The sequence below is a fragment of the Bacillus sp. BC05(2025) genome (assembly GCF_056725905.1).
In genome coordinates this window covers 115,343-230,685 of the sequence record NZ_JBWYRA010000001.1, presented here as the reverse complement: position 1 = coordinate 230,685, position 115,343 = coordinate 115,343, and the positions used below count along the sequence as shown (strand labels likewise).

General features: G+C 32.0%; 114 protein-coding genes, 8 pseudogenes, 3 riboswitches and 1 other annotated feature (2 of these 126 running past the window's edge). Of the genes and pseudogenes, 41 read left to right on the top strand and 81 right to left on the bottom strand.

Annotated features, from left to right (window positions below; all coding sequences use genetic code 11):
- Together secY and ACZ76X_RS01190 are read right to left on the bottom strand one after the other, a co-directional pair.
- Nucleotides 1–243 carry the 5' end (the start) of a preprotein translocase subunit SecY gene (gene secY / locus ACZ76X_RS01195; protein WP_098668162.1) on the bottom strand. The gene continues 1,062 nt to the left of window position 1, outside the view, so the window shows 243 of its 1,305 coding nt (coding positions 1–243); the start codon lies at nt 241–243; its stop codon lies beyond the left edge, outside the window.
- A gap of 353 nt (nt 244–596) precedes the next feature.
- Entirely contained in the window at nt 597–1,064 is a 468-nt protein-coding gene (locus ACZ76X_RS01190) for a VOC family protein (RefSeq protein WP_000589644.1), read from the bottom strand.
- Between the two features lie 219 nt (nt 1,065–1,283).
- Here ACZ76X_RS01190 and ACZ76X_RS01185 point away from each other — a divergent pair, with 219 nt between their 5' ends.
- The 12 genes from ACZ76X_RS01185 (at nt 1,284) to ACZ76X_RS01130 (ending at nt 15,014) form a co-directional block, all read left to right on the top strand.
- Complete coding sequence (locus tag ACZ76X_RS01185; RefSeq protein ID WP_479849218.1) at nt 1,284–1,763, top strand: AraC family transcriptional regulator; 480 nt, start codon at nt 1,284–1,286, stop codon at nt 1,761–1,763.
- 251 nt (nt 1,764–2,014) lie between these two features.
- Nucleotides 2,015–2,545, top strand: a complete 531-nt coding sequence (locus ACZ76X_RS01180) for an RNA polymerase sigma factor SigX (RefSeq protein ID WP_479849217.1) — start codon at nt 2,015–2,017, stop codon at nt 2,543–2,545.
- The gene (locus ACZ76X_RS01175) at nt 2,546–3,523 is read left to right on the top strand and encodes a DUF4179 domain-containing protein (protein WP_479849216.1); all 978 of its coding nucleotides are present in this window, start codon (nt 2,546–2,548) and stop codon (nt 3,521–3,523) included.
- A gap of 460 nt (nt 3,524–3,983) precedes the next feature.
- A complete protein-coding gene (locus ACZ76X_RS01170) occupies nt 3,984–5,687 on the top strand; it encodes a M4 family metallopeptidase (protein ID WP_479849215.1) in 1,704 nt (567 codons plus the stop codon).
- Nucleotides 5,688–6,173: 486 nt separating this feature from the next.
- Nucleotides 6,174–8,738 (top strand): type I pullulanase, encoded by a 2,565-nt coding sequence (gene pulA, locus ACZ76X_RS01165; protein ID WP_479849214.1) that lies wholly within the window; start codon nt 6,174–6,176, stop codon nt 8,736–8,738.
- A gap of 458 nt (nt 8,739–9,196) precedes the next feature.
- The gene (locus tag ACZ76X_RS01160; protein WP_479849213.1) at nt 9,197–9,796 is read left to right on the top strand and encodes an undecaprenyl-diphosphatase; all 600 of its coding nucleotides are present in this window, start codon (nt 9,197–9,199) and stop codon (nt 9,794–9,796) included.
- 396 nt (nt 9,797–10,192) lie between these two features.
- Nucleotides 10,193–10,885, top strand: a complete 693-nt coding sequence (locus ACZ76X_RS01155; RefSeq protein WP_479849852.1) for an HAD family hydrolase — start codon at nt 10,193–10,195, stop codon at nt 10,883–10,885.
- Nucleotides 10,886–11,084: 199 nt separating this feature from the next.
- Nucleotides 11,085–11,453 carry a DUF4180 domain-containing protein gene (locus tag ACZ76X_RS01150; RefSeq protein WP_479849212.1) on the top strand — a complete coding sequence of 123 codons (369 nt, stop codon included), beginning with the start codon at nt 11,085–11,087 and terminating at the stop codon, nt 11,451–11,453.
- 108 nt (nt 11,454–11,561) lie between these two features.
- Complete coding sequence (locus tag ACZ76X_RS01145) at nt 11,562–12,065, top strand: MepB family protein (RefSeq protein WP_479849211.1); 504 nt, start codon at nt 11,562–11,564, stop codon at nt 12,063–12,065.
- A 138-nt stretch (nt 12,066–12,203) separates the two neighbouring features.
- A complete protein-coding gene (locus tag ACZ76X_RS01140) occupies nt 12,204–12,971 on the top strand; it encodes an arylamine N-acetyltransferase family protein (protein WP_479849210.1) in 768 nt (255 codons plus the stop codon).
- Between the two features lie 147 nt (nt 12,972–13,118).
- On the top strand, nt 13,119–13,772 hold the full coding sequence (locus ACZ76X_RS01135; RefSeq protein WP_479849209.1) for a YdeI/OmpD-associated family protein: 654 nt from the start codon (nt 13,119–13,121) through the stop codon (nt 13,770–13,772).
- 126 nt (nt 13,773–13,898) lie between these two features.
- Nucleotides 13,899–15,014, top strand: coding sequence for an NAD(P)/FAD-dependent oxidoreductase (locus ACZ76X_RS01130; RefSeq protein ID WP_479849208.1), 1,116 nt, complete (start codon nt 13,899–13,901; stop codon nt 15,012–15,014).
- 67 nt (nt 15,015–15,081) lie between these two features.
- Here the strand turns inward: ACZ76X_RS01130 and ACZ76X_RS01125 are convergent, their stop codons facing one another.
- From ACZ76X_RS01125 to ACZ76X_RS01115, 3 genes are all read right to left on the bottom strand, one after another.
- Nucleotides 15,082–15,261 (bottom strand): hypothetical protein, encoded by a 180-nt coding sequence (locus ACZ76X_RS01125; protein ID WP_479849207.1) that lies wholly within the window; start codon nt 15,259–15,261, stop codon nt 15,082–15,084.
- Nucleotides 15,262–15,337: 76 nt separating this feature from the next.
- Entirely contained in the window at nt 15,338–15,787 is a 450-nt protein-coding gene (locus tag ACZ76X_RS01120; protein WP_479849206.1) for an NUDIX hydrolase, read from the bottom strand.
- Between the two features lie 132 nt (nt 15,788–15,919).
- Nucleotides 15,920–16,177 carry a hypothetical protein gene (locus ACZ76X_RS01115; RefSeq protein ID WP_479849205.1) on the bottom strand — a complete coding sequence of 86 codons (258 nt, stop codon included), beginning with the start codon at nt 16,175–16,177 and terminating at the stop codon, nt 15,920–15,922.
- 202 nt (nt 16,178–16,379) lie between these two features.
- Between ACZ76X_RS01115 and ACZ76X_RS01110 the strand changes: the two genes are divergently transcribed.
- The 4 genes from ACZ76X_RS01110 to ACZ76X_RS01095 all read left to right on the top strand — a co-directional run bounded on the left by ACZ76X_RS01110 (nt 16,380) and on the right by ACZ76X_RS01095 (nt 19,518).
- The gene (locus tag ACZ76X_RS01110; protein ID WP_479849204.1) at nt 16,380–17,810 is read left to right on the top strand and encodes a PQQ-dependent sugar dehydrogenase; all 1,431 of its coding nucleotides are present in this window, start codon (nt 16,380–16,382) and stop codon (nt 17,808–17,810) included.
- 74 nt (nt 17,811–17,884) lie between these two features.
- The gene (locus ACZ76X_RS01105; protein ID WP_479849203.1) at nt 17,885–18,457 is read left to right on the top strand and encodes a YybS family protein; all 573 of its coding nucleotides are present in this window, start codon (nt 17,885–17,887) and stop codon (nt 18,455–18,457) included.
- A gap of 39 nt (nt 18,458–18,496) precedes the next feature.
- Complete coding sequence (locus ACZ76X_RS01100) at nt 18,497–19,060, top strand: GNAT family N-acetyltransferase (protein ID WP_479849202.1); 564 nt, start codon at nt 18,497–18,499, stop codon at nt 19,058–19,060.
- A gap of 77 nt (nt 19,061–19,137) precedes the next feature.
- Nucleotides 19,138–19,518 (top strand): nucleotide excision repair endonuclease, encoded by a 381-nt coding sequence (locus tag ACZ76X_RS01095; protein WP_001048949.1) that lies wholly within the window; start codon nt 19,138–19,140, stop codon nt 19,516–19,518.
- A gap of 51 nt (nt 19,519–19,569) precedes the next feature.
- Here ACZ76X_RS01095 and ACZ76X_RS01090 read toward each other — a convergent pair whose 3' ends face one another.
- Nucleotides 19,570–19,776 (bottom strand): hypothetical protein, encoded by a 207-nt coding sequence (locus ACZ76X_RS01090; protein WP_479849201.1) that lies wholly within the window; start codon nt 19,774–19,776, stop codon nt 19,570–19,572.
- Between the two features lie 132 nt (nt 19,777–19,908).
- On the opposite strand from ACZ76X_RS01090, the gene ACZ76X_RS01085 reads away from it, so the two are divergent.
- From ACZ76X_RS01085 to ACZ76X_RS01065, 5 genes and pseudogenes are all read left to right on the top strand, one after another.
- Nucleotides 19,909–20,688: an undecaprenyl-diphosphate phosphatase gene (locus ACZ76X_RS01085; protein WP_479849200.1), complete on the top strand. Its 780-nt coding sequence runs from the start codon at nt 19,909–19,911 to the stop codon at nt 20,686–20,688.
- Between the two features lie 82 nt (nt 20,689–20,770).
- The gene (locus ACZ76X_RS01080; protein ID WP_479849199.1) at nt 20,771–22,093 is read left to right on the top strand and encodes an FAD-dependent oxidoreductase; all 1,323 of its coding nucleotides are present in this window, start codon (nt 20,771–20,773) and stop codon (nt 22,091–22,093) included.
- Nucleotides 22,094–22,156: 63 nt separating this feature from the next.
- Nucleotides 22,157–22,684, top strand: coding sequence for a GNAT family N-acetyltransferase (locus ACZ76X_RS01075; RefSeq protein ID WP_479849198.1), 528 nt, complete (start codon nt 22,157–22,159; stop codon nt 22,682–22,684).
- Between the two features lie 16 nt (nt 22,685–22,700).
- A complete protein-coding gene (locus ACZ76X_RS01070; RefSeq protein WP_017561595.1) occupies nt 22,701–23,222 on the top strand; it encodes a YfiT family bacillithiol transferase in 522 nt (173 codons plus the stop codon).
- A gap of 1 nt (nt 23,223) precedes the next feature.
- Nucleotides 23,224–23,697: pseudogene (locus tag ACZ76X_RS01065) on the top strand (GNAT family N-acetyltransferase); the annotation flags it as partial.
- Between the two features lie 121 nt (nt 23,698–23,818).
- Here ACZ76X_RS01065 and ACZ76X_RS01060 read toward each other — a convergent pair.
- The gene (locus tag ACZ76X_RS01060) at nt 23,819–24,196 is read right to left on the bottom strand and encodes a PH domain-containing protein (protein WP_479849197.1); all 378 of its coding nucleotides are present in this window, start codon (nt 24,194–24,196) and stop codon (nt 23,819–23,821) included.
- Between the two features lie 179 nt (nt 24,197–24,375).
- On the opposite strand from ACZ76X_RS01060, the gene ACZ76X_RS01055 reads away from it, so the two are divergent.
- From ACZ76X_RS01055 to ACZ76X_RS01030, 6 genes are all read left to right on the top strand, one after another.
- On the top strand, nt 24,376–25,227 hold the full coding sequence (locus tag ACZ76X_RS01055; RefSeq protein ID WP_479849196.1) for a patatin-like phospholipase family protein: 852 nt from the start codon (nt 24,376–24,378) through the stop codon (nt 25,225–25,227).
- Nucleotides 25,228–25,239: 12 nt separating this feature from the next.
- Complete coding sequence (locus tag ACZ76X_RS01050; RefSeq protein WP_479849195.1) at nt 25,240–25,611, top strand: YxiJ-like family protein; 372 nt, start codon at nt 25,240–25,242, stop codon at nt 25,609–25,611.
- 225 nt (nt 25,612–25,836) lie between these two features.
- The gene (locus ACZ76X_RS01045; RefSeq protein ID WP_479849194.1) at nt 25,837–26,202 is read left to right on the top strand and encodes a hypothetical protein; all 366 of its coding nucleotides are present in this window, start codon (nt 25,837–25,839) and stop codon (nt 26,200–26,202) included.
- Nucleotides 26,203–26,281: 79 nt separating this feature from the next.
- The gene (locus ACZ76X_RS01040) at nt 26,282–27,475 is read left to right on the top strand and encodes an alpha/beta hydrolase-fold protein (protein ID WP_479849193.1); all 1,194 of its coding nucleotides are present in this window, start codon (nt 26,282–26,284) and stop codon (nt 27,473–27,475) included.
- Nucleotides 27,476–27,496: 21 nt separating this feature from the next.
- The gene (locus ACZ76X_RS01035) at nt 27,497–27,904 is read left to right on the top strand and encodes a DnaJ family domain-containing protein (RefSeq protein ID WP_479849192.1); all 408 of its coding nucleotides are present in this window, start codon (nt 27,497–27,499) and stop codon (nt 27,902–27,904) included.
- Nucleotides 27,905–27,982: 78 nt separating this feature from the next.
- Entirely contained in the window at nt 27,983–28,798 is an 816-nt protein-coding gene (locus ACZ76X_RS01030; RefSeq protein ID WP_479849191.1) for a YwqG family protein, read from the top strand.
- A 730-nt stretch (nt 28,799–29,528) separates the two neighbouring features.
- Here the strand turns inward: ACZ76X_RS01030 and ACZ76X_RS01025 are convergent.
- The 3 genes and pseudogenes from ACZ76X_RS01025 to ACZ76X_RS01015 all read right to left on the bottom strand — a co-directional run.
- Nucleotides 29,529–29,924: pseudogene (locus ACZ76X_RS01025) on the bottom strand (RidA family protein).
- Between the two features lie 38 nt (nt 29,925–29,962).
- A complete protein-coding gene (locus tag ACZ76X_RS01020) occupies nt 29,963–30,550 on the bottom strand; it encodes a histidine phosphatase family protein (protein ID WP_479849190.1) in 588 nt (195 codons plus the stop codon).
- 13 nt (nt 30,551–30,563) lie between these two features.
- Nucleotides 30,564–30,767, bottom strand: a pseudogene (locus ACZ76X_RS01015) (RidA family protein); the annotation flags it as partial.
- 224 nt (nt 30,768–30,991) lie between these two features.
- On the opposite strand from ACZ76X_RS01015, the pseudogene ACZ76X_RS01010 reads away from it, so the two are divergent.
- A pseudogene (locus ACZ76X_RS01010) lies at nt 30,992–31,953 on the top strand (MBL fold metallo-hydrolase).
- Nucleotides 31,954–32,008: 55 nt separating this feature from the next.
- On the opposite strand, the gene ACZ76X_RS01005 reads toward ACZ76X_RS01010, so the two are convergent.
- The 16 genes and pseudogenes from ACZ76X_RS01005 to ACZ76X_RS00930 form a co-directional block, all read right to left on the bottom strand.
- Nucleotides 32,009–32,842, bottom strand: a complete 834-nt coding sequence (locus ACZ76X_RS01005) for an alpha/beta fold hydrolase (protein WP_479849189.1) — start codon at nt 32,840–32,842, stop codon at nt 32,009–32,011.
- 61 nt (nt 32,843–32,903) lie between these two features.
- A complete protein-coding gene (locus ACZ76X_RS01000) occupies nt 32,904–33,842 on the bottom strand; it encodes a pectate lyase family protein (protein ID WP_479849188.1) in 939 nt (312 codons plus the stop codon).
- 82 nt (nt 33,843–33,924) lie between these two features.
- Complete coding sequence (locus ACZ76X_RS00995; protein ID WP_479849187.1) at nt 33,925–34,437, bottom strand: NUDIX hydrolase; 513 nt, start codon at nt 34,435–34,437, stop codon at nt 33,925–33,927.
- Between the two features lie 15 nt (nt 34,438–34,452).
- Nucleotides 34,453–35,586 (bottom strand): DNA polymerase III subunit beta, encoded by a 1,134-nt coding sequence (gene dnaN / locus ACZ76X_RS00990; RefSeq protein ID WP_479849186.1) that lies wholly within the window; start codon nt 35,584–35,586, stop codon nt 34,453–34,455.
- A gap of 30 nt (nt 35,587–35,616) precedes the next feature.
- On the bottom strand, nt 35,617–36,060 hold the full coding sequence (locus ACZ76X_RS00985; protein ID WP_479849185.1) for an NUDIX hydrolase: 444 nt from the start codon (nt 36,058–36,060) through the stop codon (nt 35,617–35,619).
- Between the two features lie 215 nt (nt 36,061–36,275).
- Nucleotides 36,276–36,701 carry a GNAT family N-acetyltransferase gene (locus ACZ76X_RS00980; RefSeq protein ID WP_438880219.1) on the bottom strand — a complete coding sequence of 142 codons (426 nt, stop codon included), beginning with the start codon at nt 36,699–36,701 and terminating at the stop codon, nt 36,276–36,278.
- A gap of 151 nt (nt 36,702–36,852) precedes the next feature.
- Nucleotides 36,853–37,479, bottom strand: a complete 627-nt coding sequence (locus tag ACZ76X_RS00975) for a cadmium resistance transporter (RefSeq protein WP_479849184.1) — start codon at nt 37,477–37,479, stop codon at nt 36,853–36,855.
- 235 nt (nt 37,480–37,714) lie between these two features.
- Nucleotides 37,715–38,923: an L-lactate MFS transporter gene (locus ACZ76X_RS00970; protein ID WP_479849183.1), complete on the bottom strand. Its 1,209-nt coding sequence runs from the start codon at nt 38,921–38,923 to the stop codon at nt 37,715–37,717.
- A gap of 285 nt (nt 38,924–39,208) precedes the next feature.
- The gene (locus ACZ76X_RS00965; protein ID WP_000653369.1) at nt 39,209–39,352 is read right to left on the bottom strand and encodes a hypothetical protein; all 144 of its coding nucleotides are present in this window, start codon (nt 39,350–39,352) and stop codon (nt 39,209–39,211) included.
- 31 nt (nt 39,353–39,383) lie between these two features.
- Nucleotides 39,384–39,768, bottom strand: a pseudogene (locus tag ACZ76X_RS00960) (hypothetical protein).
- Between the two features lie 102 nt (nt 39,769–39,870).
- The gene (locus tag ACZ76X_RS00955; RefSeq protein ID WP_317459718.1) at nt 39,871–40,131 is read right to left on the bottom strand and encodes a heterocycloanthracin/sonorensin family bacteriocin; all 261 of its coding nucleotides are present in this window, start codon (nt 40,129–40,131) and stop codon (nt 39,871–39,873) included.
- Between the two features lie 199 nt (nt 40,132–40,330).
- Nucleotides 40,331–40,777, bottom strand: a complete 447-nt coding sequence (locus ACZ76X_RS00950; RefSeq protein ID WP_048525719.1) for an NUDIX domain-containing protein — start codon at nt 40,775–40,777, stop codon at nt 40,331–40,333.
- Nucleotides 40,778–40,802: 25 nt separating this feature from the next.
- A complete protein-coding gene (gene cutA, locus ACZ76X_RS00945) occupies nt 40,803–41,141 on the bottom strand; it encodes a divalent cation tolerance protein CutA (RefSeq protein WP_479849182.1) in 339 nt (112 codons plus the stop codon).
- 30 nt (nt 41,142–41,171) lie between these two features.
- Nucleotides 41,172–41,630 carry a GNAT family N-acetyltransferase gene (locus ACZ76X_RS00940; RefSeq protein WP_479849181.1) on the bottom strand — a complete coding sequence of 153 codons (459 nt, stop codon included), beginning with the start codon at nt 41,628–41,630 and terminating at the stop codon, nt 41,172–41,174.
- 158 nt (nt 41,631–41,788) lie between these two features.
- Nucleotides 41,789–43,150, bottom strand: a complete 1,362-nt coding sequence (locus tag ACZ76X_RS00935) for a family 8 glycosyl hydrolase (RefSeq protein ID WP_479849180.1) — start codon at nt 43,148–43,150, stop codon at nt 41,789–41,791.
- 138 nt (nt 43,151–43,288) lie between these two features.
- Nucleotides 43,289–44,203 (bottom strand): DMT family transporter, encoded by a 915-nt coding sequence (locus tag ACZ76X_RS00930; protein ID WP_479849179.1) that lies wholly within the window; start codon nt 44,201–44,203, stop codon nt 43,289–43,291.
- A 146-nt stretch (nt 44,204–44,349) separates the two neighbouring features.
- On the opposite strand from ACZ76X_RS00930, the gene norG reads away from it, so the two are divergent.
- Nucleotides 44,350–45,783, top strand: coding sequence for an efflux pump transcription regulator NorG (norG, locus tag ACZ76X_RS00925; protein WP_479849178.1), 1,434 nt, complete (start codon nt 44,350–44,352; stop codon nt 45,781–45,783).
- A 45-nt stretch (nt 45,784–45,828) separates the two neighbouring features.
- Here the strand turns inward: norG and ACZ76X_RS00920 are convergent, their stop codons facing one another.
- Nucleotides 45,829–46,359 (bottom strand): DUF4269 domain-containing protein, encoded by a 531-nt coding sequence (locus tag ACZ76X_RS00920; RefSeq protein WP_342719598.1) that lies wholly within the window; start codon nt 46,357–46,359, stop codon nt 45,829–45,831.
- Between the two features lie 174 nt (nt 46,360–46,533).
- Here ACZ76X_RS00920 and ACZ76X_RS00915 point away from each other — a divergent pair, with 174 nt between their 5' ends.
- Nucleotides 46,534–46,995, top strand: coding sequence for a DUF2306 domain-containing protein (locus ACZ76X_RS00915; protein ID WP_479849177.1), 462 nt, complete (start codon nt 46,534–46,536; stop codon nt 46,993–46,995).
- A 156-nt stretch (nt 46,996–47,151) separates the two neighbouring features.
- Here ACZ76X_RS00915 and ACZ76X_RS00910 read toward each other — a convergent pair whose 3' ends face one another.
- The 3 genes from ACZ76X_RS00910 to ACZ76X_RS00900 form a co-directional block, all read right to left on the bottom strand.
- Nucleotides 47,152–47,499 (bottom strand): VOC family protein, encoded by a 348-nt coding sequence (locus ACZ76X_RS00910; protein ID WP_479849176.1) that lies wholly within the window; start codon nt 47,497–47,499, stop codon nt 47,152–47,154.
- A 96-nt stretch (nt 47,500–47,595) separates the two neighbouring features.
- The gene (locus tag ACZ76X_RS00905) at nt 47,596–48,459 is read right to left on the bottom strand and encodes a glycerophosphodiester phosphodiesterase (RefSeq protein ID WP_479849175.1); all 864 of its coding nucleotides are present in this window, start codon (nt 48,457–48,459) and stop codon (nt 47,596–47,598) included.
- 45 nt (nt 48,460–48,504) lie between these two features.
- Nucleotides 48,505–49,305, bottom strand: coding sequence for a GNAT family N-acetyltransferase (locus tag ACZ76X_RS00900; RefSeq protein WP_479849174.1), 801 nt, complete (start codon nt 49,303–49,305; stop codon nt 48,505–48,507).
- Nucleotides 49,306–49,812: 507 nt separating this feature from the next.
- Between ACZ76X_RS00900 and ACZ76X_RS00895 the strand changes: the two genes are divergently transcribed.
- Complete coding sequence (locus ACZ76X_RS00895) at nt 49,813–50,511, top strand: hypothetical protein (protein ID WP_098298401.1); 699 nt, start codon at nt 49,813–49,815, stop codon at nt 50,509–50,511.
- A gap of 197 nt (nt 50,512–50,708) precedes the next feature.
- Here ACZ76X_RS00895 and ACZ76X_RS00890 read toward each other — a convergent pair whose 3' ends face one another.
- Entirely contained in the window at nt 50,709–51,218 is a 510-nt protein-coding gene (locus ACZ76X_RS00890) for a DUF7018 domain-containing (lipo)protein (RefSeq protein ID WP_479849173.1), read from the bottom strand.
- 379 nt (nt 51,219–51,597) lie between these two features.
- Nucleotides 51,598–52,902 (bottom strand): MFS transporter, encoded by a 1,305-nt coding sequence (locus ACZ76X_RS00885; RefSeq protein WP_479849172.1) that lies wholly within the window; start codon nt 52,900–52,902, stop codon nt 51,598–51,600.
- Nucleotides 52,903–53,162: 260 nt separating this feature from the next.
- A riboswitch (purine riboswitch) is annotated at nt 53,163–53,262 on the top strand.
- Nucleotides 53,263–53,321: 59 nt separating this feature from the next.
- Between ACZ76X_RS00885 and ACZ76X_RS00880 the strand changes: the two genes are divergently transcribed.
- Nucleotides 53,322–54,506: an MFS transporter gene (locus ACZ76X_RS00880; protein WP_479849171.1), complete on the top strand. Its 1,185-nt coding sequence runs from the start codon at nt 53,322–53,324 to the stop codon at nt 54,504–54,506.
- An 87-nt stretch (nt 54,507–54,593) separates the two neighbouring features.
- Here the strand turns inward: ACZ76X_RS00880 and ACZ76X_RS00875 are convergent, their stop codons facing one another.
- Complete coding sequence (locus ACZ76X_RS00875) at nt 54,594–55,811, bottom strand: methyltransferase domain-containing protein (RefSeq protein ID WP_479849170.1); 1,218 nt, start codon at nt 55,809–55,811, stop codon at nt 54,594–54,596.
- A 260-nt stretch (nt 55,812–56,071) separates the two neighbouring features.
- Here ACZ76X_RS00875 and ACZ76X_RS00870 point away from each other — a divergent pair, with 260 nt between their 5' ends.
- A complete protein-coding gene (locus tag ACZ76X_RS00870; RefSeq protein WP_479849169.1) occupies nt 56,072–56,644 on the top strand; it encodes a DJ-1/PfpI family protein in 573 nt (190 codons plus the stop codon).
- Between the two features lie 134 nt (nt 56,645–56,778).
- Here ACZ76X_RS00870 and ACZ76X_RS00865 read toward each other — a convergent pair whose 3' ends face one another.
- The 12 genes from ACZ76X_RS00865 to ACZ76X_RS00810 all read right to left on the bottom strand — a co-directional run bounded on the left by ACZ76X_RS00865 (nt 56,779) and on the right by ACZ76X_RS00810 (nt 69,685).
- Entirely contained in the window at nt 56,779–57,585 is an 807-nt protein-coding gene (locus tag ACZ76X_RS00865; protein WP_479849168.1) for a DegV family protein, read from the bottom strand.
- A gap of 198 nt (nt 57,586–57,783) precedes the next feature.
- Nucleotides 57,784–58,290, bottom strand: a complete 507-nt coding sequence (locus ACZ76X_RS00860) for a DUF3189 family protein (RefSeq protein ID WP_029438514.1) — start codon at nt 58,288–58,290, stop codon at nt 57,784–57,786.
- 79 nt (nt 58,291–58,369) lie between these two features.
- Nucleotides 58,370–58,837 (bottom strand): DUF1453 domain-containing protein, encoded by a 468-nt coding sequence (locus ACZ76X_RS00855; RefSeq protein WP_479849167.1) that lies wholly within the window; start codon nt 58,835–58,837, stop codon nt 58,370–58,372.
- A 217-nt stretch (nt 58,838–59,054) separates the two neighbouring features.
- Nucleotides 59,055–60,080: a serine hydrolase domain-containing protein gene (locus ACZ76X_RS00850; RefSeq protein WP_479849166.1), complete on the bottom strand. Its 1,026-nt coding sequence runs from the start codon at nt 60,078–60,080 to the stop codon at nt 59,055–59,057.
- Nucleotides 60,081–60,185: 105 nt separating this feature from the next.
- The gene (locus ACZ76X_RS00845) at nt 60,186–61,424 is read right to left on the bottom strand and encodes an MFS transporter (RefSeq protein WP_479849165.1); all 1,239 of its coding nucleotides are present in this window, start codon (nt 61,422–61,424) and stop codon (nt 60,186–60,188) included.
- A 65-nt stretch (nt 61,425–61,489) separates the two neighbouring features.
- Nucleotides 61,490–61,748: a binding site (T-box leader), on the bottom strand.
- 177 nt (nt 61,749–61,925) lie between these two features.
- On the bottom strand, nt 61,926–64,064 hold the full coding sequence (locus tag ACZ76X_RS00840; RefSeq protein ID WP_479849164.1) for a penicillin-binding protein: 2,139 nt from the start codon (nt 64,062–64,064) through the stop codon (nt 61,926–61,928).
- Between the two features lie 372 nt (nt 64,065–64,436).
- Nucleotides 64,437–65,036: an undecaprenyl-diphosphatase gene (locus tag ACZ76X_RS00835; protein WP_479849163.1), complete on the bottom strand. Its 600-nt coding sequence runs from the start codon at nt 65,034–65,036 to the stop codon at nt 64,437–64,439.
- 249 nt (nt 65,037–65,285) lie between these two features.
- On the bottom strand, nt 65,286–66,272 hold the full coding sequence (locus ACZ76X_RS00830) for a zinc-binding dehydrogenase (RefSeq protein WP_479849162.1): 987 nt from the start codon (nt 66,270–66,272) through the stop codon (nt 65,286–65,288).
- Between the two features lie 107 nt (nt 66,273–66,379).
- A complete protein-coding gene (locus tag ACZ76X_RS00825) occupies nt 66,380–67,795 on the bottom strand; it encodes a HAMP domain-containing sensor histidine kinase (RefSeq protein WP_479849161.1) in 1,416 nt (471 codons plus the stop codon).
- Nucleotides 67,792–68,466, bottom strand: coding sequence for a response regulator transcription factor (locus ACZ76X_RS00820; RefSeq protein ID WP_479849160.1), 675 nt, complete (start codon nt 68,464–68,466; stop codon nt 67,792–67,794). Before ACZ76X_RS00820 ends, ACZ76X_RS00825 begins: the two co-directional genes overlap by 4 nt.
- A gap of 12 nt (nt 68,467–68,478) precedes the next feature.
- Nucleotides 68,479–69,009: a hypothetical protein gene (locus ACZ76X_RS00815; protein ID WP_479849159.1), complete on the bottom strand. Its 531-nt coding sequence runs from the start codon at nt 69,007–69,009 to the stop codon at nt 68,479–68,481.
- Between the two features lie 163 nt (nt 69,010–69,172).
- Nucleotides 69,173–69,685: a GrpB family protein gene (locus tag ACZ76X_RS00810; RefSeq protein ID WP_479849158.1), complete on the bottom strand. Its 513-nt coding sequence runs from the start codon at nt 69,683–69,685 to the stop codon at nt 69,173–69,175.
- A 127-nt stretch (nt 69,686–69,812) separates the two neighbouring features.
- Between ACZ76X_RS00810 and ACZ76X_RS00805 the strand changes: the two genes are divergently transcribed.
- Together ACZ76X_RS00805 and ACZ76X_RS00800 are read left to right on the top strand one after the other, a co-directional pair.
- Nucleotides 69,813–70,694 (top strand): protein kinase family protein, encoded by an 882-nt coding sequence (locus ACZ76X_RS00805; protein ID WP_479849157.1) that lies wholly within the window; start codon nt 69,813–69,815, stop codon nt 70,692–70,694.
- An 86-nt stretch (nt 70,695–70,780) separates the two neighbouring features.
- A complete protein-coding gene (locus ACZ76X_RS00800; RefSeq protein WP_479849156.1) occupies nt 70,781–72,049 on the top strand; it encodes a LytS/YhcK type 5TM receptor domain-containing protein in 1,269 nt (422 codons plus the stop codon).
- Between the two features lie 92 nt (nt 72,050–72,141).
- On the opposite strand, the gene ACZ76X_RS00795 is transcribed toward ACZ76X_RS00800, so the two are convergent.
- The 4 genes from ACZ76X_RS00795 to ACZ76X_RS00780 form a co-directional block, all read right to left on the bottom strand.
- Nucleotides 72,142–72,249, bottom strand: coding sequence for a YjcZ family sporulation protein (locus ACZ76X_RS00795; protein ID WP_000120182.1), 108 nt, complete (start codon nt 72,247–72,249; stop codon nt 72,142–72,144).
- A gap of 135 nt (nt 72,250–72,384) precedes the next feature.
- Nucleotides 72,385–73,185 carry an energy-coupling factor transporter transmembrane component T family protein gene (locus ACZ76X_RS00790; RefSeq protein ID WP_479849155.1) on the bottom strand — a complete coding sequence of 267 codons (801 nt, stop codon included), beginning with the start codon at nt 73,183–73,185 and terminating at the stop codon, nt 72,385–72,387.
- Nucleotides 73,178–74,878 carry an energy-coupling factor transporter ATPase gene (locus ACZ76X_RS00785; RefSeq protein WP_479849154.1) on the bottom strand — a complete coding sequence of 567 codons (1,701 nt, stop codon included), beginning with the start codon at nt 74,876–74,878 and terminating at the stop codon, nt 73,178–73,180. Before ACZ76X_RS00785 ends, ACZ76X_RS00790 begins: the two co-directional genes overlap by 8 nt.
- Before the next feature lie 10 nt (nt 74,879–74,888).
- Nucleotides 74,889–75,437, bottom strand: a complete 549-nt coding sequence (locus ACZ76X_RS00780; protein WP_479849153.1) for an ECF-type riboflavin transporter substrate-binding protein — start codon at nt 75,435–75,437, stop codon at nt 74,889–74,891.
- A 140-nt stretch (nt 75,438–75,577) separates the two neighbouring features.
- Nucleotides 75,578–75,695: riboswitch (SAM riboswitch) on the bottom strand.
- A 152-nt stretch (nt 75,696–75,847) separates the two neighbouring features.
- On the opposite strand from ACZ76X_RS00780, the gene ACZ76X_RS00775 reads away from it, so the two are divergent.
- Nucleotides 75,848–76,528: an aspartate/glutamate racemase family protein gene (locus ACZ76X_RS00775; RefSeq protein ID WP_479849152.1), complete on the top strand. Its 681-nt coding sequence runs from the start codon at nt 75,848–75,850 to the stop codon at nt 76,526–76,528.
- A gap of 49 nt (nt 76,529–76,577) precedes the next feature.
- On the opposite strand, the gene ACZ76X_RS00770 is transcribed toward ACZ76X_RS00775, so the two are convergent.
- From ACZ76X_RS00770 to ACZ76X_RS00745, 6 genes are all read right to left on the bottom strand, one after another.
- Complete coding sequence (locus tag ACZ76X_RS00770) at nt 76,578–77,756, bottom strand: macrolide family glycosyltransferase (RefSeq protein ID WP_479849151.1); 1,179 nt, start codon at nt 77,754–77,756, stop codon at nt 76,578–76,580.
- A gap of 336 nt (nt 77,757–78,092) precedes the next feature.
- Nucleotides 78,093–80,219, bottom strand: a complete 2,127-nt coding sequence (locus ACZ76X_RS00765) for a peptidoglycan D,D-transpeptidase FtsI family protein (protein WP_479849150.1) — start codon at nt 80,217–80,219, stop codon at nt 78,093–78,095.
- 221 nt (nt 80,220–80,440) lie between these two features.
- The gene (locus ACZ76X_RS00760) at nt 80,441–82,228 is read right to left on the bottom strand and encodes an ATP-binding protein (RefSeq protein ID WP_479849149.1); all 1,788 of its coding nucleotides are present in this window, start codon (nt 82,226–82,228) and stop codon (nt 80,441–80,443) included.
- A gap of 499 nt (nt 82,229–82,727) precedes the next feature.
- Nucleotides 82,728–83,579, bottom strand: coding sequence for a Cof-type HAD-IIB family hydrolase (locus tag ACZ76X_RS00755; RefSeq protein WP_479849148.1), 852 nt, complete (start codon nt 83,577–83,579; stop codon nt 82,728–82,730).
- A gap of 177 nt (nt 83,580–83,756) precedes the next feature.
- Nucleotides 83,757–84,335 (bottom strand): cysteine dioxygenase family protein, encoded by a 579-nt coding sequence (locus ACZ76X_RS00750; RefSeq protein WP_426361267.1) that lies wholly within the window; start codon nt 84,333–84,335, stop codon nt 83,757–83,759.
- A 114-nt stretch (nt 84,336–84,449) separates the two neighbouring features.
- Nucleotides 84,450–85,664: a cytochrome P450 gene (locus ACZ76X_RS00745; protein WP_479849147.1), complete on the bottom strand. Its 1,215-nt coding sequence runs from the start codon at nt 85,662–85,664 to the stop codon at nt 84,450–84,452.
- Nucleotides 85,665–85,805: 141 nt separating this feature from the next.
- Here ACZ76X_RS00745 and ACZ76X_RS00740 point away from each other — a divergent pair, with 141 nt between their 5' ends.
- A complete protein-coding gene (locus tag ACZ76X_RS00740) occupies nt 85,806–86,303 on the top strand; it encodes a PadR family transcriptional regulator (RefSeq protein ID WP_479849146.1) in 498 nt (165 codons plus the stop codon).
- A gap of 102 nt (nt 86,304–86,405) precedes the next feature.
- On the opposite strand, the gene ACZ76X_RS00735 is transcribed toward ACZ76X_RS00740, so the two are convergent.
- The 6 genes from ACZ76X_RS00735 to ACZ76X_RS00710 all read right to left on the bottom strand — a co-directional run bounded on the left by ACZ76X_RS00735 (nt 86,406) and on the right by ACZ76X_RS00710 (nt 91,755).
- Nucleotides 86,406–86,561 carry a DUF1540 domain-containing protein gene (locus ACZ76X_RS00735; RefSeq protein ID WP_000046091.1) on the bottom strand — a complete coding sequence of 52 codons (156 nt, stop codon included), beginning with the start codon at nt 86,559–86,561 and terminating at the stop codon, nt 86,406–86,408.
- A 70-nt stretch (nt 86,562–86,631) separates the two neighbouring features.
- Nucleotides 86,632–87,264: a Vat family streptogramin A O-acetyltransferase gene (locus tag ACZ76X_RS00730; protein ID WP_426361263.1), complete on the bottom strand. Its 633-nt coding sequence runs from the start codon at nt 87,262–87,264 to the stop codon at nt 86,632–86,634.
- Nucleotides 87,254–88,537: an MFS transporter gene (locus ACZ76X_RS00725; protein WP_479849145.1), complete on the bottom strand. Its 1,284-nt coding sequence runs from the start codon at nt 88,535–88,537 to the stop codon at nt 87,254–87,256. The genes ACZ76X_RS00730 and ACZ76X_RS00725 overlap by 11 nt, the downstream gene beginning before the upstream one ends.
- Nucleotides 88,538–88,804: 267 nt before the next feature.
- The gene (cypA, locus tag ACZ76X_RS00720; protein WP_479849144.1) at nt 88,805–90,040 is read right to left on the bottom strand and encodes a cytochrome P450; all 1,236 of its coding nucleotides are present in this window, start codon (nt 90,038–90,040) and stop codon (nt 88,805–88,807) included.
- A gap of 159 nt (nt 90,041–90,199) precedes the next feature.
- Nucleotides 90,200–90,604, bottom strand: a complete 405-nt coding sequence (locus tag ACZ76X_RS00715; RefSeq protein ID WP_479849143.1) for a hypothetical protein — start codon at nt 90,602–90,604, stop codon at nt 90,200–90,202.
- Nucleotides 90,605–90,750: 146 nt separating this feature from the next.
- The gene (locus ACZ76X_RS00710; protein ID WP_479849142.1) at nt 90,751–91,755 is read right to left on the bottom strand and encodes a DUF1835 domain-containing protein; all 1,005 of its coding nucleotides are present in this window, start codon (nt 91,753–91,755) and stop codon (nt 90,751–90,753) included.
- Between the two features lie 227 nt (nt 91,756–91,982).
- On the opposite strand from ACZ76X_RS00710, the gene ACZ76X_RS00705 reads away from it, so the two are divergent.
- The gene (locus ACZ76X_RS00705) at nt 91,983–92,195 is read left to right on the top strand and encodes a hypothetical protein (protein WP_166703903.1); all 213 of its coding nucleotides are present in this window, start codon (nt 91,983–91,985) and stop codon (nt 92,193–92,195) included.
- A gap of 220 nt (nt 92,196–92,415) precedes the next feature.
- On the opposite strand, the gene ACZ76X_RS00700 is transcribed toward ACZ76X_RS00705, so the two are convergent.
- The 4 genes from ACZ76X_RS00700 to ACZ76X_RS00685 form a co-directional block, all read right to left on the bottom strand.
- A complete protein-coding gene (locus ACZ76X_RS00700) occupies nt 92,416–92,619 on the bottom strand; it encodes a hypothetical protein (RefSeq protein ID WP_479849141.1) in 204 nt (67 codons plus the stop codon).
- A gap of 138 nt (nt 92,620–92,757) precedes the next feature.
- Nucleotides 92,758–93,174 carry a DUF3995 domain-containing protein gene (locus ACZ76X_RS00695; protein WP_479849140.1) on the bottom strand — a complete coding sequence of 139 codons (417 nt, stop codon included), beginning with the start codon at nt 93,172–93,174 and terminating at the stop codon, nt 92,758–92,760.
- 142 nt (nt 93,175–93,316) lie between these two features.
- On the bottom strand, nt 93,317–94,087 hold the full coding sequence (locus tag ACZ76X_RS00690; protein ID WP_479849139.1) for a DUF3959 family protein: 771 nt from the start codon (nt 94,085–94,087) through the stop codon (nt 93,317–93,319).
- 208 nt (nt 94,088–94,295) lie between these two features.
- Nucleotides 94,296–96,683: an RNaseH domain-containing protein gene (locus ACZ76X_RS00685; protein WP_479849138.1), complete on the bottom strand. Its 2,388-nt coding sequence runs from the start codon at nt 96,681–96,683 to the stop codon at nt 94,296–94,298.
- Between the two features lie 517 nt (nt 96,684–97,200).
- Here ACZ76X_RS00685 and ACZ76X_RS00680 point away from each other — a divergent pair.
- Complete coding sequence (locus ACZ76X_RS00680; RefSeq protein ID WP_479849137.1) at nt 97,201–97,701, top strand: YxiF family protein; 501 nt, start codon at nt 97,201–97,203, stop codon at nt 97,699–97,701.
- A 53-nt stretch (nt 97,702–97,754) separates the two neighbouring features.
- Here ACZ76X_RS00680 and ACZ76X_RS00675 read toward each other — a convergent pair.
- From ACZ76X_RS00675 to ACZ76X_RS00640, 8 genes and pseudogenes are all read right to left on the bottom strand, one after another.
- Nucleotides 97,755–98,179 (bottom strand): annotated as a pseudogene (locus tag ACZ76X_RS00675) (GH25 family lysozyme); the annotation flags it as partial.
- A gap of 1 nt (nt 98,180) precedes the next feature.
- A complete protein-coding gene (locus ACZ76X_RS00670) occupies nt 98,181–98,642 on the bottom strand; it encodes a nucleoside 2-deoxyribosyltransferase (protein ID WP_479849136.1) in 462 nt (153 codons plus the stop codon).
- Nucleotides 98,643–99,055: 413 nt separating this feature from the next.
- A complete protein-coding gene (locus tag ACZ76X_RS00665) occupies nt 99,056–99,355 on the bottom strand; it encodes a heterocycloanthracin/sonorensin family bacteriocin (protein ID WP_479849135.1) in 300 nt (99 codons plus the stop codon).
- Between the two features lie 396 nt (nt 99,356–99,751).
- Complete coding sequence (gene tenA, locus ACZ76X_RS00660; protein ID WP_479849134.1) at nt 99,752–100,441, bottom strand: thiaminase II; 690 nt, start codon at nt 100,439–100,441, stop codon at nt 99,752–99,754.
- Between the two features lie 123 nt (nt 100,442–100,564).
- Nucleotides 100,565–100,670: riboswitch (TPP riboswitch) on the bottom strand.
- Nucleotides 100,671–100,744: 74 nt separating this feature from the next.
- Nucleotides 100,745–101,659 (bottom strand): D-alanine--D-alanine ligase, encoded by a 915-nt coding sequence (ddlB, locus tag ACZ76X_RS00655; protein ID WP_479849851.1) that lies wholly within the window; start codon nt 101,657–101,659, stop codon nt 100,745–100,747.
- 122 nt (nt 101,660–101,781) lie between these two features.
- Nucleotides 101,782–103,215, bottom strand: a complete 1,434-nt coding sequence (pdxR, locus tag ACZ76X_RS00650; protein WP_479849133.1) for a MocR-like pyridoxine biosynthesis transcription factor PdxR — start codon at nt 103,213–103,215, stop codon at nt 101,782–101,784.
- Nucleotides 103,216–103,431: 216 nt separating this feature from the next.
- Nucleotides 103,432–104,472, bottom strand: coding sequence for a homoserine dehydrogenase (locus ACZ76X_RS00645; RefSeq protein ID WP_479849132.1), 1,041 nt, complete (start codon nt 104,470–104,472; stop codon nt 103,432–103,434).
- An 86-nt stretch (nt 104,473–104,558) separates the two neighbouring features.
- Nucleotides 104,559–104,734 (bottom strand): annotated as a pseudogene (locus ACZ76X_RS00640) (lipase); the annotation flags it as partial.
- A gap of 186 nt (nt 104,735–104,920) precedes the next feature.
- Between ACZ76X_RS00640 and ACZ76X_RS00635 the strand changes: the two are divergent.
- Entirely contained in the window at nt 104,921–105,262 is a 342-nt protein-coding gene (locus ACZ76X_RS00635) for a DUF3914 domain-containing protein (RefSeq protein WP_479849131.1), read from the top strand.
- Nucleotides 105,263–105,336: 74 nt separating this feature from the next.
- Here the strand turns inward: ACZ76X_RS00635 and ACZ76X_RS00630 are convergent, their stop codons facing one another.
- From ACZ76X_RS00630 to abc-f, 6 genes and pseudogenes are all read right to left on the bottom strand, one after another.
- Nucleotides 105,337–106,008: a lipoprotein BA_5634 family protein gene (locus ACZ76X_RS00630; protein ID WP_479849130.1), complete on the bottom strand. Its 672-nt coding sequence runs from the start codon at nt 106,006–106,008 to the stop codon at nt 105,337–105,339.
- Between the two features lie 68 nt (nt 106,009–106,076).
- A complete protein-coding gene (locus ACZ76X_RS00625) occupies nt 106,077–108,011 on the bottom strand; it encodes an ABC transporter permease (protein WP_479849129.1) in 1,935 nt (644 codons plus the stop codon).
- Nucleotides 107,986–108,756 (bottom strand): ABC transporter ATP-binding protein, encoded by a 771-nt coding sequence (locus ACZ76X_RS00620; protein WP_479849128.1) that lies wholly within the window; start codon nt 108,754–108,756, stop codon nt 107,986–107,988. Before ACZ76X_RS00620 ends, ACZ76X_RS00625 begins: the two co-directional genes overlap by 26 nt.
- A gap of 417 nt (nt 108,757–109,173) precedes the next feature.
- Nucleotides 109,174–109,716, bottom strand: a complete 543-nt coding sequence (locus ACZ76X_RS00615; protein WP_479849127.1) for a DUF3267 domain-containing protein — start codon at nt 109,714–109,716, stop codon at nt 109,174–109,176.
- A gap of 411 nt (nt 109,717–110,127) precedes the next feature.
- Nucleotides 110,128–110,719 (bottom strand): annotated as a pseudogene (locus tag ACZ76X_RS00610) (GNAT family N-acetyltransferase).
- 19 nt (nt 110,720–110,738) lie between these two features.
- Nucleotides 110,739–112,367 carry a ribosomal protection-like ABC-F family protein gene (gene abc-f, locus ACZ76X_RS00605; protein ID WP_479849126.1) on the bottom strand — a complete coding sequence of 543 codons (1,629 nt, stop codon included), beginning with the start codon at nt 112,365–112,367 and terminating at the stop codon, nt 110,739–110,741.
- Nucleotides 112,368–112,922: 555 nt separating this feature from the next.
- Between abc-f and ACZ76X_RS00600 the strand changes: the two genes are divergently transcribed.
- Nucleotides 112,923–113,549, top strand: a complete 627-nt coding sequence (locus ACZ76X_RS00600; RefSeq protein WP_479849125.1) for a DUF6518 family protein — start codon at nt 112,923–112,925, stop codon at nt 113,547–113,549.
- Between the two features lie 468 nt (nt 113,550–114,017).
- Here the strand turns inward: ACZ76X_RS00600 and ACZ76X_RS00595 are convergent, their stop codons facing one another.
- Together ACZ76X_RS00595 and ACZ76X_RS00590 are read right to left on the bottom strand one after the other, a co-directional pair.
- Entirely contained in the window at nt 114,018–115,001 is a 984-nt protein-coding gene (locus ACZ76X_RS00595; protein ID WP_479849124.1) for a sensor histidine kinase, read from the bottom strand.
- A protein-coding gene (locus tag ACZ76X_RS00590; protein WP_098669263.1) for a response regulator transcription factor crosses the window boundary here: on the bottom strand, nt 114,998–115,343 show its 3' end. Its footprint extends 362 nt past the window's final position; the window shows 346 of its 708 coding nt (coding positions 363–708); the start codon falls outside the window, past its right edge — the gene reads right to left on this strand; its stop codon occupies nt 114,998–115,000. The genes ACZ76X_RS00595 and ACZ76X_RS00590 overlap by 4 nt, the downstream gene beginning before the upstream one ends.

The window sequence follows — 115,343 nt, the reverse complement described above, 5'->3', positions numbered from 1 at the left end:
GGAAGCTGTAATATAAGGTGTAATACCTACAGCAAAGATTGAGAAGTGTTGCAATGCTCCTCCGCCAAATACGTTTAGCATACCTAAAACGTTAGCTTGATCTTGTACTTTTAATACCTCTGCGTTGGTATGAGGAACTGGAATAAACGTGCCAATTCGAAAAACGATTAACATCGCTAATGTAAAAAGGATTTTCCTTCTTATCTCAGCTACTCTCATGAAATTTGAAATCGTACGAAACATTATGTCGCCTCCTATATTTTTATCAGTTTAAAACTGATTATTATATCCCGATGAAGTAACCACAAACCTCCTTCCGCATTAAATTCATTTGACAAATGGAATTTTATACATTTTGTAGTTTTCACGGATATAAAAATATAAGGTATTTTTAGCGACCTATAAGCTTTTCGTAATCATTCAATACACATAATATATCGAATAAATTAACAAATGTACATACATACGCATGAAAAATGAATGAATAGGAGCATTTTTTACATTTATTTAATGATAAATTGATAGGACATTATTATTAGGGATTGTTATACATGTTATAAAAATAAAGGTGAGACATTATGATTTATAGCTAATATTCATTCGAATGTGTCAGCTAATAGTTTCTCCCAATCTTTAAAGGATAATTTATCAGTTATATGTTTTAGTGCATTAGGTACAATAATATGACAAATAAGTTCTAAGCTATTACCATCTGGATCAATAAAATAAACAGATGCATTACCTTGATGTGGACGGACAAAAGGTGCAATAGATTCATTACTCCCAAACGGAACAGCTTTAATTTGAAGTGAGTGTAACCAATTTAATGATTCTTTTAAATCCTCATATGAAACTCTAAATGCAATATGACGTAAAGAAGGATGATATTTCGTTTCACATTCAGAACCTTCCCATAACCCCAGCCAACTCATTCCTTCTTCAATCCAAAAGAATGCTGTTGATTCATCGCTCCAAGCTAATTTCAACCCTAGTTTTTCATAAAATTCAATTGAGTTTCTTAAATTGCTAACCGGTAAGTGTGCTTCGTATATTCCTTTAATCAATTTAAAGACTCCTTTATTCTTACAATTTCTTATCATTACTATAGCTGTTAAAAAAGAATATAGAATCGAGTAAAAGTATGAAAGTACATACAACTTTAGTAGTAAATAATTTTATTTCAATTAAGATTTATGCAATTAAGGAATTTGTTTATTTAAAAGGGATTTATCAAATTGAAAGATAAATAAATTGAATAGATACTTAATAAGGGGATGATATAAATGAAAGTAGTTGTAAAAGAATTACGACCATTAGAAGTGGCATTTATAAGAAGAACTGGTAGTTACTTTGAACCACAAGATCATTGGGGGAAGTTATTGAACTGGTCTATTGAAAATAAGCTTTATCCATCTGAGCAATCATTTATCGGAATTTCATTAGATAACCCTGAACTTGTTGCAAGTCATATGTGCCGACATGATGCTTGCGTTACCATACCTAAAAACTTTGAAAAAGAACAACATGAGGATGTGCAATTTAAAAGTGTAGATGGAGGTCTATACGCTCTATACCAATTCTATGATGAACCTCATAAATTAAGTGAAGTGTATCGATATATGTACACAGTGTGGTTACCAAATAGTGAATATAGTGCAGATTATGATAGGGATAATTTAGAGTTTTGTATGAACAATATTGCAGAAGACCTAGAAGGAAAATTAAAGGTTGATTTATTTGTGCCAATAAAAAAGAACAAATAATAAGTAGTATAAATTATAAGCGGTATTAAAATAATTGTTTTTTAATAGTATAAAACCCACTCTTAAAAATAGTTGAGAGTGGGTTTTATGTTGTTATTGAGAAAAAGTTTACTTTAATTAATATGAATATTTGTTTATATGATGAATGTACGTAATAGTACATAATAAAAAATATTATTTTTTTGTCACAAAAATGAGCATTCTGGTTTCTCTATAATGCAGGCATCAAAAGAGAGAGAGGTTTTATTCACATGCAAACAATAAAAAGTGAAGAGAGGAATTTTTCACATATAACATTTGAAGCGTTGTTTAAACAAAACTATGCGTATGTTGTTAAACAAATAATATGGATCATTAAAGAACAGACGGTTGCTGAGGAATTAGCGCAAGAGGTGTTTTTGCAACTGTATCATTCAGATTGGAAAGCAATAGAAAATTTACGTGCTTGGCTTATAAAGTCTTCTACTTATGTCGCCTATAACTACATTCGTTCTGAAAAGAGACATCAGGCAAGAATCGATAAAGAAACCCAGTATCAAGAAGTTCAAATTGATTCGTCATTAGATGATGAATGGATTAGAAAAGAAGAAATTACAAAAGTACAAATGGTGTTGCGAAAAATGAAAGAACAAGATCGAACAATATTATTAATGAAATTTTCAGGGTTTCGGTATAAAGAAATCGCGCAAGTACTTCAGATTGACGATGCGTCTATTGGAACAATGTTGGCAAGAGCTAAACTAAAATTCCGGAAAATTTTTGAACAAATGGAGGGGAAATAAATGACTTGTTATGAAATAGGATCCATTCAATCATATATTGATGGTGAACTTTCCCGTGAGGAAAGAAAACAATTTATAAAGCATTTAGACAAATGTAAGGAGTGTCAAAATTTATTAATTGAGTTAACAGAATTAAATCATTGGGAACATTCAACACTAGCCGAGGAGAAGCTTCATGAGATTCCAGAAATAAATATTGATGTCGAAAAAGCATGGCAAACATTTAATAGTTATAACCAGACTAATAATGTATTTAGTACAAATCAAACGATAGAAAGAAAGCAGGGAGTATTTTCAAATATGAATAAAAAATCAAAGCATTTCATGTATACAGCGGTTGCAGCGATAGGTATTTTTACTATAGCTATGATTCCGCAAGTTCAAGTTGCAGCAACTAATATTGCTTCTTACTTTGCTAATGAGGTGTTAAATGATACGGTTGTGAATGAAGGAAGTAAAGATGAAAATGGTGTACAACAAGAAGGTATGTTGAAAGGGCAGTTTATACCTATTGATGAAAAGATAACAGATCAAGGGATAACTGTACATTTTAAAGAATTATATGTGGCAGATGCACGTATATCTGTTCATTATAGAGTTGAAAAAGCCGATGGAACTCTAATGCCATTTGAATTTGATACACATGGATTAGATATAAAAAGCGATGGAAAAGTAAACGGACAACAAGAAGAAAATCCTGAATATAATACAGGAAATGGTATGTTTTCACAATTATCATTTATTCAAGGTGAAGACAATTTACCATTCGAATTATTGTCAGAAGGAAAAAAGTTAGAGCATGTGGGCATTCGCGATAAAGACAGACCAGAAGGTGTCATTACATTTGTTGAAGGTCCTGAAGGAAAAGGTTCCTTTAAACAACCTTTAACATTAGATGTAAACATAAATAAAATAGGAAAAATAGGCGGATCTTGGAAAGGGCAATTTCAAATTAATCCTGGGAAAGTTAATAAGTAAAACAAATTTATATGAAAAAAAGAATAACACAATACATGTCGAGTGCTATCTTTCTCTATGGGTTTGCTTTTATCATGTTTGTTTCTTACATTATCTTAACTATCTCTTTCATTTACTAATCAAATAGTAACGAAGAATTTCAATGTATTAGATAACGGATTTTTAATGGTTAATGTGCAGAGAAAATACCAAGTAAACAATTAAATGAGACGAGCATATACTAATAAATGACACAATGCATTTATGATTTATAATCGTATGTAAAGAGCGCCTTAGGGAGCTCTTTTTTTTATTGAAATTCATGCACTTATATAAGTTGTTCTTTATTTATATCATCACCCTTATATTATGTAATTTTGCATAATGTTACATAAATTGTGTATTTTCCCTTTTTTTCGACAAGAACAGCAAGTATACTTTGTACAAGCTTTCTATTTCAAAAATTATACGAGGTGAAAAAATGAAAAACAAAAAGACGTTAACTAAAGTAGCATTAACAACAGGTTTAGCTTTAACAGCAGTTGCACCATACGGAGTAGGTCATGCAGAGGAAACAGATCAACTACAAGTTCAAATTCAGGAAGAATCGTTCCGTTCGGGTGAACTTACACAACCGTCACAAAAAGCACCAGAGAATGTAGTAAAAGATGCTCTGAAGGAGAAAACAGAACAAGCTCTTTCTCCAAAGCAAGTCAATGGAGAAACGGGAGTAGATTATAAAGTTCTTCAAAAACGTGGTTCATATGATGGGACTACACTTGTACGTATTCAGCAAACATACGAAGGAAAAGAAGTATATGGCCATCAATTAACTGCACACGTAGATAATAACGGTGTTATTAAAAGTGTTTCAGGCGATAGTGCGCAAAATTTAAAACAAGAAGAATTGAAAAAACCTATTAATCTATCAAAAGATGAAGCAACACAATATATTTATACGAAGTACGGGAACGATATCAATTTTATTTCTGAGCCAGAAGTTAAAGAAATTATTTTTGTTGATGAAAATAATGGACAAGCTAGCAATGCATACCAGGTTACATTTGAAGCTGCAACACCAAACTATGTTTCCGGAACTTATTTAATAAATGCACAAAATGGTGATATGTTAAAAAATATGGTACAAGAATCTAACTTAAAAGCAAGTGAAAAACTAGTTGGAGCATTAAAGAAAAGTAAAAAAAGCAATCTTACATCATTAACTGGAACAGGAAAAGATGATTTAGGTATATCACGTACATTTGGTATCTCTAAACAAAGTAATGGAAAATATGCTCTTGCTGATTATACAAGAGGGCAAGGAATCGAAACATATGATGTGAATTATAGAGATATTACGAAAGAAGAAAGCTATTATCCTGGTACATTAGCAACTAGTACTTCGACAACATTTAACGATCCAAAAGCAGTAAGTGCTCATTACTTAGCAACAAAAGTATTTGATTTTTATAAAGATAAATATAAGCGTAATAGCTTTGATAATAAGGGACAAAAGGTAGTTTCAGTTGTACATGCTTGGGATTCCGGAGATACGAATGATCCGAAAAATTGGCAGAATGCTTTAAGTGCGAATAATGGAAGTATGCTTGTATATGGAGATCCTATCGTCAAGGCATATGACGTAGCTGGCCATGAATTTACACATGCTGTTACTTCTAGCGAATCTAATCTTGAATATTACGGTGAATCTGGTGCGATTAATGAGGCACTATCTGATATTATGGGAACATCTATTGAGAAATACGTAAATAATGGAAGTTTTAACTGGACGATGGGAGAACAAACTGGATCTGTTTTCCGTGATATGGAAAATCCGGCTTCTGTTCCATCTTCACTTGGTGTACCTTATCCAGATGATTACAGTGAATTTAATGATTTTAATGGATGGGATCAAGGTGGGGTTCATTTTAATTCAAGCATTATTAATAAAGTTGCGTATCTTATTGCAAAAGGTGGAACTCATAACGGAGTAACTGTTAAAGGGATTGGTGAAGATAAAATGTTTGATATCTTCTATTATGCAAATACAGATGAGTTAAATATGACTTCTAATTTTAAAGAATTAAGATCAGCATGTATTCGAGTGGCAACGAATAAATATGGAGCAAATACAGCTGAAGTTCAAGCAGTTCAAAAGGCATTTGATGCAGCAAAAATTAAGTAAGTTAGAAATATAGTTATCATTCATTTATTCTTACATTATGAAAAACAGCTACTGTCGTTTTATAGATAGTAGCTGTTTTTTTATGCAGCAATGTATGAATGAAAATAGACTTACTAAGCAATAATTAGGTTGTCTATCTTTATGAAGTTACGACACATATATAAGGTTTAAAGTACATAAAAACAGAAGATTAATAATATATTGACCTTTTAATAGAAAGTGCTATAGAATGAAAGCGATAACAAACGATTGCTTTATAATGATTTCCCTGATCTTTTAGTATTTACAAATATATGAAGACATAAACAAACCTATTTTTTTAAACATTAATGCAAACGTTTTCGTATTAAAAGATCATTGAAATGCATATGTGAAATCAGCCAATATGGGGGTGAAATAAAAGAGATTTTTAGATTCATTTAAGTAGCTGTAATGTAGTACGAGCAGAATATAACGTTCATACCATTTAAAGAAAGGGTGTATGTGGTGCAAATGATAAAAAGATTAATTAACAAATCAGTTTTATTACTTACTATAATCGTTATGTTATCATCTGTTTTCTCTTTTCAAAGTGTAAAGGCAGGTTCAAATTCGAAAACAACTGAAGTTATCATTCATTACAAAGAACAGTCTGGAAATACAAAAGACTGGAACCTTTGGATATGGGGAGAAAATGCGAATGGTACATCATATGAATTTACTGGTGAAGATGAATTTGGAAAGTACGCTAAAATGAATATAGATGGTGACTATAATCGTGTAGGATTTATCATTCGTACAAATGATTGGGAAAAAGATGGTGGCGATCGTTGGATTGAAAATATAAAGGACGGTCGTGCTGAAGTATGGATTCTTTCTGGTGATGATAAAGTATACAACTCTAAGCCTTCTGCGGAACTATCAATTCAAAAAGCATCTATTGATAGTTTCAATGAAATTACTGTAACAACTAATGTCCCGTTTCATATTAAGGAACGGAATATTGAAATTGAAGGCATTAAAATTAAGGATATTAGTCCTTATGATAGAAACAGTGGGAATGTTACGAATAAGGTTAAAATAATTACGGAGCAGAAAATTGATTTAAAGCAGACATACAAAGTTAAAATCGAAAACGTAGCTGATGCGAATACTGAAATCGGTAAAGTCATTCGTAGTGAGGAATTTGATCATTCATTTTACTATGGTGGTAACGATTTAGGTAATATATATACGCCACAACATACGAAGTTCCGTGTATGGGCTCCTACTGCGAGTGAAGCGAAGTTAGTTACATATAAAAAATGGAACGATAAAATAGGTACTGAAATAAACATGCAACAAGGTGAAAAAGGAACTTGGAAAGCAGAACTTAGAGGGAACCAAAAAGGCCTCCTTTATACGTATAAGGTGAAAATTGGGGATAAGTGGACAGAAGCAGTTGATCCGTATGCACGTGCTGCTTCTGTAAATGGAGATAAAGGGGCAGTTGTTGATTTAGAAGAAACAAATCCGGAAAAATGGAAAGCAAACAAAAAGCCAAAATTTAAAAATCCGGAAGATGCTATTATTTATGAATTACATGTACGTGATCTTTCTATTCAGCCCGAAAGTGGTATTATACAAAAAGGAAAGTATTTAGGGGTAACAGAAAAAGGAACAAGAGGGCCTGAAGGTGTGAAAACAGGACTTGATCATATGAAAGATCTTGGTATTACGCATGTTCAGTTGTTACCGATATTCGATTATGCATCAGTAAATGAAGAGAATTTAAACGAACCACAATATAACTGGGGATACGATCCAAAAAATTTCAACGTTCCAGAGGGATCCTATTCTACAAATCCATATGAGCCAACTGTTCGAATAACTGAATTAAAGCAAATGATTCAAACACTGCATGATAATAATCTTCGTGTTGTAATGGATGTAGTATATAACCATATGTATAATGCTGCTGAATCTAATTTTCATAAGTTAGTTCCAGGTTATTATTACCGTTACAATGAAGATGGAACATTTGCAAATGGAACCGGAGTAGGAAATGATACAGCTTCAGAACGAAAAATGATGCGAAAATTTATGGTGGATTCGGTCACATATTGGGCAAAAGAATATAACTTAGACGGATTCCGTTTTGATTTAATGGGTATTCATGATTATGAAACGATGAACGAAATACGTAAAGCTATTAATCAGATTGATCCATCTATTATATTGCATGGAGAAGGCTGGGATTTAAATACACCTCTTGCAGCTGAGTTGAAAGCAAATCAAAAAAATGCTGAGAAAATGAAAGGAATTGCTCATTTTAACGATAATATACGTGATGGATTGAAAGGTAGTGTGTTTGAGGAGAAAGAAAATGGCTTTGTAAATGGAAAGGAAAACATGGAAGACCGTATTAAAAAAGGCATTACGGCAGGCATTAACTACGATACAAATTCGTCTACTTATCAAGATCCGGAGCAGGTGCTAACTTATGTGGAAGCACATGATAATCATACATTATGGGACAAACTTGAGTTGACGAATCCAGATGACAGTGAAGAAGTGCGAAAACAAATGCACAAATTGTCTTCTTCGATTTTATTAACATCACAAGGTATTCCATTCTTACATGCAGGACAAGAGTTTATGCGCACGAAATATGGTGATCATAATAGTTACAAATCTCCTGATTCAATTAACCAAATGGACTGGTTACGCCGTGCAGCATTTAATAATGAAGTAGATTATATGAAGGGCTTAATAGAATTACGCAAAAAGTACTCAGCTTTTCGAATGACATCTGCAGAACAAATTAAAAAACAGGTCTCTTTTATTGATACCCCAAAAAATGTTGTGGCTTATTCGATAAAGGGAATTAGTAATAAAAACGAATCTTTTATGGTGGCTCATAATGCAAATAAAGAAGCCGTTGACATAACGCTTCCATCGAAAGGTCCTTGGAAAGTACTAGTAGACGGTAAGCAGGCAGGTAGTAAAACACTTTACGTTGTTCATGATAATAAAATTAAAGTCCCTGCATTAAGTTCATTTGTTTTAAAAACAGAAAAACCAATTAAATAATTACGAAAAGCGGAGTGAAGGTTATTTTCACTTCGCTTTTAAAATTAAAACGATATAATTTCACATACTGTAATTTTATTACAATTCAATGAAAAACATAAACAAAAAGGAGAAGACTCAACAAGGTTTTTCTCCTTTTTATTGTGTAATTGGGGTGATTATTGTTGCAAAACCATATACAGAAATATCGGTATAAATCTAGAGTTTTGAAAATAGCGAAAGATAAGGAAATGAATCTATTCACTAAATGACGAGAAAATGACAAAACTGTAAGAGTGCACGAACGTTTGTAAGAAAGTTCGATGTTTTCCTTTTTCATTTTTTATTAAAGTGAAAAAGAAGAAAGCGGTGTCATAAGAGATTGATATTTTTAGATGGGTACAATAACTAAACTTATTCATGCAGTGAAGGTATATGGCAATCCGTAAAATAACATACTAAAAAGGAGGGGTTTGAAAATGATTTATTCTCAATTTAATATTGATAGTTTTCGAGCAATTAATGATTTAGGTAAACAATATTCATTCCTAAACTCAACCATGATATTTTTGGCAGAGTATATGGTATATATTTTAGCTTTAATTATTTTAGCTCATTGGTTTACTGGACCCAGAAAAAGTAGGATGATGATTATTCAAGCGATAGTTGCTTTTGTAATTGCTGAGGTGATTGGAAAAATAGCGGGTAAATTTCATTTAAATTATCAACCGTTTGCAGTATTACCTGATGTAAACAAACTTGTAGAGCATACTGTAGATAATTCATTTCCTAGTGACCATACGATTCTCTTTTTTTCAATTTGTTTTTCGTTTTGGCTTGTTCGTAAAAAAACTGGATGGTTATGGCTTATACTTGCATTTTGTGTAGCAATCTCTCGTATTTGGGTAGGGGTTCATTATCCATTTGATGTTGCAATAGGGGCTTTAATAGGATGTGTTTCAGCGGTGTTTTCTTATTGGTTAGTACCGAAATTTTCTTTTATCAAACAATTACTTACTCAATATGAAAGAGTAGAGGAACGTGTTTTACCGTCAAAAAACAAATCAAAAGGATTTTGAGTATAGCCTATTCTCATCCTCATTACTATTTTCAGCAAGTTGAATGGATTCAGACATTCAATGCACCTATCCATATCCATAAAGACGAAAAGGAATGGATATGAATAGGTAATAAAATAATTTATTACCTAGACGTATGATCTAAATACTTTCCCGTAAACATTTTATAAGTATTGTTATTGCAGAATTAAACCTACAATCATAAGCCAAAAATATTGTATTTTTTAAGATGTTTATAAGCTTATATAACAAGTCGAAATAGTGTGCTTTCACATTAAATAACAAACAGAAAAGGACTTTCGATTTATCTCTTAGAATATTGTTCTTTACAAGTCCTTTGATATTAATTCCTTTTTTGATCTCTACGGAAATATAGAAAGGGTGTGAAATTATATGATTGGTTATAAAGCGATGTTGTTTGATTTAGATGATACGTTACTTGATAGGGATAAGGCAGTAGATAACTTATTTTTATTAGTTTTAGAAAAGTGTTATGAGGATGTTAGTGATACAGTCAAAAACACTATGTTACAGAAATTCAAAGAATACGATAAAAGGGAATACGGTATTAGCGATAAAACGATAGTTTTAGAATCATTATTTGATGAATTCGCGCCGAAATATAGATTGCCACACAATTACATCCAAGATTTTTGGAATAATAGTTTCCCTAGATGTTTTTCAATAGACCAAAATACTATTCATTTCTTAAATCAAATAAAGAAACAATTTAAAGTTGGAATTATAACAAATGGCTCAACTCAGAGGCAAAAAGCTAAAATATTTAACACGAATTTAAATAGGTATTTTGAAACAATCATTATTTCTGAAGAAGTAGGATTTAGTAAACCTGATAAACGTATATTCGAACTAGCATTAAATAAGCTAAATTTACAGCCGGAAAATACTTTATTTGTTGGGGATGACTTAGAAAAGGATATTGCTGGTCCTCAAAATGCAAATATAAAAGGTGTGTGGTTTAACCCTCAGAAAATCAAGAATACTACCCAAATACAACCATATGCCGAGATTAACACTTTGGATAGTTTGTTAAGTTATGTTACTCCACAACATTTTTATAACAAGTAAAAGCAATTTCATATATATTCAAAAATATAAAAAAGAGAAACTATCATTAATTTCATTGACTGTATTAATAATAAAAAATATATATTTACAATAAAAAATAAAGGCGATTTTAATAGCTGCGGCTAATTTAATCTATGATTAATACGAAGTTTTGTAAAACAATTTTACTCATACTGTGTAAATTATAAAGAGGTGGACTATGGAGATAAAGAAAGTAGTAATCGATGGAATCAATATTGCGGTCATTAGAAACGATAAGGTATTAATATCGGATGTTCAGTCTGCATTAGATACTATGGCAACAGTTCAATATGAGGTAGATGCGAAACATATTATTATCCCAAAATCTTTAATAAGCGAAGACTTCTTTGATCTAAAGACATGTCTTGCGGGCGATATTCTTCAAAAGTTTATAAACTACAAGGTAAAGTTTGCTATTGTTGGAGATTTCTCTATGTATTCTAGTAAAAGCTTAAAGGATTTTATTTATGAATGTAATAAAGGTAGAGATATTTTTTACTTATCAACTGAACAACAAGCAATTGAAAAACTAAGTACATTAAAGTAATAATTATATCCTGCTAAATTCCCTCATTTCACTTAGTTCATGATTATATATGATATAGAAGAACTGATGTTTGTGATAAACTAAGAAATGAATAAAGGGGGAGTTTTCTTGAACAAATTTAATGATGTAATTCGAAATTTAAACAATACAATGTACAAACCTAACAAATTAATACTCACGAATCTACAAGAAGAAAAGCAAAACGCTGAATATGCGGGATGTTTATTTCATTTAAATCATAAAAGTATTCGTTTTAGAATATCAAAAATTACCCCTAATAAAATTGGGCAATTCGTTTCTTTTTGGGAGAAAGATTACAATATGCATAATCAAGCATTTTCTTATGACGCTGCTCCTGATCTTTTAGTTATCACTTGTATAGATGAAAATAAATTAGGGCAATTTATTTTCCCTAAAGAAATTCTTCTTAAAGAAAAAATATTAAAAACACAAAGTCAAAAAGGGAAGATGGCTATGAGAGTGTATCCTATTTGGGATACCCCTGTTAGCAACCAAGCGAAAAAGAGCCAAATGTGGCAACTTCAATATTTTGTTGATTTAAGCGATTATAATAATTTACCTATAGACAAACTATTACATTTGTATTCGTAGTTTTTTATCTTAAGTAACCTTGTGAGTTAGACTTTTTGTACCGGTACAGTTAAACAAAATGGACATTGTTTCAGTACCCCATCAAATTTACAATCAGCATATACTATTTTAACTTATACATGCTAAGGGGTGCTGACTATGACAAGTCTAAAAGAAAAGATGTTTACAAGGTTGAAACTTGCAAACTGTACTGAAGTGAAGTTTGAAGAATTAAATTCAATTCTCTTTGCATTTGCACACACTATACCATTTGAGAATTTAGATGTTATAGCACGTAATGCAAATACAATTACTACGGAAAATTTACAGAATAAAATTTTAACTACATCCCGCGGCGGACTTTGTTATGAATTAAATACTCTTTTTTACTACTTTTTAAAAGATTGTGGTTATGATGTACAACTTGCCCTTGGAACCGTATATAAAAATGATATAAACGCTTGGGCACTTGAGGATGGGCATATAACGATTATTTTAAATTATGCTAACGAACGATACTTAATTGATGTAGGTATTGCTTCATTAGTACCTTTAATCCCCGTACCTTTTACTGGAGAGTCTGTTTCCTCTAAAAATGGTTCGTATCGAGTAAGAAAACGAGACACAAGTAAAGGAAATTATGTTTTAGAAAGAAAAGATACGAATGGAGATTGGAAAGTTTGTCATGCTTTTTATAATCGTACCATTGATGAGTCAGTAGTGAATGATGTTCAAAAAAGAGTAGTAGAAGATGAGAAATCTATTTTCAATAAAGGACCAATTGCAGTCAAATTGACGGAATCTGGCCATGTCTCTTTAACCAATACTAGTTTCACTGAAATAGTTCATGGCGAAAAAACGAAACGTGTAATTACAGAAGATCAATATAGGGAGTTTTTATATACTTTATTTGCTATTGAGTTATGATGAAACGAATAGCTAGCCGATTCTTATGCAGAATCGGCTATTTTACTAATTTTGATTTAAAACAACTATTAAAGTTTGATTTTCTTAATAGATATAATACACTAGAACAGTATGAACAATGAATTTTGAATGTAAAGGAAGATTTTTATGTCAATTATTGATAAATTGAAACTTAATAAGTATACAAATATGGTCGTAATTAATGAACCTAGTGATTATGACACTTTTACAGGGAAAGAAACTGTATTTTCAAAAGAACACGATGCCATTTTTATTTTTGTAGAAACACTTGATGAAATGGTAAAACAAACGAATTTTATTATTAGTAATGAAGAATTACTAATTGAAAAAGGCTACATATTCTTCGCGTATCCGAAAAAAGGTAATTCTCGTTATAGTACGTTTATTCACCGTGATGAGATGTTTCCTGCATTAAGCGTTGGCGAAGATGGGTATGTAGGACAGAGTGATATTAAATTTGCACGAATGGTAAGTATGGATGATATCTTTACTGTTGTAGGCTTAAAGCGCGAAAAGAAAAAAGAGAAGAAAACGCCTGCTATGAGTCAATGTGTTGCTGATTATGCAGATCGTATTAAAGATGTGGAAGCATTATTGGTTAATCATCCGAATGAACTTACGTTTTATCAAAGTTTAACACCTGGATATCAAAAAGATTGGGCACGTAATTTATTTTCTGTAAAACAAGAAAAAACACGTGAAAAACGTCTTGAGAAAATGATTGAAATTCTTTCACAAGGATATAAAACAATTGAATTATTCCGTAAGAAGAAAAAATAATGGTTAGGAACGTCACAATGATGCAACAATTAATTACGCTTAGCACATTGAAAAAAGAATTCCTTTCAGTATACTAAAGTATGTTCTTATATTCAAATAATTAGCAAAAGAGAAAAGGTGTTTGAAATGAAATCGTATATTGTAGTTGGAGCCGGTATTCTGGGAGCGTCTACTGCTTATCATCTTGCTAAAGCAGGTGTGAATGTTACTATCGTGGATCGTCAACAACTAGGTCAAGCAACTGATGCAGCGGCTGGTATTGTATGTCCATGGCTTTCACAGCGTCGTAATAAAGCGTGGTATAAAATTGCTAAAGGCGGTGCACGTTACTATTCTTCTTTGATTCAGCAATTAGAAGAAGACGGTGAAACGGATACAGGATACAAGCGTGTAGGTGCAATTAGTTTACATACTGATGAGAAAAAGTTAGATAAAATGGAAGAACGAGCTTATAAACGACGTGAAGATGCACCAGAGATTGGAGAAATTACACGTTTATCAGCTGAAGAAACGAAAAAATTATTCCCAGCATTATCAGAAGAATATAGTTCTGTTCATATTAGTGGCGCTGCACGAGTAAACGGAAGATCATTGCGTAACGCATTAATAAGTGCTGCGAAAAAACATGGTGCAACTTTTATAAAAGGAGATGCAGTATTAGTCCGTGAAGGTAATCATATTACTGGAGTTAAAGTAAATGACAAAACAATGGTAGCGGAAAAGGTTATTGTAACTGCAGGCGCATGGGCAAATGAAATATTGAATCCATTAGGTATCAATTTCTTAGTTACGTTCCAAAAAGGACAAATTGTTCACCTGCAAACGGAAAATACAGCAACAGAAAATATGCCAGTCGTTATGCCACCAAATGATCAATATATTTTAACGTTTGACAATGGTCATGTCGTAATTGGTGCTACCCATGAAAACGAAACTGGCTTCGATCATCGTGTAACAGCAGGTGGTTTACATGAAGTATTTCATAAAGCATTAGAAGTTGCACCTGGTTTAGAAGATGGTACTATGCTTGAAACAAGAGTTGGATTTAGACCGTTTACTCCAGGATTCTTACCTGTTATCGGACCACTTCCTAACTTCGACGGTATTCTTGTTGCAAACGGATTAGGAGCTTCAGGTTTAACAGCTGGTCCATATTTAGGTTCAGAACTTGCTAAATTAGCACTCGGACAACCAATTGAGTTAGATTTAAACGATTATGACGTTGCTGGTGCAATTGAATAACAAAAAAAGATTAGGATTCGCTCCTAATCTTTTTTATTTATAGGTAATTTTGTTAGTTAAATCATAATTAGTTCCAAAACGGGATGTTTTGAATGAATGAAATCGTTAAAATAAGAGTTGATAGAGAACCAGCAGATAATAAAGTTACTATTTTTCGCCCATTTTGTTCTTTTGAAGGTTTTATCAGTTCTGTAATTAACACAATCCAAATTATTATAGATACTATCGATATAATATTTAAGAACATATATAACACCTACCTTTTTAAAATACAAATACCAAGGGGAAAATAATAGTTTGAAGTTGTTTAATTCTTGTTTTATTTAATACTTTAATTGCTTTAATAATCTTTTGTTTAATTCCCACAATGCTGTTTTGTTACTATCCCACTTTAAAAGCGTTACTGCTTCCTCAAAGCATAACCATTTATAATTGGAGTGTTCTTTGGATAATGAAATGTTTTTTGTAGAAACTTTAACTCCAAAAGAAAATTCTTTTATTACATAAACATCTTCTCCCCAAAGAAACCCGCCGACTACATCCTCTACAGGTAGTGAAGTTACAGATTCTAATTGTATATAGGGATATTCTTTTAAAATACCAGCCTCTTCAAATGATTCCCGTTTTGCTGATTCAATAGGAGTCTCACCATCTTCTCCACCACCAGCAATTCCTTGCCAAAAACCATAATCACTTCGGTTAAAAATAGCGTATTGAATAGCATCTTCAGTGATTATATAAGGAAATATTAATACTTGATAGGGTGCTCTCATTGCATAACTTCCTCCCGAAAATAAACTTTTAATAAATATGAATATTAATCATAACGGGGGAAAACTGCTTTTTACTAATCGAAATTTACTTAGTGTGGTTTTTCTCCGAAATGCTGCCGATATCCACAATAGTTAATTACTATATGAAGTGGGAGGGTTTTTGAATAAAAACACCACGGATAAAATAAAGATTACAGCCTTCAAACTGCCCCAATACGGATATACAGCATGATCTGTTAAACTAGCATATTGAAATATATTCTCTAAACCGAAAATTCCTATCATGACTGCTGAGAGGAATGAAGCTGATCCGTATGTTCCATTGCGATAGAGGGTAAATAAATATATTGCACATGTAAGTGGTACGATGATTTGTAGTAGGATTGCCATGGATTGTCCCCCTAATTTATATTTTATAGTTATATCATATCAAAAAATGTAATAAAAAGGTAAGTAAGTTAATTGATGCTAAGGAGAAAACAGGCGTGTACAAACAGAGATATTGCGACTTCATAGCTATAGTTTTGATACTAATTAAACTACTCTAATCATATTCTTCTATATAAAAGATATAAAAAAAGGGGGGAGTTAATTGACAAACGTTAAGATTCGTTTACGGCCCATCGTTCATAACTTAAATTTACCGACTGTAATAAAAACAGCTATACTTCCAGATGAAACGACCGAAAGGCTATTTATCGCAACGCAATTAGGAGAAGTTTTTTACATAGGAGACGGAGATATAAAGACATTTTTAAATATTCGTCACCGAATTATTAAATTAGGCACATTTGAAGAAGGTGTTGCTAGTAGCGGTTATGATGAACGCGGCTTACTAGGACTAGCGTTTCATCCGCAATTTAATCATAATGGCTTATTTTATCTTCATTATTCAGTAGCCGGGACTCAAGGACCAGGAGCGCTTTCAAAACAATTTAAACCGAATCCTTGTGACGAGAAAACTTTAAACTTAAAGTGGACAAATAGAGATACTCAATATGATCATATCGATACAATTGAAGAATGGATTTTACAATCAAACGGTAAACCTCAAAAAAGAAGAACTTTACTTAATATAAGAAGACCATTTTTTAATCATAACGGCGTAAACAGCTTAAACTTTTCACCTGAGACTGGAAAACTTGTTTTTACAAATGGAGATGGTGGTTCAGGCTATGATCCATTTAATTTAAGTCAGGATGATTTAGAAATAGCGGGTAAAATAATTGAAATCGATGTAAGTAGAGATACATTCATAACCAATCCTCCAGTAGTTACACGCTTTAATGAATTTCCTTTATCTATACAAGAAACGCTTACAGTCGTTGCAAAAGGCGTTCGTAATATAACAGGTATTTCATTTCAAAGGTTTTATAATCAACATATCAAATATGCCGGTAACGTCGGACAAGATATTGTCGAGTCTATTTTTTCTTTTGTTCAATATAAACCAATACCAGTTACCGAAATCGTTCAAACCCATTTAATGAGAGAGACTCCTGATCAATATGGATTTATTAACTTTGGGTGGAGAGGATGGGAAGGAGAATTACCAACTTCTTTTATAAGGCACTGTTCTGAGAATCCAACTTTAGATGAGAGAATAATGGCTTATTATAATGAAACTATAGAAACATCAGTGCAGCGTATACAGCCTCTAATTAGTTATTATCATAAAGATTCCAGACCAGATAAATTTGAAGGAACTTCACTTACTGGCGTGCAACCGTATATGGGAACTGCAATTCCTAGTTTGACTGGTAGTATTGTGTTTACTGATCTTGCTAAAAAAGAAAAATCGCAGTCTCTAGTAAAAGGTGCGTTAGCATATTCTAGAGCTGGTACGCATGGTAAACATACTGACTTTCATGTTATTGAAACCCATTATGATTTCGGTGAGCAGGCAGCTTATTTTATGAGTTTAGGAACAAATTTAGATCAAACTAGATTATATTTAGGGGTTTACGGTTCTATGAAAGTAACGGATTTGAACAAAGGTACTATTTTTGAAATCGTTCCTTAATATGATAGACACTCTCGGAATTATTCATTATATAATCGTCCACTGTATAATTAGATATCTTTAGGGGGATTTTGATGAATCACTTTAGAAACTATTGGTATCAACCGATGATCGCTCATGGTACGAATTTTGTTCATAAAAGAAAGATGACGCCAGCAAAGAGATTAGTCACTACAGCGTTACTCGGTTCACTTGCTGCTATTTTTCAATCTGCAGGCAACTTAATTCCTGGTATTGGGTTATTTATTAGTCCATTTGCGACGCTGCCGATTTTTCTAGCTATTTGTTATTCTATTCGCGGGGGAATATTCTCTTATATTTTAACTATTTTCCTCTTATTTATTATTGAGCCAAGTGAACTGATTGTCTTTCCCTTTACTACTGGTTTATTGGGTATAGCGTTAGGAGTATCCTTTATACAATTCAAGAGGAGGATTTGGGTGGTTGCCTTTTCAGCGGTCTGTCTACTTATAGGTATTATGATCGTTCTTGATATTTTTCACTTTCCTGTATTAGGTCCTACCGTTCATACAACTTTGGATATAAAAATTATATTATCGATATTTATAATGAGCTTTCTATATTGTTGGGTCTATGCAGGCCTTTGTAGAATAATGTTGAATAGAGTATATAAAGTATGGTCTTAACAATTCCTTTTATATTATAAAAGAATGGAGATTTAGGTCGTGTATAACATTGAAATTAGAAGACCCAATTCGGATGATATAGATAAAATGAATTTGTTTTTTCGTCTTGTTATTACTGATACCTTTAATAATGAGGGGTTATCACAATTATTAGATGACATAGAAAATGAAATACATACGAAAAAACAGTATTTGAAAAATGATTTGGAGAGCAATGGGGAAAGTCGTTACTTTTTAGTAGCAATTGATACAAGTAACGATAAAATCATCGGAACAATTGAAATCGGTCCAGCAAGTACATTGATTCATAGCTGTACAGGTGGTGTATTTAAAGATTTATATGAAATAGGAACTGTATTCGTACTACCTGAATATCAACAAAAGGGTATAGGTAATTTATTACTACATGCAATGTATATTACGTTACTTAGCAGAGGGATAACAGAATACTGTTTAGATAGTGGATACAAAAAAGCGCAAAGTATATGGACGAAGAAGTTTGGAGAGCCTAGTTATGTACTGAAGGATTATTGGGGAGAATCAAGTGATCATATGATTTGGAAGAAGAGTTTACATGATACACCTATAATATTTGAATTATAAAATGAAAAATGTCTCTGAACGTAGCTTTTCTTACATATGTATGCTATTATTTATCTTTATAATAAAAGAGGACGTGAATGAACTTGATTAAAATTAGTATCCCTGAAGTTGATGTTACAATTACTGAACGTAAACAAGTTATTAGAGGAGACGAGCCAAGAATTACGCCAATCAATGGCTTTATCGATTTTCACTTGTTCCCACGAGATAAAGGCGGCATTTTTATGTTTTACAACATTAATGACGAACTTCTTTTCGTAGGTAAAGCTCGTAAAATTAGACAACGTATTAAGAAGCATTTCGAAGATAACGTTTCGCCAATTAAAAATCACCGTGATGAAGTATACCGCATTGATGCATGTATCGTAGAAGATCCAACAGAAAGAGAAATTTACGAAACATATATCATTAATGAATACAAAGCAAAGTATAACGTTGACAAAGTATTCTATAAATAAGTAATAAAAAACAATCCTAGCACACAGACTGGGATTGTTTTTTATTTAAATTTAGTCCTCATATTTTTCTCCTTTTTTTAAATGATTCGCAACAATAAAGCAGCATACACCTATACATATGAGCACAATTCCAATCGTTTTATGTTTTCCCTCAAAGAAAGGAATATCAGAAATAACATTTGTCATACATAGTCCTAAAAATACAAGGATAGGGCCCACCCAAAGTAATACATTACCGAATTTTGTGTGCTTCCACATAATAACCCTCCTTAATTCTCTTTACATATATATCCATAAATTAAAAGTAAATTCATAGAGAAATATAGTTTTTTTCATATCGAAAAATTAACCTTCATATATTGGTACAAGCAAACGAGAAAGGGGACCATCATGAATTGGTTAGAAGCTTTTATTTTAGGAATCATACAAGGTTTAACAGAGTTTTTACCGATAAGTAGTACAGGGCATCTTTATTTAGGCAGGCATTTGTTTCAATTAGATGAAGCGGGATTATTTTTAGATACGATGCTGCATATTGGGACTTTACTTGCAGTGTTTATTTATTACAAGAAAGAATTTGTATATTTAATTAAAAATCCATTTTCAAAATTAATGTTGCTACTTATTGTCGGAACGATACCCGCAGTTGTAATTGGATTGTTGTTTAAAGATTTTTTTGAGGATATTTCAAAAACAGGTATTACGATTGGCTGGGAGTTTTTAGTGACAGGATTCTTTCTCTACATGGCGGATAAACAAAAGAATGGTCGTAAAAAAATAGACGACATTACATATAAAGATGCGTTTATTATCGGTTCATTTCAAGCGGCTGCTATTTTTCCGGCAATTTCTCGTTCTGGAATGACAATCGTCGCTGCATTATGGAGGAAGTTGGACCGCGAAACTGCTGCTTACTTTTCTTTCTTATTATCAACACCAGCCATTGTCGGAGCTATCATTTTGCAATTTGCAGATGTTTTTCAAGGGAAAGCAGAATCTATTTCTAGTACATCTTTAATTGTCGGAACGTTATCAGCAGCATTTTTCGGTTACATAGCTGTTTCATGGATGATTCAATACTTAAAACGTCACTCTTTAAAAGTATTTGCGTATTACGTATGGGGATTAGGCATTTTAATTATAACGTTACAATATACTCATGTGTTTTAATTATAATAGTAAAGAAATTAATTAGTTTAAGATCCTGTTTCATTCATAAAAGACAGGGTCTCTTTTTATTAAGGAGGAAAATATGTTTAATAAAGCTATCGTTATTGGCGGAAGTATCGCAGGAAAGCTCGCAGCAAAAGCATTATCAACTGCTTTTAAAGAAGTAATCATTATAGAAGCCGGTGAAAGATGGGATGGAAAGTTCTCGAGAAAAAGAGTCCCACAAAGTAATCATCCTCATGTGTTATTAAAAGGTGGAGAAAAAGCCATTGAGGAATTGTTTCCTAATATTACGAATGAATTAATAGAAGCAGGTAGTGTCGTACATAACTTTACTCGTGATTTAAAATGGCATCAATTTGGTTTATGGAAACAACCATTCACAGGAGAAGTACATATGATTCAACAAAGTAGATTTTTGCTTGAATGGCATATTCAAAAACGAATAGATCAGGTTTCTAATATTACTATTAAATATGAGACAGTGATTGAAGGGTTATTAATAGATGGAAAAAGTAACAAAGTATGTGGAGTAAAAGCGAAATGTTTAGAGACTGGTACACAAAAAGAAATTCAAGCAGATATAGTTGTTGATGCAAGTGGATTCGGTTCAAAAAGTATAGCATGGTTACGCGAATATAATATCGAAGTGCAAGAAGAGAAAGCGCGTATTGATTTATTTTACACAACTAGAATGTTTAAACTTAAAGAAAATGAGAAATTAGACTACTGTAATACGCTAATGTCTCCAAGTTTCCCTGACAATCCGTATGGCGTTCTTATTCAAACGATTGAGGATAATCGTTATTTTGTTACTTTCAGTGGATATGCGAATGAAAAAGCACCACAAACAGATGAAGAATTTTATGATTTTGCTGAAAACCTATCAATCTCTAATGTTACTGATTTTTTAAATAAAGCTGAAGCCATTTCACATACCAAAACGTACAAAATTCCATATCAAGTACGTAGGCGATTTGATTTAGTGGATAATCTACCCGAAAGATTGTTAGTAGTTGGGGATGCACATTGTCGTTTCGACCCTGTTTTCGGTCAAGGTGTTTCAGTTGCTGCTATGGAAGCTCACCAATTACAGGTACTTTTGCAAAGAAAACAAAAGCTTGATAAAGCATTTACACAGCAATTTTATAAAGAGGCTGCTCATATCATACAAACTCCATGGGAGATGACTATAACGGAGATATCGCGTCATCCCCAGTTAAAAAGAGAATTAACGATAAAGCAAAAATTTCAGCTATGGTATACGAAACAAATATATCAACTATCTGCAATTGACTCTGACGTTTATATTCGATTAGTAAGAGTGATGAATTTAATTCGGAGTCCATTGCACCTATTTCATCCGAAAGTGTTATTTGCTGTATTACTGAAGCGCAAGAAATAGAAGGAAAATAGTTGATTAAAAAAGAATATATAACAGTTAGTAGATATAGAAGGGGTAATCGAGATGAAAATATACATAGAACAATTAAAGAAACACGATGCTAAAGATTTATTTACATTTGAACTTACGAATAAATCTTTTTTTGAAACAATGGTACCAAATCGCGGCTCGCAATATTTCGATTTTGAATTTTTCCAAAAACTACTAGACGATTTATTAATAGAACAGGCGGATGGAGATTCCTATTTTTATTTAATTCGTAATGAAAAAAAAGAAATTGTAGGACGAATAAATTTAGTGGATATTGATACAGAAACGCGAAGCAGTTCACTAGGATATCGAGTTGGAGAAAAGTTTACTAAAAAAGGAGTTGCAACAGCAGCTGTAAAATTAGTTTTAGAAGTAGCGAAAAATAATAAAATTAATGAGATTCATGCTAAAACAACTACTAATAATCTCGCATCACAAAGTGTATTAGAAAAAAGCGGGTTTTCTTCCTATCAAAACGAAGCAGATACAACATTTGCAGAATTAAATGGAGAACATGTAAATTTTGTACATTATATTTGGAGAAATACTTCGCGCTTATAATAAGGGGGACTTATTCATGAATGATTTACGTTATCCAATTGGCCAATTTACTTACAAACGCCCTATAACGGAAGAAATGATAGATACATGGATTCAAGAAATTGAAGATTTACCAAATGAACTAACAAAGGCTATTAAAGATTTAGATCAGAAGCAGTTAGATACGCCATATCGAGTTGGTGGATGGACGGTTCGTCAAGTAGTCCATCACGTTGTTGATAGCCATATGAACAGCTACATACGCTTTAAATTAGCACTAACAGAAAAGAACCCTACGATTAAACCGTATAAAGAAGAAAAGTGGGCAGAACTACCTGATTCTAAATTACCAGTAGATGTTTCACTAGTAATGTTAGATTCATTACATAAAAGATGGGTTAACCTTTTATATTCTCTAGAACTTGAAGATCTTGAAAAGACATTTAATCATCCAGAAACAGGCGAAACAAAACTTGCTGCTGCAATTGGACTTTATGCATGGCACGGACGTCATCATACAGCTCATATTACTTCATTAAGAAAACGACTAAATTGGTAACATGAAGATTACTTTAAAGAAGGCGACAGAAAATGATGCAGCAGCTTTATTTCAAATGCAAATAGACTCGTTTAACCCTTTATTAAATAAATATAAAGACTATGAAACAAATCCAGCGAATGAATCTATTGAAAAAACGATTTTAAGGATAAATAATCCAAGTAATAACTTTTATAAGATAATATTTGATTCGAACCTTGCTGGAGCGATATGCATTTCCAAAAAAGAAATACCATATAAATTTTGGATTAGTCCAATGTTCATTCATCCAAACTATCAAGGGAAAGGAATTGCTCAGCAGATACTTATTTTAATTGAAGAGATGTTTCCAGAAGCACAGTGTTTTGAACTTGCTACGATTTTAGAAGAAGAAAAAAATTGTTTTCTATACGAAAAGATGGGATATAAAAGAACAGAAGTAACTAAGAAATTAAATGATGAAACTACACTTGTTTATTACAAAAAAGAAAGGTAAAGCATTTGAAATACGCTTTACCTTTTTCTGTTATCTAAGATTAAATATACAAAATTGATGCATATTCTTCCAAAATACTCGGGTTAGTAATTTTAGAAATGAATAAACATACGAAAAAGCGTTATTTCGTCGTATATGTTACTAACGCTTTTTGAATGCTTAAAACACTATCGTCACCTTTAAATTCTTTCGTAATTGGTGTACTCAAACTAGATACCCAAATTTTAAGCTCAGCATCTAAATCAAAATGCCCAGCTGTTTCAATGCTAAATTGTGTAATGCTTTTATAAGGAATAGAATGATACTCTGTTTTTTTACCTGATATCCCTTGTTTATCTACTAAAATAAGACGACGATTTGTAAATACGATTAAATCACGAATTAATTTATAAGCATGCTCAACTTTCTCATCGCTTAACATAATCTTCTCTAAATCACGTTCAACACTTTCTGTACTCGCATTTGATGCATTTCCTAAAATACCGCTGAATAAACCCATAGGAAATTCCTCCTCCATTATTTGTGGATTGTGTTACTTATATTGTACCATGCAACTCGATGTGAAGTTATGATATTACATTAGTAGTTTCTGGCTATTGTTGTAACCCTTTTATATAACCTCATCTTAATATCTTATGCTAATATATAAGTAAGAAAATAGAAGCAGAGGGATATAGCATGAAAAATATCGGTTTAGTATTAGAGGGTGGAGGAATGAAAGGATTATATACTGCGGGCGTACTCGAATATTTTATGGAAAAGAACTTATACTTTCCTTATGTAATCGGTGTATCGGCTGGAGCATGTATGGGAGCCACTTATTTATCACGCCAAAAAGGAAGAAATAAAAAAGTAAATACAGAGCTCGTATCAGATCACCGTTATATATCTTATCGAAATTTCATTCAAAAACGTGAATTATTCGGAATGGATTTTTTATTTGATGAAGTACCAAATAAAATTGTGCCATTTGATTTTCAAACTTTCTTAAACTCAAATGAACAGTTTGTTATAGGAACGACTGATTGCAATTCAGGAAAAGCAGTTTATTATAATAAAATAGAACACGGTAATGACATATTAAAAATCATTCGTGCATCAAGTTCGGTCCCATTTATAGCACCTGCTGTAGAATATGATAATCGAAAATTGCTAGATGGAGGGATTATAGATCCTATACCGGTTTTAAAAGCGCAAACTGATGGTTATCAAAAGAACGTCGTAATTATGACAAAGCCAGTAGGATATGAGAAGCAGCGAAATAAGTTTTCTGGACTAGCTAAAATTTTATATAGAAAATATCCGAATATCGCAGAGTCCTTAGTAGAACATTATCGTTTTTATAATGAGACGATATCTTATATGAATCATATAGAACAAAAAGACAACTTTTATGTCATTCAACCTAGCGTACAGCTTCCTATAAGCGGAATAGAAAGAAATAAAGAGAAACTTGTTAACCTATATAATCTTGGCTATACAGATACTCAAAATCATTATGAAAAATTATTAAGTTGGATAGAGAAATAAAGAGGTGGAAAGTTGCTATTAGGAAAAAAAGTTATTTTTAATGAATTGCAGAAAATGTATAGTCCACTACAAAAACCGTTTCCGTATGGTGCTATAGGAAAATTGCAGCAAGACTTAAAAAGTAAATTTACCGAAGATGACTGTATAAACGCTGATTTTAATCATTATTGGATGCATACAGCAGGTACTTTAAATTCTGTACTAAATAAAAAAGAAAAGAATATTTCGTTTCAGCAAATACAGTGGCTAAGAAAATCGTTTTATGAATGGTTTCCGCAATATCGTTTTCTAGAAACAGAAATTGTGAAGTATCCCATTTTGTATAGAGATTTCATGAATTATGAGAAGACACGAAAACTATTACTATATTATCTTACTGAATAAAAATATAAACGTACGGGTGCGTTTTTTTGTTCATAAAAAATACAATTTTAACACCTTGTTTATATAGGGATTTTAAAGTGCAGAAAGAAGTACATATAGAATACAGTAAGGGAGGAGAAGCGTTTAGCAATTGTTTTCCTTTAATGCATTGTCCTACTCGAATATCGTTAGTTATTTATGTTAAAATATTTCGAGTGAAATTAAGACAGGAGGGGCAACATTAACATGGAAAATGTATCAAATATAGATAAATTGGAATCAATAAAATCTTTACAATCAACAATTCGTAAACTTGAAAATGCACTATCACAAATGACTCAAAAAGGTGCAAATACTACATTAGTAAAAAAACGACTTAAAGCAGTTTGCGTAGGGTTAGCAGTACTAGAAAATATTTGGAATCAAGAAAATCACCAGTATAGCCAAGAAGAGCTAGCAGAAGCTTGTAATATCCTTGCTGGTTTGCTTCCATCAATAGAGAAGGCCTATGATAAGTCTAAAGTTGGAAGTCCTCAAAGAACACTTTTAACAAGACGGATAAAAGCATTAGAACTGTCTATTCAAGCAATTGATAAACTTTCTAATAAATAACTCATCTACATACATAACATCCTAATCCTAAATTTCATAAAAGCAATCTAGTAAAAAGAAATATAAAGGAGGAAGATGGGTGACTTCAATAATTAGTCCTCAGTTAGAGGAGCTTACTAATCAATTAAAGAATGGAAACGAGCAAGCTTTGTATACTTTTTTGCATGAAATAAAGTCGAATCATACGCCACTAATAGAACAATATCCTGTAGATAGTCAGTATAGGCTTATAACGTATATTTGGTTAGGGGACCGAAAAACTGAAAACGTTTATGTATTCGGTAGTTTTCCTGGTTGGGATCTGTCTGTAAATCAACTACAACGGTTGTTACAGACAGATATTTGGTATGCAACGTTTAGGACGGATAAGAGTTTTATTTCAACGTACTATTTTTCAGTAAACGATGTTTTCGAAAATGATTGGATAAAGCGTAGTGAACAGTATCGATTAGACCAATTTAATGAAAGTACATTTGGAGGTACCAATAAAGCGTCTTTGTTAAACATAGGAATGGAGGTGCAATATAGCAGTCGTTTTCCTTCAAATCATTATCCATCCGGAAAAATTGAAACATATTCATTTCATAGTAAGATTTTAAATAACACACGTAAAATTCATATTTATACGCCTCATAATTATTCTCACACTTCACATCTTCAAGAACTTCTCATTGTATTTGATGGAAATTCATTCATTAATGACCTTTCACTCGCAAAAACACTCAATTATTTAATTTACGAAAGAGAAATCCCATCTTGTATTGCTGTTGCTATAGATTCAGTTAATCGCCTAGAAGAGCTAACTTACAACGATAAAATGAATGCATTTTTCAAGGAGGAATTACTTCCGTGGATTCAGGCGAAGTATCGTGTGCATCAAGAAGCAAAACATACAACAATTGCCGGTTTCAGTCTTGGTGGCTTAGCAGCTTGTTATGCTGCGCTTCAAAATCCATACATTTTCGGGAACGTGTTGTCGATGTCTGGATCTGTACATTGGAAAAAGGATGGGTATGAAAATAAAATTCCTTGGATTGAACATCAAATTTCATCTATAGATTCAAATGCGATGCAACCTCATTTTTATATAGCAGCAGGAGAACTTGAAAATAAACCTCTTTTAACGGCTAATAGACGTCTGTATAAAGCTTTAAAAGAAAAGGAATACCAAATTACTTATGAAGAGTTTCAAGGCGGCCATGACGGCGTTTGGTGGCGAGAAAAGTTATTTGATGGGTTGAAAGCATTGAAACGTACAAAAACGCTACTATAAAATATAAAGAGGAGAGATTCTATGAATCAAGAAGAACTAGATAAAAAATTAAAAAAGCAAGAGATTTTAGTAAAAGACGAGAAAGTTTGGACCTTTACGTATGAGGACCATATTAGTTCTATCGTGAAAGAAGCAGAAAAGAAAGGGTCTTTTGATAATTTACCTGGTAAAGGGAAACCTCTAAATCTAGATAAAGATCTTTCGTACAATCCTGAAAAGCAACTGTATAGAGCTTTGAAAAATAATCATGTATTACCTAAGTGGATTGAGCTTTCAAAGGAAATTGATGATTTAAAAGAAACGCTAAAAGAAAACACAAATACTGCAGAAGCAGCGAATTTAATTCGAACTATTAATAAAAAGGTTTTAGAACATAATTTACTTTGTCCACCAAGTGCGCAAAAAACGAGGGTAAAAACGGATTTTTAACGATTTTTAATGAAGCTATCTTTTGCTATATAATTAAGTAAGGTATTTTCAATTCATTATTAAAGGGAGGCAAATGCAATGAAGAATACGTATCAACTTCAAATTCCGAAAAAACTAGAGCAGTATCGTAGTATTTTAGAAGAAAGTGTGAAGCCGTATATTAAAGTGACTGGAACATTAGCAGAGACAACGCTTTTTGAGAGTAAGTTTGGTGGTTATCCGTATTTACCTATAGATCAAGAGCATCCTAAAGATTCAAATGGACAACCTATGATGTTACTTGCACAGCTAAACTTTGAAGAAATGCCGTATGTTGAATATATACCTCAGGAGGGAATGTTACAGTTTTTTGTAAGTGCTGCTGATGAGCTTTACGGCGCGGATTTTGATCATCCAACAATACAAAAAAACTTTCGAATTATTTATCATTCTACAATTATAAAAGATTTAAATAAGGTAATTACTGATTTTAGTTATTTAAACACTTTAGAATTAGAGGACTTTATTATTCCCGAAGCAGCGAAATTAAAGTTTGAATTAGGTTATCAACCAGTAACATCAAGGGATTATCGATTTGAAAAGATGTTTAGTGAGGAAATTGATTGGGAAGAAATTGTTGATGAAGAAAATAATACAGAATTAGGCGAACTGTATGATGATTTATGTGAAGATCAAGGACATAAAATTGGCGGTTACCCATTTTTTACACAGACAGATCCAAGGGAATGGGAAGAAAAACACCAGCAACACGATATATTATTACTACAAATCGATACAGATGATTCATTAAATATTATGTGGGGAGATTCTGGTGTTGCTAATTTCTTTATAAAGAAAGACGATTTGTTAAATCTAGATTTTTCCAATGTAATTTACAATTGGGATTGTTATTAAGAGTATATAACTGAAATACTAGCAAGCTAAAAAATCTTCCTGAAGGTGAGGGAGATTTTTTAAGTTAAAAATAAACGTTATGTCAACTAGAATAAAGAACGGTAAGTACAATAAAAGTCAAGCGCAAATAACAGAAATAACAACAAATAATGTAAAGTTATAAAACGTGTGTAAATAGCAATATAAATTCATTAAGTAAAACATAAAATGAATTTAATAATTTATATTTTGTATAGAAATCATTTTTCTGTATAAAAAAATTCTTGTCGATCAAAAAATTTTTTTGATTCGTTAAAGCTTAATTAATAATCGTTTAAAATTCGTCGTGATGGATTTATAACAAAAAATGATAAAAACTGTAGAAATTCGTTTAAATAAGATTTTGTATGAATCTCACTAAAAATCTCCGTTTCATCTCATTAAGTATAGTTTACTTGGTTTTTGATACCTGATATCGCTTTGTTTCTATAACTACCTATAATATATATTATGTTAACTGTAAAAAAATAATAAACTTATTATATATTAGTAACAATTGTTAGACTCCTCCTTTTCTTTTGATTCATTCTGTGTGATGGGTTGTTTAGTTGCTTGTTTTTTTTGTGTTTTATAAGTTGTTTATGAAAATTTCTCCAGATATACTTTATATTTAAGACAAAAAAATGCAATTCGTTTTAAATGAACACATTAAACGAATTGCATTGATACGATGACGAATAAGTTTTTAAAATTAGTTTGCTACAGCAATTGCTTCGATTTCAATTAATAAGTTATCGTTAATTAACTTTCTAACTTCTACAGCTGAACTTGCTGGTGGATTTTTAGTATCAATGTATTGGTCTCGTATATCTCTAACAATGGCCATTTGAGAAATATCTGTTAAGAAAAATGTTAATTTTACTACATCGTTAAATTTTAATTCCGGAGTTTCTAATGCACTTTTAATATTTTCGAATACTTGTCGCGTTTATGTAGCCAAATCGCCAACGCCAACTATTTGACCATCAGTGTTAATCGCTACTTGTCCAGATATGTAAATTGTTCGTTTAGCGTTACAAACTTCGACTACATGCGAGTATCCAAAAGTTGGTGGCATCGTTTCTGGATTGATAAATTTCTTTTGCAAGATTCTTCTCTCCTTTTATATCGTATTTTCTATATATTTTATTGATTATCTGTTTGTAAATGATTAATTTTGTTATATTCATGTATTTTCCATTGTTCTTGATCATAATAGATGCTACTTATACAGGCAGTAAAAAGTTTTGTTTTTCTTGATCCAATTTCATTATTTGATATTAAAACTAGAATTGTATTTATGACGGCACTATGAGTAACTAAAATAACATTACTATTTGCATATTTTTTCAAAATTATATTTAAACCCGTTATAATTCTTGTTTTTAATGGTTCTCTCGGTTCTTGATTTGTATAATTACGATTTGGAAACATTTTCACCCGGTCTTCTGTCGTTAATCCTGAAGCCATACCATAATCACGTTCTATAAAATTTTCCATTTCAATGATTTCAACTGGTTTTAACATGTACTGATTTATGATTTCAGCTGTTTGTTTTGCTCTTGATAAAGGACTAGAAATAATTACATCCCATCGGTTTTCACGCAAATACAAACCACATTTTTCGGCTTGTTGCTTACCGTTTTTATTTAGATCAATATTCTCACGGCCTTGAAGCTTTCCAATAGCATCCCATTCAGTTTCACCATGTCTAATTAAGCATACAACAGTCATATACATACCCTCCTACTACATTTAAATGTAAATCTATTTGTCTATCTGCTGCTACGAAACCTTTTACTAATTGCATTTTCTTATAATTAATATCAGTATTAGTGTTTTAGAAATATTCTTCAAATGTTTCGTTATCTGCTGTAATTAAATTTAATGTTGAATATCGAGAATTTCCATAAAGACCAATTTGAACTTCTCCTAAAAACGAAACGTATGTTCTTTGTTGTTTGCAAGAAATTATTTACCAAATTAAAACAATTTACATTTACTTTATATTCGTTTTAACTGCTGCATGATTTGTTTTTTGTATATAAGAATAATGAATTCGACAAATTTATGAAAGGTACAGCATTAAAGATGAAAGGTAAATTAATTTCGTTTAAACTACAAATAGCTACAATAACAACATACGTATATTGTTAAACGTAAAGAGGAGAACGAATGAAAAAGAAATATATGAATCAAATTCATACTGATGTAAGTTTTAAACCGAAAGATATTATTGGTTTAATGACTGATTACTTTAAAATGAAATCAAAGCTGCGTCCTTTAAAGAATTTACCTATTGTTCTATCGGATAAAAATAATGAGTCTTTAGAGAGTGTGACATGGTTTGGGCACTCTGCTTCCCTTGTGAAAATAGAAGGTAAAACATTGTTATTAGACCCAATGTTTGGAGATACCTCTTCCCCATTCCCTCTGTTTAATAGCAAACGTTATAGTGGTGCTTTTTCTTTAGAACGTGAAAACCTTCAAGAAATTGATGCGATTATCATTTCTCATAATCACTATGACCATTTAAATTACAAGAGTATTATGCAGTTAAAAGATCGTGCAAAACACTTTTATGTCCCAACTGGAGTTGCGCAATATTTAATGAAATGGGGCGTTTCACCTAGTAAAATTAGTGAGCATAATTGGTGGGACGAAATTATGTTTGATACTATAAAATTAGTTTGTGCACCTGCAAGGCATTTCTCTGGACGGAGTATAACAGATAGAGATTGTTCGTTATGGTGTTCATGGCTTATTTTAGGGAAAGAGACAAAAGTTTTCTTTAGTGGTGATAGCGGTTATGCTCCTCACTTTAAGGAGATTGGTGATAAGTATGGTCCATTCGATCTTACGTTAATGGAATGTGGGCAATATGATCCGAGGTGGTCTGCTATTCATATGATGCCTGAAGAAACGGTACAAGCACATATTGACGTGAAAGGAGAACTCCTTCTTCCAATTATTGGGGTGCTTTTACATTAGCATTACATGAATGGAGTGACCCGATAGAACGTGTTACAAAAGAAGCCAAGCGTTTAGAAGTTAAAGTTACAACGCCTCAAATTGGCGAATCTATTACGTTAAAATCTACAGACTATCCTAGGTATGCTTGGTGGCGAAAAATCTAATTATTATAAAAAGCGAATCTGTCTTATATAGAAGATTCGCTTTTTTTCTTTTTAATTATAATGTATTTTTTACAAACTGATTAAATTTGTCTATCTCTTCAACGAATGGATTATGATTACTTTCTTCAAATTTAGTTAATACTGCGTTCGGGATTAAATTTGCTATTTCACGAGAAAATATGTAGGGACATTGTGCATCATGCTTACCACAGTATATAAAGCTTGGAATTTTTATGAATTTAAGTTTCTTACGAACATCATAACCCTTATATTCAACTTGTCTAAAATAATTTAACCGATTGCCAACTGTCTTTCCGCTATTCGGCAATTTTAATGCCTCTTCAAGCTTTTCTTCAGAATAAAAAGACATAAGTGCCCACTCTTTACTTAATACTTTTCTTTCTTCTTGTAATGTACTATCATCATTTAATGCATTCATAATTGATACGATTCTATTAAAATTTTCATTTTTACTACAGTATATACTATCTTTGTGAGATGCATATTCCATACTCGCTGCTGCGCCACCAACAATTATTTTCGTTAAACTTTCTTGTGCTTCAGTCGCATATACAAGAGCTAACATCCCTCCTGTCGAATGACCAGCAAACCCCCACTTATTAATATATAAAGCTTCCCGAATCTCTTCTAAATCTTTAACCGTTTCCATCATACTATATTCGGAATCAGTATTTGCTAAATCTGAATTGCCGCAACCCTTTAAATTAACTAAATATACGCTATAAAAATTAGTGAACGGGTTTGCAAAAGTATTTCCATTATCGTTATACTCGCTATACATATGTGTAACGCATAAAGGCGGACCTTCTCCCTTCACAAAATACTCAAAATTACCTCTAGTAGTTTTGATAATATTTGTTTTCCACATATGGAATCTCCTTTCTAAAATTTTTATCTGCTTTTTAGAAGTGAATTCATAAATAAAAATATTACTTTACTATATTTGCTTTCCCATTATCTAAAATTCTATTTGCTGGTACACTGGACATTTCAATCACTGTATTCATACTCTTATCTGTTAGTTCAATAAGCTCCTTTTCATGATTGATTTTCTGTAAATCCCACACCATTCCACTGAATTTGTTATGCTGTCCACTTATTCTTAATATATTTTTTGTTTTACTCGATGGCTGTATTTGTAGATTTGTAAATTGGTTACCGCTAATTTCGTTTGGCGTAGTTACATTACTATCCATATAAATCATATTTACACAATCTTCAAGCGAGAAGTTCATAAAACGATTGGCATTTATCCAGGCATAACCAGATTGCGGTTTCTTAGCTACTAATTTTAGCCCCGTTTCCATTCCTACAACTTTAACGTTTTCAAAATTAACAAACGAAATTTCATTTTCTTTTCCAACCGAGTATAAAGAAATTCCGGTACCTTTATTTGTTTCTGTCCAATTAATAATATTTATATCTTTTATTTGTGTCTTGTGCCACGTGTTATAATATTTATTTTTGCCGTCTAAATATATAACTTCAGAATTAAATGTAGGGTCGTCTATAGCTATATAGGCTCCTTCAATTGATGCGTTTTTTTCTAATTCTAGAACTCTAAAATTACCTTCGACAACAAATTGTGTTCCGTAACCAAATAATAACTTTACACCTTGTTTCACTATAATTGGCGAGGTGATCTTGTACTTCTTATCATCCAGCAATACCGTTTTCGTTTTACTAGATTCTGCTTTATTAATAGCAGATTGTATTTTATTTGAATCATTTTTACCTTTAAAGTCTTCTACATACACTTTATCATTTTTAGCTACACTATCTTTTTTTGTGTATTCATAAAAAGCAAAAGTAATTAAAACTAGAGCTATGAGTAAAATAATTATTTTCTTCAATACCCTCATCCTCATATAAATTTTCTCCTTAGCTACTCTTCGAATAATTTAAATGATAATTATTTTGCTGTGTATGATAGATTACAATTCCTTCTTTTTATAATTGAACTATATTATCTATAGAACTATCCTGCTTAGCCAATTCTTCATTTCTATAATCTATTAATTTATGATTAGATAAAACAAAATTGTGCTCTAATATTAATTCATTGTGGAGTACTTCATATAAAAAATTTGGTATCATCTCTCCTACACCGTAATTATAATCACTTAGAATCCAAGAAATCTCTTTCCAATCTAAAATTCCTTCTGATACTTTTTTAGGAGTTTGATATGTAAATTCATTCATTAGCTCAATTAGATAAAGATACATACCCCCAGAATATGAAGAATCCTCCCACTTAATAATGCCTTTAAATTGAATTTGTTCATGCGTAACTTCTATATTAGTCTCTTCTTTTATTTCACGAATTGCATTTTCTAAAGGTGTTTCTCCCTTTTCTATCTTTCCCCCTACCCCATTCCACAATCCTTTTACAGGGTCATATTCTCTATTTAACATAAGTATCTCTTCATTTCTTTTTATAAAACATAAAGTGTGCTTGTACATAATATGCTTCCTTTCTTATGAATAAGTTCTTACTGGAGATATAAGATGTACTGCTGCAGATTGTGTCCCTGCTTCAATTAATATCGGTCTCATAGAACCGCTAAAGCTTAAAGTAACCGTTTCTTCTTTTATTGCCTTTAAAGCATCTAACATAAATCGTCCATCGAAAGATATATTTAATTGTTTTTCACCTTGAATCGCATCCACTTGTTGCGTCTCGCATATTTTTCCAATCTGAGAAGCGTTAGAAGAAACTTTAATTGTAGATTCGTTTACAATTTCTAAGTTAACATTGTTATTTGCCCATTCACTTGCTAATAAGCTTGATCGATCTACGCCTTGTAAAATCCTTTTTCTATCTATGTTAATGACTGTTTGAAAGTCATTTGGAATTAAACTAGATATATTAGGATATTTCCCTTCAATTAGTCTTGAATATAATGTAGTTGTGCCGAATGTAAAAATAATGTGACTTTCTGAAAGATAGATGTATACGAATTCTGAATTACTACTCATTAATTTTAGCAGTTCGCTAATAGTTGCACTTGGTACGATACAACTTGCTTTCGTATCTGTAGCAATTATCATTTCGCGTTTAGCAAGTCTATGTGAATCAGTTGCTACGCAAGTTAATTTATTTTGATCTAACTCTAAATGAACACCGGTAAGAACAGGTCTAGATTCATTTTTCGCTACCGCAAAGACAGTTTGTTTAAACACTTCGATCAATTGTTCTGTTTCTATTTGTACTTTTGCATGATCGTTTATAAGTGGTACATTCGGAAACTCGTATGTTGGAAGTCCATTTAAGTTTAATGTGATTTCTTCTGATTGTATCGTAATGATTTGCTCATCCTTACTTTTTATTGTTACATGGCTTGGCATTTTCTTTATAATTTCAATAAAATATTTAGCAGGTACTACTATAGTTCCTGCTTTTAATATAGTTGTTATTCGGTCGTCTTCAGTAGAACTAGGGATGAATTTTTCAATGAAAATGTTTGAATTACTTGCGATTAAAGTAATTCCGGATTGATCTGCAGTTATTTTTATACCGGATAGTATAGGGATTATAGCTTTCGTAGATATAGCCTTACTTACTTCTGAAAGTGCTTGAGTGAACTGTTTATGATTAACGATAAACTCCATGTTTCCCCCGCCTTACATAATATGATAATTTTATGAAGATTGATGAACGATTGTTCCGTTAAAAAAGTAAGGTACTGTTTCTTTCCTTTGTAATGTATTTAATAATTGTTCTGGTATACGTAAATGCGGTGCTGCTCTATGTAATTCCATCCAAGTAATCTCTTCAATTTCTTTTGGTCTTGATATATTTGTTTCCCCGCCAATTATTTCCCCTAAAAAATTAAAGAAAATTGCATGGTGTCCTCTCTCTTCAAAAAATGCTTCGCTAATGTAACAAATACCGTTTATAGTTATATGTAGCCCGGTTTCTTCTTTCACTTCCCGAACGACTGCCTCCTCTAACGTTTCACCAAATTTAACTGCGCCACCTGGTAATGTGTAATAAGAACCATTCTTTCCTTTGTTTTTTACCATTAAGATCTTTTCATTTGTTTTATCGTATAAAAGTGCATATGTAACATTTACTTTTTTCATCTAAGTCCACCTTCAATAACAAGAATTTTCTGCCTTTGTTACATTCTACCATTTAATCATTTTAAAATATAAAAAATTTAATTGAGTATTTCATTTATCTGCGCTTAGTAAAGGTAATAATCGATATCTCTTTATTACTAAATAAAAAAGAACGTATTTTGAAAGCAACTATTCAACGTACGCTCTTTATACTTTGATAAATTCATTTTTGGATTCTATATAATTTCTAACCTTTTTTCTAAATAATATCGATTGTGCCCTTTAGGGTGATCTTCACTTACTCCAATTACTTTATATCCATGTTTTTTATAAAACGCAGGTGCCTGAAAGCTAAAAGTATCTAAATTGATTAGCCTACACTCTTGTTCAATTGCAAATTCTTCAATAAGTTTTAATAACTTGGTTCCGTAGCCTTCGTGTCTATATTCTTCAGAAACCCAAAGAAAATCGACATGTACGTGGTGCCAAAATGTAATTGCAGTTATTCCGCCTACAATTTCTTCCTTTTCATTTCGCACTATAAAACTAATTTTTTCTGAAGGCTTTTTCTCTTCATCCGAAATATGTTTTTGGTTATATTCAATTACTTTTTCTCTTATGTAATCACTATCTTCCTGGATCCATTGTTTTACTATTTTCATTTTAATTATCACGCTCCTTTTAAAGTATCTATTCAATTTAATAATCGTAATATCCTGTCTAACTTAATAGTCGTCATTTCACTAATATTAAGAAAAGCCATACTACATTTTATCTGTAGTATGGCTTTTTACCGCGTTTGATTCTTTTTAATTAGTACAATAATTCAATTGTATTACTCCGAAAGAGAATGAACATTCCTAAGCCAATTAGAACGATTGGAACGATAATATGACAATTCCTTTCAAGTACTTTAGCTAAAATAGGAGCTCTTATCAATTTGTAGCTAATAAAACACGATATTGCTATCATGCAATAAAAGATTACTAATGTAACAATATTGGCATTAAGATTTTGACTAGCAAACATTGGTATATAAATCGAAATATTATCAGCTCCATTAGCTAATGTAATTGAAGCTACTTTAAATATTGAACTAGAAGCGTTATCAGTGACTTGATTACTTTTATAAGAATGAAGTGACAATAGTCCTTTCACTCCCATATAAATTGGCACGAATCCCAATAATCCGATCCACGAAACAGGAATGAAAAAAGCACTTAAAGAACCGATGATACTTAGGAAAATAATGAAACTAAACCCTAAATATTGTCCAATAACAATATAAAGTTCTTTCATTTTAGGTTTTCCTCGGACAGTTCTACCTTCTTTCTTAATTACTCCTGTCCTTATTTGTGAAAATAAAACAAGAAGTATAAAAATGTCATCAATATTGGTTGAAGTGAATGCGATAAAAGAAGAAACTATAGTTGTAACCAATATAAGCCAACTACCTTTATAATAAAATAATGGTTTACAAATGAATTGCATATCTAATAACAAAGGTGGTTAATGTAGGTTTATAACATGATTTCAATGCCTTTATAAAACAATATGAATATTTTACTAATCTGCTACTTAGTTGCTAAAGAAATAAATTACTTTATTACCTTTCAAATCATTTTCACTTATTTTGTAATATAAAAAGAGCCCTATACAAGGACTCTTTTATAAATTAAGCTACTTTCCGATATAAATGTCGTGTTTCTTTTTTGTTTTCTGCTTTTGGTGGACGAATTAATATCGAAATAATGAAGGAAATAACGCTTAAAACACCGATTATAATAAAGGTCGGTTGAAATCCACCCAGTAAAGCTCCAATGAACGCTCCTGCAAGTGCACCAAATCCGAAACCTTGATATACAATCCCATAATTTGTGCTATGGTTTTTTAATCCGAAGAAATCTCCAACAATTGCTGGGAAGATTGTGATATTACCACCAAAGCAAAATGCAACGCTTGCTACACAAGCGAAATAAATGCCGTAATTTAGTGGAATGAAACTTAAAGTAAAGACTGACAATCCAATAATAATAAACGTTGCAGAAACAATTTTCATTCGGCCAATTTTATCCGATAACGTTCCAAGAACGATTCTACCTACTGTATTAAAAATTGCAATCATTGCGACGGCATTAGCTGCAGTTGCTGCGCTAAGTCCAACGAGCTGCACGCCGATATCTTTTACCATACCGATTAAATATAGACCACCCATACACGATGTGAATAGCATAAAAAACAAAAGATATACTTGTTTCGTTCGCATCATTTCACGAGGTGTATAATCATTGTGTAAAGTCTCAGTTACAGTGTTACTTACTATTGCTTCACGTAAGAAGAACGATCCAGTTAATACTAAAAGTAAAACGATAATCCCCCAATATAAAAATGCTTGTGATACACCAAGACTATCGATAAGACTTCCGTTTATATATCTAAAGATTAAGCTGCCCATTCCATATGCAGAAACAGATATACCAGAAATAAGTCCTTTTCGATTTGGAAACCATTTAATTAAATTAGATAATGAAGTAATATAAGCAGTTCCATCGGCATAACCAACTACTACACCAGCTAATAAATATAGTAATGGTAAAGAAGAAACTTGTGAACTAAGTATTAAACCAAGTCCCAGCACAATCCCTGCAGTAGCGATGAGTTTTCGAAGCCCTAATTTTTGCTGCAACTTTCCTGCAAATAAGGTTGAAAACGATAAAGAAAAGCTTGTTATGGAGAAAGTTATTGCAACTGCATTGAGATTCCATCCAAACTTACTAACAAGGGGTTGATTAAATAAACTCCATGTATAAATTGTCCCAAGACCAATTTGAACAATGATTGTACCTAGAACAATTAGTAACGGATTTATAGAGGTTTGTTTCATACTAACTGTCCCCTTCTTTTATCATGACATGAATTTTCACAGTTAGTATAACCATCATAAGAAGCAAGATACTGCATGAAAAAATGGAAATTGAATTCATGTACGCAAAAAGACACTCCATAATGAAGTGTCTTTCTGCAGGTTATATTAGACTTACTTAAAGAAAGCTTTGTTAAGATAAGACATTTTCAAATGCTTATGTATATAGAGTACCAAAAGATTTCAATTATGTGATGGGACTTAAGATGTATTTTTTATTCATCATATAGTCGGATGAACGAAAAATTAATATTCAATTTCATCAAAATCTTTCGGCTGCGGTACCGTTTGCATATTAGCCGCATCTTTCGGATCGCTATAAATTGCATTTTGTTCTGTATTTACATCTTTAATGTTTTGCTTTTTGTTTTTATTCATTTTATCTTTCACTTTCTCTCACTCCTTTTCATTATAGGAGTAATTATGCCCCATTACCGTTACGAAATGTATCCGCGACTAAATTACTGAATTCACGTAAATAATATAAATAATTATCACCGCCGTAGTTATATCTTTTATTATACATTTTCGCAACAACTACATTATATTCAGGTATTACTAATATAGTCGGACCGGTAATTCCTAATATATGCTACCATTAAACCTAAATAACTTTTTCTCGCAGAAGTAACGTTGAATTGTGATGAAGCTGTTACTTTCTTGCTTGTAGATACATTTGAATGATGGCCACTATAATGCTCTAGTACGATTTTGTTATCTTTTATGATGCACAGTGCTGTTGCAGAACTATGATTTTCTTTTTTTATATTTTCTACCCAAGAAATTAACTTATCGTATGTATACAAATGCATCCCCCTTAACACGAATAAAAAATTACAGCATGAAAGAAAAGTATAAAATAATATTTACACCTTTCTTTCATGAGAAATATGATTGATTTTCTATACTTAAATGATCCACCAGTTCCAGCAGTTAAAACAACCGAAACAACCAGCGCATCCTACACAACGACCACCGCAACCTCCGCATCTTCCGCCACATCCACCACAGCGACCACCACAGCCTCCGCATCCGCCACAACGACGTGCATCGTCTTGAATGTAATAGTATGGATATTGATTTTGTTGTAGTTGATCCCAATACACAACATTACCAGATTGATAATCATTAAGATTTAATGATTGTAGTTCTTGTTGAAACTGATTCATTACGAAACCCTCCATTTATAAAAATAAATTCCGTCCGAATGTTAAAGTTCATCTATTTTTGCAAACAAAGTAGAAATAAGGCTATAGACTAAATGCGTACATCAACAAAATATGAACTTACACTAGGTGATGTACCTTGTTTTTTAGCCTATTTTCTTAATCCCTTTTCGGTAGACGAATTTATTATTAATAGAGGTGTTTAAAAATTACTAATCCAACAGTTTAGTAGTTCATCGCTTAATTTTCTTTCTAGCAACTCTTTAACTGAAGGAGCTGGCATGATCTTATAAGTATTTAAAGCTTCTTGAGTAAAATCTATCCAGTGAAACGCTAAATGAGACTCTTTAGATTTTGGTATGAAATCATTATGTAACTCTTGTGAATCTATTTCAAAAATGTGGTTAATTTCATGATGAAGAACTTCTCGGTCTTCCCATTTGTTTTCTATTACGCCTAAAAATTGTTTGATACTACAGTTAACTCCGAGTTCTTCTCTTAGTTCTCTTATTAATGCATTCTCGGCCGATTCGCCAACTTCAACGTGACCACCTGGTAAAAAATAATGATGGCCAATATATTCAGCCACTAACAATTTTTTATCCTTTATCAAAACAGCTCGTACAATATGATGAAATTTATTTTTCAATTTTTATTCCTCCCAGTCCTTTACTTTATATTTGATTAAAGTAGTCATTTAATATCGGTATGATATAAATCATAGGGGTTTCATACGGATGAATTTCGTTAATCACTTCAAGTGCATCCTTTACAAGGCCCTGTTTACACTTTATTTCAATTTTACATTCTTGCCCTTCGCATATTTGACCAATTTCTCCGTTAAAAGGTGATGCATCGTCTAATGGTCTCCAGTATCCTTTCACGGAACTATAGGAAAGACAATGGTCATATTTGTCTGTTTTACAAGCACCAATTCTATTTAGCTCATCCCGCAATATCTCAATGTATTCTTCAGGAATAAACACTTCGATTTTCACTTCCGAAAATTGCATCTTTCCTTTCACACCTTTACTTTATAATACTTAAACAAATAAACGATACACTTGCTCCCCATCATAATCATGTCCCAATGGTTGAAAACCGTAACGTTCATATAATTTCTTTGCAGAGAGATTATCTTTATGTACTGTTAACCTTATTTCTTTACAAGCCTTACATGTATTTTTTATTAAATAGACACTTTCCTGTAATGCCGCTTTTCCGTACCCATTCCCTTGCTGCTTTTGATCGATAATAAATCCATTTATCCAATACATATCTGTTGTCTCTTTTATAACAGCATGCATAACAAAACCAACCATTAGCTCGCCATCGTATATCGCAAATGGTATGTACTCTACATTGTCACCATCTGGTTTTATATATACTTTAGCAAGTGAAACTGCTACAGTTGGTACAAATTTTCTTTGCTCTTCTTTAACTTGTAATTTTAATACATCTTCCCAATTTTCTCTCGTAACAACCTTTAACTGGATATTCAATATTTTAGGCTCCTTTATAAATAAGTTGTATTTTTATATTCAACAGAGTGACATATTCTCCCTTTTCCAACAATAACCTACAACATGATCTTATTAAATTTTTCTTTATTTAATTGTAAACCTATATTGCTTCACGAAATAGTAAAAAGAATACCCTGTTATTTATCGTATCCTTTTTGAGCTTCATCATTTATTAGGTTTTCTATTTTCTTATCATCAGGTACTGGTTTCCACCAATTACCTGTAATAAATAGCATAGTTAATAAATTATAACTATCACTAAAGTAACTTTCTTTCTTATTCTTCATCCAATCCCATCCACTATTTACCCACTTTTGATTATCGCTTTTCATTGTACTTGCAGCAATAAACGGTGACACAAATACAGCAGTTGGATAACTACCTATATTTGATCCATTTAATTGATAACCATCCACAATTTTAGAAGGATTTCCATTCGTCTTATTTTGAATCCATGAAGAGACTTTGTCAGAGATAACTTTACTTCTTTTCTCTCCATACATCGCATAGTCCATTACAATCCTTAATGGTACCCGACTAGCATTGTAATAATATGCATTTGTATACTGTGACTCATTTAAGAAATCTTTAGGTGCTGGTTGTGGTGGATTTTTCACAACAAAATCTGAAATGAGCCCCGTATTTGGAGAGTATTTATTGCTAAATTGTGTATAAACATCGTACAAGTTATTAATAACAGTAAGCCAAGTTTTATCACCTGTAAATTCATAAAATGCTCTAAGGTGTGACATCATCCAATCTGATGGCCTTGTATTAAGTGAACTTTTAGAATCCCAATCTCCTAAATTTAGTCGGTTATTATTTGTAACATTACTAACTTTAATACCTTTTGTAATCATGTTTTTTGCTTCTTTCAAATAATTAACCGATCCATTTGACCCCCACTGCTTATGAGCAAGAAGAAGGGAATACGCAATATCTAAATCCCCATCAGTGGCAGAATCAAAATGTCCCTGTGCTTTTTTACTATCTGCTACAACCCACCCCATTAAATTAGGATTTTGAGAGCTTTTAAAAGCCCTTGCTGTTTTAAATAAACCATCATAGATTTTTTGGGCATTTGAATCATAACCAGCCATTAACACAGTAATTACCATCCCATATCCTTGACCTTCTGAAGTTCCAAGTGGCTTAAACCCATCAGCATCACCGGTAATTTCTCCTTTTACATAATAACCACCAGGTAAAGAAGATAAATCATTTTTCAAATATTTCTTTTTCCAATTATTGTAGTAATTTATTACAGAAGCATTTAAGTTTTCCTGTGTAACATGATTAGGTTTTATAACACCTGCATAATTAACTTGCTGGGGAAATGGTTTCATTTCTTTTGCAGCAGCTACTTGTTGATTAACTACGAGAATAGAATTTTGTACTGAATTGTCCGTTACATTTGATGCGAAACTAGAATTAGAAAAACTAGCTAGACCGATTCCTATAATAGAAATACATGTGAAAATATTTCTTTTTCCATTCATTATGTTGTCATCTCCTTTTAAAATGCTTAATACACAAAATGTAACATACAATATTTAACTGAAATACAAAATATTATATTTATCAACTTAAGAAAGAAACTATATAAAAAAGTATCATAAAATTATTATTGAATTACATTATACGGATTGATTATTTGCTAAATTCCTATGTTTTTCTTTTCTTAATACTGGTATATGAGCAATCACAATTCCGAGTATAGTAATCACTCCGCCAATTATCGAAACAAAAGTCGGTACTTCACCTAACCATAACCAAGCAATAAAACATGCAGTTACTGGCGTTAAATATAGAGAACTTGTTGCCTCAGCAGCACCAGCATGAGATATGATAAAAGCCAATGCGATATATGGGAGTACTGTTGGAAATAAACCTAAATATATAACACTCATATTCACTTCAAGAGGAGCTGCTAGTATTTCTGTATACATTCCAGGTAAGAAAATAAGCATACATACAGTACTAGATAAAATTGTATATATGGTAAATGGTAAAAAGTCGTACTTTTTTAAGTAAGAAGTTTGGAAAACAAAATATAGGCTTTCCGAAATCGCTGCTAATAATATAAATAATCCCCCACTATTCAATTGAATAGCATCTCCTTGACTAAATGATATGAGAGCAATTCCTATAAAACTAATTACTCCACCGATCCAACCATTTAATTTCATTTTCTCGTTCAAAAAGACAGAAGCAAGAATTGCCGTTACTATAGGTGTGACGGAAACAATTAAACTTGCAGATCCAGCATTTACTGTTTTTTCGCCATAGTTTAATGCTATGTGATAAAAAGTGAATCCTAACGCACCGAACATAAAAATTGCTGGGATATCTTTTAAATCCGGTAGCCGTAACTTATAAATAAAAGAAAACAACAGAAGTATAAATGAAGCGATTAATAAACGTAGTAAAGTAAGATGCTCAGGTGTATAAGATTCAAGCCCCATACGAATTGCCGGAAAGGCAGTCCCCCATATTAAAATCGTAAAAGCATGAGCACAAATAATCGGAATATCCCGTTTTTTATAATTCATGTTTTCTCCCCCTTCAAACCAACCACTTTATAATTACCAATTATTTCTTTTCATCATATTTAATAGTTGATACAATGTCTTCAACCAGTTACTTATCGTAAAAACCAACCACTTAGCATTTTTAAAGTGAACGAGGGAGTTTTTTTATGACAATTAATAAAAAACTGCCTAAATATCGGCAGATAGTAGACTATATGAAAGAAAAAATTGAAAACGGAGAATGGCCTATTGGAAGTAAGATTCCTAGTCAACGGCAGTTAGCTAAATTATTTCATGTAAATCGAAGTACTGTAATAACTGCGCTAGATGAACTTATGGCAGATGGCTTAATTCAAGGACAAATCGGATCAGGAACAATTGTAACAAATAATACATGGTCATTATTAGCGACGAATCCCCCGCCTGATTGGAGTGAATATGTAAAGGCTGGTATTCATAAACCTAGCAAGTTAATGGTACGAGAAATAAATGAAGCAGAAGCAAATAAAACACTTATCCATCTTAGTAAAGGTGAACTTGCGCCTAAACTTTTTCCGCTAGAAACTATGCAGTCCATTATGAAAAGCGTAAGTGACGAATTAGATTATTTTGGATACGAAGAACAAAAAGGATTTTATCCGTTACGTAAAGCAATAAGTAAATACGTAAAATCATTCGGAATCCATACGTCACCGTGTTCTATATTAATCGTCTCTGGTGCATTACAAGCATTGCAATTAATATCAATTGGTCTTTTACATCGAGAATCAACTGTTTTACTTGAACAACCTTCTTACTTATATTCACTTCATGTATTTCAATCAGCAAATATAAATTTATCTGGTATAGCTATGGATCATCACGGTGTTTTACCTAACGAATTATTAAAACGCATTAAATATAGTCAAAAGAAAAACATTTTATATTCTATCCCTAGTTTTCAAAACCCAACAGGGATATTAATGTCTAAAGAACGAAGAAAAGAAATAATAAAAATATGTGAAAAGGAACAGTTACCTATTATTGAAGATGATATTTACCGTGAGTTATGGATTGATGAACCACCTCCAGCTCCTTTAAAGTCGATAGATAAACATGGACATGTATTATATATTGGTAGCCTATCTAAAACACTTAGCCCAGGACTTAGAATTGGATGGATTATTGGACCCGAACCAGTTATTGATAGATTGTCAGATATAAAAATGCAAACAGACTATGGATCGAGCTCTTTATCTCAAAGAGTTGCTGCTGAATGGATAAAAAAAGGTTTTTATGAAGAACATGTAGCGAACGTAAGAATTCAACTAAAAGAACGAAGACAAATCATGATACGGGCTTTAAATAAGTATTGTGCAGATGTTGCAACGTGGGATATTCCTAGCGGCGGATTCTTTATATGGCTAAAGGTTATACCTAGCATTCCGATGAAGAAATTATTTTCAGAGGCACTATCAAAAGGAATTCTTTTAAACCCAGGGCGTATTTATGAAGAAGAATCAGATCAATACATTCGTTTATCATATGGATATGCTTCTCCAGAGCAAATGACTAACGGGATTAAATTACTGAATGAATTAATTCGTAAGCTAATGGCATAACAAAAACTCCTCTATAGATAGAAGAGGAGTTTTTGTGTATCTTATTTACCACAATCTCATTTCCTGCCCTAACAAAATAAGTTCCTCATAAGGATCTCCGTCAATATTTAATATTTGAGCAAAAGCAGGTTCTGTTTTCAAACCGTTTTCTTTCAAGCGAATAATTTCTTCCCTTATATGGGGATGCTGCATTAATAGCATATGCTCTACTATCATATGTCTATATGCATTTTGATTACGCACTGGCTTAGGCTGAGCAAATAATTCAAATTCAAAACCTTCAAATTTAAAATTTACCTTTATCGATTCAGTATTTTTCATTTTTTTCTTTTTTATTTTGAACCCTTCATAAGAACCATATAAAGATCTCATTTCTTGTTCAAAAACATCAAAGTTATGTACTTCCATTACTATATCTAAGTCAGATTGAAGAGTATCAATTCTTATAGGGATTGTCCCACAAAGAACGGGACTATACAAAGCTAAATCCTCCATAATATTTAGTTTGTTCAAAACATCATATACTTTTTGTTGCTTGTCATTCCCTGATTGTAAATATGTAATAGATGTAAACATGGAAGTCTCTCCTTCATTTCACGTAATACGTGTCTCACTAAACTCAAGAAAAATTTGTCCGTTTAAACTTGTTCTTGAAGTACCTTTACTTCAATATATTAAAGTGAATAAACAATATGTTTCAACTTTTCTCCTATGCTGCAATACTATAAAAATAAAAAGGGAGGAATTATGATGAGCATTTTCCACATTCTTTTAACCATCCACATATTATTTGGAACGATATGTTTAATCACTGGGATAATAGCGATGGTTGCTCAAAAGAAGAAAGGTAAACATACGGAATGGGGTGAAATATATCACGCATCCTATGTCGTTATCACCGTTACTGCCATTATATTATCCATTATAAACTGGGATAAAATCGCATATTTATTTTATGTAGCAATTTTCTCTTATTCATTTGCGATTTATGGATACCTCGCACGAAAAAAACGTTGGAAAAATTGGCTTCACCATCATATTAGAGGTATGTTAGGCTCTTATATTGGCGCTGTTACTGCACTTTTAGTAAATGTCGGTATTCATATTCCCTTAATTAACTTACTGCCACCTATATGGTTTTGGTTTTTACCTACATTAATCGGTATTCCTCTCGTAGTCAGTGTATCAAAAAAATATAAAAAGCGTAGTTAAAATCCATTACATTTTCGTTACTTTCTGATGATTATTACGAAAAATCATACTCAATGTAATATTTTATTTATAAATTGAAAATCGTATTGCTTTAAGTTAGTCACATAGAGCTAAATAAAAAGAATCCAATACTTTTATTGGATTCTTTTTCGGATTTCATTTCAATATTGGCTCTATGTATTCGATGATGTTACCATCTGGATGTCGCACTATCATTTTCATCCCTGTGGGCACTTGTATTGGTTCAGTAATCATTACACCGTTATAGTTGAAGACTAGTTTTTTTACTTTTTGGAGATCATCAATCACGATCGTTGCAGCAACTTGATTCTTAATTGTTTCATTTAATTCTTCAATTAAAAGTAAATTTGTAAATCTAATCACATGTGTTCCGTTCATTTGAAATTCATGTGGTGTTTCTTGATCCAATAGTATTTTGTAAAATTCTAGATGAGTTTGTAAGTCAGAAACATAGAGGCGTGGAACAACAGCTAATATATTCATACTACTTACACTCCTTTTCAACTTAACAAGATTAATTTAATCATATATTAATCGGAAATATTTGTAAAAAATTACATTAAGAGCAGTATCTTTTAATCAAGACTTTAATAAAGAGTGTAATCGATCCGGGTAATTCGTAAACATCCCGTCAACGCCCCATAAAAGTAACTTTTTCATATCTTTTTCATTATCCACAGTAAATGGATGAACTTCTAATCTGTGTTTCTTTATATTCTTTACATAAGCTGAATCTATATATTTATAGTTCATCCCAAGACCGATGCAGTATGTTTTATACTTTTTTATCTCTAATTCAGTTAATTGAACTGCCTTTTTGTAAGGTAGTAATTGTACTAGCGGTAAAGTAACATCTAAACTATGAATTTTTTGCAGACTTTCTTCACTAAATGATTGAATTATAACTTTATCATTTATTTCGTATTGCTTTATAATTTCTAATAGTTTTTCTTCCATACCAGCATATTCATCTGGCGATTTTGTTTCAATGTAATAATTAGCATTATGCCCGAACGTTTCAATAACTTCTTCTAATGTTGGAACTGTTGCATCTTCAAATACTTTCTTTGCTAAACTTGGATGCTTTTCATTGAAAAAAGAACCTGCATTTAGTTGCTTTATTTCTTCTAATGTATGTTCCTTAACTAGACCAGTACCGTTTGTAGTACGGTTTACTGTTTCATCATGCATAGCTACTAAATGTCCGTCTTTTGTCATTTGAAGATCAATTTCAATATAATCACCTTTTAATTGTTGTCCTAATTTATAAGCTCGTATTGTATGTTCCGGTGCATACGCAGAAGCTCCTCTATGTGCAATGTTTTTTATATGATTTGATTGATTAATAGCTTTCGTATACTTAAGTTCATCTACTTTATGTAAAACGAAAGTACCTATTAATATAATGGTGCAAATGATTGTAACGATATATATTCTTTTCATAATGATGTATTAACTCCTACATGAAAGCAATTTGGCTTGGATTATTTATTCAAATAAATGTCGATTTTCAAAAACAGTCATTTGTCCAACAGATTGAAAACCAGCCTTTTTATAAATATTAATCCCATCAGGTGAAGCTTGTAATACGCATTGAGCAATATTTAATTCCTTTGCTTCTTGTAGCAAGTAATGAAACATAGTAGAGCCAAATCTTTTTCCTCTCATTTCTTCTTTCGTTGCTATATCATAAATACCAACACTATCTTTTGTACATACTAATGAACCGACTGACACGACTTCATCTTTATAAATTCCTAAGTATAGTTTCATATTTTCACTATTCCATAAGTCGAAAGAAGCGGTCTGATTGTAGAATGTTTGAACATGTATACCTTCCTCTGATGTACCAAACAGACTAGCTAACGCTTCTCCAAAATTTTTAATTTGTTCTGGTGAAAATGTTTTTTGTATCTTAAAATCTTTTGGTATATTTATTGTTGGATGTATTGTTTTTAAGTTTGCTACCATCGCAATATTTTGTTCTGCTTCTTGTAAGCCAAGTTTTATTAATTCGCTTTTTATAGTCTGTTTTTGCCTATCGTCCCAAAACCAAACACTCATTGGGAATTTCTTTTGATTATAGTTGTTTACCTCTTTATATAATGGCTCAATGCCTTCCGTTAAATTATTGTTTAGCAAAGTAATGATATTGAATGTATCTGCCGGTAAACCACAGTCAACAGCAATATAATCCTTCGTTTCTTTTACATTCATTCCGTGTAACTGCCGCGCAATATATGACGTTTTATAAGTGAAGTTATCTATTAATAACTGTTTATAATTCATTCTTTTTCTCCTTTCATAAAAATTCGTATTCGAATCGTTCAGTATTAAATATAACATATATGAAATGTGCCTATTTCTATAAAAATAGCTCCATACATCACTCTTTACGCTCTAAAAGAATTAAAAATGATATAACGTTGTCGGAATGAAAAAAGTGGTATATAATAAATATTAACATTACTAGTAATTATTTTAGGTATTCCTAGAATAAAGGAGCGATACATATGAAAATTACTATTTATTTCGGAAGTCATGAAGATCAAGATGTTCGTACTATGGACTGTCATTTAGATGTAGAAGATACAGAAGAGATTGTCTCTGTATCATAATATAAATTGTAGGAATGAACCCTCTGCCCTACAGCATTTAAGACACCTTTTACAGGTGTCTTTTTTGTTGTTTTTTTCGTCAAAAACCCTTTACTTTAGAGCGTTTTAATAGTAAAATATAAATATACGAACAAACGTTCTTTTTATTTTAATTGTACATGAAGGGATGATTTTTACAATGGCTCAAGCAAAGCGCAGAGGAAGAAAAAAGCAAACACCTATCATTTCAAATACAGGCTTTATCGGCTCTGTCTTTATTGATACATTGGAGTTACAAAAGAAATCCTATTATTTCGCTCGTAAAAAACTTCAAATTGTACATCACGTACTTGATGGCCTCTCTGGGGCAACAAGTTCTCTATTTAAAGAACATAACATTTCAGCATACATGTCATGTGTGTATTTACATAAACAAAAGAAAATTGGCTTTGTTCTCTCAAAGAAACCATTTGAACAAAGTGACGGTGTTGCCTACTTTATAAATTATTTAATCGAAAAGAATTTTTATGGTAACGAAGAAGTAGATTATCAAGAAGTATTTAATACAGGTTTTATCGGTGTAGTATTCGCTGATTTATGTAGCATAGATCGCTTTAATTTCGAGTTTGAAATGGGTATGTTAACGAAATTAATGAAAGATATGATTATTCCGGTTAAAGAACTCTTTTTACGCCACAATGTACCGGCTTACATCTCCACTTCTCATTTAGAGGAACAAAACAAATTAGGTTTCGTTCTATCTGTAAAACCGTATGATGAACGTGCAGAAGCAGATTTATATTTTGAAGCCTATTTAAAAGAACGCGGTTTATTTATCGGTGATGAAGAAGATGATATTGATAAGATTGTTATTAGAAAAACAGCTGAATTGCGATAAAAAAGCGCAGGATCCATATCCTGCGCTTTTTATAGGTTGAGTTTTACTTTAAATCATATCGTATCCTGTCTTATTTTTTGTAGGAAATCATTAAATCAGCTTAGAATATCCCGGAAATCTTGATCACTATGCAAAAGAATCCCTTGTAGTTATAGTTAAAATTTTGTATCTCATAGAAATCTATATCCTGATTACTACTATTTATCTTTTAGTTCTTTTATTGTCTGTATTGTTTTCTTTATCTTCTTTAAAGCATCATCCATATGTTTAGAAGACTGTGTGACTGTTTCAGGGTTACCTTTATCTAAACCTTCTACCATTTCTGTTAAAGAGTCTTCGTACATTAACATTGCATCAGACAACTCTTTTTGTAAATCATCATATTTCTTAGGTGGTTTTATCTCTTTCATTTTCTGTGTTACAACCTTAAAATTACCTATTTCTGTTTTAAACTCATTTTCTGTAGTAGCAAATGAAGGGTCTTTTGCTATTACATCTGATATAACTTGATACTGGTTTACCCACTCTTTTGCTACATCATTAACCTTTTCTTTGTAATCATGTGCGTTTTTTAATCTACCATCACCTTGCTTTTCTTCTGCTACTTTTATACTATCAGTTTTCTTTGTTTCGGAGACATCCTTACTGCAACCTACTCCTAATGCTAATGTAATTGGTAAGACTACTGTTAATATTTTATGTTTCATTAATATTTACCCCTTTGTTTAAACTATATCTACGTTTCTTCCAACTCTTTCTTTAGTCTTCCTTTCCTCTAATGGGAAATTTAGGTTTTTAACAATATGAACATATGATAACATGTATTATAGTTGTAGATAATCCCCCCCACCGTATGCTTTTTCAATACTCTCTCTAATATATTTTTCAACATTTAAGCTCCTTTTTGTCTAAGTATTCAGTGAAGAGACATGCTACAACTAACAGTATTTCTACAATCTCGATTTAAAAGAATGAGGATTATTTATTGGTATTAAAAAAGATAATATTGATAAGTGTATGAGTTGAATAAAACGGAATTACGATAGACAAGCGCAGGATGATGATCCTGCGCTTTTTCGATATTATTTAATTACGTTCAACACTATACCCTTTTGAATGAATTTCTAAATTCAACTTATTTGAATAAACTTTATTCAAAATAAGAAATACAATGCCTCCTCCAATTGGAATCGTGTAAGCTGGAATATGATTTAATAATAGGCCTGATAATACCAGTGCTATCGGCTGCATCATTTTACCTATACTTAATCCAATACTAAGCACTCTACCCCTATATTCATCTGGGATCTCTTTTTGCATAAAATAAATTAAAGGGATATCAATTAATGCTATCGTTAGCCCTACAAAGAACATAATAGCGCAATACATAGTAACAAATATAATATTATTTACCTCAATACTTTTGAATAAAACTGGAATACCTGAAACTATCATAAAAATCGCCAACATAAAACTTATTTTTTTCAATAGATAGGAATAAGAATAACGATCAGTTATCTTTTTTACTAATACTGCACCAACTATCATACCTATCGGAAAAGTCCCTTGAATCATACCAAATTGTTTAGAACTAAGATTGAGAACTGTATTAATAATGTATGGCAATGGAACAGTTACAGAAAAACCTAAGAAGAAATTAAGGGAAATTAATATATTAAACGTATTCTTTAAACTTTCCCTCTCCATTAAGTAAGAGTATCCCTCTTTTATATCTTTAATAAAATGAATTTCTCTAATAGAATATTCCTCATTTATGTTTTGCTCGAACAATTTAAAGTTAATAAATAATATGGATATACCCGAAAGAATAAATGAAATACCGTTTATAATGATAAATGTTTTCATATCAAAGACTGCAAAAACAATCCCCCCTAGCATAGGGCCTAGAATTAAAGATATGGAATCGATAATTTTACTTATAGAGTTAATACTCATAAGCCTGTCTTTAGAGACGATATTAGGTTTTGCAGCTTCTAATCCTATTCCAAAAAAAGTTGTAAATACTGTCATAAGAAAGGTTGTAGTATAAATGAAGAATAAGTTTAATCCATAATAGCTGCTTAATATATAAACAGCTATTAATAAACATCCACTTAGTAAATCCATACAAACAACTAGTTTCTTTTTATCAACCTTATCAGCAATGACACCAGCAAATGGATTCATAACGATCATTGGAATCGTACCTAATATGAGCGTAATCGCGAAATTTAATGCAGACCCAGTTATTTGTAAAACATATAATCCTAATGCGAAACTATAAATAGAGCTACCGAATATTGATACTATTTTTGCAATTGAATATAAAAAAATGTTTCTAAGTTCTTGATTGCTTTTTTTATTTTCTATATGTAATCGTAAACTTCCCATAACATTTCCCTCGCTTTTCTTTGTATTACGTATAGTGTAAGGTCTTGGGTTAACCCAATATCAATATGTACAATTTGAAAAGTTTTAAGGAGAAATAAATAAAAGATGGGGCTAACCCCATCTTTTATCAACTGTGGGTTTTTACGTCTCTCTGCAATGATAGAAATAAAATGATTGCTATAAAAGACTTAGGTTTTTATATACGAATGCTAATTTTTTATTGAAATATAAAAAGTAATATGGTATCTTCTATTACATTGATTAATTACATATGAGAATCATGTATAACTCCAAGAATATGGCTTGGGGGTCTCTACCAGGAACCAATAACTCCTGACTACAAAATGCGTATTATAGCGTTTGTAGTCAGGAGTTTTTTTGTTCTAAGGTAAATAATGACGAGAAGGGATTACAAAAAAGTGAATTTCAAAGTATTTATATTAGCTTTAGCAACAATAGCAGTAGGTCTTGTAGAGCTTATTGTTGGAGGAATATTGCCAGACATCGCTAAAGATTTTAATGTTTCATTAAGTTCCGCCGGTCAATTAATTACAATTTTCGCCTTTACTTATGCAATAGCAGGGCCTGTATTATTAATTTTCACGAGTAAAGTGGAAAGAAAAAAATTGTATATTATTTCACTTTACATTTTTCTAATCGGTAATATACTTACGTATTTCAGTCCGAACTTTACTTTTATGATGATAGCAAGAATTTTAACCGCTATGAGTACAGCTTTAGTTGTAGTACTTTCCCTTACAATTGCAGCAAAGATTGTTAATCCCTCTTACCGAGCAAAAGCATTAGGATTAATTTATATGGGTATTAGCTCTTCACTTGTTCTAGGAGTACCACTAGGCATATTAATTTCGAACACATTTGGGTGGAGAGTTATTTTTTTATGTATTGCTATTTTATCATTGGGATCTATCATCTTAATTTCAGTATTTTTAGAGAAAATACCTGGAGAGGAAAATCGAATTCCTTTATCTATTCAATTAAAGGCCGTGTGTAGTCCAAAACTAGGCGCTGCTCATCTAGCTACCATGTTTATGTTAGCGGGACACTATACTCTATATGCTTATTTTACTCCTTTTTTAGAAGATAAGTTCCACCTAAGCCCTTATTGGATTAGCATATTTTATTTAGTGTTTGGTATAGCTGCAGTAAGTGGCGGAGCGTTCGGCGGTGTTTTATCAGATAAAATAGGCGCTCCAAAAAGTATTGTGATAGTTATTACTTTATTTGCTCTAATCTTATTTATATTACCGTTTACGGCAGTTTCTATTATCCTATTTATTCCTGTTATGATAGTTTGGGCTGCATTGAGTTGGGGGCTTGCACCACCTCAACAAAGTTATTTAATCCAAACTGCCCCAGATACGTCAGATATACAGCAAAGTTTTAATAATTCAGCCCTACAAATAGGAATTTCACTTGGCTCTGCAGTTGGAGGTATAGCTTTAAAACAAGTACATAATGTCGCCAATATGGCCTGGGTTGGTGGATCTCTAGTTTTATTATCTTTAGGTTTGGCTATCTTTTCTCTTACTAGACATATACCGACAAGAGACTGTCATGTAAGTGCTAAATATGTAGATTAACATTCTCCTTTTCTTTTAATCGCAAAAAGTATAAATCAACATAAAAAGTCCAGTTTTATAACCGGACTTTTTATGTTGAGGTTAATCTTATCTTTTTCCGAAAAATGAATATGTATAAATTTCTTCTCCTTGAACGAAGAAATTCTCGTACTTTCCACCTCGTTGCAAATGGTTTGAAGTACTTTCATCTATGGATTTAAACTGTAGATTTTGGATTTCTTTTGTTACTTTTGAAAGTGTAAAATTTGCTCGAAAGTTGTTTGTAATTTGGCTATTTGGGCTGAAATTTTTAAATAAAATAAATAGGCTTAATAAATAACAATCCGTTTTAAAAAGTGGATTTAATTCGTGAAGTAAAAAATTCTCATGCTCAAAACTATAATTGCTCGTACCAGAATGATCAATTACAATATCAACAGACTGATTCTGAATAGGGATGTTCAAAAAATCAGCACAGATAAAAAGAATATTTCTTTTCGGATTTCTACTTGCTAATACATCCTTTAAAAATAAAAGTTTATTAAAATCTCGATCCACTGCAATGTATAGGCAATCCTCTGGCAGTTCTTCATAAATGTTCCTCAAAAAGAACCCAAATCCCGATCCTATATCTAGTATTAATTTATTATTTAAATCTAAATGTATTAGTTTCTTTTTCGCCCATTGCCCTTCTCTATGCATATTTTCCAAATACGCATTATCAGTTTCATGAATATAATCCGAAATAGTATTTTCATGTGACGGTTGCTCATTTGCATGAAATGATTTATCAGCAGTTATTATTCCTGAAGTAATTATATATTCTTCACCACAATTACAAATTAATTTTCCCTCTGTAATTTGATTGTTATTAATAATTCCATCTTGAAGAATTAGTTTTTGTCTACACTTAGAACATGTAAGTAAATGTAGTACACTTAAATCTACCCCAATAATTGAATTAGAAGTTTCATTTGTTAATAATAAATCATGTAGCACTTCTTTTAATTTATCCCGTTTCTTCTCCAAAAGTTTTATTTCCTGTTCCACCTTGTCATATTTCAGTTTAAATAAAGATTGGTAAAAAGTATCTTTTTCGTAATTCATAGATTTCGCTAAATTTTTATAAAAAAATAGTTCTTTAATTTCATTCAATCTAAATCCTAGCTCTTTGTATTGTAATATAAGCTCTAAATCGGTTTGACAATACTCGTCAAAAAAATAGTGCCCTCCCTTTTTTTCAGGAATAATGAGACCAAGATCCATGTAATGTCTTATTGTATCAATACTTATGTTATTTAATTCTCCAAATTTACCTATTTTCATTGTATCACTACCATTTATATATTTTTTTATACAGATTTCTATTTTTATATTAAAAAAACCTTTAAACTTTTTAAACAACATTATTTACGTTATGTATGGAATATTTGAATGTCACTTATTTTATAGGTGTATAATCCTTTTATTTAATTAAATTTCCATCGCATAGAATATACAGGAATTTATAACGTAATATAGAACATAAAAAGGAGAAGTTTATATTCTAAACAAGGGGACATACATACGGAATGAGGGATTAGAAAATGAAAATTGCAATAGTCTGTTTCGATAACTTTACTGATATAGATGTTTTTTTACCATGGGATTTATTAAATCGTGTACGTTTAGTTGGTGGTATTTCTGATTGGAACGTTCAACTATTAGGAACGAAAAAAACTCATATATCCATGTCTGGCTTACGTATTCCTATGACAGGAAGCATATCTCATATTCCTACTGCTGACGCAGTAATATTTGCAAGCAGTAAGGGGGTACAAGATTTATATAAAAACGAAGAATATATTAATAGCATTCATGTAGATCCTCAAAGAAAATTAATAGGATCTATGTGTTCTGGTTCATTACTACTAGGAGCTAAGAAATTGCTAACAGGTAAAAAAGCCACTACATATCCATCCGCAGTAGAACAGCTTAAAAAATTTGATGTGGATGTTATTGAACAAAGTTTCGTGAACGAAGGAAATATCTCAACTGCTGCAGGTTGTTTTGCTGCTCAAGATCTTTCAGCTTGGATTATAAGAACCTTAATCAATGAAAAAATGGTCGATACTGTGCTAGAAACTGTTCAGCCAGTAGGCAAAGGTTTATATTTTTAAATTCAAATCAAGTAGAGGGACTTGTTACTCCCCAAAACGATAAAATGAGCTTTTTTGATTGATGGCGACGTAATATGCCTCCAATTTCACTTTAATTAAATAAAAAACCCGCGAATCATTCACGGGTTTTCCTCTTAATAACTAATTGCTATTGTACCTTCACCTGCATGAACCGCAAATGATATTGGTAATGGATATAGTTTGAAATCCATTTCAGGGAATGCTTGTCTAATGTCTGCAATCCATTCTTCAGCTCCATCTTTATCGCTTGCATGGAACATATGAAGTACTTTTGGTAATTCTTTTTCAAGTTCATTTTTAATATATTCTCGACATTTTTGGATTTTACGAACTTTCTTTTCAAGTAATAACTCTCCACCTTTTACTTCTAATATTAAGTTAACACTTAATAAACTTCCAAGTAAAAATTGAACGCCTTTTACACGTCCACTTGCGTAAAGGCCTTTTAAACTTTTCGGGAATACGTGGAAAGGTCTTCTTTTTTCATTTACTAATGTATTGTGTATATCTTGTAAAGTCATACCATCATTGTATAACGATTTCGCTTTTCTAATTAGTTCATCCATTGGATAACTTGTTGTTTCGCTATCTAATACCGTTAATGGGAAACCTGCCATTTCTGCAGCTAACTTCATATTTTGATAAGTTCCACTTACTTTTCCGCTAATAGCAACTGCAAATCCTTCTTCATATTCTTCTTTGCATTTCGAAAATAAATCTACCATTTCCCCTATGTTAGGCTGTGATGTAGTGACAGTTTTACCTTCGTTCAAAGCATTATAGACGCGCTCACGCACACCTTCTTCACAATCTTTGTACGACACACCATCGATAATAACTTCAATTGGGATAACAAAGTTATCTCCTTCTGTTTTAAAACTCGCAGTTGTACTATCAGTAATCCAAGCAACACGCTTCATGTTGTTCCTCCCTTAATTCAATTCCTCTTTTCTGACTTTTCTATATATTTATGTTACGAAAAGAGAATATCCCTGTAATAGTAACAGGACTTTATTGTTTTGGCTATAGTAGATGAATAGTAAATGTGAATATTTTTTGTCATTTTCGCCAAAAAAAGAAGAAAATCGGGGGTTTTCCCAATTTTCTCTTATCATACATTATTTAAAAGTTTCATTATCTAAAATTACTACATAATCATTTGTCAATCGGCCAGCTTCCTTCGTATAACTAACAAGTCTTTGTATGTTATCGCAGCTTAGTTTCGCTCCCCATACAAGTAACGGTACACCGATAAAATCAATGTGGAACCTTCTAGAAAACAGACCACCGAAAGTCATCGGTAAAGGTACTGTTGGTGATGTATTAGAAAAAATAATCTTTTCATGACTTTGATAATGTTTTTGCAGAATCTCTCCTAAATGCTTCATCGCAGGTACAACGACTTTTGATGCGCCGCATCCAATTGTATAAACCGGATTACTATTTTCATCTATTCCATGAAAAATGATTTTCCCCATATCTTCTGTTTTCAATTTATTAAAGTACTCTACATTCAAAATTTCTTCTTTCGTTAACTTACGATCCGTTGGCAATTTATTTAAATGATAAGCTGCAGCAAGTGCAGTTGAATGTGTTCCGCCGAAATCTGTGTAAATGAATATCATATTATCATCCCTTGTTGTAAAAGTTCAATGTTATTTAGTATTACCGTTCACGGCGCTGTTAAACAATGGATGAATACTTTCATGTTTTTTGTATTAATTCATTATATTTTTTCCAAATATAATATCGTCTACTAATTACAGAACCTAATGTGATACATAAAAAGGTATTTGTTACAACCATTAATGTATAGTGGGTACTGCCAGAAAACATACTTTGTTTAATCAAAACCTTCGTACCTAGAATAGCAAGTAGAATAATTGTACTTAACCAATTTCCTTTTCTTAATACATGACCTGTTTCACTATCTAATCGAAATGTTAAAACTTTTCCCCTAATCACTCCAAGACCAAATCCAATCCCCATCATTACAATGAATAGTAATACTTTCAATATAGTTAATTGTCCCATATGAATAATAGACTGGATTGTCACAAAGCACAGCAAAACCGGAATGAGCCAGATACGATTAATATTCACTTTATATTCTTTACCTTGCATTAGTATGATTATAAAAACAACAAGTAGAATAACAAATAGAATTTCCATTTAGAGTCCTCCTATTTACTTGTTTACATTTGAAAATTATATTGGCTTCTTTTTATTCCATATTTTAAATAAACTAGCTACTAAAAATCATAAAATATAGAATGTGATTCCCATCAGTTTTAAGCATTTTTTATACAAAAAAGACGCACAAATAAATAGTACGTCTTTTTTGCATTTATTAGTGCATTTATTAGTGCATTCATAAACTCTTTTAACCTTATGAAAAAGAGTTTTCTAATTCTTTCATTATTTTTTCGGGTCCTGTTCCTTTATTTGATGGAATAACTAAAGTAATTCCTAAGCCTGGATATACAGCCGAGCGAAAACTAACGCCTGGATCATACCCCATTACATGGAATTTGAATATCTTGTTTTTTCTTGTTTCAATCCATATTCCATATCCGTAAGACTGATTTTTATTTACTTGAATGTGAGGAGTTAAAAGTATGTTTGTATATTCTTGGCTTATGATTTCATAGTTACATAATGCTTCCCAGAACTTCAACATGTCTGGCGCAGTAATAAAAGCACCACCATCAGACCCTCCTATTATTGGTATAGAGTAGATGTTTGTTCTCCAATTTTGGTTAGTTTCATCTTTTATATATCCAAGAGCTGTTTGCCTTGGTAATGTATCTAAAGAAAAATAGCCAGAATCATTCATACCAATTGGTTTAAATATGTTTTTTTCTATATACTCCGTAAATTTAAGTCCTGTCTGTTCTTCGATTATTAACCCCAGTATAATAAAACCTGCATTGTTGTAGTGAAACTTACTTCCAGGTACAAACATCATATTTCTGTTTTGGAATAATGGTAAGAAGTCTTTTAAATTTTTTAATAGATACATAGGAGTTTGTCTCCAAAGATCTTCGAAGTGATCCATAATATTTTCATCAAAATAATCTGGAATACCCGAACTATGCGTCAAAAGGTGATGTATTGTAATATCTTCATTGAAGTTTGGAAAGTTAATACGTAAACATTCTTTTAACTTTGTTTGAAAGGTAATTACCCCATTTTCAACAAGGTGACAGATACCGATAGCAGTGAATATTTTACAACCGGAGGCAATTCCGAACCTTGTTTGTAGCGTATTGTTTATACATTCATTGCGATTTTCGTAACCAAACGCCTCTTCATAGACTAAGCCTTTTTCTTCTTTTACTAAAATTACCCCAGAGAAATCTATATGCCGATGCATTTCTTTTACAATGCTTTCTATTTGATCTTTTGTTTTCATTACAAAAACCACCCTCGTTTATCAATAATTGTTCACTCTTCTTATATTTCCATATATAGGAGGGTGAACCCTCCTATTGAATACCGTAAATCAAAACCAAGAGAACTATTTTGAATTGATTGACTCAGAGGAATGCACTTTAGACTGTGATGGCAATAAAGTAAATACACATAATATGATAGTTATAAGCAACATTACTAATGATCCTACAATAACGACAAGTTGTATAGAAATAAATTGAGTTGCAACTCCGAATAATATCGTAATTAAAATGGTAGCGCCCGCAATCACAAGCCCATATATACTCCCAATCCGTCCCATCATATGGACAGGAACATTATTTTGATAAAAGGTGTTAAATCCTGTATTTGCATATGCCATAGAGAAAGATAAAATAAAGAATCCGATAGTAGCTATTAAAAACTCATTTGAAAAAGCATAAATTAAATAACCGATTGCGATGAATAATGATCCTATTCCAATTAAATATGGAGGTGTTAATTTTTTTGATAAAATTGTATTTGTTATGGCTCCTAAAATAAACCCCGCTCCAGCAATACTAACTAAAAAACCATATTCACTATCTGTTAACAATAAAACCTCTTTCGCAAATGATAGTTCAAGTGAATCATTTGCGGCAGATAATACCATCATCCCTTGAAATAAGAAGTATACAAAAACGATATAAAAAGATTTTTTACTGAAATTTAAAACGATGTTCCAATCTTTTTTTAGTAGAGCTAGAGATAACGTCTCATTTGATGTATGAATATCGGATTTTTTATCAAGATTAGGTAGCAGTAATGTAATTACTCCTGATAGGAGAAATGCTATAGCATTTATATATATAGCAAACTCTGGTGTACTTGCTATTAACAATACTCCCACTATCGCTGGACCAATTAAAGATGCACCAGATCCTATTAAACTACGTAATGCGTTGAAACGTTGTCTTTGCTCTACTGGTATTAATTTCGTCATATACGTCATAGCAGTTGGCTCATAAATTGCACTGGCCATACTGATAAAGAATACGAATACATAAACAATCCAAAGTGATGGAAGTAAAGGTAAAATAGCGATAAATACCGCACGATATATATCGAGGTGAATCATTAACTTCCGTTTATTTAAACGATCAATCATACTTCCTGACCATGCGTTTGTAAATAAAGCGGCTAATGGTTTAATTACATATAAAGTAGCAACAGCCAAGGCTGATCCTCCCATATGATAGACAAGTACATTCAGTGCAATTAAGTAAATCCACGCCCCTAAATTCGCAATTCCAACCCCAGACAGTAGTAATAAAGGATATTTCCAATCTTTAAGTAAGTTTTTCATTTTAGGCCCCCGCTTTCCAAATTGTATTGAAACAATAAAAAAATCCCACCCCCAAGACTTTTTGTCTTAGGGACGAGATTTATCATCGCGGTGCCACCCTAGTTTGTTAATATGTCGCCATATTAACCTTATCAGGTACTGCATTGTAGATCATGCTTATACCATAGCTCTATAACGGGAGCTCCCGTCACACCACCCCCTAATAATAGGTTCCGATGTACTGCTCAGAGGCTTGGTTCAATAAAGAATTTTTGCTCCTTTTCAGCTAAATGGAGCTCTCTGTGAAAAATTCATTTTATTTACTCTTCTCTTCACTGCATTTAATTTTTTTCATATTATCACAAAAACATTTAACTGTAAATAAAAAATAATCAGATATTTAACGGCGTGTTTTTGTTAATTCTTTTATTTATTATTTTTTCTAAAAATTACGGTGCGTGAAATTACTTAAATCTATAAAATAAAGAGCCTATTGTATATAGACCCTTCACTTTGTCCGAATTAATTTGTATTGGCCTCTACTAACGGTTGTAAAGGTGGTTCTAAGTTTAATTCTAGTGTATCGCCTTCTTGTATATCTTGTCCCTTTTCAATGCTTTGACTCGTTACATAGCCCGTACCTGTAGTCTTTAATTCTAATTTTAATAGTTTAGAGAAATACATAACATCACGCATGGACCAACCTTGTAAATTAGGCATTTTTGCGTCGGCACCTAATAAAAAGATACGATCTCCTTCACTCATTATTTCACCAGATTGCGGATATTGTTTTTTTATTTTTCCTTCTCCTAAAACTATCGGTTGAAGTTTCTCTTTTTTCACACTATTCTCTACTGTATCCATTGATTGATTTACATAATTTTGTACTTTTAATTCAGAACGTTTCGTTGCATCTGCCATTTGTTTTTCTGTATATGGTTTCACTTTTAAATATTCAAGGCTATTTTTCATAACTGGTTTAAATATTTCAGCGAGCGGCTGAGCTCCATACTCATCTCCCTTTAACTTTGGCTGCTTAATAGCTAAGTATACAATTAACTCTGGGTCATCAATTGGAGCCATACCTAAAAATGAAAAAATATAATTTTCTTTCCCCTCCATATATCTTCCATTTTCAGGATTCGGAATTTGCGCTGTTCCTGTCTTACCTCCTATTGGATAACCATCCACTTTATACATTGTACCAGTACCTTTTGAAGACGTAATAACACGCTCCATTAAGTCTCTTACCTTGTCCGCTGTCTCTTTTTTTATCGGATTCCCAATTTCTTTCGGTTGATTTTCCATAATAACTTGTTTATTTATTGGATTTACAACTTTATCAACGATATATGGTTGCATCATTTTCCCGTCATTTGCTATAGCAGTAGCAGCTTGGATTAATTGAATAGGCGTTACTGTAGAGCCTTGTCCGAAAGAAGTTGTGACTTGTTGAATTTGTGTATTTAATAATAAAGTGTTTTTACTTTCACCAGGTAAATCTATTCCAGTTTTTTGATTGAATCCAAATTTATTCATATATTGCTTAAATTTATTTGGTTTCAATAGCTGATCTTCTAAAATAGAAAATGCTACGTTAGATGATCTTTCAAAACCTTCATCAAACGTAATAGATCCCCATCCAAATCCACCGTTATGATCTTTAATATCAGATGAACCAACTGAATATTTTCCGGATTGAAAATATTCTTTCCCGTTATATACACCTTCATTAATTGCAGCAGCTAGCGTAAATATTTTCATTGTTGAACCTGGTTCGTATGCATTTGCGATTGGATCATTTAAAAAATATTCGATATCGCCTTTATTAGGATTAAAACTAGGTTTACTAGACATTGCTAAAATTTTCCCGGTCTTTGGATCCGCTATGATTCCCACTAACATAGAGGGGTCATAGTGCTCTTGCGCTTTATTCATCGCTTCTTCTAAAAAACTATTAATTTGTTTATCGAGTGTAAGGTATACGTTATTCCCATTTTTAGCGGGTTCTATTTTCCCTATATCATTTGTAAGCGGGATCCCTCTTGGTGCTCCCACATATTCTATATTCCCGTTTGTAGAGCGCAAATATTTATCTAGGCTCTTTTCAAGTCCAAATTTCCCTTCTGTATTTCCTTTATCGTCAGGTCTCGCAAAACCAAGTATATAGGATGCAAAATCTTCATTTGGATATACTCTTGCTTTCTCTGACATAAAAGATACCCCCGGAATTTTTAATTTTCTGATTCTTTCCTTTGCTTCTCTAGATAAATTCCGGCCAACTTTTCCAATTTCAACTTGTGTGCGTCCCTCATGAAAATTTTTTAATACGTCCTCTTTATCAATTTCAAGCGCATCAGCTAATCGCTCTGCAGTTTCATCTTTATTTTTCACTTTATTGGTTCCTTTTAAATTCACAACAACACGATACGTTGTGGAATCTTGGACTAGCACTTTTCCAGCTTGATCATATATTGTGCCACGATTTGCTTCCAAAACACCATTTTTATTATGTTGTTCATTTGCTAGATCCTTTACATTTACATTATGCAAGACTCCTACTGCCTGAATATAGAAAAAACGCAAAAGCATAATAAGAAACAAAACAATAAAAGCAACCATAAAATAACGCGCGCCTTTATTCGTTTGAAGTTTATGCATATTTATCCCCTTTCTTTCACAATTAAGTACTACGATGATGTGCTATAAATTATGTAGTTTTTGCTTTCAATACTATATGTTTCGAACTTTTCCTTTTAATTCCTTTAAAATAGCCTAAAAGTAGCTATTGTTTCTGTTTTTATTTTATTTATCTATTTACAGTACGGTGCGTGAAATTTACGAATATTCTATCACGAACAGGTGATTTATTATAAACTACATATTTTACTTTTACTTAAAATGCTAATTCATTTATTCTTTCACCACCTCTTTAATGTATATGTCCTTTTCTTGTGCACAATAAAAAAGTTCCCCTTTGGATTTCCAAAGGAGAACTTTTTAACAAACCTACAAATAGTTATTTATAAAAATTTAAGCTATATGATTATATTTCGCTAAAAAAGGAATTCGTTTCGCTACTAATGCGTACATTTTAAATACAAATTTCGCTATCGGTTCAAACATACGTGTACTTTGCACTACTAAGCCGCTCGTAATAAATGTTAAGAAAGCAGCACCAAGTATATCTAGAGGATAATGAACTCCTACGTACATGCGTGATACACCAACTAATACCGCCCAAATAAGAGCGACATATTTAAGTTTTTCCCCTCTAAGTAAAAAGACAAATGCAATAGAAAATACAAGTACAGAATGATCACTAACGAATGACGAGTCTGCTGCATGGGGCACTAATTGATGTACATCATGTGATACAAATGGACGTGGGTGGTAATATACCGCATGTATCAAAACATTTACTAGTAATGCGATAATGACTGAAAGCGTCGTATATAAAACTGTATATTGTTTTCTAATCGCATTCTCTTTCTTTCCATTATTAAACCATAAGATACACATAAATAGAATGGCTACATATGCAGCACTATTCGTAATAGCAATCATTAGTGTATCTAATAGTTTAGATGATCCAGCAAAATTATTAAACCATTGAAATGCTGTGTAATTCATAATACTCTCTCCTTACATAAAAGCGTTCTTGATTTACACAGTATACAACATCAATATGAAAATAGGCTTAATCTTTTCTCATCTAATTCTCATTTTACTATTACGTATTTGACAATATTGAGACTAATTATAACGGCTAATTATGTATAAAGCTAAAAAACCTTTAAAATAATACGGATCATATGCTTTTTATGTGTAGAATACATAACATAGTCATTTCAATATATGAGTTGCAAAATCATATTTGTATTACATACGAAGCGCAATGTTACCAAATTGTTCTCCTTGTTCCATACGAGTTAACGCCCCAATGGCTTCTTCTAACGAATATATTTTATCAATAATTGGTTTAATTTTATGTTTCTCTATAAGCTGAATCATTTCATTAAATTCCTCACGGCTACCCATAGATGTTCCCATTATATCGATTTGATTATAAAATAATGCCCGTAAAGGTAATTCAACTTTATCTCCTGAGCTTGCACCAAAATTAACAATTCTCCCATTTGGTTTTAATACATCAAAGTATTTTAAGAATGTTGCTGGTCCTATACTATCGATGATTAAATCTACTTTCTCTCCGTGTAAACTCTCTTCCCAATTTCCAGAACTATTAAAAGAAAAGTCTGCGCCGTATGTTTCAGCAAACTTTCTTTTGTTCTCAACTCTTGAAGTAACACTGACTTTTGCGCCAATTGCTTTCGCAAATAACATGGCAAACGTTGCTACACCGCCGCCTATTCCTGGAATTAAAACATGTTCTCCACGCTTCAATCTACCCTTTGTAAAAAGCGCTCTATATGCAGTTAGTGCCGATAAAGATAATACGCCAGACTCTTCCCAAGTAAGATATGACGGTTTTGCCACTACATTTTCAGCTGGTACAATGACATATTCAGCAAACGTTCCATCTTTCGGTCCACCTAACACCTCTGGTAACTCTGGTACTTCGGCAATAGTATCCCATCCAATGCTAGGATTAATAATAACCTCGCTTTGTAATAAAGTACCTGAAACACCTTCTCCAATTTCCGTAACAATACCAGCACCATCTGATCCTAGAACTAATGGTAATTGCATTTCTTTTCTATTATTCATTATAAATAAATCTCGATGATTTAAGCCTGCTGATTTTAATTTCACTTTCACTTCTCCAGCATCAGGTGTTCTCTCAGGTAATACTTTATATTCTACCCCTTCAAATCCAGCTTTATATTGATGTACGATAGCTTTCATTTTTATTCCCCCTTCATATTTCTAATGTACTAGAAAGTTCGAAATAAACAAAATAATTTGACCGTAAAAAAGAAGGAATCCCCAAAACATTCCTTCTTTTTGAATTATTAAAGTAAAACGGTAGGCAGTGTAATCGTAACGATTGTTCCTTCGTCTTCTTTACTCTCCATTTGAATCATTCCGTTGTATTTCTCTACAAGTCGTTTTGCAATAGACAAACCTAGACCATTTCCACCTTGTTTTCGACTTCTTGCTTTGTCCACACGATAAAAGCGGTTAAGAACAAAAGGTACATCAGCTTCGGGTATTCCTGCTCCATGATCTATGATACGAATTTTCACTTTTCCTGCTTGTACACTAGATTCAATACATATATATTGATTATCTTCCTTTGTATACTTCACTGCGTTATCCATTACGATAATAATAATTTGTTCTAAGTAAGATGATGGTATTAAGACATACGCTGCATCTCCATCCAGTTTCATATCAAATTGAAATTCAGTTTGAAGTACAGCAAAGTTTTGTGTAACTTGTTTTAATATACTGTTTACATGGACTGGATCTGCTGCGATTGGATGCATCTGTTCTGATTCAGCCCTTGATAGTTCTAGCAATTCTAAAACTAACTTATTTAAACGATCGACTTCCTTTAAACTGGATTGAAGCGATTTATCTAAAATTGCCGGATCATTTTTCCCCCACCGATTTAACATTGACAAATGGCCTTGAATAATTGTTAATGGTGTTCTCAGTTCATGAGATGCGTCTTCTACAAACTGTTTCTGTTGTGTGAAAGAAGTTTCTACTTCATCCATCATTTCGTTAAATAGAAAAGATAATTTTGCAAGTTCATCATTATTTTCACGTACTGGAACCCGTTCATTTAGTCCATTTTTCTTAATACGTTTCATCGTATCCGTTATATTTTGAACACTTGATAATAGTTTTTTCGTGATTAGTAGCCCACCTAAAAAACTAAAGATTAATCCACATATTCCAGCGATAACCATTACCACTAAAATAATTTTTAATAAATGATCGAAAGCCTCTAAGTTTTTCGTAAGTTCAATAGTACCAGTGAACTCTTTTGTTTGAATTGGTATACGCTTAACTAAAATACGATCTTCTACATGTCTTTTTATAAATAATTCCTCTTGTGTAACTTGTTTTGGTTTTATCCACGCTTCATTAAATTCTCGTGAAACAGTAACAATTGGTTTCTCGTCCATACCGATAATACGAATCATTTGATGTTTATCAATCATAGTGTTTAAGAAATCTTTACTGTTTTCAAACGTTTTACTCGAAAGGGTATCATTTTTATCTTGGAAGTAGGCCGCTATTTCTGTCACTTGTCTATTTATTTGTTTCTGTTCATAATCTATAGTCCACTTATTAATTACAATAAACTGCAGAACGCTATATAAAATGAATAAAATAAAAACTAGAGTAGTGGTCCATAGTGTTAATTTCCACTTGATAGGTAGATTTCGAATTCGATGCACAATATTTTTAATCATTTCATTATATATCCAGCACCACGGACTGTTTGGATATATTCCTCCTTATCTACACTATGTAACTTGTTACGTAAATAACGCACATATACATCAACGATATTTGTCTCAACCATTGTGTCATATCCCCATACTTGATCCAATAAAACATCACGGGTAAGTACTCTATTAATATTTTTCATAAACATCAGCAATAGTTCAAATTCTTTATTTGTTAGTTCGATTTCTTCGTTTCCTTTCGTAATCGTTCGCGATTCAATCTGGAGCTGTAAATCTTTGAACGTAAGAGATGAAACATGTTTGTTTCCTATATGTTCTTCTCGTCTAAATATAACTCTCATTCGCGCTAACAGCTCTTCAATTGCAAATGGTTTCGGAAGATAATCATCGGCTCCGCTATCTAATCCTGTCACGCGGTCCATAATACTATCGCGTGCAGTCAGCATAATTATAGGTATATTTTTAGTTGCCCTTAATCTACGACACACTTCTAATCCATTTAATCCTGGTAACATTAAATCCAATAAAATAAGGTCGTAATTTGTTGCAAGCGCAGCTTCTAAACCCTTCCTTCCATCAAGCTGTATGTCTACCTTATATCCTTCATACTTTAGTTCTAATTCTAAAAAATCAGCTAAACTTTCCTCATCTTCAATAATTAATATGTGTTGCAACAGTAATTCCTCCTATATAGTTACATGAATGAGTAATCCTATCCCAAATATAATTGCAATAACTTGATGTACTTTTCTATACAATAGCAAGTTTGTTTTTTTACTATGTTTCTGTAAGAAAAAACCAACGATTCCTAGTATGATTAAAATGAAAAGAGAGAAAATACCACTATAAAATATAAGTATATGACGGCTTCCTTTTAATAAAAAATAAATGCCGTGAGTAATTGATACAGCTAATACAGTATAACCAATTAATATGTGAAATTTTTTAATACAAAAATATAATTCTTTCATCAATTTAAACCCAGCTATATTTTTCTTTTTAAAAAATAACCACACATGACGTAAAAACCATAACGATGCAGCTAAAATTGCCCCATATTCACCGAAAGAACCTAATTTCTTATTTAACCATTTCACATCTAATACATTTCCGTATATTACATTTATAAACAGCAATGCTACACTACAAAAGATAATAGTAAAGCCTATAATTTTTACAAACAAATGAAAATATTTATTTATTAGTAACTTCTCCATTTCATTTAAGCTCCTTTCTTAAAAAGCTTCTGTAACAAGCAGAATATCAAATGAAAAAGAAAGGAACATGAGAGAAAGATTAAAATAAAATGAGAATTTTAAGATCACTTAATTTTATCCCACTTTAATGGGCAGCAAGACTCCCACTGATTAAAGTTTCACTTTATTTATCAATCTTTTTAGCTTCTTGTATTATTTTTTGAATAAACGGTGCTTTTGCATTTGTATATGAAGCACGATCAAAAGGATATGTAGCAGCAAGTTTCTCTTTTAAATCTCTATATTCTTTTTTTGCCCATTTATGTTCTATAAGAAAATCACGAAATAAAATGTTATTCTGCCACTCCTCGCTATTATAAATATAAACATGTAAATGGTGGGTGCCTGCTCTCCATTTTCCCTTTCTAAAAAAACACCAATTAGGGGTTTCTTTTGGAACATACTCATATCCAATTTTTAATAACGCTTCAATCCAATTTTCGGTAACTTTCAAATCAGTTACACCAATCATCATATCAATTAAAGGTTTCGCACCTAATCCCTCTACGGATGTACTTCCTATATGTTCAATAGCAATACAATCTTCTCCGAATAAAGAAATAAATTTCTCTTTATCTATTACATACTCTTCATGCCATTCTTTTTGATACGGTTTAATAACGATTTGTTGTTCCATTTTAGCCACCTTCTTATAATTATTTATTATTATATTTATAAAATTTCATGTGATTAACATAGGATTTTCAAAAAATATGTCGAATACTGAAATATACAATTTAATTATAATAAATGCGAGGTATATTATGAAAGATAATCCAGTTGAAATTCAGTTGAATCAAGTTACATTCCGGTTAAAAGAACATCATAATTTTGATTGGCTATTGAAATTAGGAAACATATTTGCGGTTTTTGACCAGCAAGATTCAGGCAATCTATCTTTCGGTGTAGAAAAAGATGGGCGTAAGAAATTTATTAAATATGCAGGGGCACAAACACTTGCATATAAAGGGACAATAAAAGACGCTATTGAAAGATTAAAAAATTCAGCTTCCCTATACGAGGAATTAAAGCATGACTCACTTATAAAACTAATTGAACATTATCCAGTTCACTCTGGATATGTACTAATTTTCGATTGGTTTGATGGTGAATGTCTTCATTCACATTGGAGTTTTCCGCCTCCTGAAAAATATACTAACCCAAGCTCTCCATTTTATAAATTTAAGCATTTATCAGTTATGGAACGAATTCAATCATTACATTCCATTTTTTCTTTCCATACATTTGTTGAAAAGAAAAACTATGTAGCAATAGATTTTTATGACGGTAGTATTTTATATAATTTTCATACAAATGAGACGAAGATTTGTGATATTGATTTATATTCTAAAAAACCATACGTGAATAAACTGGGACGATTATGGGGTTCCTCTCGTTTTATGTCTCCTGAAGAATTCGAGCTACATGCAATGATTGACGCAAGAACAAATGTATTTAATATGGGAGCAATGGCTTTTGCTCTCTTGGGCGGTGGAAAAGATCGCTCCTTTACGAAATGGGAAGCAAGTAAAGATTTATATGAAATAGCGTATCGTGCTGTAAATGAAAACCGAATTGAACGATATGTATCGGTTGAAGCATTTTATGAAGAGTGGCTAAACGTGGCTAATACTGAAAAGATATAAACTTATATTATTAAAAGCAAAAAGTTTCTACTATAATCATGTATAATATATTTGAAATGGAAATTCAAAATAACGAGGCAAATATTATGAACTTTGTTTATATTAATCAAAACGTATTAAATAATCTTCTTTACATTTTAAGTAGTATATTTATTTTTTATTTTTTATATGATAGCGGGCGCAATTTGAAGAAATATAAAAAACTACTTATTATACTTTGTACGAGTATCCCTCTTATTTTATGTATGCGCTATCCTATCTATATGGATGAAAATTGTATTCATGATTTAAGACAAATACCAGTTATTATAGGTACGCTTTATGGTGGCTTCCCTGTTGGTATAATATTGTTTGCCATCTTATTAATTACAAGGTTTTCATTTTATGGATTTAGTATGTTGACAATATTAGTTTATGGCACAATGTTTATCATTACAGCGTTCGCATCCGCAAAATTTAATAAGTATAATAGAAAAGTTAAGGTAGCTTACGGAATGTTTTTAACATTTTTTCTAGCAATATTTACAACTGTAATTGTATTAACCTTATCAGATTTTGAAGTGAATAATTTATACATTATTTATTTCATAATATTACCAACTATTTTAATGTTATTTGTAATTTATTTTAATGAGGTTTTAAAAGATGCAGTATGTATGCGATCGAAGTTAATCAAAATGGAGAAAATGGAGATTGTTAGCCAACTCGCTGCTAGTATATCGCACGAGGTAAGAAATCCTTTAACTGTCGTAAAAGGATTTACTCAGCTTTTAAAAACACCAAATTTAACTCCAGAATCAAGGGACGAGTATATTGAACATATACTCGAAGAGTTACATCGTGCCCAAGGAATTATTGATGATTATTTAACTTTCGCCAAACCTGCTTCAGAAAAGTTAGATCATATTTCAGTAGAACAAGAGTTAAATCGAGTTATTAATATGATTTTACCTTTATGTAACATGAACACAATACATATTACAAAAGATTTCTCTACGGCAACAATTGTTGGTAATAAGCAGCACTTTCAACAATGCTTTTTAAACTTAATAAAAAATGGTATTGAAGCAATGCCTAATGGTGGTACTTTAAATATTTCTTCATCTATTAGTAATAATAAGGTTATCATACGAATTGAGGATAGCGGAATTGGTATGTCACAAGAACAAATAAATCGATTTGGTGAACCGTATTTTAGTACAAAAACGAAGGGTACAGGTTTAGGCACAATGGTTGCTGTTAAAATTATTGAAACGATGCAAGGTAATTTAAAAATCCGAAGCGTTATTAATAAAGGCACAATTTTGACAATTACATTACCGAAATGTAATATGAACTCATCTAAGAACAAATAAAAAAGGAGCATAGTTGCTCCTTTTTTATTTGTTTCGATACATAAGTATCTTATATGTTTTGTAAGTTTACATTTGTGGAGACTAATTAGAAATTAGTACCCTCCGCCCCAACAGCTGCATCCAACGATAATTAACAAAATGAATAACACAACTAATAAAGCGAAACCTCCACCAAAACCACAAGAACCACCGTAACTCATATTTTCTCCTCCTTTTGGTTTGAAAACTAATAGGTAGTTGATCATTTTAACTGGTTCGTATTATACATTATGTAAATATCCCCTTTTTGAGCATGTCTATATAAAAATAAGTAAAAGCACTCATTTGAGAGTGCTTTAAAATGGATACCAAAAGTTTTGAAATACATGTAACTTTAAATACACAGCAATAATTAAAATACAAACACCTACAAATAAAGCAATAAAATCCCCTCTTTTCGCTTTATTTGTATAAAACCACGTACGTGTATCCTTCTTACCAAATCCTCTTAAATCCATTGCATTTGAAACTGTATCGATTCTATCTAGAGAATGAATAATTAAAGGCCAGAAAATTAAGACTCGGTTTTTCAAACGAATCCATAAACTTGCTTCTCCTTTTTCAAACGCTACTCCTCTTGCCTCTTGCGCATGTTTAATAATTTTATATTCAGACTGAATATCAGGTATGTAACGTAATGCAATATTTATCGCATAAGTAATCTTATAATGAATTCGAAATTTACTTAGGCTACTCACAAATCCACTTGGATCAGTCGTATAAATAAAAATAAGTGTAAATGGTAATAGCGTAAAATACTTTAACGAAAGTGTAGCTGCATAAAATAAAGTTTCATAAGTAATCGTTGCATATCCAATATGCAGAAATGAAGTATATGATTCCGTTAATTCAGATCCATGGGTGGGTGTAATAAATAAGATCATGACAGAATTTAATAAACTAAATGTAAATATAACAGTAAAAACAATAAAAATTTTACGAAATGGAATTTTAGCAACTAGGAGTCCAATACATCCAATTATAAATACAAATAGCAATACGCGAAAATCAAAAAATAAAAAAGTAAGCGTCATACAAAAAATAAATAACAATAATTTCACTGCTCCATCCATACGATGAAAATATGTACTATACACCTTCCTCCCCCCTCATAACATTAAAATAAAGTTCTATAAACCTTTCAGGATTTGCAATACCACTTAATTTAACGAGTTTGAATAAAGAACTCTCCCTTAAGTTCGCTCTATGTAACGTTTTTAGATGTCCTAATACAGTAGACGCGGTATCATTCGCAATAATTTCCCCTTCATGTAAAACTATTGCTCTGTCTGCATATTCTAATGCAAGATTCATATCGTGTGTAATAAAAATAAAAGATATTCCCTTTACAGCTAGTTTTCTTATAAACGTCATAAACTGTTTATAATGATAATAATCTTGTCCCGCTGTCGGCTCATCTAATATGATAAGTTTCGGATTTGTCGTTAGTACAGATGCAATCGTTACTCTCTTTTTTTGTCCGTAACTTAATGCCTGGATTGGCCAATTTCGAAATGGATACAAGCCACAAATTTTTAATGTTTCTTCCGCTCTAAGCTTAATTTCTTCCTTTGATACCTTTTTTAATTTTAATGTGAATGAAACCTCTTCTATAACAGTAGGCTGTGTAATCATATGATTTGGATTTTGCATGACATATGATATAATCTCTCCACGTTTACGAATAGACCAATTATTAATATTTATTCCATTAAATAAAATCCTATCATTATTTGTTTTGTTAATACCTATAAGACTATGAGCTAATGTTGATTTTCCGGCACCATTATGCCCCAAAAGTACAACAATTTCCCCTTCTTTTATAGAGAAATTTACATTATCTAATACTTTTTGTTTATTAGAATAGGAGAACGACAAATTTTCTACTTTCAATATTTCTTTGTTTTTAGGAGTATTTTTATAAAAAACTTGCTTCTCCATCCACTCATTTATTGCGCTACGAACACTTTCTCTTTGAAGATTTTCAAGTGGGTATATTCCCTCATTATTACTATCAAACTGTAACCTCTTTAATCCTTCCATGTACATAGGTTCCCTTAAGCCAATAGATGGTAATATATTTGAGGCCAAAATCTCTTCGGGTGTCCCTATCGCAACGATTTCCCCTTCATCCATTAAAATAATTTTATCTAAATTCAGATTTAACATTTCTTCTATTCGATGTTCAATAATTACAATTGTTTTATTATATTGTTTATGTATATCTTTAATAAGTTCTATTGTATGTAAGCTACTTACTGGATCTAAATTCGCTAAAGGTTCATCAAACAATAATATATTAGCATTTGTCGTTAACAGACCCGCTAAAGAAACAGTTTGTTTTTGCCCTCCTGATAATTCATGAGGACTTTGTTTATGAAAAGTATGCATCTTTACCTTTTTTAATGATTCTGAAACAATCTTTTTCATATCATCTTGATTTACACATTCATTTTCTAAATAAAAAGCCACATCTTCTTCTACTGTAAGACCAATAAATTGGGCATCTTGATCTTGCAAAATTGTTCCTACCTGTATACTCTGCTCAAAAATACTCCCTTTCCTCGGGTCTTTTCCGGCAATAGAAATAGTTCCAGTACTACTCCCTTCATAAGAAAATGGGATTAGCCCATTGATACAATGAGCTAACGTTGATTTCCCTGAACCACTACGCCCAGCAATTAATACTTTTTCCCCAGGATATATATGAAACGTAATGTCTTTTACAGTAGGCTGTGCCGCATGCTTATATTGAAAACTAAATTTTTCTAAAGAAATAATTGGTTGCATGTTAACATCCCTACTTTTCAATTTTTAAATGTGTATGTTTCTTATTTGACTTAGCTAGACCCATTGTAATTGGCAACCCAAGAACTAAAAATACAATAACATCCGCAATTGTTGCTCCTAATACTTGTATTACAATTTTGTCAAACGGTTCTCCCATGACAATAATATCGAATGCCCCAGCAAATATAATAGCAATGACGATACCAATTAATCCCGTAATGGCTAAATAAGAAATATCGCCTTTATTATACGTCCCGTTTTTCACACTAAAGCCAACTCTTTTTTGAATGAGCCCCATTGCAAAACCAATAATGCCTGAACTAATAACCCATCCCCACCAAATACCCCAGCCAGCAATTGTATCCGTTACGGTATGACCGATAAGTCCTATTAACAGCCCTGCCACTGGACCAAATAAAGCTCCAAAAACAGTTAAGATAGCTAATGCAGGTTTAATAAACGTATTTGGTGCAATAGAAAATCCCCAGAGCCCTAATATACCGTATAATGCTGCTCCAATTCCGATTGCTACTACTAACTTTGTTGATAATTTATTCATTACAATTCCCCTCTCATATGAGTCAACTTTTATTACTCTATATTTATTTTGAAAATGAATTATGCATCGACACTCCCTTTCTATACAACAAAAAAATGACCTCTTACATAAGAGGTCATTTTCTTTCACATTCAAGAATCCTCTTATCTGCCAAAAAACACACACGTGTCCTCTGCGGAATTAGCACCTTCCTATAACATGTACATAGGGGTTGCTGAGGTTTCATAGGGCCGTTCCCTCCACCTCTCTGGATAAGTATTAATTTGTAATTCGTATTATGGCACTTAGAAGAATAAATTTCAATACTTTTCTAATTATTTTTATTTTTCGTTTAACAGTACGTTTAAATCATTGTATTCTTATCGGAATTATGAAATAATAAATTAAAATAGTTACGGGAGGAATGTACGATGAAAGTAATCGGTTTAATTGGTGGCCTAAGTTGGGAATCTACATCATTATACTATAAACATATTAATACACTTACACTCTCTCAATATGATCAGAATGCAAAGCTTGTTTTATATAGTATGGACTTTGGTGAGGTAACTACTTTATTACAAAATCATCAATATGAAGAAGTGAAAAATGAATTAGTTACAGTTGCAAAAAAGGTTGAAAAATCCGGAGCTGAATGTTTATTAATGTGTTCCAATACAGTCCATTTATTTGCTGAAGAAGTAGAACAAGCAATATCTATTCCACTTCTTCACATTGGTGATGTAAGTGCTAAAGAAATGGTAGAGCAGAATATAAAGCGGATCGGACTATTAGGTACGAAACAAACGATGGAACAAGACTTCTATAAATCACGTCTAGCGAACTATAACATTGAGACAATTATTCCAAATAAAGAGGAAAGAAATTTTATTCATCATGTTATTTTAAATGAATTAAGTAAAGGAATTATTTCAGAAACATCAAAAGAAAAGCTATTACAAATTACAAAATCATTAATTCAAAATGGCGCAGAAGGTATACTACTAGGTTGCACTGAAATACCATTGCTCATTTCCCAAAACGACCTTACTGTTCCTGTTTTTGATACTGCTTTTTTACATGCAAATACTGCTGTACAGTTTGCAGAATAATAGTATAAAAGCATAAAGGTAGAGCCTCTATGCTTTTATATTGTCTACACTATTTATTTAAAAGAGATGCAATCACTGCAATTGCTTCTTTTGAACCACCACATTCTAAAAAACTTTCTTTCAGTTTTCGTATTCCATACTTATACTTTTCATTTGAAAAAACATCTGTTACCGCTTCTTTTAACGTTTGCATATTAACATTCTCTTTCAATAACCGATGGGCTGCTTCAAGCTCAGTTAATCTTTGCGCTATCATTGGCTGGTCTTTATCATGTGGAATGATGACAAATGGGACATTAAAATAAATAGCGTCGTGTACGCTGTTCATGCCGCCATGTGTAATAAAAACATCTGCTTCACTTAATATTTCTGACTGGGGTACGTATGAAGAAATTATAAAATTGTCTGGCGCTTTCTTAATTTTAGAACAATCATTCCTATCACCAATTGCCATTACAACTATTCCATCAAAATCTGAGAAAGTATCAATGCACATATTAAAGAATGGTTCAAGTCCTTCAAGCAGTGTTCCCATTGAAATATATATAACCTTCTTATCTTTAAGCAATTTAAGTGGAAACTCTACATTTGTTTTACGCCTTAAAATACTCGGACCAATAAAAATGTTATTTCTCCCAAACAAATCGCTATTAGGTTGAAAATAACGACTTGTGTATACAAGAGTAATATCTCCCTTGTTATGCATAAATTGAAGATTATTTTTAGGCTTTACTCCAAATTCATGTCCCATTTCATATAGTAACTGTTCAGAAATTTCATCAGGTTCGAATGGTATTTCTGCATTTGGATGAAAAGGTAATGTCTCCAAAAATTTTGGAGGAATTAAAAATATAGGAGAAGAAACTATGCCTGGAATTTGTAAATATTCCTTTACTAACTCTCCAGCGCCAAATATATCATAAATTACGAAATCAAAATGTATGTTTTCACATAATTGTTTCGTAATTTCTAATATATATAAAGAAGTTTGAACGTGTACACGAAAGAAAGAATTCAGCCCATCTGGAGTTTCAGAATCAATAGAAATCTCCTTTAATAAATCTGGATGTGTATATACAGTAGCTCCCAAATCTTCAATTCTGTCTTTAAATTGTTCTGTCGTAATATAATGTACGTGATCACCCAGTTCAGTATAGGATTTGACTAAACTTAATGTAGGATTTACATGTCCCTCTGCTGGAAAATTAACCACTAAAATATTTAGCACTTATTTCTCACTCCTTACATTTCAATTCGCTTATTAAGCATACTGTAATTATTACCGTCAATCTTCACCTAATAGTCCTAATATGCTTGCTACTTTAGGTTGATAAATAATTGTTAGTGATTAAATTAAAAAAGGCATCTACATAAGTAGATGCCAAACCGTGATAAGGAGTGTTCTGTGAGTTTAGAATAAGCTTTTCAGCTTGTCCTATGCTATCAATATATGATTTATTTTATAAAGCGTGAATAATTGATAGCATAATTTTACCTTTCTATCACCCATTTTGGATTTATTCCTAAATAAGACGACTCTAGTTTCTATACTATTTCATATGTATTAACCTTCCTGAGAGCTATCTATTTTTATAGGTTCTCCAGTCAATCGCTTATTTTTCAATTCAAAATAAGCATCTAAAACTTCTTTTCCAATATCAGAGTTAATACCAGATTTATCATTAATAACCCACGGCACAACTACAGAGAATGCTACTTCAGGATTATCATATGGCGCATATCCTGCTAACGTTAAATTATAACATTCTCTTCTTTCACCCTTTTCATTTCTTCCGATATCACTTTCTCCACCGTAAACTGTCTGTGCTGTCCCTGTTTTACCTGCTGGTTTATAAGATGCTTTTTGGAACGCCCTTACTCCTGTTCCATCCCCTTCCTGAAATACCCTTCTAAATCCTTCTTTTACTTGATTTATGTATTCCTCTTTCATATCTATTTTATTTAAAACGGTTGGTTCTACTGCATGCACCACTTTACCAATCTCATCTTTTTGCGACGTTTGCTCTCTTACCTCTTGAACAATTTGTGGCTTCATTCGATATCCACCGTTTGCAATTGTTGAAATATACTGTACAAGCTGAAGTGGTGTATACGTGTCATACTGACCAATTGAGTAATCTAATAAGAAACCAGGTTGATTATCTTTTTTACCAATTTGTCCAGCTGTTTCATTCGGTAAATCGATACCCGTTGGAACACCTAATCCAAATTGCCTGAAATAATACCTCATTTTATCAAAGTACTCCTGTTTAATGTTTAATGAACTATTTTTCACATAATCCACACCTGCAATTTTTAATGCTGTATGGAACATATAAACGTTTGAAGAGACTTGTAACGCTCTTAAATCATCAATATTCCCAAACTCTTTCCAAGACTTTTTTTCCTTAGTTCCTTTAAACTTCATTGGCGCATCATAAAAATATGTACCTGGAGTTATAGCTTTCGTTTCAAATCCAGTTAAAACTGTCGCACCTTTCACTGTTGATCCAAGCTCATATGAACTAGTCATTGTGCCTAATGCATAGTCTTCAACTTCTGTTTTTCCGTCTTTTTCTATAAGTCTTTTCCCCGCCATGGATAATACTTGTCCGTTTTTCGGATTCATCATCACAACGAAAGCACGGTCCAACATGGATTCTGACCCTTTATATGCCTTTAATATTTTTTCAATACTTTCTTCTACTTTTTTCTGTAATTCCATATCTATTGTTAAAGTTAAATTTTTACCGCTCTTTCCCTCAGAAACGGTTTCTGTTCTCATTGTATTACCTTGTTTATCAGCTACACTTCTTACTTCTTTTTTTGTCCCATGAAGTACATCTTCATATTGCTGCTCGATATAACTTTTTCCAACCCTATCATTTCGGCTATAATCACGTACCAAATAGTAATCTAATCGTTCACTTGGTAATCCTTCATCGGCATTAGAAACATTTCCAAGAACGGATCGAAATAATCCATCATTTACATACACTCTCTCCCAATCAACCGATACGTCTACACCTGGGAGATTTGCTAAGCCTTCACTAATTATAGTAAATTCCTTTTCACTAACATCTTTTTTAATAATTTGAGGAGCCATTTGATAACCAGAAGTCATCTTACTTTTAATAGCTAGCACTTTTATATCTTTATCTGTTAATTCCTGAAGATTTTTAGCTGTCACACGCTTCCTTTTTAACTCTTCTATTTTTTTATCTAAATTTTTTCCGGTAATATCTTTATCTCTGAACTGATTTATTTCTTTTTTAGATACTAACTTTTCGGTAAGTTTCGGATTCAATTGCATCCAAAAATCTTTCTTATCCGTCTCAGTTAGCTTATCTATATCTTCTTGCGGTATTTCAATTATGTCTGCAAGTTGTCTTGCCGTCTTTAATATTTCTTCAGATTTTACACCTTTCATCTTTGTGTATGTAATTGTACGTAAAGATTTATTATCAACTACTGGATTCCCTTCTCGATCAAATATTTTCCCGCGCGGGACAGAAAGACTTACGGTTGCATTTTCTCTCTTCTCTACTTCATTTTTATACGTTTCTCCATCGATAATTTGTACTTTACCTAATTGTATGATCATGGCAGAAAATAATAAAAATACACAAAAGAATAAAATGTTTAACCGCATCGATAGTGCTCTACCTTTTGTTTTCTCTTGTTTTTTCACTTCGTCTTAATCTCCTCCTTATAACATTCCGAATAATATTTTATTTATATATTAAAAGTAATGTATAACTTCCGTACATTACCTTTTACAAATATTAATATAATGTTTAAAACTTAATAGAAATTAAAACAAATCTAAAGAAAAGGTAAAGTTTACTAAATTAAATGTAAAAATACCCAATAACCAAAAACTAAGCTTTTGATTATTGGGTATTTAGTCATTTAAGAATTAATAATGGGACGCATTGATTCGAATCTATCATCATAATTTGATAGAGTTTTTTTGATTTGAGCTTTCGGCAAATATATCGTTACTGTCGTCCCGACACCAACCTCACTCATAATACTTATTTTCCCTTGGTGGCTTTCAATAATTTTATAACTCAACATTAATCCAATACCGGTACCTTTTTCTTTCGTACTATAAAACGGTTCACCTAATCTCTTAATTCTTTCTTCAGGTATCCCAATTCCTTCATCAATTACATGAATAATAACACCTTCATCGTTTATCTCTTTTATATGAATTGTGATTTTCCCACCATCTGGCATAGCCTCGATTGAATTTTGCAAAATATTAATAAACACTTGTTTCAATTGATTTTCTGCGCACTCAATACTTATATCTTTGGTGTCTGCATATAATTCCACTTGAATATTCGTCATAATTGCTTTTGTATTCATTAACGAAACGACATTTTTATAAATTTGATAAATATTTTTTTGTTCTGTATTTATTTCATCTGTTTTAGCAATTGATAAAAACTCTTGAAGAATCGCTTCTATTCTATCAATTTCAGAAAGCATTAAATCAAAATATTTTTCCTGATCTTCTTTATTAATTTGGAATAACTGTATAAACCCTTTAATAACTGTCAATGGGTTCCTCACTTCATGAGCAACACCAGCAGCTAATTGACCGATTGCTGCAAGTGTATCTGATTTATTTAGCAATTCTTCTGTCTTTTTCCGCTCTGTAATATCACGTACAATGATCATAATTTTATCATGTAATAATGGTAAGCATCTAGCCTCAAAGAAATCGATACTACCATTGATTGTAAGTGGGTATTCGACAATTACATTCGTTCCTTTTTCTTTCACTTGACGAATAGCTTCCTGAAACTGCTGCGCCACTGGTGATGGTAATACTTCGAAAAACTTTTTTCCCATAAAAGCTTCTGCCGGTACGTAAAATTTTGTAGGGGATCCTGCTTTATAGTCTATAATTGTACCATCATCTTTTGTTAAGAAACATAAATCCGGTAAAGCCTTAAAAATTAATTCTAATTCAGACGTTTGTTGTTTTAACTGCTCTTCTATCGCTTTTAAATGTGTAATATCTACACCAACAGCCCAGTAGCTATATCCTGTTACAGGAAACTGTTCTGAAATATTAGACCACATAATTGTTTTAGTTTCACCGTTTTTACATGTTAAGTGCATTTCCCAATCTCTGAAATTTTTTCCGTAAGTTAAAAATTTCGTTTGTATTTGGTGACGATAATCATGATCAGGGTACAATAATTGAAGTGCGTGTGGATTCCCTATTATTTCTTCAGCGGTATAACCTGTTACAATTTCACACTCACGATTCCACAGAACAAAATCTCCATTATAATCAAGCGCATCAACCATAACGGGCATATTTTGTAAAATTGTATGTAATTCCTCTTCTTTTCGAGAGAGCAATGTTGTATTTTTACTTTGAAATACTTTTGTTGCCCCATCTATAATTAGATTTGAAAGCATTTCGAAATATTTTTGACAATTGAAAATGGCACTTTGGTTTGACCATACTACAAATGATCCTAAATGTTGATTGTATAAAAAAATGGGGATTTCAATTTTGGGAAGTTTACATATTTTCGTCTCATTTATTCCGAAAGAAAATATACATTCTTTTTCAGCATCAAGAAGTTGATGTGATATGTTGGTTAATTGATAAAATTGTTCTGCCATGGTTTCTATTGTACTCACATCAATAAGTTCCATTAGCCGCGCATTCATTCTTTTTTCACCTCAATATGTAAAATTAATACAAGTTCAAATTTTATACTTCTCCATTATACGAAGAATGTGCCTTTAGGTATATAGCTGTAGAATAATTATTCGAACAAATTTTATTTTTCAATTAAAAAAGAAAAAATATATATGTAAAAAGAACCTTTAATCAGTATGTGTTTTGTTCATCATCTAATTTGATAAGCAACCTAACGCGTTCCCTCATGTATACACTTAATTATTAAAGTACTGTTATACACATCATTTGGAGCAGTATAAAAATACATAAAATATAAAGTTCATAAAATATTCACAATTATTATGAAAAATATAAACATTTATTCCAATATATTCTATATAATGAAATGTAATAAGGCTTCTATGAATCTCATAGAATACCTTACCCCTAATAAAAAGAAAAACAGAATCTATTTAGATTCTGTTTTTCTTTTTTACCCACTTTAATGGGCAGTAAGACCCCCACTGATTAAAGTTTCACTTTATATTACATTACATATTTATATAAAGCATGTGCAACTCCGTGTTCTTCATTTGATAAAGTTTCATATTTACACATTGCTTTTATTTCTTCAACTGCGTTCCCCATTGCAATTGATATGTTTGCTTTTTCCATCATAGATACATCGTTTAGCCCATCACCTATCGCTACAGTATTTTCAACTGGAATATTTAGATGTTCTGCTAAAGTATATAATCCATTTCCTTTTTGGGCATCTCGATGGTTAATCTCTAAATTATGCCAATATGAAGATGTAATTGTTAAATCTGCATTATGCAGAAACGTTTCTTTTAACTTTTTTAATTTTTCTATGTCATAAGAAAATGGTAAAAGCTTATGCACATGTATATCAGTCTCTACAATTGGTTTACAACTTTCTGCACTAAGAAACGCTGTATGTTCAAGGTATAATGCTGCAATCGTTTCTAATTCTTTCAAGTCGAAATTTTCTTTTGAATTCTTCACATATTCTATTTCATTACGTACACTTTCTACTCCATAATCCGGTACGTACACACCTTTATCAGTATAAAGCTGATAATATAAACCATTCTCTTCAAGATAGTTCACAATCTCAAGTGCTTGCATATTTTGAATTGGATATCGTTTCATCATTTTTTTATCTTTATATATAAGCGCACCGTTTTCCGCAATAATTGGACACTCTAAATTAACTTCTAACAATAATCGTTCAATGTCGACGATAGAACGTCCTGTACAAATTGCTACAACATGGCCTGCTTCCTGACATTTTCGAATCGCTTCTGCATTCTCTTTACTAATCATTTTATTTCCCGAAAGAAGAGTTCCATCTAAATCAATTGCAATTAATTTCATTATTTCTTCACCACTTTCTATATATACACGAATTTATATTAAACGAAAGGTATCGTTTTCATACTAATTTCGTGAAGTACTCCTTATTTATAATTTATGAAAAGCGTTTCAGGTCAAGAAATAATTAAAAATAAAATCAAAAGCTTTTCTTTTTAAAGAAAAGCTTTTGATTTTAAACTATGAACTATAACTAATATATTTTGTCTCACACATGTACACATTCTTTTCTTCAGTCGGGACATATATTTTAAACTTTTCTAAACGCTTTCCGTAAATATGAATAGTGACAACGTTTTCATTTTTGGCTATTTCAAGAATATGACAATCAGCTGGTGGAATGACTTTCTCTGTTTCTCCTTCTCCCAAATAAAGATTTCCTGTATGCGTTAAAATAACAAGTGAATTTTCAAGCTGCTTAGTTTGTATAAAGTTTTGCACCATTATCCTTCCTGTAAAAACGCCTTCTACTCCCCATGTACCATCATGATCATGCAAAGGTGTAGATTGTCCATCTTTCCATACAAGAGCTAATACTTCAAAACGATTAAAAGGATCTTCATATAACAAGTGTCGTGCGTATTGAGCCGAATTCGCCTTCTGTTTTTCTAACGGAAGCCATGTTTTCTTTTCTAAAAGTTCTTCTAGTAATTTTTCAATCGCACAAACAATTTGATCTTCTAATAAATTACTATCCATTAAATCCGTTACAGCTTTAATGAACGTTTGAAACGTTTTACTTCCATTACACGTTAACATAAGCGTCCTCCTCCATTCTTTTTCACACACCTTCATACTAAATAACCAACTAAAAATTTACAATTGAGAAATAAAAAAAACAAGGTACAGTAAATTTGTACCTTGCTAAGCGATTTACATAGTTTTCAAAAGAATAGGTAAGTAATTCAACGTTTGTTCATTTTCCAATAGACATTTTTCTAAATTAAACGATGGAGATAACTCTATTTTTTCAAAGGTATTTATGAAAGTTCTTAATGCAATCTCAGCTTCTAAACGTGCAAGTGGTGCCCCTAGGCAAAAGTGAGCACCTTTACCAAATGTTAAATGCTTTTCATTTCCTATTCGGTGTATATTAAATTTAGAGGCTTGCGAAAACTTTTTCTCATCTAAATTTGCTGCACTTACCCATGCAATAATCATTTGATCCTTTTTCATAAAAGGTCCAAATATATTTGTATCCTCTGTGATCCTCCTAGCTAATGTAACGGGAAAGCGATAGCGTAATACTTCCTCAATTGCTTTTGAAATTAATTTAGGTTCTTCTCTTAATTCTTTATATGTTCCAGGTGAATCCACTAAAAAGCAATAAAAGCTATTAATAATTAAATTAGTAGTTGTTTCATTGCCTGCCGCTAATAAACCTAAAGAAAAAGTAACAATTTCTTCATCTGTTAATCTTTCTCCTTCATATTCAGCTCGTATTAAATCCGAAATAATATCATCGGTTAAATGGTATCTCTTTTCTTGAACGATTGGTAGAAGATATGCTTTAAATTCATTTAGTGCTATCCCCTTTTCCACATCCAGATCCTTAAACTTATCTTTACTATACGGCATAAATAAAATATCAGACCATGCTTTAATTTTTTTACGGTCCGTTGTTGGCACTCCCAATAAATCGGATATGACGGTAACAGGTAAAGGTGCAGCAAACTCTTCAACGATATTAACCTCACTATATTTTTCGATATGTTCTATAAGTTCATTTGCAATCGCCTGTATTCGGGGTTTCCATTGTTCTAAACTTCTTGGAGTAAATGCTTTAGAAACGATAGAACGTACATTGCGATGTTCTGGTGGATCAGTAGAGTTTATATTTATCCTAGTTTCTAAAGGAGGGATTGCGAATTGTCTTCGCTCCCTTCTACTTGAAAATAAGCGATAATCCGATAAAACTCGATTTACATCATCGTATAAAAAAACATTCCATACATCTTGCTCTTCATCGTAATGTACTGGGTGATTATCCCTCATAAATTCATACCACTTATACGGATTCCACAATTCTTCTTTTGTTTTCAGCTTTGAAATTTCATGAACTAAAATCACATTTTCAGGCGAAGCCATAGTTCTTTCCTCCCTTTTCTTTTACAATAAAAGTGATAGGTCGGTAGTTCAAAGTTGTATAATCTAACATATGTTATTTTAACATATACTAAAAGAGATTTTTCATTGGAGAACTTGAGAAATATATAAGGGGGATTTTTTATGTATGTTGATATTTTATTGCTCGCAGAATTAACATCAGGGCCAAAATACGGTTATGAAATAAAGAAAAATATTCAAAATCGGTTAGGAGAGAGTTTTGAATTAAATCATAATATGCTTTATCCTTCTCTTCGACGTTTTGAGAATATGGGGGCTATAACGAAAAAAGTACATACACAAGTCGGAAAACCAAACCGAAATATGTACGACATAACTGAAACAGGTGAAGAAATTTTTTCGGAAATGTTAAGAGAGTTTCCCGAAAAACTCGCGACAAACAATGCAGAATTTCTTGTTCGTATCGCACTATTTGAAAAACTTGATTACGAAGCTAGAAAAGAAATTTTAACAATACGCCAAGACGTACTATATAAACAGCTTACTGCTATTCAATCTTTAGATGTTAGCTCATTTTTCATTACAGAAGTCATTGAATTTAGTAAATCACGTATTGAACATGAATTGCTTTGGATTACATCACTTATGAAGAAAATATGAAAAAATTAAAAGAAAAGTTAAAAACAATGAATGAAAATGAGATTTATTATCAATACTATAATTAATAAAAGGGCAACCACGATTTGGCTACCCTTCAAATATTTATACTTCTGGATCGAAAGTTTTGCAATCTGTTTCTTCCGTAGTAGATGCTTGTTTCCCTTTATGACTTACTACATAAATTGCGTCTGCACTACATTTATTGCCGTTTGCCCAAAATTTACAGTTGTTTACTTCACATAAAACGTCTTGTGCCATAGTATCACACCTCCTCGTTCTATTATCATTAACAAAATTCGGGGGTATGATACTCTTTGTTATGCATTTTTTATTCCCTTTTTAGCTTTCTTAAAGGCTCAATATCTCCTCGTACAATAGCATCTATATTTTCGGTTATTTTTTCAATGTCAAAATGCCACCATTGAATTTGCAATAATTCTTCTATTATTGTATTTGTAAATCGTTCCTTTATTTTATTTGCAGGGTTTCCACCAACAATTGTATATGGTGCAACATCTCTAGTCACAACAGATTTAGCTGCAATGATTGCACCATCTCCTATTTTTATTCCGGGCATAATCGTTGTATCCATACCAATCCAAACATCATTTCCTATTACTGTATCACCTTTGTAAGGTAAATCAGACAAATTAGGTGTATACTTCTCCCACCCATTTCTAAATATATTAAATGGATATGCCGAAAATCCATCCATCCGATGATTCGCTCCGTTCATAATAAAGGTAACTCCATTTGCAATACAACAAAACTTTCCAATGATAAGACGATCTCCCAAAAATTCATAATGATGTAATACTCGATCTTCAAATGTTTCTCCATCTTTCGCATCATAATATGAATAATCTCCAACTTGTATATTAGCTTTTGTTATTGTATTTTTTATAAAATGAACATTTTCATTTCCTTCAATAGGGTACTTAACATTTGGATTAGGATTCATTTTGTACAACACTTCCTTTATCACTTATTTCATTTTCTATTGCTATTACTGGCTTTAAATTGTATATCGGTAAAATAAACACTAATCCAATAATAAATAATAGAGCTGTGCCTTCATACATCGTACTTAATGAGAACATTTCTTTTAATGAACCAGCAATACTCATCGTTACTACCATTGAACCGGTAAATAGCGGACTTAAAATGCCATTTACACGACCGATAAAATCAGTATCACTATTTTGAATAATGAGCGTATTAATACCTATTTGGATACACGGAAGAGCTAACCCACTAAAAAGTTGTGCTGTGAGTGTTACCCATAAGTTTGTGGAATAACCTATAATCCCAATTCCAATTGCCTGACCCAGCATACCGATAATTAACATCTTTTGCGGAGCAACGTTTTTTGCAAATACCATGGCTAAAGCGCCGCCAACAATCATCCCTGCACCATTTACTGTTAGTAACCATTGTAAACTCTCTTTTGATAATCCTAACTGCTCAGTTACAATAAAAATACCTAACGGCTGAATTAAACCAATTCCAAGTCCTGCTGCCATAAAACAAAGCCCCAGTAAAGTTAATGCTTTTTTCTTTTTCACATATTTAATACCATCAAGCATCTCCTGTAATAGCGTGATTTCTTTCTTCTCAATATTATTCTCAAGATCTTTCGGAAGAAATAACAGCACAGCAGCTGCCAGTAAAAAAGCGATACCTGTAATAATAATTGAAATATAAATTCCAAAGCTATGAAAAATAAATGTTCCAATAATCGGTCCTAATATCATAAAAATCGCAAATATTGTTTGATATATAGACATCGCTAATTGGATTTGTTCCGCCGATAAATGCTGTTTAAACAATTTCATACCAGATGGCTGAGAAAACTGCGAAAGGATTGCAGAAATAAGCGTGACAAAAAACACAATTTTCCATGTTCCAAATATAAGGGTAATTAATACTGCAAATACTGAAATAGAACTTAACGTTTCACACCATATCATTGTCTTTTTCGGCTTCCACCTATCAGCAAACGTTCCGCCAATAAAAGAAAAGATGAAAATTGGAGCAAACTCAGCAACTGAAATCATCGAAATAGCAAAAGCATCACCTTTTGTCATTTCCATAACGTATAGTAATACAGCAAAGTTTCGAACCCATATCCCTACTTGTAAAAATAATGCTGATGCTAGAATTCCTTGCACAAACCGATTTTTCAATACTTGTGATACCCCAGTATTTTGTTTCGTTTCTACATTTGTCGACATAAAAAAGCCCCCTATTTCATGTTCTGAACAGGAAGCAGCACAAATCATATAAAAAGACTATATATTCGCAGAGCGAAATACATCCCTTTTCTATAAATGTACAGACTAATCCTATTCAGAAGAATATTTCGTTTTTTAACGAAGATCTCTTACAAATAGAATTAGTTGATCATTGGGATGTTTTCACCCTTCCGTTTCAAATTTAAATAACACATACATACTCTATGTAAAGTATTTTCGATGTATGCATGTCTTACAATAAATATTCTAGAATGTTAATGGTAATTCCTCTAAAGAACGCATTAAATAATTACCTTGCCATTTAATTTCTTCACGATTTCCTTTTATTTGCAAATCAGGCATTCGATTAAACAAAGTAGTAATAGCAATCTTTGCTTCCAGCCTAGCAAGTGGGGCGCCTAAGCAGAAATGGCTCCCATGGCCAAATGCAATATGACGATTATTCTCCCGAGTAATATCAAATACTTCTGGGTTCTCAAATACTGTTTCATCACGGTTCGCCGAAGCTAATGCAATGACAACCATATCCCCTTTTTCAATTGTTCGATCGTGAATTTGAAAAGGTTCATCTGCCCATCTTGAAGTTGTAACCTCAACTGGAGAATAATAGCGTAATCCTTCCTCAATAGCTGCATCAATTAATTTTGGATTATCCTTTAATAACTGTAATTGATTCGGATTTTCAAGAAGCGCTAATACCGTATTTGTAATTAAATTTACCGTTGTTTCGTGTCCCGCCACAATTAGTAACATTATCATTGAATATAGTTCCCGGGCACTAAGTTTATGGCCTTCACTTTCTGCAAGTATTAAAGCACTCACCAAGTCCTCTTTTGGTTCTTGTCTTTTAACATCAACTAAATATTGGAGATATGTAATAAACTCAGATAGTTGCTTTTCGGTTTCTTTTATTTCTTCTGGCGTTTCTGGGTAAGCAATGACAGCATGGGACCAAATTCTAAATTTCGCCTGATCTTCTTTTGGAATGCCGAGCATTTCACTTATTACAATAATCGGTAAAGGGAACGAGTAATCATCAACAAGATTTAATGAATCTTTGCGCTCGACTTCATTTAACAAATCATCTGCAATATCCTGTATTCTTCCTTCCAATTGCGTGATCATCTTCGGTGTAAAAGCTTTTTGTACAAGTGATCGTAAACGATTATGGTCAGGTGGATCTGAATTTAGCATGTGTGTCGTTAAATAATCACTATTGTCAACAGTAAGAAAGACATTCAATGTATCTTGAGAAAATACATTGGCCGGATCTTTTTTTAAGCGATTATCTTTTAATAGTGGCAAAGCATCTTCATATCTTGTAATAAGCCACTCTGCACCTAATTCAGTTTTATTTACAAATAAGATCGGTTGCATTTTTCGAGATTCTCTATAAATTTCATATGCATCTTCTTTAAACTGAGCTGAAGCTAAATTAATGCCATCCTCTATTCTTAGCCCAACTTTATTTTTCATTGACATCGTATTCCCTCACTCTCATTTGTTTTTGAAAACGAACCAACATATGCATTATACTCTAATAAAAGCGTGAAAATTGTAAATTTCCATTCAAAATCTCACTTCATATATTGAAAAATAAAAAAGTGAGGGAGTAAAATCTTTCTACTCTCTCACTTTTCTTTATGCGAAGCACATAAAATTACTAATTTGTTGATAGCGGTAGCTTACTTTACGACGACGACCACCTTGCCAAGTGTAACCTGATACTCCGTTTCTTCTCACTTCAGTCGGAAAGAACCATAAATCTCTCCCGAAAGGCCCTGGACGATGTAAACGTAAAAAGCCCCATCTTCCTAGACAGTTACACATCCATGATTTCATATTTCCTGGTTGTGCTGGAGAAGCAAATGTGGATGGTAACGATGGAGCTTGAGATGGTGGTGGTGACGTTGGAGCATCTTCCGCATCATCTGGTCTATAATCTTCTTGTTCCATATCTCTCACTTCATTTACAGGTTCATACCCGTAGTTTTGTGGATTATAATACATCCCTTGCTCATATGAATAATTTTGCTGGTTATACATATTAACAAATCACCTACTTTTCATTCAGTACCTTTAACATTCATATGTGATATGCGCACTATAGGAAGCTTATGTATAGCCTAAATTCAACAAAAATAAAGCTCGTATTTAAAAATACGAGCTTCTTCATAAACGGAATAGATGTATTATTTTCTTAATTTCACACTATAAAAACGCATTTCATCTAATGAACCTTCAAATTCAAATACTTCTTGTTTAATTAATTCTTTTAAGCGATATTCTAAAAACGTATCGCCAACTAACTGCTCTACATGACCTAGCGCTTCACCAATTACTCTAGGGGCTTTTAGGAATTCTCGATCAGCCCCTATACTTTTCGCGCATTCAATAATAAATTGATCAAAATAATCTTCTTGTACAGAACGCACTTCATTGTCTGTCCAAACTCTTAAAAATTCCGTACTTTTCGATAGACTATCCCACTCATTTTCAAACTGCGTACGATTCTCTACAGTTAAATACGGAGATTCTACAAAACTTTTTTGAATTAGAGCTAAACTTTCAGGTGCTAACTCTCCCGTTCCACGAATCGCATATTCTAGTTTTAATATTTCTTTACTTGCTTCAGATGTATTCATAACGCGAATATTTTTCTTATCTTTTAACTGTGCCATCACAAAACATAGACCTACATGTTCATGAGCGTTATCAGCTTTCCAAATTGTAATAGGCGTTTCAATAGGAATAGTATGTAGTTCTTCCATAGTTTCTAAAAAACTTGATAAATACTCTTCTTCAAAATAATTTTCATAAGTGGTTAAGTTGTTTACTAACCATTTCTGTCTTGCTAGTTGCCCCTCATTCATATGTAACTTGTAAATCGGCCCAATTGAAAAGAATTCAGAAAAAGCAACAACTATTTCTTCCAATCGTTCTTCTTGACCCAGCATATGCTTTAAACTTCCAGCTGTTGAATCATCAAAAGCAATATGTACGTGTGAGCTTTCATTTACATTTCTTTTATAAGATGTATTACTAGTCAGTTGCTTAGGAATATCCATCAAATTTTTAATTGTATCTTCGCTATAATTTTCTTCTAATAAATTTAACTGAATTAGAATACTTTGAAGTAAATGTTTTGCTTCATCTTCATACATATCTTCTACAGCATTTTTGATTTTATCTATCATATAAATCCCTCTATTCATTTCAAAAATAACGTAGACTATAGTGTATCATTTAAGTGTCACTCTTTAAAAGTTTTTTAAACAAATCATATATTTGAAAGATTGCTACAGCTATATAAGGTTTCAACAAAAGCTTTCCCTACAATTCTTAAATGCTAAATAACCTTTTGAAAATCCTATAATTTAAATGTATAATTATATAGAAAATAAAAAGTACAGGAGCTATGTTTATGGAGAAAGTATTTCCTAATTATAAACAGTATCTAAAAAATTGGAGATTTATATTTATTTGTATATTACCTACTATCGCCTTTTTATATGCTTTTGATGTCATCTTTGAATTACTATTTCATCAAGATTTCTATTTATCTAACTTAATTTTTGCTATTATTTTATTTTTAATATTTATTAACATCAAAGATATGTTTAAAATTGAAAGTTAAAGAGCTGAATAAAAACAGAGCACCCTGCAATCGGATGCTCTCATGTGATAGAGGTTTTTTCTGAGTATTAAGTAGGACACGAAGGTCTTGTCCCACTATCTAATATATGCTTGTACTTATTTTTTGTGCATGTACGAAGTATCACTATAAATTCATTGTACAATTAACATATTTATACATAAAAAAACATCCCCCGTGGATGTTTTTTATGTACCGATTTTTAAGCTTCCATAAACTTAGCTGGCACACCAATTTTTTCAACTACAGAAGATATATTAGTAGGATTAATCATTACATTTTCAATACTAACTAATTTATTTTCTAATAGTCCATTCTCTGTTGTAATAAGTTCTTTAAACCGTTCTAAAGTCATCGAAAATTTGTGTTCACTTCCGCCATTCATACTGACTTTTACATACTTCATCGTGCACCCGCCTTTCATAATAATCTATAATTCGATAAAAAGGCGCTTACTTCCTTTTATTTACTACTAGATTTTTCACTTTTACACTTGCCAATTTACATTTATATTTAATATAAAAAAGCTGCTACTATTTTTTGTTCACGTTATAATTGCGAGTAAAAATGATAAAGATAGAAATGCACAAAGTGGTATAAATAAAACAGTATCCATCCTAGCAAAATTCGTATCTTTTTCGCGTTTAAAAATACCAAAATAATGAAACTCACCAATTACTCTTATGAAAAACACAATCATACAAACCCATGATCCCATTTGAACAATAATATTAGGAAATACGAAATGAACAATATTCGTTTGTTGTAATAAAATTATCGCTGCCATACTTAGTAATAGCGCGATGAACAATGTCATTCCTGTACCTGGTGTAAACGCCTTTTCTCCAGCTTTTGTTGGAATGACACTATTTGTCGCCCACTTACCCCCGAAAGCCCAGTAAACATGTAAAAAGCTAACTAAAAATAATATACAGACAGAAATATATGTAATAATAAGCATTTTGTCCTCCCAGTATTTTATTTTAGTCCTCGATTTTAGAGTATGCTATAAATTTCACTTTAGCAATCTATTTTTAATGACATAAAAACCCCTTAATGATTTTTCTTAAAATTGATTAATCATTAAGGGGCTTTTAACTTCATTATGCATTATACCTATTTCTACGACGTTCCATCCTCGTTTGTCCTTGAGCAGTTTCCTCTTTATATTGATGCATTTGCTCTGCCATTTCATATGTTGCAGCTGGAGTTGTTTCTTCGTAATTATGCTCACGTATTTTTTCAGGCGTTTTTTGGTTTGATACTTTTCCACCAAATTTAAATAATTTTAACTTAAATTTCGGTAATCTTGGGAGTGGAATCTTAAATAAATGTTTTTTACGTTTCTTTTTTTGTTGAAATAAAGTTATATTTTCTTTATTATCCTCTTCTTTACGGTGTAATAACATAGCAATTAATCCACCTAATATAAGTCCACCAACTAGAAGCATAAGATATTTGAAATTACTTGTCATTAAACTCGACATACGTTCAAGTATAACTAACGACTGCACTTCTTTAATATCCCAAAGTAAAGCGGCCCATAATGAGAATAAACCGAAAGTAAGTCCATATGTACGAAAACGGAATAAACATGGAATTAAAGCGATACAAGCAGCAATTTTCGCATTCGCTATGATTGAACTTGTTGAAATATCTTGATGCCAAATGACTAACAGTAGTGTAATAAACGGCGCATATGCTATCCAGCTACATATGCGTGAATATATTTTTTTCGCAAAATAACTACCGAAACTAGTGAAAAATAAAAGGCCTCCAATATATAAAGATTGTTCTAGTGGGATTTGCTTCATAATTCCTGCAACTGGAAAGAGGCCGCTCAATAGCATGAATAGCACATCTAATTTCTTCACAATTCCTCATTCCTTTCAAATTTCTTTTGAATTCATTCATATTGCTTTTCCAAATGATATAGTTTTTTATTTCTAAAAAACATCTTAATCCTGTATAGAAATAAAGTAAATATGTAAAAGAGAAGATACATGACAAAAGATATCCTTATTTACATGAAAAAATGACAAATCCTGACCGATATAATGGCAAGGATTTGTCTATTATATTTCAAAGCAAAATAATGGAATCTTTCTTTTCTATTCTCACTATATCTACATCCAGTTCATCATCAAACTCTTTAAACTCTCTTGCATCTATATCCGTCATATAGCTTTTTATTACTTTCGCCATATGCATGGAATATGGCATGTGTATATTCTTTTCCAAAAGCATACTTGAATTACAGCACATGTAATGTACCATTTTGGCAATATCATTCCTTTCTACTGCTTTTACACCTATTGGTAAAATTTCAAGTATGTATCGCTGCAATGTTTCACTACCATTAAGCGAATATTCACCAGTGCTATAATACATTCCTTTTTCATCTACATATAAACTTGTACCATCCAGCATATCTTCACATTCTATTGCACCGTATTTTGGTACATCAAAAGATGTATTTATCCTAATAATATTTAAGTTTGGGACTTTTAACACATCTGGAAAAAAGTCAGGGAAAGTATCTATATCGATTTTTTGATTTTGTAACTCTTTTATCCAATGTTTTCTTACATTCGCATCTATAATGAAATATACTTGTTCATTTTTTTCTTTTGCATGTTGTAAAATTCCTGTTAATGTTTCAGAAACAAATTGTTTAAATTGAATTCCCATATCATTTCTTTTTGAAGGTTGTGGTAAAAAGGCGTTATGTTTATTTACATTTAATAATAAATGATCAATCGTTTGCCAATTTGTATTCCCATATAATTTATATGAAATTTCTTTTCCTTTTATTTGTGAAATAATAGGTAAGAAATCAAATTTCGAGATTCGTTCAATTGATAAATTAACATATGTACAAGTTAAATTTATCTTATTCCAACTACGTTTCATAAACCCTCTTTGTTCTAATAAGTTAAAAATACACTGTATAATAGTTTTACGAGATACACTTTGACCTATAAATAAATTAATAAATGCTGAAATACGGTTTGTACGCGCAAACCCTTCTCTAACAATTTGCTTTGGATCAATTTTTTCACGCCCGTCACAATTTTCCATTGCAATTAACGCCAATGTCACATTCTTGCGCTCACCTGCAGTAACATTGACCGCTTTCATAACATCCTCTACTAAATTTGATTTGTATTTCTGACAATATTGCATTCTATATGGATTTTGCAATACTTTTTCAATATTACATCTTACTATTTTTAACAATACTGGAGAATCTGCATTTAATACATACGATGACTCACCGATTTGAGCTAGCACAATTTTACTTTCAAATAACGCTTGTTCAACTTCCAACGATATTTTTTCAGACCATATTTCTAATGTTATCGTTTCTAATCCTTTTGGTGCAATTAATGGGAATAATTCATTTTCATTATTTGTTGCTACCTTTTTACATTCTGGGAGTAATGTGAAATCAGTAAATTTTTGCTGAAACCCTTTAAATAAATACTCTCTTTCCTTTACTTTTATACCAGGTTTTATTTTCGTACCTTGAACTTTATATATTCTCTCATTGTATGGAAGTAACACCCTAAGATTTTCTCCTAGCATATAATCTTTCGGATATTGAAGAATATGCTCTAATTCAACTTCTCCCCCTATATGAAAATCATCTTTTAAATTTCTAAATATCTTTATCCACTTTATACCGTTTGTAGCTTGTTGTACTTTTAGTTTTACAAACCGAACTTTTTTATTATTCGATGCAAGTTCTGGAGTAGAAATTAAAATCATGCCTCGTTTTCGTCTCAAAAGCAAAGGAATATCTGGATGGTTAGATTCTTGATAAAATCTCCGAATTCCTATTGAGACATTTAATAATGGAATATTCTCGCCTCCGCGCGTTATACATTCAAACCGATATACATAGGCAAAATAATCTTGTGTTTTTTCATCTTTAACGGGCTCTGACATAGCCTCACAAATATTTTGTGATCTAAGAGGAGAAAAATATATATCTTCTTCGTGTATGTTTTCTAACTGTAAAGGCCGTTCACAAAAAATATGTGAAATTAAAGCGGGCACCCACTTTGAATATGTTTCATTATCAAGTAATACTGTTAAATTAGAAATGAAATCGTAATGCCATTCATATTTTGGTGAATCTATTAATTTATTCGGTTTCCAATCATGAATAATCTCATACCAACTTTGAAAAATATAATCAAGTTGTTCTTTTCTAATAGGTTCTTTACATACAATCCATGGTGTATTTTCATTTAATACATATGGATTATGCTGAATAAATAATATATCAGAAAACATATCATATAATCTTTCATTCAACCGTTTCAACTTACTCGTTAATAAAAATGTCTTATAATGTATCTCTACAATATCAAGCCATTCAATAGGAAAATATATAAATGATACGCTTTCGTTTAAAAGAGGTTCTACTATATTTTCAAATGTTAACAACTTTAATTTTTCCATAAAATGATTACTTCCTTTCTTCATTTTTCTTGATCACAAAAAACTAAAGTATTATCACATAATCTAATTATTTAAAAGAATAGCAAATACCGCTTATCCGACTTATATATTAATGACATGACTCTACTAAAAGTTAAAAGAAATTATCATACATAGACCCCCTCTTTAATCGTTATTGTATTACATTCGAATTATACAATATATGTTACGTATTGTATTTGGGATTTACAATAATTTTACAAAAAATTATAAAAGAGGTATTGACCATACATATGTATATCAAAACCTCTTTTCACTATCCTATTACCTTTTTCGCCTCTGTATTCACTGGCCACTATTCTAATATTAAAAATGAAAAAGTGCATATAATTGAGCATAGAGAAGATAAAATGAGAAAAGGTTCCCATTTCCATACTGCAGATAATGAAAAAGGAAGATATAATCAAAACTATAGACATTATCCAGAAGATTTTGAAGGATACAAGAAAAAAGGAAAAAACTAAAGGTGTGAAAAATTTTGAGTAATATGAATAAAAGCCGGATCGAAATTCTAAAAATGAAAGCAAAAAGAAACGCTAGTAGAAAAGAACTGATAGACGAACTTTCTAATATTGTTACGATTTCTATGGACTCATTTATGGATGCCGAATCTAATGATTTATTTTGTAAAGAATTATTTAATACGCTAGAACAAAATTCAAACATAAAAATTTTTGGTAGCACTGATTATGAAGAAAACAGAAGACTATCAATTGCACTGTTAAAAGAAACAGCTAAAACTATTCAATTTCCACTTAATCAAGGGAGACTCTTTTTCTCTAAGGGTGGTAAAATTGAAGCAGTTAAGCTAAACATTGCTGAAGTATTCGATAATTTAGAAGAGTTATCAACCATATCAAGATTTCTAACTGGGTATACCGATTTTGTATTAGTTGGTGATGATTTAGAATTCGGCGTATGTATCGAAAGGACGGAATATCATTATGAATTCAGTATGTGGGGAATAACGAAAATCTAAATTGTGAAAACAATCCAACTTTGGATGATGTTTTGTTTAGGTGCTTGTACAACTTCTTGTGTTGCTGATTCAGTAAACCAAGACAGTGACTTATTACCTATAAGTAAATTAAGGTCACATTTACCGATTCAAGGTACATTCCCTGTTTCAGTATATTGCCAGATATCGCATGGATACGCTGGTTTGTTGCCATCATAACGAGGAATCCATACAAAGTCAGCTTTTTCATTTGTCATACCAAAAGGTGCATACATATTTTGACCAACATATAAACCAACTTTCTTAGCACCTAAATGGTATAATTTATCGATAAAAGCTTGTATCCCCGTTCTCATATCATTCATTGTTTTCACTTCTACATCTGCAACACAAACCGTAGCACTCTTATCACCCTGTCTTGCACTTCTTTCTTCGCATCAGCAATGGAAACAAAGCGCCAAAATTCATAGTTACCAAAAGGAATGTTGTGCTGCTTCAATTCACTCCAGCGGACCTTTATATGGAATACGTGGCATATTAATGAAATCATACGTGGCAATATCTTCTACATTTGTCAGATAGGCATATAAGCTTTCGACTAACATAAGATTAGGTATGCTTTCTTTTTCTTTTATCAAAATAATAGGCTTTTGAAATGCATATGCGTAACCAATTTCAAAAGCCGTACCACTATCTACACACCCATTCACGAAATCATGAATTGCCACTACTACATCCGCTCTTCTTAAATATTTTAAATCATTATGAAAAACTGCAGTTCTCCACTCCATAGATCCAAAAGTTAAATGTTCATGTTGATAGAACCTAGCTGAAAAAATATCTGCAACAAAAGGATTATTACTAAGCGCATTTTCTAGTCTCTTTACTCTGTTAAGTTGTTCATCATTAAAAAATGGACTTGCTATAAATACCCTAACAACCCTGGTATTCTTTTTCTCCATATCACCTATACATCCTTTCACTCTTATAAAATTTAAATATTTCGTATATTACATGGATAGTATCGTTAATTTTAAAAAATATGAATATCTATCCCTTCAATAAAACAAAACATTCTGTCTATAACACAAAATACAGTTTCTTATTCCCTTCATACCCTAGGGTCGAGTAGTTAGCTTTTGCTAGCTTCTCTTTAATGTATGAAAAAAAGATAAGACTCTTTAAAATGATTTTTCTTGATTTCTCAATATAAAGAGTCTTGGATTTCCGCTAACAAGCCTATATTATATGAACAAAGAGTAAGGTAAGAGTTACTCTTTTACTTGAATGATTGAATATATCCACTAGCGATGGCGCTATATTCTTTGTCGACATGTACATGTATAAAGCTAATATTTTATATGAATATTCGTAGTCAATATTCATATATTACAATAGCATCAGAAGTACCATTAAAACAATTAGAGCAACTACCACAGCTGCCACAACCTCCACAACTAAAACAACCAAAACAACCGAAGCAACCAAAACAACGGAATCCACCACAACGAAATCCGCCGCAACGACCGCCACATCCACCACAGCCGCCACAGCGACGAGCACCATCTTCAATATAGTAATATGGATATTGGTTTTGCTGGTCCCAATACACAACATTTCCAGACTGGTAATCATTAAGGCTTAACGCTTGTAGTTCTTGTTGGAATTGATTCATTTTCATGACCTCCTTTTATTAACTATAACCTTTTGACGCTTTCCTATATTTCTGTTTGTTAAATCTTAGTAGAAATAGCGCTATAAACTAAGTTCAATACGTACACCTACAAAATATGACCTATCACTAGATGATGTATCTTGTTCATGTACCTATTTTTCGGTTATTTTTCCACGGGCTCATTTTTATAAAGTGAAACTTTAATCAGTGGGGGTTTTGTTCACCCCCCACTGATTATCAGCCCTCACCAATCGGACGTTAACGGACAGCCCGACTCCCACCTAACTTCTTTGCTCCAACTGAATTTTGAGGTGGGAGTTTTACTGTCCGTTAACGCGGGATAAATTGAAAAAAGACGCACTTAGATTGATGCGCCTTTTGCAATACCTCTTGTCTTTATCCTATTACGTTTTTCTCTTCTATACTTACCGGCCACTTTTCTAATGTATAGGCCATTTCCCAAAATGAATATTCATATTGACTACTTATAATAAAATGTTGTTTCATTCGATTTCGGTCTGCCTCTGTTACTTTTTCAGCGATAGTATCTAACCGTGTAATTTGCTCTTCAACTAATGTACGGAACCAATCAGATCCGTAAGCAGAAATCCATTCGTTATAAATTGGCTCTTCTGGCTGACACTCTTTTAAACGCTCACCAATTTCATAATACAACCAATAGCAAGGTAAAATTGCTGCAATGATATCACCTAAATGTCCTTCATACGCAGCACGATACATATGTGAAGTATATGCGTATGCAGTTGGAGCAGGAATAAAATTATCTTTTTCTTCTTGTGTGATCCCTAGTTTCTTCGCAAAATTCTCATGTAAGGATAATTCCGCTTCATATGTATTTTGAGCATGGTGTGCCATACGAGCTGTCGTTTCTAATTCCAATGCTTTTGCAGCTCCTAAAGTTTGTACTCTAGCAAAGTGACTCAAATAATACGAATCTTGAAGCACATAATAGCGAAAACTAGCTAAATCTAACGTTCCTTCACCAAGTTTTTTTACAAAAGGATGATGAAAACTAGCTTCCCAAATTGAGTCTACTTCTTTACGTAATGATTGTGAAAAAGTCATTTAAATCCCTCCAATTATGTATGAAATTTAAGTATTTACCCACCATTATTATATCTGTAAAACAAAAAAACTTTCTTTACAGGCGTAAAGAAAGTGAAAGTGACAGTTTTTATTCATAAAATAGCAATGTCTTTCCCACTTCCCTACGCTGGCATTAACCAGATCAGGTACTAAGAGTCTCAAATTCCAATTTGATCTCAGCCTATAATAGGCCCCCCTAGTGGATAAAATATTTAATTTTCGTATTGTATTCATCATAACATACTTCATGTAACTGTCAAAAATCATTTATGATACCGCTACTTAAAAGCCTTCTTCTTTTCTTACTCTTAATGAAGTTTCAATAATCATATCTAATAGTTTACTATATTCAATTCCCGCTGCAGCTGCACTTTTTGGTAGTAAACTCGCTTGCGTCATCCCTGGTAATGTATTAATCTCCATTACATATGGAATACCATCCTTCACCATCATATCCACCCTTGCATAAACGCTGCACTTTAATGCTTTATAGCAAGCCAGTGAAGCTTTGTTTACACGTTCCTTCAGTTCAGCTGGAAGTTCGATAACTTCTTCAATTGTACTAGCAGCATCATATTTCGCATTGTAATCAAAGAACTCAGCCGCATGTCGAATTGAAATGATAGGTAATTGTTTTCCATCAAAAATGGAACATGTAATCTCGTCACCTTTTATATATTTCTCTATTACTACCTCCGAATCCCATTCAAATACAGTTTCCAGAATTGAAATTAATTCGTCTTTATTATAGACAATCTTTACCCCGACACTTGAGCCACCAGAGTTTGGTTTTACCACTAACGGAAATCCTAACTGATTTAGTTCATCAACATTTAGATCCTCCATTTTTGTAAGTTCAATCCAATCAGGTGTTTCTATACCTTCATAACGTAAAATCTTTTTCGAAATATTTTTGTCCATACATATACCGCTAGATAACATATTGCTTCCGCTATAAGGAATACCTAAACTTTCAAGTGTCCCTTGAACAGTTCCATCTTCTCCGTATTTTCCGTGTAATGCGAGTAATGCAAAATCAATGTCTTTCGCTTTTTCGATTAAATCCATTTTTTCATTTAACGTAATCGGTACGATTTCATATTTATTTTCATCTAAATTTGCAATCATTTCATTTCCAGTCATAATTGATACTTGTTTTTCAGAGGATACTCCCCCCATAATAACGCCAATTCTCATTTCCTCAACTCCAAATTTCATTTTTTTATCCCGCATTAACAGGCAGTAAGACCCCCACCTCAAAATTCAGCGGAAGCAATGCAGTTAGGTGTGGGATGAACACCCCCCCACTGATTAAAGCTTCACTTTATTGTATCACCGATTATTTTGATTCCCCGAACTATTTCTTCTTCTTTCAAACGTGAAAATCCTAATCGAAACGTGTTCGCTCCTCCTCCATCAGAGTAAAAAACATCTCCAGGAGAAAATGTAACCCCTTGCTCATAACACTTTTGCAAAAGTGTGCGGGCATGAATTTTTTCTTCTAATTCTATAAATAAATGAAGTCCACCATCACCGGTCATTCTTTGAAACGGAATGTACTCGTTACACGCCCCAACAGCTAACTCATATTTTTTCTTATAAACAGACCTTGCCTTTTTTAAATATTTTTCAAAATATCCTTCATGTAAATATTGAAAAAGAACAGCTTGATCTAAAGTAGATGTGTGAATTGTTCTTGCTCTTTTTACACTTTCTAAATAATGAATCAGTTCTTTATCGCCAATAATCCAGCCTACACGTAAACCAGGGAAAAGTACTTTCGAAAAGCTACTAATATAAATCACATTATTACCTGCACCAGCAAAAGTTAATAATGGTGCTAAATGTGAACCTGAATAACGTAACTCTTCATTAAACCCATCTTCTATAATAGGAACCTTATATTTTGAAAATAATCTCATCAGTTCCGTTCTTTTCTCCGAACTCGTGACAATACCGGTTGGATTATGATATGAAGGAATTAAATACGCGAAATCAAAATCCTTTTCACGTAAACTTTTTTCCACTTCGTTCGTATCAATGCCATCTTCATTCATACTCATTCCATGAACTTCAAGTCCATGTAAGCGGAAAAGCTTGAGTGCAGCATGATGAGTCGGATTCTCACAAATAACCCGCCCTGATTTTTTGGATAACGAGGATAGTACAATGTCTAATCCTTCTGTAAATCCATTTGTAATTAAAATGTCTTTGTTCGAAATATCTACACCTTTCATTTCCATATAATGAAGTAGATAATTCATTAACGGTTTATAACCTTTTGCATATCCGTAATTTAATACGACATCACCTTCAATGGACATACGAGTAAGAAAAGCTCTTTTGAAATTTTCCACATCAAATAGCTTTTCGTCTGGAGCAATGCTATTAAAAACAATCATTCCCTTTTCCCAGCGAACACCATGTTTCATTAAATCTAATTCATCCGCTAATAAGGTAACTGTATTAAGTTTATTTTTCCAATCTATTTCAACAGACGAAGTGTTTGAAATATCAACCTTCGCAACAAAATTCCCTTTTCCTTTAACTGCATAAATGAGTCCTTCTTGTTCTAAATCCGCATAAGCAGCGAGCACCGTATTTCTGCTCACACTTAGTAATTCACTAAGTTCCCTCGTCGAAGGAATTTTTTGATCCCCGAGCAAATGCCCTTTCATAATCATCTTTTTTAAATAATCTTTCAATTGAATATAAACGGGACGTTCTTTCACAACTTTAAAATCTTTAAACAATTCCTTACCCCCTGCAATCATTTTTGCATAATTATTTCATTCTCAAAAGGTCCACTACATATGTATTTTTTATAAAGGGCGGTACGGTCATATAAAGTGAAACTTTAATCAGTGGGGGTTTTGTTCATCCCCCACTGATTATTAGCCCTCACCAATCGGACGTTTACTGTCCGTTAACGCGGGATAAAGTGAAATATTAATTAATGGGTAATTTTACTACCTGTTAATACGTGATAAATCTTTACGGTATAAATTAATTATATCTTTTAAAGCCGCTGCTGCGGCTCCGCGTGGATTTGATGCACCACCAATTGTAGTAACTTGCCCCATCATATCTGTAAAGAACGTAATTCCTTTTTCTGTACCATTTACATTTGCTAGCGGATGATCCTTATCTATTTCGTACGGTTCTACTTTAAGAGCCACTTTACCATCCTGATCCTTATACGCTGAAGCTATTAATTTAATAAATTTATTTTGTTCCTTAGCATGTCGAATTTCTTGTTTTGTAACATGTTCAATTCCTTTTATATGTATATCAGTAAGCGTATGCTCTGTTCCCATTAAACTGTTTGTCAAAAGTAACAATTTACACGCACTATCAGAGCCGCTTACATCTAATGTTGGGTTCGTTTCAGCAATTCCTTTACGTTGCGCTTCTTTCAGTGCTTCTTCAAACGTAACATCTTCCTCATTCATTTTCGTAAGAATATAATTTGTTGTCCCGTTTAATATTCCTTCTATTTTTTCAATATGGCAACCAGCTAGACTAAATTGCCCAATATCAAGTGTCGGTAATGCGGCCGCAGTTGCACCACTATATCGGATTTGTACATTTGCGATTTTTGCTGCTTCATTTATTTCTCTCCAGTTTGTAACGAGTGCTCCTTTTGAAATTGCTACTATATCCATCTGTTTTTCAATTGCTTGTATTATATATTGTTTTCCTGGATTTCCATCTTTAAGATTTGTAACTGTTGATTCTACTAGCACAGTACCAATTATGTTATCTGTTGCTCGTTCCTCTGGATGATGTTCAATATATTTTTCAATTGCAGAGCTACCGCCACCATATCTTAATAAATGAGGAATAGATAATCCATCTTCATTATGTATTGCAACATTTCTGCCTAATACACCGCTTACCACTAAATCTATTCCATACGTTTCATTTATATATAAGTATTTTTCATTTAATAATTTTATAAACTCTTTTCCTACTGTTCCATATCCTGATAATACAACTTTAATTTTCATAATATCCCCCATATTTTTCTACCATATCCCTCTTTCAATATAATATAAAGCGCCCTCGAATTCCATCGAGAGCGCTTTATTATTACCTATTTCGGTAATCTTAATAACTTTTCTGCAATTGTTCTATAAAAGCCTTGAATGCTAGAAAAAACTAACGTATCTGAAACACTAAGTCCTACCATATCGAGATGGTCCCAATCTGTAAAGGCTTATTACTATTTATAATAGCATTAGATGAGGGCGCAACCATAGAATTTGTATTTTATATACATTGTATATAGAAAACATGCACAAATGTTGATAAATATTAATTCAAGTGAGGAATTACTTTTTATAATACAACTTGTAAATCTGATTATTTAAATTTATAATTGAAGATAGTTTTCTCATGTTACATAGCTTTAATAATTACAAGAAAACTAATTTTATTACTTAAGGAGGAAAAGACATGCAAATCGGATTAAATATTCATACATTATCTCAACCTACTAAAATAACTTCATCTAATCTTGAGCATAATACGATCTCTTCCACTAAACTTGAAGATAAAAAATCAAATGATCCCATCAAATTTGATATTCGTTCATCTGAAAAAGAGATGAAACAACCTGAGCATAAATTTAATGAATTAGATTTATGGAAGATGCTAAAAGATAAAGGTGTTCCTTTATGGATTATACTTGAAATGCTACAAAAGGCTCGTAAAGAAAAAGAAGCACAAAATAATTCAGTTCAAAATTCAAATGCGATTGAAGAAACGAGTGGGACTCGATTAAATGAAGTAATGTAATCTATGTTATATGAATGCTCTAAACTAAAAAGAGTTCAAGGTTGATAAAATTTCTATCAACCTCGAGCTCTTTTTTAAGATTTTTCTCCAATCGTTACAAATTGAACTGATACCTCACCCTTATAACCTTCAATCAACTTTCTTACTTTTACATATTCATTAGTCAATGTATTATCTGTCGACATTTTAGGTTTTTCGTCACCTAAAGATTTTTTCAGATGAAGAAGTTGTATTTTTGTTTCATTTGCTTTTATTTCATTATATACATTATTTTCCGCCACAATTACATACGATAGTAGTCCATAGTTTCGATTATTACCAAGCCAAGCATCCCTATCATATGTAACTGGTATCGCTTTTCCTTCTATTTCAATACTTTTTATATTCTTTTCTTCTTCATTTATAAATAGTAGTGAACTTTCTTTTGGAAAATTCGGCAACGTATCTAAAGGTTTGGAAAGAGATGATTGATCTCTTTCACGAAAAATTTTTGCTTTAATCATCGCTTTTGCAGTAGATTCATTTAATATTAAAACCCTCTTTTTGTCAAATCTACCTGTTTTCACAGAAAAAACTTCATGTTCTTTCGTGTTTTCCTTATAACGATTTATAATAGTTAAAGTATTGTCCTCATCTCCAATAACTAGTACGCCGTTTGCTGGAAATCTGTTTTCATTTTTAGAGCATGCACTTACACTTATTAACAATAATATACTTAATATGAAAATAGATATTGTTTTTTTCATCACAGTTCCTTTCATAACCAAAATTGTTTTTTTACATGCTTTTCTGCAATCTTACTTCCTCATAATCTCTATTGCTCCATAGTTTTATAAAGCTTTTGTAAATAGCGCCAACGAGTTATATAGAAATATAAAACTTGTATACAAATAAATGAAATTAGAATTACGATAGAACTATTTAAAATAGAAAAATCGACCAATTGTTGCAATGCCATATAAGCAACCACTGTGTGAATTACTGCAATGATAATCGGTAAGAAGAACATTAATACTAACTGTCTCGTTACAACTTTCTTCAACTCTCGTTTACTTAATCCCATTTTTGAAATCATTTTATACTGCTGTTGATCACGGTCCAAATCAGTATATAACCGGAAGTAAATAAAACTAGCAGCAAAAGTAAAGAAGACGATTCCAACTAAAACACTTGCCATAAGTAATAATCCATTCGTTTGTTTTGCACTTAACAACTCTATAGTTAGAGCTCTAAATTCAAAATGTATGTCTCTAGGCTCTTTTTCGAATATATTATTTAATTGATTTGAAATTTCTTTCGTTTTTATCCAATCATCAACAACAAATCCATACGTTCGATATTGAATTATATTTTCATAATCCGGACTACTATTAAGTGGAATTTCATCATACACATGATCTTGAATAGCAATATAAATCCCTTGCGTATCATGTGGCAAAACTAAGTTATCTACAGTTTTTTTCACATGAAATGTCTTTGTCCACTCTCCTTGAATGACCTCAATATCCTTTTTATAATCACCATTTTTAAATTCCTGTTTTTGTGATACCATTCCTGGGATTAATAACATTTCATCTTCTTTTTCAATTGTTTCTTGTTGATAACCGAGTGCTCTCGCAAGTTCGTTATATTCACTTAGTTTCATTACATATACATTACTTTCAGTGTATATGTATGAAGATGAAGCCATTCGATATGGAATATTAGCATCAGCAAAATGTTTTTTTATTGTAGAGAGATGTTTATCCGCTATTTTGTTTTTTTCAGGAGCTACATATAGCAATGTATACGGGTTTGTCATCCTTACCAAATCTTTATTTCCAAGAGCAGCTGTCGTGCCAATTGCTGTAAAAGCAACCGCTGAAATAATAGATACTATAAAAAACATTGTTGCATTATCTTTCATACGATAAATTAATTCTGAAAATGTTAATATATTGGTTCTTTTAAAAAAGAAAGATTCACTCCTTTTCGCAAGATGCAATATATAAACGCTACACTGTGTAAATAAAAAGTATGTACCTATAATTACTAAGAGCACACCCATTCCAAGCGTAATAAAACTATAACTTGGGATAAAGCGGAATACTAAAATATATCCATACCCTATACTAAACAAAGAGAAAATTGATAATAAAATTGACGATTTCGGTTCAGGCTTTGGCTTTTCACCTGCTTGCATAAGTTCCACAAGTTCGGTTACTTTAATTGTTTTAAATGTAACTAACGAAACGATTAAAAATAAGAAAAGAAACGTAATAACTGTTAATAATACAGCCTGTACTGGTATATAAAAAGGTAAGCCGTTACTAATCATTAATATACTGGCACTTATTAATAAAACTAGTTTAGAAAATATAAGTCCAATAAGAACCCCTATACAAATTGAACCGAGTCCAATTAACATATTTTCAATTAACAATAACTTCTTAAGCTGTCTCATTGACATACCTTGCATCATTAAAATGCCAAATTCTTTCTTACGCGTTTTTAAAAACGAGCTCACTGAATATAGAATGAAGAAGAATGAAAATACACAAATCAAACCTTGCGAAACTTTAAATCCTAATGTACCAAATGTACTTATTGTTGAGCTTGTCGATTTCAATTCCCCCTGTAAATCAGGATGGAATAATAAAAGAGCATACGTAAAGAAAATCATTATAGAAAATGCACTGCTTAAAAAATGAGCAGCATATGTACGCTTATTACGAAAGATATTATTAAATGCGAACTGACGAAAAGTCATGCCTTTTCCCTCCTAACAAAGAAAGGACATCCATAATCTTTTGATAAAAGGTTTGCCGACTTTCACCACGATAAATTTCGTTATATAGTTGACCATCTTTAATGAAAATTACTCGGCTGCAAAAACTAGCTGCATACGGATCATGTGTAACTAACATCATCGTTGCCTTTTCTTCCTTGTTAAGCGTATCGAGCATCTCCATTACATCATTTGAAGATTTAGAGTCTAAATTCCCTGTAGGTTCATCTGCAAGTAATAATTGCGGCTTATGAACGATCGCACGAGCGATTGCTGTTCTTTGAGCTTGTCCCCCTGATATTTCAAATGTTCTTTTATTCAATATATCTGTTATATTTAATTTCGCTGCAATTTCTTCTACTCGTTTATTCATTTCTTGCACAGAAACACCATCTAATGTCATCGGCAATACGATATTTTCCTTCACTGTAAGCGTACTAAGTAAATTAAATGATTGGAATACAAATCCTAATTGTTTTCTACGGAATAAAGCTAAATCTTCAGATGATAAGTGGAAAGGGTTTGTACCATTTATTACTATTTCTCCCGATGTTGGAGAGTCGATAGTAGATACCATATTTAATAACGTTGTTTTCCCGCTACCTGATGGTCCCATGATTCCTATAAATTCACCTTCTTTAATTGATAAATCAATATCTACTAATGCTTTAAAAGGGATTTTCCCTTTATATACTTTACTAATATTTTTCGCATGTAAAATTTCCATTTCTATTCTCCCTTCATTTGCACTTCTCACAATAGAGTGTAAATGAATTGTCTTATAACTCATATTGATTCATCTTTCATTTATCTTACACGCTTGTAAGATTTCTAAAAAAACTGATAACATAACTATTTTCAAACTAAAAGTAACACATAACTATCTTATAATAATTGTATAGTGGCAAGAAATACAATGTATATCATATTATTATATAAAGTGAAACTTTAATCAGTGGGGGTTTTCTCCATCCCCCACTGATTATTAGCTCTCACCAATCGGACTTTTATGGGCAGTTGATCCCTCACCTTACTTCTTTGCTTTCGCTGCATTTTGAGGTGGGGGTCTTACTGCCCATTAAAGCGGGATAAAAGGGAAAAGACCGATAGCTTTATCGGTCTTTTCCTTCCCAAAGTTATATTTTCAAATAATATCTTTGGTTGAAATGTTTTTGGGATACTCTTTTTTAGTCTCATTCACTTTAAAGTAACCTCTACAAAAAAATGAGTTCTTCGGTTTAATCGCAATTAAAAATGAATTGTATATATCTGAAGCGGAAATTATTGCATTTATCCAACATACAAACAATAAGATTGATTTAATATTTCCCGATACATACAATGATATAATGGCTGGAACGACCGATAAAACAATAATAGGCAAGCTCATAAAAATCCAAAATCTCGTTTTGGATAAGATTGCATTTGTATTTAACCAAAAAAATATTCCACTACAAGTTAAGCTAATATCCCCCATTTTATTTATAACAATAATGTGTAGATATTCATGAATGATGAAGACTAAAAAACCTAAAATAATGAGATAAAATATATTAATATGAGTAAAACTTGCTCCAAAATAATACGGTATTAGAAAAAGAACGATTTGAAGTACATACACAAACTTCATATAATGTTTTCGGTGCCAATCATTTTGTATAAAAGGAGTCCATTCTAACAAATCCATACTTATTTGTGGTAAGTGACGAAACCAAATGATAATACGCTTCCCCCCTCATTTAATACTATTTCATATTTTCAAACATGCAATCCACTAACACTCAACCCTTAATTTTAAATGCAAATCTTTGCTGTCTTCACTTTTTCCGTTCATTCTTCTACTAAAGACTTAAGTGATTCATATGTAGGATGATTGGAGTAAGAAATTAGAGTTTTCATAGATATATACATTCGACAAAATTTTCCAAACACCTTTTAGATATACTGTTATGAAATAGTTCTCGCATATACAACTTGCTGCATTTGTTTTTGGTGAAAAACACATCCATAATCTACACTTCAATATGGTTAACTAGTACTTTAGAATGCAAAAAAGCTTAGAGTTTTAGCTCTAAGCTTTTTTGCATTCTCGCTCCCTTTAAAGAGCACTAATTTTTATCCATTCAGATTTACTCAATACATAATGATTATAAATTTGGTTGTCTATCGCCTGTTGACTCAAATAAGCAAACCCGCATTTTTCAATAACTTTATTTGACGGTACGTTATTAATTAATGCAATTACATTAAGAACATCTACATTTGTATTTTCAAACAAATAGCCAATCAAGCCTTTTGTCGCTTTCGTTGCATATCCATTATTATGATATTCACTTGAAACAGCATACATAATTTCTCTGTTCGGTGCAGGGAGTTCATCTTTCATACCTATGCAGCACCATCCAACAAATTCATTAGTCGATTTCTTAAATATTCCTAGCTTTAATATATGGTCATCTATGTTATTCATAATTCTTACGGCATTAAGAAACACTTTGTTTGCATGTATTTCATAATTTGTAACCCAATTAACTCGTTGTTCTTTCGTTGATTTCCAGTCCGGTAAAAACTTTTCTATCTCTGGTTGATTGGATATTTTATAAATACTCTCTGCATCTTTAGCCGTAAACTCTTGTAGGTATATCACCACAATCTATTCTAAATAACTTAGTCAAACTCTCTGCTCCCATATTGATCCCCTTCCTTACGTTAAAGCGCCTTAATCTGCTTCGTAAGTTCCATAAACCGTTCATCTAGTTCTTTATATTCTTTGTCTTTAGAAGTTAAAAAGCTTAATTTCCCTAATACTTCTTGTCTCTCTGTTTCTAACGTTAAACGTAGCTCTTCCATTCCATCTCTTGTTTTCGTAGGTTCTTCGAGCTGCTTTTGTATCGTATTGTTTACAAACATGAGTTTTGCGTTGGTTGTCTTCTCCAGAAAATATCGATCGTGAGAAACGATAACGAGTGTTCCATTATACTCAGCTAATGTATTTTCAAGCTGTTCACGTGATGGCAGATCAAGGTGATTCGTCGGTTCATCTAAAATAAGTACATCTTTTTCATCTAAAATATAAGCCATTAGCTTACATTTCACTCGTTCCCCCATACTCATATACTCAATCGGCTCTTTCCATTGAGAAGCTTGAAAACCTAAATGTTTCATTAAATTTTGGACTTTTCCTCTTTCTTCGAATGTCTCTTTATAAAATAAATCTTCTGGTGTTTTATCCAGCGGTAAATCAAATACTTCTTGAGTTAAATAACCGATGTTTGCTGAAGGTGAAATCCATACTTCTCCTTCAGCAGTTTCTGTTCCCATAATCATCTTCAGTAACGTTGTTTTCCCACTACCATTCGGACCAATAATCGCAACCTTCTCACCGTGCTGAATTGTAAAATTAACGTTTTCAAATAATGTTCGTTTATTAAATTCTTTCCGTAATTGTTTTACTTCTAAGAAACGTTTTCCTACTTTTTTACTCGCTTGAATAGAAAATTCAACTGAATAATCTTCTTTCACACGTTCAACTTTCGTTTTCTCCAACTCTTTTTCAAGACGTTTTCGTTTCGATTTAACTTGCGCGTCCATTCGCTTCGCCTTTACACGATAAAACTCTTTCACACCTTCTTGTTTTGTAGACTGCGCATGTGCCTTTTGTGACCATGAACTTAATTCTTTTATATGCGTTTCTACTTGTTCTATCTTCTTTTGTTGTTTTTCATATTCGCGCTGTTGCGTCATTCTTTTATGCTCACGTGCTTTCATATAACTCGTGTAATTCCCGCTATGGTCAATTAATTTCTTATCCTCAATCGACCATATTCTACTTGCGACAACATCTAAAAAATATCGATCATGCGATACGACGATTACTGTACCTTTCATATTTTTGATTTGTTTAATGAGAAATTCCGTACTCATCTCATCTAGATGATTTGTCGGTTCGTCTAATATTAAGACATTAGGATTTTCAGCAAACCCCTTTGCTAATCGAACTTTCAGCTTTTCACCACCACTTAAAGTAAGAAAATCGTTCGTTGGTACGCCCCATTTCGCAAGAAGTTCTGCTTCCTTTGCAATCATATCCTTGCTAACGAAAGATTCTTTTTCTTGTTCAACATATGCAGTTGTCATATTCATTTGCATCCATTCAACAGTACCTTTTGATGGTTCAATCTTCCCATTTATTAATTGAAGTAACGTTGATTTACCAGCTCCATTTTTGCCGATTAACCCAATAACGTCCCCTTGTCTTACTGTCACATTCATCTTCTCTAACAAAGTATTTTCTTTTATTTCCACATAAACATCATTTAATTTTAATAGTTCTTTCATAATACCAATCCCTTTCATAAAGGGAGAATAAAAAAATCCTCCCAAATAAATTTGGCAGGATTAGTCGTTAAAATATTTATACCCAAATAAGCTATTGCACAACATAAATAGCAATACCGTTGTATGGAAATTGGGCAGACTAATCCTATTTTTTAGAAATTGAAATGTATTGAATTTCAACATTTAAAAATAAGATTAGTTAATCATCGTCCACCCATCATTCCTTTCCGTCGTTAGTAACCATATTGTACCATACTACTACTGTATGAGTAAATGCAATTATATGTGCTGGAATAATGATCGCTTTATTTATCATTTCTTAACATCATATTAAACAATCATACATTACGTTTGTTGTACTACTTCCCTTAGATTCCCCTAATAATAAACTTCTACGCACTACTTCTTATATAATTTTTATATAAATTTATAATTAATTATATTTTATTCGTTATCCAACAATAACTTATTGTTTATCGATAATTTTTTATTGATTAATCCTCTGCAATAAGCTATTATATGTTTATAAAAAATATTAATGTAAGGATTGAATTTATGGACAGGACATTAGAAATTACAAAGTTAAATATGTTTGTAAGGATTGTTCTCCTCCCGATTATAATAGGGATTATTGTTGGTATACTAACTAAATTGGGGCAAGGTATACTTCCAGGACATTGGAATTCATTAGCTAACCTAGGAAGCGTTTGGTTAGTTCCATCCTTTTTCGTGGCTAGCTTGAGTTATTCTAAACGTACAGCTATACTTTCTGGCATCCTTGCACTATTCGGTATGGTATTAGGCTACTATGGTTATGCAATGGTTATTAAAAATGTAGCTCACTCTATTTATTTTATATCTGTATGGATTGTGTGTGCATGTATAGGAGGAACTATCTTTGGAATGGCAGGTTTTCTATGGAAAGATACTACAAATCCACTTCATAAATTCGGAAGCGCGCTTATTAGTGGAGTTTTTGTAACGGATGGACTTCACATTCTTTTACATTTTGAAGACTATAATCACATGTTACCTGTTGGATATACGGAAGTGATAGTCGGGATTATCTTGATTCTTGTATTAGAACGCTCTAATGCTAATCGAATTTCTTCTTTCTTAATGATGGTTCCTATCACTATTTTAGGATTAATTGGATATAAATTATTAAGTTTGTTTGCTTAATTACAATACTGTATCATGAAAAAACAAAAGACTAATTCTATTATAATCCACAAAACATATCACGAATTCGAACATTATACTTATTAAAGTTGATATACTTATTCATATGGTGGATTCATGAAGCTATCCTTTCAAAGGGGTGGCTTTTTCTTACAGAAATATGTATCAGCTTTTTATTAAATACTTCTAATTTAACGATCGTATTTATTAGTGTGTCATTATATATACTAATATGATTTTTCACCATTTCAGATAATTGCTATAAAGTGAAACTTTAATCAGTGGGGGTTTTGTTCATCCCCCACTGATTATCAGCCCTCACCAATCGGACGTTTACGGACAGCCCGACTCCCACCTAACTTCTTTGCACCAACTGAATTTTGAGGTGGGAGTTTTACTGTCCGTTAACGCGGGATAAAATAAGGCTAAAAAACTTATCTCCAAAGTTCTTTAGCCTCGATCACTTATTTACACATTAAAAAATATAATTCGTACAACAGTACCTTTACCAACTTCTGAATGAATTTCTACACGATGTCCTAATTGTTTCGTAATTTCATATACAAGATATAGTCCCATTCCAGTTGATTCTTTAAAATCTCTACCATTTTCCCCTGTAAAGAAAGGTTTAAATACTCTAGGTAAATCTTGCTTCGGTATCCCTACGCCATTATCGGTAATTTCAAGTATAACGTTATTATCTTCCTTACAAGCTTTCACTTTAATCTTCTCTCGACTACCAGCTGAATATTTAATCGCGTTCGATAGTATTTGTCCAATTAAAAATTGTAACCATTTCGCATCACTTTCTACAATGATGTCCTTATCGATTTTAAGCTCTGGATACACAAAATTTCGGATAAAGAAGCGTTTATGTTCATGTACAGAATCATTTACTATTTTATGTAGCTGTACTTTTTCCACATAAAAATCTTGCGTAAATGCTTCTAAACGTGCGACATATAGAGCCATCTCTAATCCCTTTTTTAGCCTATCTGTTTCCTCATTAATACTTTCAAAACGCGGATCGATTTCATCTTGTGTAATTAATTCTATTACAGATAAAGGGGTTTTCATTTGATGTATCCACTGGTTCATAAAGGTTAAATGATCATTATTTTTTCTCTCTTGTATCTGAAGTTGATTTTGATAATGGCGATACTGTACCTCAAGCAAGTCTTGAAGCGCAGTAGATAAAACTGCAAAATCTGATTTTTGAACAGAATCATCCAAGGAATGCATGGGATTTGCTAATCTTTCATAGAACGTACGATGAGTAAAGTAACGGAATACTAAATAACCTACCATAAAAAAGACACCTAAAAACATTGCATATAATGCCGTTGCAATATGGTTATACCCATCAAACCAATATACAAGAAATATGGCTAGTAGCTGGATTACTGTAAAACAAATAAGTGGTATATGATCACGAATAAATAATTTTATCATTTCTCTATACCATTATCCCAAGTTATATGTAATCTATAACCGACACTGCGAATCGTTTCAATTGCATCTTCAATCTGCAATGTTTTTAACTTTTTACGCACACGAGTTGTATTTACACTTAATGTATTATCATCAACATAAGATTCGCTATCCCATAATTTATTTAATAACACTTCTCTACCCACAACACGCGGATAATTTTGCATTAACATCTCTAATAAAATAGCTTCATTTCTCGTTATATCAATCTCTTGATTTTTAAGCTTCAACACAAGCCTTTCCGGATATAAACAAAGACCATGTTGCTCGACCATCCGTTCTTCTACTTTCGGTGCATAATCT

Coding starts and splice junctions, on each gene's coding strand:
- ACZ76X_RS01085 (WP_479849200.1), top strand. CDS start 19,909: ATGAATTGGTTAGAAGCTTTTATTTTAGGAATCATACAAGGTTTAACA.
- ACZ76X_RS00810 (WP_479849158.1), bottom strand. CDS start 69,685: ATGGAACAACAAATCGTTATTAAACCGTATCAAAAAGAATGGCATGAA.
- ACZ76X_RS00735 (WP_000046091.1), bottom strand. CDS start 86,561: ATGGCACAAGACGTTTTATGTGAAGTAAACAACTGTAAATTTTGGGCA.
- ACZ76X_RS01090 (WP_479849201.1), bottom strand. CDS start 19,776: ATGTGGAAGCACACAAAATTCGGTAATGTATTACTTTGGGTGGGCCCT.
- ACZ76X_RS00700 (WP_479849141.1), bottom strand. CDS start 92,619: ATGAAGTATGTAAAAGTCAGTATGAATGGCGGAAGTGAACACAAATTT.
- ACZ76X_RS00630 (WP_479849130.1), bottom strand. CDS start 106,008: ATGAAAAAAACAATATCTATTTTCATATTAAGTATATTATTGTTAATA.
- ACZ76X_RS01000 (WP_479849188.1), bottom strand. CDS start 33,842: ATGAGGATGAGGGTATTGAAGAAAATAATTATTTTACTCATAGCTCTA.
- abc-f (WP_479849126.1), bottom strand. CDS start 112,367: ATGAAAGAACTATTAAAATTAAATGATGTTTATGTGGAAATAAAAGAA.
- ACZ76X_RS00740 (WP_479849146.1), top strand. CDS start 85,806: ATGTATGTTGATATTTTATTGCTCGCAGAATTAACATCAGGGCCAAAA.
- ACZ76X_RS00635 (WP_479849131.1), top strand. CDS start 104,921: ATGCAAATCGGATTAAATATTCATACATTATCTCAACCTACTAAAATA.
- ACZ76X_RS00900 (WP_479849174.1), bottom strand. CDS start 49,305: ATGAATTATAAACAGTTATTAATAGATAACTTCACTTATAAAACGTCA.
- ACZ76X_RS00760 (WP_479849149.1), bottom strand. CDS start 82,228: ATGAATGCGCGGCTAATGGAACTTATTGATGTGAGTACAATAGAAACC.
- ACZ76X_RS00715 (WP_479849143.1), bottom strand. CDS start 90,604: ATGTATAACCAGCAAAATTATTCATATGAGCAAGGGATGTATTATAAT.
- ACZ76X_RS00955 (WP_317459718.1), bottom strand. CDS start 40,131: ATGAATCAGTTTCAACAAGAACTACAATCATTAAATCTTAATGATTAT.
- ACZ76X_RS00865 (WP_479849168.1), bottom strand. CDS start 57,585: ATGAAGCGTGTTGCTTGGATTACTGATAGTACAACTGCGAGTTTTAAA.
- ACZ76X_RS00835 (WP_479849163.1), bottom strand. CDS start 65,036: ATGAATTACACAGCATTTCAATGGTTTAATAATTTTGCTGGATCATCT.
- ACZ76X_RS00860 (WP_029438514.1), bottom strand. CDS start 58,290: ATGATATTCATTTACACAGATTTCGGCGGAACACATTCAACTGCACTT.
- ACZ76X_RS00780 (WP_479849153.1), bottom strand. CDS start 75,437: ATGAATAAATTATCAACAAAGTTAGTAGTAGCAATCGGAATTGGAGCA.
- ACZ76X_RS00895 (WP_098298401.1), top strand. CDS start 49,813: ATGGCTCAAGCAAAGCGCAGAGGAAGAAAAAAGCAAACACCTATCATT.
- ACZ76X_RS00620 (WP_479849128.1), bottom strand. CDS start 108,756: ATGGAAATTTTACATGCGAAAAATATTAGTAAAGTATATAAAGGGAAA.
- ACZ76X_RS00980 (WP_438880219.1), bottom strand. CDS start 36,701: ATGAAAATAGTAAAACAATGGATCCAGGAAGATAGTGATTACATAAGA.
- ACZ76X_RS00800 (WP_479849156.1), top strand. CDS start 70,781: ATGAACTTTGTTTATATTAATCAAAACGTATTAAATAATCTTCTTTAC.
- ACZ76X_RS01130 (WP_479849208.1), top strand. CDS start 13,899: ATGAAATCGTATATTGTAGTTGGAGCCGGTATTCTGGGAGCGTCTACT.
- ACZ76X_RS00850 (WP_479849166.1), bottom strand. CDS start 60,080: ATGAAAACAAAAGATCAAATAGAAAGCATTGTAAAAGAAATGCATCGG.
- ACZ76X_RS00615 (WP_479849127.1), bottom strand. CDS start 109,716: ATGGATTTGTTAGAATGGACTCCTTTTATACAAAATGATTGGCACCGA.
- ACZ76X_RS01120 (WP_479849206.1), bottom strand. CDS start 15,787: ATGAGAGCACCCTATCAAGTATTAATATTTCCTTATATAATCACTGAA.
- ACZ76X_RS00885 (WP_479849172.1), bottom strand. CDS start 52,902: ATGGGAAGTTTACGATTACATATAGAAAATAAAAAAAGCAATCAAGAA.
- ACZ76X_RS01005 (WP_479849189.1), bottom strand. CDS start 32,842: ATGTGGAAAACAAATATTATCAAAACTACTAGAGGTAATTTTGAGTAT.
- ACZ76X_RS01175 (WP_479849216.1), top strand. CDS start 2,546: ATGACTTGTTATGAAATAGGATCCATTCAATCATATATTGATGGTGAA.
- ACZ76X_RS00905 (WP_479849175.1), bottom strand. CDS start 48,459: ATGAAAAGAATATATATCGTTACAATCATTTGCACCATTATATTAATA.
- ACZ76X_RS00930 (WP_479849179.1), bottom strand. CDS start 44,203: ATGAATTATAAAAAACGGGATATTCCGATTATTTGTGCTCATGCTTTT.
- ACZ76X_RS01115 (WP_479849205.1), bottom strand. CDS start 16,177: ATGGCAATCCTACTACAAATCATCGTACCACTTACATGTGCAATATAT.
- cypA (WP_479849144.1), bottom strand. CDS start 90,040: ATGTCAATGAAAAATAAAGTTGGGCTAAGAATAGAGGATGGCATTAAT.
- ACZ76X_RS01075 (WP_479849198.1), top strand. CDS start 22,157: ATGAAAATATACATAGAACAATTAAAGAAACACGATGCTAAAGATTTA.
- ACZ76X_RS00855 (WP_479849167.1), bottom strand. CDS start 58,837: ATGGAAATTCTATTTGTTATTCTACTTGTTGTTTTTATAATCATACTA.
- ACZ76X_RS01135 (WP_479849209.1), top strand. CDS start 13,119: ATGTCAATTATTGATAAATTGAAACTTAATAAGTATACAAATATGGTC.
- ACZ76X_RS00830 (WP_479849162.1), bottom strand. CDS start 66,272: ATGAAAGCTATCGTACATCAATATAAAGCTGGATTTGAAGGGGTAGAA.
- ACZ76X_RS00890 (WP_479849173.1), bottom strand. CDS start 51,218: ATGAAACATAAAATATTAACAGTAGTCTTACCAATTACATTAGCATTA.
- ACZ76X_RS01045 (WP_479849194.1), top strand. CDS start 25,837: ATGGAAAATGTATCAAATATAGATAAATTGGAATCAATAAAATCTTTA.
- ACZ76X_RS01105 (WP_479849203.1), top strand. CDS start 17,885: ATGAATCACTTTAGAAACTATTGGTATCAACCGATGATCGCTCATGGT.
- ACZ76X_RS00595 (WP_479849124.1), bottom strand. CDS start 115,001: ATGATAAAATTATTTATTCGTGATCATATACCACTTATTTGTTTTACA.
- ACZ76X_RS00825 (WP_479849161.1), bottom strand. CDS start 67,795: ATGATTAAAAATATTGTGCATCGAATTCGAAATCTACCTATCAAGTGG.
- ACZ76X_RS01080 (WP_479849199.1), top strand. CDS start 20,771: ATGTTTAATAAAGCTATCGTTATTGGCGGAAGTATCGCAGGAAAGCTC.
- ACZ76X_RS00815 (WP_479849159.1), bottom strand. CDS start 69,009: ATGGAGAAGTTACTAATAAATAAATATTTTCATTTGTTTGTAAAAATT.
- ACZ76X_RS00910 (WP_479849176.1), bottom strand. CDS start 47,499: ATGAATATATTAGCTGTTGTTCCACGCCTCTATGTTTCTGACTTACAA.
- ACZ76X_RS01060 (WP_479849197.1), bottom strand. CDS start 24,196: ATGGGTTTATTCAGCGGTATTTTAGGAAATGCATCAAATGCGAGTACA.
- ACZ76X_RS00755 (WP_479849148.1), bottom strand. CDS start 83,579: ATGAAATTAATTGCAATTGATTTAGATGGAACTCTTCTTTCGGGAAAT.
- ACZ76X_RS00625 (WP_479849129.1), bottom strand. CDS start 108,011: ATGACTTTTCGTCAGTTCGCATTTAATAATATCTTTCGTAATAAGCGT.
- ACZ76X_RS00870 (WP_479849169.1), top strand. CDS start 56,072: ATGAAAATTGCAATAGTCTGTTTCGATAACTTTACTGATATAGATGTT.
- ACZ76X_RS00725 (WP_479849145.1), bottom strand. CDS start 88,537: ATGTCGACAAATGTAGAAACGAAACAAAATACTGGGGTATCACAAGTA.
- ACZ76X_RS00730 (WP_426361263.1), bottom strand. CDS start 87,264: ATGAATCCTAATCCAAATGTTAAGTACCCTATTGAAGGAAATGAAAAT.
- norG (WP_479849178.1), top strand. CDS start 44,350: ATGACAATTAATAAAAAACTGCCTAAATATCGGCAGATAGTAGACTAT.
- ACZ76X_RS01150 (WP_479849212.1), top strand. CDS start 11,085: ATGGAGATAAAGAAAGTAGTAATCGATGGAATCAATATTGCGGTCATT.
- ddlB (WP_479849851.1), bottom strand. CDS start 101,659: ATGAGAATTGGCGTTATTATGGGGGGAGTATCCTCTGAAAAACAAGTA.
- ACZ76X_RS01185 (WP_479849218.1), top strand. CDS start 1,284: ATGAAAGTAGTTGTAAAAGAATTACGACCATTAGAAGTGGCATTTATA.
- ACZ76X_RS00875 (WP_479849170.1), bottom strand. CDS start 55,811: ATGAAAATAGGTAAATTTGGAGAATTAAATAACATAAGTATTGATACA.
- ACZ76X_RS01125 (WP_479849207.1), bottom strand. CDS start 15,261: ATGTTCTTAAATATTATATCGATAGTATCTATAATAATTTGGATTGTG.
- ACZ76X_RS00645 (WP_479849132.1), bottom strand. CDS start 104,472: ATGAAAATTAAAGTTGTATTATCAGGATATGGAACAGTAGGAAAAGAG.
- ACZ76X_RS00705 (WP_166703903.1), top strand. CDS start 91,983: ATGGAGAAAGTATTTCCTAATTATAAACAGTATCTAAAAAATTGGAGA.
- ACZ76X_RS00985 (WP_479849185.1), bottom strand. CDS start 36,060: ATGAAAAAAGTAAATGTTACATATGCACTTTTATACGATAAAACAAAT.
- ACZ76X_RS01020 (WP_479849190.1), bottom strand. CDS start 30,550: ATGACTGTTGTATGCTTAATTAGACATGGTGAAACTGAATGGGATGCT.
- ACZ76X_RS00915 (WP_479849177.1), top strand. CDS start 46,534: ATGAGCATTTTCCACATTCTTTTAACCATCCACATATTATTTGGAACG.
- tenA (WP_479849134.1), bottom strand. CDS start 100,441: ATGACTTTTTCACAATCATTACGTAAAGAAGTAGACTCAATTTGGGAA.
- ACZ76X_RS00685 (WP_479849138.1), bottom strand. CDS start 96,683: ATGGAAAAATTAAAGTTGTTAACATTTGAAAATATAGTAGAACCTCTT.
- ACZ76X_RS00745 (WP_479849147.1), bottom strand. CDS start 85,664: ATGGCTTCGCCTGAAAATGTGATTTTAGTTCATGAAATTTCAAAGCTG.
- ACZ76X_RS00670 (WP_479849136.1), bottom strand. CDS start 98,642: ATGGAGAAAAAGAATACCAGGGTTGTTAGGGTATTTATAGCAAGTCCA.
- ACZ76X_RS00920 (WP_342719598.1), bottom strand. CDS start 46,359: ATGTTTACATCTATTACATATTTACAATCAGGGAATGACAAGCAACAA.
- ACZ76X_RS01140 (WP_479849210.1), top strand. CDS start 12,204: ATGACAAGTCTAAAAGAAAAGATGTTTACAAGGTTGAAACTTGCAAAC.
- ACZ76X_RS00695 (WP_479849140.1), bottom strand. CDS start 93,174: ATGCTTATTATTACATATATTTCTGTCTGTATATTATTTTTAGTTAGC.
- ACZ76X_RS01055 (WP_479849196.1), top strand. CDS start 24,376: ATGAAAAATATCGGTTTAGTATTAGAGGGTGGAGGAATGAAAGGATTA.
- ACZ76X_RS00935 (WP_479849180.1), bottom strand. CDS start 43,150: ATGAATGGAAAAAGAAATATTTTCACATGTATTTCTATTATAGGAATC.
- ACZ76X_RS01160 (WP_479849213.1), top strand. CDS start 9,197: ATGATTTATTCTCAATTTAATATTGATAGTTTTCGAGCAATTAATGAT.
- dnaN (WP_479849186.1), bottom strand. CDS start 35,586: ATGGAGTTTATCGTTAATCATAAACAGTTCACTCAAGCACTTTCAGAA.
- ACZ76X_RS01030 (WP_479849191.1), top strand. CDS start 27,983: ATGAAGAATACGTATCAACTTCAAATTCCGAAAAAACTAGAGCAGTAT.
- ACZ76X_RS00785 (WP_479849154.1), bottom strand. CDS start 74,878: ATGCAACCAATTATTTCTTTAGAAAAATTTAGTTTTCAATATAAGCAT.
- ACZ76X_RS01170 (WP_479849215.1), top strand. CDS start 3,984: ATGAAAAACAAAAAGACGTTAACTAAAGTAGCATTAACAACAGGTTTA.
- ACZ76X_RS00995 (WP_479849187.1), bottom strand. CDS start 34,437: ATGTACAAGCACACTTTATGTTTTATAAAAAGAAATGAAGAGATACTT.
- ACZ76X_RS01095 (WP_001048949.1), top strand. CDS start 19,138: ATGAACTTGATTAAAATTAGTATCCCTGAAGTTGATGTTACAATTACT.
- ACZ76X_RS00970 (WP_479849183.1), bottom strand. CDS start 38,923: ATGAAACAAACCTCTATAAATCCGTTACTAATTGTTCTAGGTACAATC.
- ACZ76X_RS00805 (WP_479849157.1), top strand. CDS start 69,813: ATGAAAGATAATCCAGTTGAAATTCAGTTGAATCAAGTTACATTCCGG.
- ACZ76X_RS00750 (WP_426361267.1), bottom strand. CDS start 84,335: ATGTTAACGTGTAATGGAAGTAAAACGTTTCAAACGTTCATTAAAGCT.
- ACZ76X_RS00795 (WP_000120182.1), bottom strand. CDS start 72,249: ATGAGTTACGGTGGTTCTTGTGGTTTTGGTGGAGGTTTCGCTTTATTA.
- cutA (WP_479849182.1), bottom strand. CDS start 41,141: ATGCAATTTTCGGAAGTGAAAATCGAAGTGTTTATTCCTGAAGAATAC.
- ACZ76X_RS00840 (WP_479849164.1), bottom strand. CDS start 64,064: ATGCATAAACTTCAAACGAATAAAGGCGCGCGTTATTTTATGGTTGCT.
- ACZ76X_RS01035 (WP_479849192.1), top strand. CDS start 27,497: ATGAATCAAGAAGAACTAGATAAAAAATTAAAAAAGCAAGAGATTTTA.
- ACZ76X_RS00710 (WP_479849142.1), bottom strand. CDS start 91,755: ATGATAGATAAAATCAAAAATGCTGTAGAAGATATGTATGAAGATGAA.
- ACZ76X_RS00665 (WP_479849135.1), bottom strand. CDS start 99,355: ATGAATCAATTCCAACAAGAACTACAAGCGTTAAGCCTTAATGATTAC.
- ACZ76X_RS00775 (WP_479849152.1), top strand. CDS start 75,848: ATGAAAGTAATCGGTTTAATTGGTGGCCTAAGTTGGGAATCTACATCA.
- ACZ76X_RS00600 (WP_479849125.1), top strand. CDS start 112,923: ATGGACAGGACATTAGAAATTACAAAGTTAAATATGTTTGTAAGGATT.
- ACZ76X_RS00845 (WP_479849165.1), bottom strand. CDS start 61,424: ATGAAAAACTTACTTAAAGATTGGAAATATCCTTTATTACTACTGTCT.
- ACZ76X_RS01070 (WP_017561595.1), top strand. CDS start 22,701: ATGAATGATTTACGTTATCCAATTGGCCAATTTACTTACAAACGCCCT.
- ACZ76X_RS01180 (WP_479849217.1), top strand. CDS start 2,015: ATGCAAACAATAAAAAGTGAAGAGAGGAATTTTTCACATATAACATTT.